Raw genomic sequence first — 115,343 nt, 5'->3', positions numbered from 1 at the left:
CTTCCATGCGGCGCACTTCTTCTTTGATGATAGGGCTCATTGAAACCTGTCCTTTGTTTTTAGGGTAGATCCCCAATTGGTAGCAGAAGAACCGGTAAAGGTTGCGGAGCTTTCGATACTCCTCACCAAACCCCAGTATGTCTTCGATCTGCAATTTCTTTGGTGTGGGCACAAAGAATAAAATGGGTTCTTTGCTTTTTTCCCGAACTTCTGGTCCTCTTTGCCGGTAAATCTGATCCTGAATTTGCAGCACGGAGTAGGCTTCTCCGAGTGTTTTAAAGCGTGTGAAGCGTGGATAATGTGGCAGCTTCAGCGCGCAGGAATCGACTTTTCCTTTAATCTGGTAGCCTTTTCGTCTCAGGTAGTCATAGAATTCTTTCATCGTCATTGAGCGTTCAATGGCTTCGTCGATATCGGAGCGATAAAGTGCATAGCGTGTCAGCTCTCCCCGCTTTTCTGCCTGGTAAAGGCCTTGACTCCGTTTGCGTTTTGTGGGATTTTCAATCACGGATAGATGGTACTCTCGGCAGAGTGCGTCGGAGGTATCCCGCATCCGCTGGTATTCTGCTTTGCGTTCATTGTACTTCTTTCCGTCAATAAAAGAGACGGAATTGATGACGAAATGGTTATGCAGGCAGTTGGTATTGAGGTGGGTGCTCACGATTACTTCATATTTGTCACCCCACATTTTTTGTGCAAGCTTGACCCCGATCGCGTGGCACGCTTTGGGGGTAAGCTCGTCGGGTTTGAAGCTTTGACAGGCGTGATGGGCCAGGGTTCCTCCTGTTTTTCCAAACCTTTCTTTGGTGATCTGCATCTGCTGGCCGGCGGTTTCCACGGCACAGTTGATGCCGGTTACGTAGTATTGTCGCTCAAATCTGGTCTTGTTTTCATCGGCTGCGTAGTGCAGCACCTGGTATAAATCGGCGTTTAGGAAGTCAGGATTTTCGGTTTTATCAACGTTTTTGGCATACTCAATGACGCGGTTCAGGCTGTCCTTGACGGGCCAGATTTTGGTGATGGCCATTGTCTTTTCTCCTTTCCGGGGCTAAAACGGCGTGCATTTCTAGCAGGGTTTCTTCTAAAACAGCGATGGCTTCTGGGGCGTCATAATCGCCCAAGGCATAGCGTATATCGTATAACAGTTCCATCATTTCATTGTATTGGATGGGGGGCAATGGCTTCGGTTCATACCCTCTGGCCAGCATCCGCAGGTATTCGGAAACGCTTAATCCACACTTTTGACTATTGGTAATGATCTGATTTTTTTCATCTTCCCGCACTCTTATTTGAATGGTTTCTCTTCGATTTCTCATGGTATTCTCCTTTTATAAAATGGGGGTTGCAGGGGGCTTTGCCCCCTGTTTCGGCGGCGTGGCAACACAAAGCCAATGCTTGTTACACCCTGTGACATTTGGCTGCTTCTTTATTCTTTGTATCTCTGGAAAAGGATGCAAGATTGCACCTATTATAGAAAGATGCATTCTTGCAAGACAAATCATTGAGCAAAGGCTCCGCCTTTTTGTTGTTTGTGACATTACCTTATATTTTTCCACATTAAAGTGACGATGTGACGCTGTTTTTGATCCCGACAGCGGTACCCTATATATCGTCACTATCGTCACTGTAAATTGATTTGTCTCTCTTCTTTACCAGCGTGATGTCACTTCCTCTGTTGCTCCGTTTATTTTCATATTCAATGCCATACTCTGTGGACAGACGTCCAACTTCAGGATTAAGATTTTTTGTGAGCATATTGGGACTCATCTTTTCAATGTCCAACAAATCAACTAAATCGCTTGCGCGGCCATGCCAGCTTTTTCCTTCTCTTTCTAAAAATTGATTGACCGCTTCCAGCAACGGATTTACAGGCTCTTTGAAGGATTCCTTTTCCAGTTCATCCAATTGCCAAAGACATTTTTGCGTATCAAAACTTAAATGAAATTTCTGATCGGGCAAATCCCGGCTGACCATCTCCATGATCGCCTTGTTGCTGCCGCGTTTTTTCCTCTCCAGAATAAAGGCGCCGTCGGCTGCCCCCAACAAACCATTGGTCCCGGAGATTGTATCAAAGCGATCGCTGGCCTCCTGTTTACGGGTATGATGAACAATGGTCTGGCAAAGATCATACTGATCGCCAAAGGCTTTTATTTGCGAAATCATCTCATAGTCTTTTTTATAACTGATATCGTCACCATCCTTTCCACGCACTTTTTGCATCGTATCATAGATAATGAGCTTGGTGTCGGGATGTTCCTCAAGAAATTTTTCAAGCTGCTCCTCCAAACCTTGGTTCATTCGATGGGCCGCAGTGGCCAGATAAAATTTATCATTATTTTTTGCTCCAAACATTTTATACAGCCGCTGCTGCATTCTTCGGTTATTATCTTCCAGTGCCAGATACAGAGCAGTTCCTGGATTAACAGGATTTCCCCAAAGCGGAATACCGCTGCTGGTATGGTAAGCAAGTTGAGCCATCATAAAAGATTTTCCTGCCTTCGGTGCACCGGCAAACAGATAGGTTCCGGGATACAAAAGATCATGAATAATCGGCTCCAATGGCGGATAGAGTGTATCCAATAACGTGGTCACGGTAACCGTCTTTAAGGCAGTGTCCTTTGCCGCTGCCGCTTTTTTCTTTGGAACATTGTCTTTCTTTTTTGTTTCTGGTATACTTAAATCATAGTTTTTGAATGGCGACTGCTCCCCATCTGCGTCAACAGATGAATCGGGAGGAGTCGTTTTTTCTTTTGTATCGGCCATTTATTTTTCTCCTTTGAGTCCCTGCAGTGTTTGCGCGATCAGCTGGAGCGTGAATAGCTGTTCTTCTGTCATTTCATCGCCATCATAAATGCGTTTCAGCTCATCATAAATTTGTGTCATCTGATTTCGAAGAGCCTTATACACTCTGGGATTTCCAATAACCTCAATTTCTCGGCAAGATAATCGTTTGATTATATAGTCTTGCTTTGTGAGCCCAGACAACATTACCCGGATATTTAACTCTTTACTCTCTTCAGAAGACATTCTAAAAGTTACATTAACATTTCGTCGACGTTTTTTCATTATTACACATCCTTTCAAAATCTAATTTTTCAGCCATTTCATCTTGTTTTGATGGAAAAAGATGGGCATAACGAAAAGTAATATCAATACTTTCATGCCCTACCCTGTCAGCGATCGCCACCGCTGAAAATCCCATATCAATTAATAAAGATACGTGAGAGTGTCGCAAATCATGAATCCGTATTTTCTTAATCTTTTGTTCATTTGTGCCTCTCTGCATCTCACTGAACAAATAGTATTTAGATATAGGAAAAATACGCTCATCTGATTTAATGCTATATAAGCTTTGAATATAATCCTCCATTTCATCACGCAGAAAGACAGGCATTTGGATCGTTCGATTACTTTTAGGTGTTTTAGGTTCTGTAATGACGTCTTCCCCTTTTATTCTTTGATAGGATTTATTGATTCTGACCGTTCTTTTTTCAAAATCAAAGTCCGACTTTGTCAATGCCAGCAGCTCGCCTTCCCGGATACCGCACCAGTACAGCATCTCGAAAGCGTAGTAGGATATTGGTTTGTCCATCATAGAATCCGCAAATTTCAGGTATTCCTCTTTTGTCCAAAACTGCATTTCCTTATTTGTTTCTTTCCCCATGTTTCCTGCTTTTGCCGCAGGGTTAGACGACAAGTCATAAAACCGAACGGCATAATTAAAAATGGCGCTCAGCTGATTGTGGACTGTTTTTAAATAGCCGCTGGAATAAGCCTTACCCTGTTTATCTCGATGCGCAAGCAGTTCATTTTGCCAGTGAATGACATCGGAGGGGCGAATCTCGCGAAGCTTTTTATGTTGAAATGCTGGCAGTATCTTCTTATCAATCACATAATTTTTGGTTTGCCAGGTATTTTTCTTAAGCCGTGATGCCATATCCCTTTTGTAGATTTCTATAAAATCTTCAAACAACATATCTGGATCTCCAGCCTGCTGTTGTTTAAAAGCTTGTTCCCAAGCCAGTGCCTCCTTTTTTGTCTTAAAACCGCGTTTCATTTTTTGAATGTTCTGCCCCTTCCAATCTTTATATCGGAAAGAAGCATATCAGGTACCTTTTTCCTTATCCTTATAAGCGGACATTACATCATCTCCCTTTCCATGCCATAAAATTTTTCTTCAAAATACTTCCGGCTCACACGGCCGGCAATGGTCAGGTACCCCTTTTTTTGAAGCTCTTCATTCATTTCACGCATTAATTTGTAGGCAAAGGATTTGGAAATTCCGAGCTCCGTTGCCATTTCTTCAGCACTGATAAACATTTTCTGATTCATCTGGTGTCCTCCTTTCTATATATTTCACCAAACCGTTCATATACGAACGGTTTTTTTCTTGTCCTCATCATAACAGTTCATTTCTGTGCTGTCAAGACCCCCGGCAAAAAAAGATTTCATATATGAACGGTCTGTGGTATAATCAATCCACGGAGGTATTTATTATGACCATTGGAGAAAAGATAAAAAAATTTCGAACGGCCCAGAAACTCTCTCAAAAACAGCTTGCGGCTATGGCAGGCATGAGTGAACCTGCTCTTCGCAATTATGAGCTGGGCAACCGCCACCCTTCAGAAGAACAAGTCCATAAAATCGCCGATGCCCTGGGCCTCAGTTTTTTTGCTTTGTCCGATCCTGATTTCGACAGTTATTATGGTGTGATTCATGCTTTGTTTTCACTGGAAGATCATTATCATCTCACGCCAAAAGAGATCGATGGACAAATCTATCTTTCTTTAGATGATCCCAGTCTTAAAGATAGCCTTCGGCTTTGGCATAATGAACTCAGCGCACTTAAAGAAGAGCAAATCTCACAGGAAGAATATGATCTTTGGCGCTATTCTTATCCTCGCTTACAGGCAGAACGTGATAAAGAAAAAAGAAAATTACGATATGAAAAAGATAAAGAAAATGGTTGAGGAATCATTTCATTTTTAGCTATTTTTAGCTTTATGTTATCAAAATGTTATCAAAAAATAAAAACAACCCTCGAAAGCACAGTATATAGCGGCTTTCGAGGGTTTTATTATCTATTCCCATTCAATCGTTGATGGCGGCTTGCTCGTAATATCGTACACGATACGGTTAACGTGGGGAACTTCATTGACAATGCGGGTAGAGATACTTTCCATTACATCGAAGGGGATTCTTGCCCAGTCAGAAGTCATACCATCGACAGAGGTGACGGCTCTCAGACCAACAGTGTAGTCGTAGGTCCGTTCGTCGCCCATGACGCCGACGCTGCGGTTACCTGGAAGGACCGCAAAGTACTGCCAGATTTCTTCGTCCAGACCGGCTTTTGCGATTTCATCGCGGAAAACAAAATCAGCTTCGCGCAGCAGATCAAGCTTTTCCTTTGTGACTTCGCCCATAACGCGGATGGCTAAACCCGGGCCTGGGAAGGGCTGGCGCCAAACCAAGTCATGGTCGAGCCCAAGCTCCTCGCCAAGCTCGCGGACTTCGTCCTTGAAAAGGTTGCGGAGAGGCTCAATGAGCTCAAAATCCACATCCTCGGGCAGGCCGCCAACATTGTGGTGGCTTTTGATTACTGCGGCGTTTTTGGTGCCGCTCTCGATAACATCTGGATAAATGGTTCCCTGGAGAAGGTAATCAATATTTTTCAGCTTGCTGGATTCTTCTTCAAAAACACGGATAAACTCTTCGCCGATGATCTTGCGCTTGCGTTCAGGATCATCTATGCCGGCCAGCTTGCCGAGAAAGCGGTCTTCGCAGTTGACACGGATAAAGTTCATCTTAAAACGATTTTTAAAAATCTCCTCAACCTGGTCGCCTTCGTCTTTACGCAGCAGACCGTGGTCCACAAAGATACAGGTCAGCTGGTCACCGATGGCGCGGTGCACCAGGGTTGAGGCTACAGATGAATCCACACCGCCGCTCAGAGCACAGAGCACCTTTTTATCACCGACTCGTTCGCGGATAGCCTTTATCTGCTCTTCGATGAAGTTTTCCATGGTCCACAGGCCCTGGCAGCCGCAGACATCGTAGATGAAGTTGCGAAGCAGCTCTTTTCCGTATTGGCTGTGCTCTACCTCTGGATGAAACTGCACAGCATACATTTTTGCCCCTGCGTTTTCCATGGCGGCTACCGGGCAGGTTTCGGTGGTGGCTGCAATCTCAAAGCCATCGGGGACCTGAGCGATATAATTGGTGTGGCTCATCCATACTATGGAATCGTCTTTGACATCCTTGAACAGCACGCTGTCTTTTTTCCCGATTTTCACAGCTTTTTTGCCATATTCGCGGATCTCAGCCGAGTCGGTGTCTCCCCCCAGCTGCTGGGCCATAAGCTGGGCGCCGTAACAAATTCCCAGCACAGGAATCCCCAATGTATAGATATCCGGGTTACACTTTGGAGCGCCCTCTTCGTGAACACTGGAAGGACCCCCTGTAAAGATGATCCCCTTTGGATTGATTTCCTTAATTCTTTCAATGGATACATCGTAGGGTACCACCTCAGAATAAACGCTTGCTTCACGCACCCGGCGGGCGATGAGCTGGTTATACTGGGCACCAAAATCGATGATCAGAATTGTTTCTCTTTCTGCCATTTTTCCTCCTTGATGAGTTAATGTATATAGTTTATCCGTTAATCACGCTTTGTCAAGCCCTTTTCAGCCAGTATTTTCTGTTAATCGTCAATCAATTGTAATAATTTCTGCGCCGAAGGGCATCAGTGCCAGCTTCATAAATTTAAAATGCTGAAGCCCAAAAGGAATTCCCACAATGGTAACGCAGTAGACAAGGCCAAAGGCCAGTGAGGCAAGCGCCAGCTCCCACCCAAAAAAGATGATCCAGAGGATATTCACCAGAAAAGAGCCTGTACCCATTCCGCTGAAATCAATATCCCGCCCGAAAGGCCAGAGCACAAAGCTGGCGAATTTAAAGGCCTGGAGCCCAACAGGTATACCGATGATGGTCACACAGCAGATCAAGCCTGAAATCACCCATCCCAGGGCACAAATCAACCCGCCAAACAGAAACCAGATGATGTTTCCCAGTGTTCTCATAGGCTTTTCAGGCTTCTTTCTTCGGCAGATGGATGGACATGCCAAAGGTATCCATAGCCGCCTCAAACAGAGCTTCGGAGATGGTGGGATGCGGATAGATGATCCGGCACATATCCTCAATGGTTCCCTCCAGAGCCATGATGGTCTCGGCTTGAGTGATCAGCTCTGTAGCGCCTGGACCGGCGACGTGAATGCCCAGAATCTCACCGTATTTATCCTCGGTGATGACCTTGACAAAGCCCTGGCTTTCATCACGGATCAGCGCTCGGCCGCTGGCGCTCATGGGGAAGCTCCCCACCCTGACGTTTGAATAGGCTTCTCTCGCAGCTTCCTCCCGCATACCGACTGAGGCCACCTCGGGAAGGGTATACACGCAAGAGGGGATCAGGCTGTAGTTCATCTTAGTGGATCTGCCGCCAAACATGTTCTCAACGGCCCGCATGGCCATAGCGGACGCGCCGTGGGCAAGATGGGATTTGGCTGTCACGTCTCCAATGGCGTAGACGTCTGCTACAGAGGTTTCAAGGTAATCATTGACATCTACCCAGCCGCGGTCAAGCTCAAGGTTCAGACTGTCCAGCCCTTTTAAGTTTGCACAGCGTCCGGTGGCCATGAGCACATCGGCGCAGCAAAAGCTTTTTGGCTGTTCCTCATTGCGCATCTCAACCTCCAGGTGGAAGTTGGAAGCGGAATCCTTGTAAATATCCCGGACAAAGGCGTTATAATGAATAGTAACGCCGTTTTTAACCAGGCTTTCCTCTACACAGGCGGTACCCTCCTTATCAAAGCCATTGATCAAGGTGCTGCCGTTTTGCAGCATGGTCACCTTTGTGCCAAAAATACTGAAAATGGTGGCAAACTCACACCCCACCACACCGCCGCCCACAATGATGAGCTCCTTGGGCAGATACGGAAGGTTCAGAGCCTCGCGGTTGGTCAGCAGCCCAGGAATATCCCTGAACAAATCGGGAATGGCGGGATTGGAGCCGGTAGCGATGACCAGCTTTTCCCAGCCGATGATTTCCTCTCCGCCCTCCATATCCGTAATTTTAGCGGAATAGTCCGGAAAAACCTCGCCAGTTCCCTGATAGACGTCCACCCCGTTGCTTTTTAACAGCATTTTGATGCCGCCTCCCAGCCGGCGGACCTTTTCATCTTTATTTTTAATCATCTGCGCCATGTTGACGCTTGGCTGTGACATGACAACGCCGCGCTTTGCCGCGCCGTCACAGGCTTTTATAATCTTCGCGTTCTGAAGCATAAATTTAGTGGGAATACAGCCGACATTCAGGCAGGTGCCGCCAAGGCGGTCTTCTTCAATTACCGCGGCCTTTTTTCCAAGCTGGGCGGCTCTTATGGCTGCGGTATAGCCACCGAATCCCCCGCCCAGTACCACCAGGTCATAATGTTTAAAATCTTTACTCTCACTCATTTTCTCTGACTCTTTCTACCCATTCAAAATAACAGCAGGGCCGGGTTTTCCATATAGCTCTTGACAGTCTGGAGGAATTTGGCTCCTGCCATGCCGTCTGCCACGCGGTGATCCAGATTCAGACTGATCTTCATTATAGATCTCGGAGTCGGCTCGCCTTTGAAGATACGAACCCTGTCTACCACCTCGCCCACGCTCAGAATCGCGCTGTTGGGCTGGTTGATAATAGCTGTGAATTCCAGGATACCGTACATGCCCAGATTGGTTACTGTAAAAGTGCTGTCCTTAAAATGGTCGCCTGTCAGTTTTTTCGCCTTGACAAGCTTGAGCAGCTCGCTGCGTTTTTCGACCATTTCGGAAAAACTTGCGGCATGGGCGTCGCGGATAACAGGGACGATCAGGCCATCATCCATTCCCACAGCCATGCCCAGATTTACAAAATCATGCAGCACAACGCCGTCCTCACACAGACTGCTGTTGATATAGGGATGCTCCATTAAGGCTCTTGAAACGGAAACCAGCAGGAAATCCGTATAGGTACAGCGATAGCCTGTTTCCTTCTCAACTTTTTTGCTGATTTTCTTGCGCAGGTCCTTAACCTCGGTCATATCTACCTCGGTTGTCAGGGTGATCACTGCGTTTTCAAGATTGCTCTTTACCATGCGGTCCGCAATAATTCTGCGTTTTGACGGCATGGCTTCAAGTCTGCCGTTTACCGGCGGTTTATCGGCTGCTTCTTTTGCTTCCTCAGGCACCGGGGTGGTTGGCTCAGGGCATGTGACGACAATGCTCTCTTCTTCATCTCTATTGTCGGGCTCTGACTGTTCTTTCTGTTTTTCAGGCTTCGGCTCCGGTTCTGCCAGGATGGGTTCTTCGGTGGTTTCCTCTTCCTCAGGTGCTCTCTCCTGAACCTCAACCTCCTCAATCACGCTTTCATGGCGGCTTGATCCTTCGGCCATGGCTTTCAGGACATCCTCCTTCATGATGCGTCCGTCCGGACCGCTGCCCTCGGGAATACTGTGAATGTCAATATTTTCGACCGCCGCTATTTTTTCTGCCAGCGGTGACGCACTGATTGCATGTGGCCCTTCTTCTGCCTCTGTTTCCGCCTTTTGAGCAGCACCTTCCATGACATCCTCCTCATGGGCTTCGCTGCCCAGCTCGGCTTCAAGGCTGCCCATCCCAGCTACCAGGTCCTCAAGGGTCATATCAAGGGCTCCGGTCATTCCCGGATTCGGCTCTGCGGTAAAGGCTTCTTCAGTTTCTTCAGCCACAATGCTTTCCGGTTCGTCAGCCAACTCATTGGTTTCCTCTGGAACGCTTGACGCCTCAATCTTTTCTTCCTCTGGCTCTGTAAAGACTTTTTGCTGAGGCACCTCGGTTTTCTCTACTTTTTTGGATACTTCCAGCAATGCCTCGATATCCTCTACCTGAATACGCCCTTTAGGGCCGCTGCCAGCTACGTTTGCCAGATCAATCTTATGCTCTGCCGCCAAACGTCTGGCGGACGGTGTGGCGCGTATGGTTTTGCCCGCGCTTGAAAATCCCTCGCGGGTAGAGCTGCGCATGGCCTTCAGCGCTGCGCGGTCCTCATCTGTGAGGTGGCCCGGGCTCTGCATATTGCCGCGCAGCGAAACCGTCTGATGCTCCGGCACCTGTTCTCCAGCCTCACCGATACAGCCGATGACTGTAAATACCGGTAGTTCCACGCCTGTTTCATAGTAGCGTTTCAGAAGGACACCATTATCCTCGGCCTCAACCTCGATATTGACTTTATCGGTCATGAGCTCAAACAGCGGTTCACCTTTTTTGACGGTGTCTCCCTCGTTTTTATACCATGTCATTATGGTTCCGGACTGCATGTCCATTCCTAGCTTTGGTAAAATAATATCTGCTGCCATATTTGTAATCCCTTTCTATTTAATCGTCGCATCCGACTACCTGATAAACGGCATCCATAAGATCTTCTATCTGTGGTACCACAGCGGCTTCCAGATTACGGTTATATGGAATGGGCACGTCCAGTCCGCCGAGACGGATAATTGGCGCGTCCATATAGTCAAAGCAGTCACTCTCTGCAATCCGTGCAGCGATCTCTCCGCCAACTCCGCCGGTTTTGGCTGCCTCGTGGGCAATGATCAGACGGCCAGTCTTCCTGACGGATTCCATAATGGGCCCCATATCCATGGGATAAAGCGTCATCGGATTGACAATCTCTACCTCAATACCTTCCTCCGCCAGCTTTTCTGCGGCCTCCATGGCCTTCACAAGCAGTGTGCCCCATGCCACAATGGTGACATCTGTTCCCTGGCGCTCCACAAATGTCTCACCAATGGGAATGAGGTAATTGTCATCAACAGGCACCATACCTTTCATTTTGTAAAGAAGCTTATGTTCAATGAAACAGACCGGATTATTATCCCGGATTGCTGCTTTTAAAAGTCCCTTTGCCTGAGCCGGAGTGGACGGCGTGACCACCTTAAGCCCCGGCACATGGCACATCCATGCCTCCAGCGTCTGGCAGTGCTGAGCCGCCGCTCCTGTGCCGGAGCCTGACGGCAGACGCACAACCATTGGCACCTGGGCCTCACCGCCGAACATATAGCGCAGCTTGGCCGCCTGGTTGACTAAAGAATCCATTCCAAACGAGATAAAATCCATAAACATCATTTCACAAATGGGGCGTAGTCCTGTCACAGCTGCTCCCGCAGCTGCACCTACGATTACTGATTCAGAGATAGGCGTATCCATGACGCGCTCCTCACCGAACTCGTCGATCATGCCAACAGAGACACCAAAGCCCCCGCCGTAAACGCCGATATCCTCTCCCATAAAAATCACATCATTGTCGCGCCGCATCTCCTCTGACATGGCCAGGCGGATTGCTTCACGATAAGTCATTTCCTGCATTTCCATAAAAAGCACCTCCTAAGCGTATACGTCTTCCAGAACTGCGGTAACTGGCGGTTCAGGACTGTTTTTTGCAAATTCTACAGCGTCCTCAATACTCTGGTACGCCGCTTCCTTTATCTGTACCATCTGATCCGGAAGCATGACCTTATCTTCTTCCAGGTACCGCTCAAAGCGGGTGATGGGGTCTTTCTGCCGCCATGCCTCTACTTCCTCCTTGCTCCGGTAAACCTGGGCGTCGCTCTTGGAATGGCCATTGTAGCGGTAGGTCTTGCTCTCGATGAGCACAGGGCCCTTGCCGGAATGAGCGTACTGACGAGCTTTTCTGACAATTTTATAAACCTCGATTATGTCGTTGCCGTCAATGGTAAGCCCTGGAATGCCATAAGCCGCCGCACGGTCCGAAATGTTTTCGATATTCATATGCTTTTCGATGGGGGTTGACATGCCGTACAGGTTGTTTTCAACATAAAAAATGACCGGCAGCTTCCAGACCGATGCCAGATTCAGAGATTCATGAAAGTTCCCCTCATTGGTCGACCCGTCGCCTGCAAAGCAGAGTACAACCTTGCCGGTTTTTTTGTATTTCTGAGTCAATGCCGCGCCGCAGGACAGTGGATAACCACCGCCGACCACGCCATTGGCTCCGATATTTCCGGATTTCAAATCCGCGATGTGCATGGAACCGCCCTTACCCTTACAGTAGCCGGTTTCCTTGCCTAAAAATTCCGCCATCATCAGCTTGACGTCAAGGCCAAAACCAATGGCCTGGGAGTGGCCGCGATGTGTCAGAGACACAAGGTCTCCCTCGTCCAAAGCCAGACAGGCCCCTACTGCAGAGCCTTCCTGTCCCATAGACAGATGGGTGGTCCCATGGACCTGTCCCCTTGAAAACAGCCAGGCTACCTTTTCTTCAAAAAAGCGGGCCTGGTTCATTCTATAATACATTTTTGTTAATAATTCTTTATCAAATTCCATCATCGATAATCCTCCAAATCTTCGTATCTTTGATGTTCTAAGGCCGGGCAAATGTCCTATTTACCCATTATTTATTGTTCATTATATAATATTATAGCTTTTTTTGGCTTAAAAGGAAAGTATTAATTCCCTTCTGAAAAAAGAATGAAGCAGAAACATCTTCCTGAATTCTTCAAGTGTTTTTCAAGACGGCAAAAGCCGGTTGTTACGGGCCTTTTCAAATGATATACTCTTTTTATGATTACATTTAAAAGGAGAGGTTTATTATGAAATCAAATGCAAGATCATTCCATTTAAAAAGCCGCTTTTCAAGGCTTTTTTGCTGTGCTTTTGTGGCATTGACACTGCTCGTCTGGCCCTTTGGCGTTTTAGCTGAGGAGGCCGGCGCTGCGGCTGCGCCCTCCGCATCCCTGAGCATTGAAACACCCTCTGAAGCAGAAACCACCATCGCCCCTGGCAGAAGCTTTTATGTTCTCGGCAGCATCGAAAACGGAAGCAGTCTGCCAGATGACGCTGTCCTGACCGTTTCGCTGACAGATGCAGACGGCACTTCAGTCAGAAATGTCACTACCTCGGTCAAGGGAAACACAAGTCTTTATCTACCCAACAATCTGAATTACTACAGTCCGGTTACCACAGAGGATATCAAAAGCTCCGGCATGCCAGAGCTGATCAGCACCGACCCAGTTAATGGGAGCGACTTTAACAACGCCTCTATCAAATGCTATTATAATGATAAATCTTTTTATGCTATGATCGCAGGAGGTAATGAGATTGACCAGATGAAATGGCGGGACGCAAATGGTGCGGCCTATCCAGAGCTTTCTGAGGGGAATTACACCATCAAAGTTACGCTGGAGGAACAAGACTCCACAGTACTCGCCCAGACTCAAAAGGCCATCACCATCGGCGTTTCTGAAAACAAGGTACTGGCACGTTTTTCTCCAGATGAACACTTTAATTTTGTAAAAACCTGGGCAGACGATAACGGCTACCGTGTTTACAGCGATCCCTTTCCCGGCTACTGGTCACAAAGTATTTTCTGTGAGATCCTACCTGAATGGCGCGCTGCTGATGCAGCCGAGTACGCTTCCGGCAAGGTCCACTGTGTTTTGTACAACCTGAAAAAGTCAAGCTCCAGCTACAGCGTTGAGCTCGGCGCTCTCCAGGCCCAGGGCGCTATTGACAGTCCCGACCGTATGGCTTATTACTATTACAGTATTGGAGAACCCTCTCTCACGATCGGCGGCAATACTGTTAAGGCAGAGCTGGAGGCGCTGCCCACCGGGCAAAAGGTTGCCATTACCCGGGCTGAGGTAATCGCAGGTGCTACGGATGAAAACACCTACAATACAGCCGATATTGTCACCGCGACAGACCTCGACACCAAAGATGGCATTACATGCGGAGATGCCGGAGAAACTCTTGCAATTTATGGCGTTACTGCGCCCATTCAACTGGCCTCTGAGGATATTGTCGACAACGGCGACAATTCCTATACCCTGAACAATAAAATTACCCGTCTTCATTATGATATCACTGGCGATGGTGTCGACCTAAATATTGACAAGCCTGTCGATACACTAGTACGCGCATCGGGCCCTTCTGAGCTTGAATTTAAACATGATATTCCCATTGATGAAAGCATGGCCGGCAAAACACTTGGCGTTCGTGTTACTGCCTATGACAGCCATAACAATGCTGTCTATAGCGGTACGCTCGCTGCACCGGGCGAGTCACCGGCCGATGAACCAGAGGTACCACAGCCAGTAACCACAGCCAGCCCAGTCAACCCCAAAACCAGTACAGATAACGCCGCCTCACCAGTCCTGCCCTTTACCCTGCTGGCGGCAGTCCTCGCAGGAACGGCAGCTTTCGCCCGTAAACGCGCCAGCTAAACTAAAGCCTGTTTTCAGCTGCCCGGTTTATAATACGGGCAGCATTATAAAGGAGGTCTGTCTATGTGCGGACGTTACACCCTATTCTCACATAAAACCGATACGGAAGCCCGGAGGCTCTGGCAGGCTCTGATGAGTGCAGAGACCAAAGCACCTGCGTCAAAGGGCGACATCGCTCCCTCCGAGTACGCACCGGTTTATATCGCCGGAGATAAAAACGGAAGAGTGCCAACAGTCATGAAGTGGGGTTATCCCAATCCCTACCGCAAAGCTTTAATCATCAATGCCCGCTCCGAAACACTGCTTGAAAAAGAGACTTTCCGGGAAGATTTTTTAAACCGCCGTTGTCTGGTCCCCGCCGAAGGCTTTTATGAGTGGACGCCGGAGAAAAAGCTTTTTGTCTTTGAGGGCAGTGGCCCTTCCCTCATTTATCTGGCAGGCATCTACCGTGAGGCAGGCGATACCCGCGAATTTGTCATTCTGACCAGAGAGCCTGTCAGTCTGGTTGCCGAGATCCACAACCGGATGCCAGTCGTTATTCCAAGAGATCAGGCAGAGGCCTGGCTTTATGACACCAACGCCGCCCTTGAGCTGATCCGTACAGTGCCTCCTGAACTGGTCCGGCACTGTCTAAAATAGCCAGAAGGCTTGATTTATTCCTATAGGTTTAGTATTTGCTGCATCGCTTAATAGTTTCCTTTTTCGGTTTAAGGGTATATAACCTTTAAACAAAACGATAAGGAGCTGATTAATTTGGCCAAAAAAGTTACAATTATAGGTGCCGGGACAGCCGGACTCGCCGCCGGCATCCGCCTCTTAAAAAACGGCTATGAGGTCGATATCTGCGAACGCCTGCCCCAGGCTGGCGGTAAAATGAACCAGATCAAAGAACAGGGCTTTACCTTTGACGTGGGACCGACCATTGTCATGATGCCCGATATTTACAGAGAAATTTTTGAATACGCCGGAAGAAACCCTCAGGATTACATTCCCATGAAACGGCTGGACCCAATGTATGTCCTCACTTTTTCAGACGGCGAGCAGCAGCGGGTATCCTCAGAACTGACCGAGCTGACAGGCATGCTGGAATCCATCAGTCCCGAGGATACTCTCGGCTATTTTAACTATCTGGCTGATGTCTACAAACGCTATCTGGTAGCCAAGGATGAGTTTATTGATAAATCCTTCCGGGACCGCGGTGATTTTTACAACCTCAAATCCCTGGCCAACGCCATGAAGCTCAAGACCTTTGACGACGCCTACACCTCGATTTCCAAATTTGTAAAAAATGAAAACCTGCGGAAGGCTCTGGCATTCCAGACCCTTTATATTGGCATTTCACCCTATCAGGGTCCTTCGATTTACACCATCATTCCCATGATCGAGCTGCTCTACGGCGTGTGGTACATGCCAGGCGGCATGTATACCATGGCAGAGGGCATGGTGCGTCTCTTTGAAGAGCTTGGCGGCACCCTGCGGCTGGACACACCGGTTGACTGCATCGATATTGAAAACGGCCGGGCTGTGGGCGTCCACATTGGTGATACTGTGGAATCTCCGGACTACATCGTCTGCAGTGCGGATTTCCCCTATGCCATGAAATCCCTGGTTCATAACGAGGAGGCAAAGGGCAAATATACGGACGATAAGATCGACGAGCTGGAATACTCCTGCTCCTGCTTTCTGCTCTACCTGGGGCTGGATAAAAAAATCCCGGATCTGGCAGTGCACAATATCCGCTTTGGCGGCGATTTTGACCAGAATGTCCGTGAAATTTTTGAAACCTATACTCTGCCCGAGGATCCTTCCATCTATCTTTATCTGCCCTCAAAAATCGACGCGTCCATGGCCCCTGAGGGTTGTGAGGCGCTTTATGTACTGGTACCAGTATCCGAGCTCTCCAAGGGCGATGTTTTATGGGACAACCGAACCATCAAAGCCTACCGTGAAAAAATTCTGGACAAGCTGTCCGCCATCCCGGGACTTGAGGATATCGAAAGCCACATCGTCTTTGAGAAAAGACTGACCCCGCTGGATTTCCAGGATACTTTCCACGCCTATAACGGCGCGACCTTTGGGCTGAAGCCAACCCTGTTCCAGAGTAATTATTTTCGTCCCCACAACAAGGCTGATCACTGTGAGGGGCTTTACTTCTGTGGCAGCAGTGTGCATCCCGGCGCCGGGGTTCCCATTGTCCTCACCTCAGCCAAGCTGGCGGTGGATGAGCTTTTAAGGGATGACGGCCTGCTATGAACGCCACTCTCGAACGTGATTACGCCTTCTGTGAGGACGTGATCAAGGAAAATTCCAAAAGCTTTTACCGGGCTTTTTCGGCGCTGCCCCGTCAAAAAGCTTTATCCATCTTTGCCATCTATGCCTTTTGCCGCAGGGCTGACGATCTGGCCGATATTCAACAGGATCGCCGCGGGCTTGAAGCCTTTCAGGAAACCTTTGAAGCTTTCAAAGCCGGTCTCACCCCGGATGAGCCCATGTGGCGGGCGCTCCGGCACACAGCTGAGCACTACAATATTGATTTTTTGCCCTTTGATGATATGCTCACTGGTCAGCGTATGGACCTAAACTTTGAACAGCCTGCTACCCAAACCGCCCTTGAGAGCTACTGCTACTATGTCGCCGGCAGTGTCGGGCTCATGATCTTGCCTGTGCTCTCAAAACATCACCGGCTTCTTACGCAAAACGCAGTGGATCTCGGCAAGGCCATGCAGCTGACCAATATCCTCCGGGACGTGGGTGAGGATCTGACAAACAAACGGGTCTATATTCCCCGGGAAATCCAGCTGCTTTACGGCTACTCTGACGAGGAACTGCACGGACAGACTGTCAACCACACCTTTAAACAGCTTTGGGAACATGAGGCCCGCCGATCCGAGTTTCTCTATAAAAAAGCGCTGATGGGACTTCCTCTGTTTGACGCAGACAGCCGCCTGCCTGTACTCCTGGCCACTGTCCTCTACCGCCAGATACTGACCGCTGTCCGGGACAACCAATACGACTGCTTCAGCAAAAGGGCTGTGGTGCCAAAGGCACGGCAGCTCTTACTCTACCGCCAAAGCACCCAGGCGGTTCGAAATTTGAGAGGTAACCCTTTATGATCGACACAAATCTTCTCGGGATCATTCTGTCTTTTATCTATGTTTTTATCATACTGGGGCTGTCCACCCTGCTGCAAAAGCGTGGGCTGTCCACAGAAGGCTCCCGTAAGCTCGTGCACATTGGTGTATCTAACTGGTGGCTCATTGCCATGGCCTGTTTTAATAACGTAGTGTGGGCATCCGTGGTGCCGGCAGTCTTTATTGTGCTTAACGCTATTTCCTATCGGAAGGATCTGTTCAGCGCCATGGAGCGCCACGAGGGCAAAGGGGATCTGGGTACCGTTTATTACCCCATCTCCCTGCTGGTTTTGACCATCCTATGCTTTGGCGGCTACAGCCCGCCCTATGCCGGGGCCCTCGGCGTCTTTATCATGGGATATGGTGACGGTCTGGCCGCAGTCATTGGAAAACGCTATGGCATAATGGCGTACCGTATCTTCGGCAATACCAAAAGCTACGTAGGCAGCCTGACCATGCTGGTAGTTTCCTTTGTGGTCTGCGCCGTGATCCTCTGGGCTGCAACACCAGTCTTTCTGGGAAGTATCCTGCTTCAGGCCCTGATTCTTGCGGTTTTTGCCACGGTAGTAGAGGCCGTCTCCCCCTTTGGTCTTGATAACCTGACCGTTCCTCTGCTGACCTTTTTCCTATACCAGCTGTTTTTTTAAGGAGTAATCAATGAAAGCTTTACTACTCGGCGTTCTTCTGAGCGCCATCATTGGCTTTGCAGCCTATAAAAAAAAGGCCCTGAGCCTTAGCGGCTTCGCGGCGGCAGTGGTGCTCGGCACCGTTATTTACCTCTGCGGCGGCCTCCTGTTCTGGCTGACCATGATCGCCTTTTTCATTTCTTCCAGCCTGCTGACCTTTATCAAATCCAGTAAAAAGGAAGCTGCCCAGCAGCTCAATGAAAAAGGCGGCCAGCGCGACGCAGTACAGGTTTTTGCCAACGGCGCTCCGGGCATGGCAGCGGCAATCCTCTTCTGGTTCTATCAGAATCCTGTTTTCCTCATTATTTTTGCCGCCTCCTTTGCCTCCTCCAATGCGGATACCTGGGCCTCGGAGATTGGCGTTTTAAACCGGAAGCCGCCGGTTTCAATCATTGGCTTTAAGCCCATGGAGGCTGGTACTTCAGGCGCTGTGAGTCCTCTGGGGATGGCCGCCTCGTTTTCCGGCGCGCTGTTCATTGCTCTGGTTTTCTGCCTGTCCGGCGGGCTGTTTTGGGGGCTCCCGGTTCTCCGTCTTTCATGGGTGCTCATTATCACCGTCAGCGGTTTTCTGGGCTGTGTGACCGACAGTATTCTGGGCGCTGTGGTTCAGGCTCAGTACCGCTGTGCCAGCTGCGGCCGCCTGACAGAAAAGACCGAGCATCACGGCGAGGCTGCGGTGCTGGTCAAAGGCTTTAAAATCATGAACAATGATGTCGTCAATTTCCTGAGCGGTATGGTTGCCGGAGTGTTTGGCAGCATCTTCTTTAATCTTTTATAAAAGCTCAAATATAAAAAGACCATTTTCCCGCTGGAAAATGGTCTTTTCTAATGCTCTCCTGAAAAAAGGTCAATGAGCGACTCCGCGATGATCAGATCTTCAGGTGTCGTTATTTTAATATTGTTGTAGTGTCCCCGGACAATTTTGACTGGCACACACATGCGCTCAACCAAAAAGGCATCGTCGGTGCCCTCCACATCCTCCTGGATAGCCTTCTCGTGGGCGTCCAAAAGCAGATCATAGATAAAAGTCTGTGGCGTCTGGATCTCAAACAGGAAGTCTCTGTTTGGAGTATATTCCACAAAGCCGTCTTTCTCAACAACTTTAATGGTGTTTTTGGCTGGTACGGCCACAATGGTGGCCTTGTGCTGGATGGTTTCATAAATGCTCTGAACAATGATATCCTCCTTGATCAGAGGTCTTGCACCGTCATGGACCAGTACAATATCGGTCTGAGGACTGACTTTTTTCAGCCCCTCATAAACAGACCTCTGACGGGTCGATCCACCCTCCACCAGTTTGATTTTGGAATAGTTGTGAGGATTTAAAACCTGCTGGCGGCAGATTTTAAACTCATTTTTATTGATGACCAGAATGATCTCATCAATGAGGGAGCAGCGCTCAAAAACATCCAGAGTATAGGACAGAATCGGCTTTCCCCGCAGGGTCAGGTACTGCTTGTTGATGGGCGCATTCATGCGCGTTCCCTGACCGGCAGCAGGAATAATGACACTGGTTTTTATCTTTTCCATACTTTCACCATCCCAATTCTTTAAGGCCGTTAATGACTGCTGCTTCCTCTGTCTCAATGGTGATGAGGCGTTCCTCCGGTTTTTCGGTCTGATCCAGAGCAAAGATTATTTTGGACGCAAAGGGATAGTCCCCAGCCACCTGAGGCCATTCAATGATCAGGCTGCACCCCTCGTTCAGGTAGTCTTCAAAGCCCATTTCGTAGAGTTCCTCAGGGTCCCCAAGGCGGTACAGGTCAAAGTGATAGACCTTTTTATCCCCGTCTTCATAGGCATTGACCAGGGTATAGGTCGGACTGCTGACGTCGTCAAAGATGCCCATTCCCTCAACAATCCCCTTGGTGACAGCCGTTTTACCAGCCCCCATACCTCCTGTCAGCAGGACGGTATGAGGGCCGCTTAACAGGCTGCCGAAATCTACTCCCAGCCGTCTTGTGGCTTCAGGAGATTCCGTCTTTATTGTAATTTTCATGAACATTCCTAACTATCCGATTTTTTCTGATCGTCTTCGTCATCGACAATCTCGTACTCAACCTCGACCACATTGTCATCCTCGCCTGTTCCTGCGCTGCCGCCCTTATCCTTGATCACTGCGGATAAAAGCACATAAAGCAGAATACTGACAATACCGGAAATAAAATTGAGTACAAACGGCAGTACGGGCAGAATAAATAATACCCGGAAAATCCAGGGAGAAACCCCAAGATATTCCCCGATCCCCTGACAGACGCCGGAGATAATTCCGTTTTGTTTGTCTCTGAGCAGACGTTTTTTTCGATTACTCATAAAATTGTATTATCCTTGTATATAACCGCTCATGAAGCGCTGGAGGCGGTCCATGGTCTCTTCAAGCTGGGTGGGCGCCGGCAGAAAAACCACTCTGAAATGGTCAGGCTCTGCCCAGTTAAAGCCTGTGCCCTGTACCAGCAGCACCCGTTCCCTTTTGAGGAAATCCAGGGCAAACTGAACATCGTCTGTGATGTTAAAGCGTTTGATGTCAATCTTCGGAAAACAGTACAGCGCGCCGTCAGGCTTGACACAGCTGATACCCGGGATCTCGTTGAGCCGCTTATAGACAATGCTGCGCTGCTCGTAAAGGCGTCCCCCCGGACGCACCAGATCATCGATACTCTGGTATCCGCCGAGTGAGGTCTGGATAGCATATTGTGCCGGGACGTTGGCGCACAGGCGCATGGTTGCCAGAAGATTGATACCCTCAATATAGTCTCTGGCCATCTCCCTGTTCCCTGAAAAAACCATCCATCCGACTCTGAAGCCCGGAACACGGTGGGATTTTGACAGCCCGTTGAGGGTGACCACCAAGGTTTCATCGGTCAGGGTTCCCATAGGCACATGCTCGATTTCATCGTAAATGATCTGGTCATAAATCTCATCGGAAAAAATGATCAGTTCATTTTCAACCGCGATCTTGACAATTCCCTCAAGGATTTCGCGAGGGTAAACAGCCCCCGTTGGGTTGTTGGGGTTGATGACGACAATGCCCTTAGTGTTGGGCGTAATCTTTTTCCGGATATCCTCGAGGTCCGGGTACCAGTTGGATTCCTCGTCACAGATATAATGAACAGCCTTGCCCCCTGCCAGGGTAGCGCAGGCAGTCCAGAGCGGGTAATCCGGCGCCGGGATCAAAATTTCATCACCGTCATCTACCAGTGCCTGCATACAGAAAGAAACCAGCTCACTGGAGCCGTTTCCGATATACACGTCCTCTTCATTCAGGTCCATAAGTCCCTTTGTCTGATAATACTGAACGATCGCCTTGCGCGCCGGGAAAATCCCCTTGGAATGACAATAGGCTTCTGAGCTTCTGAGGTTATAGCGAATATCGCGAATAACCTCGTCCGGAGCGTTCAGGTTAAAGGTCGGCGGATTTCCGGTATTGAGCATGATGATGTCAATCCCTTCCGCCGTCATCCTGTCTGCTTCCTCGACGACCGGGCCGCGGATATCATAACAGACATTGTCCAGCTTTTTGGATTTTTTAAAAGTTCTCATTAATCCTCACCTTCATTTTGGTCAAACATCCTCTCGATAATCTGACGGTACCCCTTTCCATGCTTCAGGCAGCGGTTGACACGGCTGATGGTCGCAGAGCTTGCACCAGTCTGGTTTTCCACGTCAATAAAGGTTTTTCCTTCATATAATAAAAGGGCGATTTGAAAGCGGTTGGCCATATCGTCAACCTCTTTTATTGTACAGATATCTTCTAACAGTTCAAAGCATTCTTCTTCCGATTCGATTGATAGAATGGCCTGAGCCAACATTTTGCGTTTATCATTTGTATCCATGGTTTTACCTCTGTTTTCTTAAATTAAAATCATTATCTTTGATAACACTTAAAATTATCTTATACTCCATTAAAGCGTATGGGATTATTATATCATGCTGAACAGCTAAAGCAAAGAAATATCAAAAAATCACCTGTGTTGGAAGGTCTTTCACAAAGACGAGTTCACTGTCAGACGAAAGTACTTCATCCAGATGGTAACCATCCCCATCAAAGTCCCTTAATGCTTCAGCACTCTCTGCCCGGTTTCGGATAATCCAGCCTGCCATCAGACCTCTTGCCTGCTTGGACTGGGTAGAATGGGTTTTGGGCTCACCGTTTTTCATGACCTTAAAGGTGCAGGTGATCATTTCATCCGGAGATTTCAGATGTTTTTCGACTGCTTTACCATACTCGCCGGAGGCCAGGTTCACAATAGGAAAATCATTTTCCTCCGTGATCTCACGATAGAGCAGATCGCCCCAGAAAGCGTACAGGGACTGCTCTTTTAAAATTTTGTTTTTCATTTCCAGACGGTAGGGATAAATGCTGTCAAGGGGCTTCAGCACGCCGTAGAGAGCATCGAGAATCCGCAGGTGTGCGTTTGCGTACTGCCAGTCCTCCGGCGTGAAGGTTTCGGCCGCCAAAGCTTTGTACTGCTGTCCATCGTAGGCCAGCAGGGCCGGTGTGCCGTCTGTGTCAAACCGGAATGCCGCAAAACGATCTCTGTTGAGAGCTGCCAGCTGGTCACTCAGCTGCATTGCCGCCTTAAAATCATCCTCTGTCATGGCTTTAAGAATATCCGCCAGCTCTGCCGTTTTTGCTTCAAATACCGGCAGACTGGTTACCGCGCCTGGCAATTCAAAGGTTCTGAGATTCTTCGCAGGCGATAAAATCATCTTCATCCGTACACACCTTCTTTCGTTTTTGTATTTCTATATAGTATACACTAAAAAAAGCCCTCTTACGAGAGCTGATTGATAAATTTTCAAGCTTTATTAAGATACTTTCTCAGCAACACTTTCACGGCTCGCCAGTCGATCCAGACAGAAGCCTGCCATGGCCGCCAGAATCTGCTGAAACAGCGTCCCGATCATGACTGGAAACATGACCTCAGGCGGAAAATACTGCCCGGCGATCATCGCTCCGGCGCTGATATTGCGCATCCCGCTGTTAAAAGTCATGGAGACACGCCCGTCATTGTCCTCCCTGAAGATTTTAGAGGCCAAAAATCCCCAGATAAAGCCACTGACGGCCAGCAGAAAAATGACAAGGGTTACCAGCAGCAGCGTGGGCGTCATCTGGCTGAAAAAGGGAGCGACCTTGGTGGAGTTGATGATGACAACCAGAATGAGTCCTATTTTACTGAAAGGCGCAAGCTTCGGCGACAGTGTATGCTTGACACGCCCCTTGGTGGCATGGTTGAGTGCCATGGCCAGCAGCGCCGGAACAGCAATCATCAGCACCAGGTCCTTCATCATGCCGGCAACCGAGATTTCAACCGCAGACCCCATAAGCACATGCAGGCTGAAGGGCACCAGAAAAGGCGCGACCAGCGTATCTATAAGAATGATCGACAGCGTCAGGGCCGAGTTGCCGTGGTAAATATTGACCCAGACCAGGCTCACAATGCCTGTGGGCACAATGAACTCCAGAACGATCCCAGTGACCAGCAGCGGATCGTCAAAAATCAGGCTGCCCACCAGAAAGGCTGTGACCGGCACCACAATGTGCAGGATCAGCAGAACCACGATCAGCGGGACTGGATGCATGGCGATCTTCTTCATATCCCGAAATCCAGAGCCAAGGCTGCCCGCAAAGGTCATAAAAGCAAAAAGCCAGGGTACCAACGGCGCAAACCGCCCCAGCCACACCGAAAAAACCACCCCAATAATCAGGCAGGCCGGCGTAACCAGTGGCATCCACTTTTCGATAAAAGCATTAAAACGGCTTAAATACTGCATTCTTCTCTCTCTTTTCAATCCTAAATTTAAAAACCTTTTAATCATTATACCACTCTCATCCTTTCTGTATACAATACTTTTCCATGAGAACGTAAACAGATTTTTATTTCCTTTATAGGAAAACCGCTTTGCCTATGCTATAATAAACACAATCGTAAAAAACAAAGAAGGAGAAAGCCATGAAATTATACAATACCCTTACCCAGAAAAAGGAAGCGTTTGTTCCCATTGAAGAAGGCAAGGTACGGATGTACTCCTGCGGGCCGACTGTTTATAATTATTTTCATATCGGCAACGCCCGTCCCTTCATCGTCTTTGATGTGCTCAGACGTTTTTTAGAATATATCGGCTACGATGTGAAATTTGTCCAGAATTTTACTGATGTGGACGACAAGATCATCAACCGCAGCATCGAGGAAGGCATCACCGCCGCCGAAGTCGCCGACAAGTACATTGCAGAATACTTCGAGGATGCCGACGCTCTGGGCATCCGCCGGGCCGACGTACACCCGCGGGTCAGCGACCATATGCCCGAGATCATCGAAATGATTAAGGCGCTAGAGGAACGCGGACTGGCCTACAACGTTGACGGCAATGTCTACTACCAGGTTGATCATTTTCACGATTACGGAAAGCTTTCCAAGCAGTCCATCGACGATCTGAAATCCGGCGCGCGTATCGACGTAAACGACGAAAAGCGAAGTCCTCTGGACTTTGCCCTCTGGAAGAAGAAAAAAGACGGCGAACCCTACTGGGAAAGTCCCTGGGGCCAGGGACGCCCGGGATGGCACATCGAATGCTCCGCCATGTCCCGCAAGCATCTGGGAGAAAGCATCGACATTCACGGCGGCGGCCAGGATCTGATCTTCCCCCATCACGAAAATGAGATCGCTCAGTCCGAGGGCTCCTGCGGCTGCAAGTTTGCCAACTACTGGGTCCACAATGGCTATATCAACATCAACAATGAAAAAATGTCCAAGTCCAAGGGCAATTTCTTTACTGTACGCGACATCGCCAAGCACTATGACCTGGAGGTGGTTCGTATGTTCATGCTCATGGCCCACTACAGAAGCCCTGTCAACTTCTCTGACGAGCTGTTGGGACAAGCCCAGAATGCTCTGGAACGGCTTTATAATGCCAAATACCAGATGGAATATCTATTTGAAAATAATAAGACAGAAGCTGCCAGCGAAGATGAAAAAACATGGATGGACAGCCTGACGCAATACAAAAAAGGCTTTATCGACGCCATGAACGATGACCTGAATACTGCCGATGCTATTGCCGCCATTTTTGAGCTGGTGCGGGATACCAACTCGCATCTGAGCGAAAGCTCCTCCAGGGAATCGATAAAAGCCGCGCTGGACCTTTTTAAAGAGCTGACCGGCGTTATCGGGCTGGCTGCTAAGGAAAAGGAAACAGATCTGGAATCCGAGGTTGAAGCCCTCATTGCCCAGCGCCAGGAAGCACGTAAAAACAAAGACTTCGCCCTGGCCGACGAAATCCGTGACGCGCTGCTGGCTAAAGGCATTATCCTTGAAGACACACGCGAAGGAGTCAAATGGAAGAAAGCGTAAAACAACGTCTGCACAAAAAATACACCATCGCTGAGGCAAGAGCCCTCAATCCATTGACCCTTGCCTATATCGGAGACGGCGTTTATTCCGAATATATCCGCCGTTTTCTGGTATCCGGCGGCATCTCCAACGTCAACCACTTGACAAGGGAATCAGTAAAGTACGTCAGAGCCGACGGACAGTCCAAAATGGTACTGGCCCTCATGGACTGTCTGACAGATGAGGAGCAGGCCATTGTAAGGCGCGGCCGCAATACCCGCTCCCATGTGCCCAAGCATGCCAGAACCATTGACTACCGTTACGCAACCGGCCTCGAGGCCCTTGTCGGTTATCTGGATCTGACTGGCCAGGAAGAACGGCTCGAAGAGCTGATGGTACGGGGTATCGACCTTCTGTCTGAATAAAATAAAGCCCTGCTTATTAACAAAAGCAGGGCTTTTTTACTGTTTATCATTGGCGTCCGCGCGCCAGCTTTCCAATACCTCACGGGCCTCCTGAACTGCCTCCTCAATGTTTTCCACTGTGGCGTTGACACGCGTTTCTCCCAGGGCAGACAAATGAATGCCTTCAACCAGAGGGTGATAGCAGTCAAAGATGTAGGTCCCGAAATACTTCTTTTTATGAAAAGTATCATACTCTGTACGCACAAACCGCTTCAGCTCCTTAAAAGCAGCGCGCACGATCATTTTGTCTTCGCCAGCCTGGAGCAGCTTTTCAACAGAGGCTATTTTTTCTTCAACAATACGTGCGTTTTTCTCAACGTATTCTTTTTGATTAGTAATCCCATCCATCACTGTTACCTCCCATGTATTTTGTATATTTTATCATAAAAATACTTAATTAGATAGATGAAATCTATCATTTCTTCTATTTTTTTTCATTTTTTCCTGTAAATTTTATTTTTAATTGCGCCTTACCATATTTTATGATTATTTTTGAGAGGCAACACAAAAACCGCCTGCCGTAATTGGCAGGCGGTCAGCTTATAGACAACACTTAGATTCTGTTTTTACAGGGCTTAAACGGCTTTATTTATATCTGAAAGCTCTTTCACCTCTTCGTCAATGTTTTTATTTTCCTCAGAGTCCGTTTCCGTCTTTTCTCCAGATTCATTAGAAGCTGTCTTTTCATCAGAGCTTCCTGATCTGTCTTCCTCCGGCTCCGCTTTATCCACAATGGTTTCTGTCACATCAGTTTCCGCCGCTGCATCCAGTTCGGTATCTGGGACTGTATCTATAGCCTCCTCAACAGTCATGACGTCATCCACAGCAGTTTTTGCTTTGCGAGGTCCTGCGATCATTTCTACCAGATAGCCCATACCACCCAGGGCCGCTGCGTAGAAAACATACGGGCCGCAATTAGTGACAAAATAAACAATGATATCCGTCAGGCTCTCCGATACCGTAATATACTGGGTACTGATCAGGTTTGAAATATAGAGGGCCGTATTGATTAAGGAAAAAATTGCATAGATACCAAAAAGCACAGCGACAATGTAGAGAGCCAGACTGGCTTTATTCTTCTTTTTAACTTCCGTTTTCATGTTAACTCCTTTGTGAATTGATAATTAATAGGATAACAAATCAATTTGATGGCTTCCTGACAGCTATGTGACCGTTTGGTGAAGTTTTTCTTTCCCGAACCTTGATCACAACCGCATTGCATTTCACTGCTCAATTCATGGCATTTCAAACCTATAAATGGTAAAATATAAACTATACACTAAAGATAAAGGATGAATACCTTGAAAGATACACACGAACTCTACCAGATTGTTTATGAGCATTACGCCGATAAAATCCGCTTCGGGCTTTACCGTGAGGGCGATTCACTGCCTACCATTGAAAAAATCAGTGACCAGTTTAATATTTCCGTCAACACAGCGCGCCAGTCCCTCATTAATCTCGAGCGGGACGGCTACGTCCGCCTGACACGGGGAAGACCAGCCATCGTCACCGTTGCCTACAGCGACGAGGAGTGCCGCGAGCGCTATATTGAGCATTTCACGGCCCGCCACGACGCTCTGGAGGAGCTCCGGGCCTTTCTGCCTGAAATTTTTGCAAAAACCCTGCTCCATTCCCTTTACTTTATGAAACCAAAGGACTCTGAAAGGCTGATGGATCTGCTTTTGCAGACCAGCCTTGAGGACAGCCTTCCCTTCTTCGACCCTCTGCGTTTTGTTCTATCAAGTCTGGGAAATCCTCTTCTCGAAAGCATGCACTTAGACGCATCTATGTTCACACACCTTTCCCAGAAGAAAATGAGCACCATTGGCCTTCCCTATGATTTGGGGACTTTTGCTGCCTTCTTAAAAGACTTCAGCCAGCTGACTCATTATAAAGACCGGGAAGACTACGCTGGTATGTGCCAGGCCATCACTAGAGTCTGTGCCCTTTTGTCCGAACAGATCGGCTGCCTGAACAGAGAAATATCCGGTCACTTTGGCAAAAACCCTAATCAACTGCCTTTTATATGGCACATACGAGCAGGCAGACCGCAGGTATATTATAATGTGGCGGTTCACATGATCATTGAAGTACGCAAAGGAGTATATAAAAACGAAGAATTTTTGCCGACTCCGGCCATTCTGGCCGAAAAATACGGCGTATCTCTGATCAGTATCCGCAGGACTATCTCACTGTTAAACAGTGTTGGCCTTACCGAAACCATCAATGGGCGAGGAACACGGATAAGCCTGTACCACAAGCCTTTAAAAAGCCTGGATCTGTCCAGCCCGGGAACACGTAAAAGCCTGCTTTTTTTCCTTATGGGCCTTCAGTTGATCACCATTAATGTCCGAACAGTTGCCAAGCAAAGCTTTGAAGATATCACACCCGAAAGAATCGAAACAATCATCCGACTCTACGAGCAGGAAAAGCAGAGTGGGGATTACCTTTTTACTCATGGGCGAATTTTAAAAACGGTATTTTACTCTCATAAAAACTCTGAAATCCGGGCAATCTTCAGCCCGCTCATCCATATTATGTCCTGGGGGATTCCATTGAGTTACATTGGCAATTCCGATATGGCTGCAAGGGGAGAAGAACTTGATCTTCTGATCAGCCTGCTGAAATCTGGCGATAGTGAAGGCTTTGCACGCCAGCTGGAACAAAACAACTGGAGCATCCTTGTCCGTGAACGGCAAAAGCTCATAGCTGCAGGGCTGTCCGACGCTGAAAATATTCCAGTGCCAACCCCGGCAATTCTGGAGCTGGCGGAATCCCATATTCATTTTAACCCAAACTAAAAACGCAGGGAAAACTCATGGTTTTCCCTGCGTTTTAATTTTTATCGATGGTAAGGCTGGGACCGCTGGCCAGAACACCGTTTGGGGAGTGCTGCTTCCTACAAGAGCCATTCGCTTTCGAAAATCTAACAACATGATAGGTGGAGAAAGGTAGGTTTACAGCAGTGCCTGGCCGTCACAGTCCCTCCTTACTTTCCAATAAAAAGGAGTCATCTGCTTTGGATATACACCAGTCGGAAACTTTATCATCGCCTTATTATAATCCAAAGTTGAGGACAGCGCAAGCTTAATTTATATTTTAATAATGCCTCTCCAATATTATCCACAGGGAAATTTTTGCACCCCTGTGCTTCTTCAAATACTACTCACTATATTTTGTTAAATCTTATACATAATTGAGTTAAAACTCCAATATCTTGTATCTATTCACATTATCCACAACTTATCCACAGCACCAGTGAATATATGTGAATATGTGGACAGCCTAGCTCCAGAAAGAGGTTTTTCCTTCCTGGTCAAAGCGTTTGACCATGGCGCTCAGCTTTTCCGCACTCTTGGGGAACAGGCCACCGCGGTTGCCCGCATAGTTTCTTACTGCGTTACCCGAGCGGGTACCCGCGCAGATCTTAAAAAGGTCGGTAAGGACAGACTCCACAGCAGAGCCGCCTCCCTGGATACGCGGCAAAATCTTTTGCAGAATGGCGTGATCCAGCCCATCCTCCTGGCTCATAAGTCCATACTCAGCATTGTAAAGCAGGTAAAAACAGATTTCATCACGCACACGGTAACCGATCTGTGCGTTGGCCTTCATGAGAATACCATTCATCGCTTCAAGCAGCGTGACAACCTCCTGGATCATATCCCGCTGGCGGGTACAGTTGGCCAGAACCAGAACATCGCTTTTTAAAAACTTGTTGCCCAGATGAATGGGCTCCGGCATGGTGCGCGGTGGATTCTGCAAATGCAGGCTCACCTGTCCGATCTCGATGAGGCTCGCCCGGTCCAGCACTTTGCGGCTCAACGCAAAAGCCGTTTCCTCACTGCTGACAGTACCGATGATATAGAGGTTTTCGGGCAGGTAAAGCTCACCATAGCGTTCCCTTGCCAGTTCGTCGCGGCCAAAGGCCTCATCTCCCAGCAGCGGGTCCGTGACCGTTCGCCCTTCCCGGTCGCGCCGGGTTTCCATGACAGATAAAATCTCACTGAAATAGTATTCGACCCTGGCCAGATTCATCTCATCCAGACACAGGAAGTAGGGCTTTCTGGGATTATCCACCGCTTCTCTTATAAAGTCGTTGAGAGCGCCTGGGACAAAGCGTCCGGAGGAATCCAGATAGCCGAGCAGACCTCTGGAATCCTTCCAGTCCGGGCGAACCGGCACCTGCTTGTACCGGCTGTTTTCAGTGTTAGCCCCCATGGCTTCAGCAAACAGGCGTGCCAGGCTGGACTTTCCAATACCCGCGATACCGGTCAGGATAACAAATGGCTTGGCCTTCAGACAGAGATAGAGATTTTCCACAATACCTGGAGTGCAGGTAAAGCCGTGGGCGGTAATGTAAGCGCCTACCTGGCGAAGGGTTCCTGGAATGTCTAGCGGCTCTTCCACCAGATTTTCAACCCGCTCCAGGATACGTTCCACTGCGTTGACCTCTTCAGTCTCAGCGGATGATTCCTCCATGACACGCTTGGTTTCAAGATAAGCTGTCTCGCTGATGCTGCGCGCAGTCTTTTGAGGCGCTTCATTGGATACCTCAGCCGCCGGCTGCTCTGCCACAGGGGCAGGCTCAGTCTGAGCCTGCTCGGAAGCTGATGCCACGTGCTTGGACTGTGCTTCAGCCACAGGCTCTGCCGCTTCTTCTACCGGCTCCCATTCAATGATTTCAGGCTCACTGCTTTCCTCAGGTTCAATACTCTCAGCTGACTCTGTTTCCTGAAGCTCAGCTTCATCTGCGGTTACCGGTTCTTCTACAAACACTTCAGTCTCTGAGACTTCCTCAGCAGGCACTTCAAGAGCTTCGGGTTCCTCTGGTTCTTCCTCCTCAGGGTAAAGGTTCAGGATACAGCGCTCGTAATAATCATTGTAGACCTCCAGCATTTCCTGAAGATCCTGCTCCAGCTTTGTGTCCCCCGGCACCATACGGTCGTATTCTCTGTAAAAGATCACGCCCTCACGAAAGCGGTCGTCATACAGATCCACATCCTTGCTGCCAGAGTCGAAGCCTCTGGGGTCCACTCTCCTCTGGATTTCTGCCACCAGGGGACGCAATGCAGCCGCAACAACAGGCTTCACATCCTCCTGTCCGGTTTTCAGCGCTTCCTCCTCAATTTCCTTAAAGCCGTGGAACAGGGTCAGATACAACTTCTGAGTATCCTTGTTAAGCAGGTACTGCACAAAGACGCCGGTATTTGGCACTCTGGTGATATTGCGGTCAAGTACCGCCACCCATGGTGTCTCGGTCCACTCCTCTACACCAGCAAAACCAGTGACCTTATAGCGGTCACCGTCCACAAATTTCAGGGCCTCAATGCAGCCAGGAATGCCATCGGTCAGAATGTCTTTAAAGGAGTAACGGAAATCTCTGGTAAAATAATGACCGTACTCGTCGATCAGACTGGTCAGGTTTTCCTGAAGGCCGGGACCGTCCATACGCTCAAAGTAGTGTTCAATTTTCTGATCCAGCAGCTCGATGATCAGTCGTTTGTCGTCAGTGCTCAGCTCGTCCAGCATGGAAACCTCAAGGGCAAAGTAAAAATGCTCGTCGATGGTTTCCATGACCAGAAATCCCTTTTCTGCCATGAGAGCGTAAGGGCCATCCATTAAAAAGGCCAGTACGTCATCCAACCCTGCTTCTTTCACGTTTTCGATAATCTTATCCGCGTTTTTATCCTGTGCCTTGCCCTGTGCCTCCCGGGCTTCGTAAAACTTTTTGACGCTCGCAGACACCATAAATACATCGGCTTTTCCTCGATTATCTGCCTGCTCCAGATAATTTTTCAAGAAGACCATTTCGTAGGAACTCTTAAAGGAAACCACTGTTTTACCAGGTCCCAGGTAATCGAAAAGCTCCTGCTTTTTGGTCAGCGCCTCATCGCTTGGCAAGATCATTTTGACCAAAAACTCATCAGCCTCCAGCTTCTCAAACTGGAGGATCGGCCGCTCATCCATCTGGTACTCGGTCATATTGGCAAAGAAATTTTCGTAATCAGGAAACAAGCCGATAAATTTGCTGCTCAGGGCCTTGCTCCAGGTCAGCTTGATGTTGTTCGCGCTGTTTTCGCCGTAACCGCACTCAATATAGGAGGGGAACTCCCGTCCCTCAAACAGGAAAACAACCCGTGTCTCGCCGCTTTCTGCGCCAAAAAATTTGTTCAGCTCCGCCGGAATTGTCATACCGCCGTCTCTGAATACTAACTGGTCGGTAATAAAAGTCACCGTATAATCGTTCAGCATTTTCCACGCATCATTGGGTCCGAAATTTCGCTCTATCATATATGAATCACCTCGTTGATTTGGTTATCGTTTAGTTTTTCCTTACAGGTACTATTGTAACATTTCTATCCTTAAAGGGATATTCAATATTTTTACCTTTAAAGATAAAATCCCACGGTTCGGGTTCTCTCATGTTTACTTAACCTCTGGTGAAAATAATCCCATGATTTTTAAATAAAATTATCAAAGCTGTTGCTGTATACCCTCAGAAAATCATAAAGCTCATGATCCCCATCCATTTCACCCCAGACTTTCGGGGCAGCAGTCCAGTATTCCTCCTGGAACCGCTTCCAGTTTTTCGGACCGAAGAAAACCGGCCCCAAGTGCAGGCCTATTCTGATAAAGTAGAGGCGATGTTCTCTCTTGAAGGCCTTGATCGCACGGTGGGGATCCTCAAAAACAGGCTTCCCCTCGGCGTTCAGACCCACAGCGTAATCCCCTGTATTGGGAATATGGTAGCTCCACTCGCTGGTTGCTCCCAGTGGTGAGACGACCTTTGCTTTTTCCGGGTTCAGATAGCGGTCATCATCGCCGAACAGCTGAATTCCGACCCAGGCAGCTGCATAAAAAAACACGACAGCTGCAAGCAATACGCCAGCCCCTCTTAAAATTAGCTGACCTTTTTTCATTTAATCTCCCTCCCAGCTTCGTCTATAAAAGCCTCTCATGTTAAACCATCCATTTAATTGATTTTAGCACAGCCTTTGTTATTTGCATAGATCCGCTTTAAATAATACTTTGGGTTTAAGAAACAAAAAAGAAAGAGCTGTGTACTATAAGCAGCGCTCCTTCTCACTAGTGTTCGCTTTCTCTAAAGATCCCGGAGAATTTCCAGAATATTCTTTTTTTCTTTTCCAAAATCTGGGTCTGCGAGCTGATCCAGAGGGTCTTTTTTTTCAAGCTCCCGCTCAATGTCTTTGACGATATGGCCTGGCCGTTTGCTGAAAACCAGTATCCGATGACCCAGCACCAAAGCCTCCTCGACATCATGGGTAACAAAGAGCACAGTGGACCGCAGATCCCGCCAGACCGATAATACCAGTCCCTGCATCTTTGGCCTCAGCTGGGCGTCCAGCGCGGCAAATGGCTCATCCATGAGCAGGCATTGCGGCTCCATAACCAGAAGCCGTGCAAGGGCAGCGCGCTGCTGCATACCACCGGACAGGGCACCGGGGTAGTAGTCCTTGAAATCAGCGAGGCCTGTGAGATCCATAAAACGGTCTACCCGATCCTGCTGCTCCTTTCCCCGCACACCTGCCTGCTTAAGGCCAAAGGCCACATTACCCGCGGCGGTAAGCCAATCAAACAGGACTGGCGTTTGAAACATCACGCCACGCTCCACGCTCGGGCCAGTCACAGGGCTTTCATTAAAGCAGACCGACCCCGTCACTGGCTTTTCAAAACCGGCTGCCAGCTTTAAAAGAGTTGACTTCCCGCAGCCGCTGGGTCCCAGCAGTACGGTGATCTTCCCCGGCTCGGCCTTGAAACTTACATCCTTTAAAACCTCCAGACCGCCATAACCATGGGATATATTTTTAAACTCCAGACTCATTTTTTCTGCCTCCCTGTGGGTAGATTCTCCTGCATACAGCCACGAGCAAAAAATCCGTCACCTTTGCTGCCACAGCAATAACAATCATGGCGGCCAGAACCATGTCCACATGGCCGAGCATCCGGGCGTCACTCATAATAGCGCCCAGTCCCTTTGTGACCCCGGTGACCTCACCCAGCACCAGATAAGCCCAGGCGACCCCCAGCCCCAGTCGAAGCCCCACTGCGGCCTGAGGGAAAGCCGCTGGAAAAACAACGTCACGGAAAAGCCTGAAGCCCTGCGCCCCCAGCATCTGCCCAGCCTGAATATACATCTCCGGAATAGCTGCCGCCCCGGCAGCAGTATTGACATAGACCGGAAAAAAAGCCGCCAGCGACATGAGAAAAAGGGTGTTTCCCTCGCCCACGCCAAACCAGACAATGGCTATAGGCAGCCAGCCAATGCCCGGCACCGCCTTGATCAGGTGGATCACCGGGTCAAAAAGACGCCTCAATACCGTTATGCGGCCAGTCAGAAAGCCCATGAGCATGCCCAGGCTCCCGGCGATGAAAAAACCGGCCAGCACACGAAGCAGGCTGGCACCTAGATTTTCCCACAGAGCTCCGGAATAGGGTGTGATGCCCAGACGGCCAGATGCAAAATCCGTCAGCACCCGAAACAGTTCCACAGGAGACGGCAGCTTATAGGCTGGTATATGCCCAGAAGCAGACAGCCAGAACCAGACCGCCACCACCAATGCCGGGACGATCCACCCCACCGGGTCTACCCGCTTTACAATATTCCGAAATCTTTCCATGGGTCTTCCTAACGCCGTTTAGCGGCCTGTTCCAAAAAGCTGAGGTCAAACATGGCGTCAATATCCGGCACATTGTCGATCATACCCAGCTCTTTCATACGGTCCGCCAGATTTCTGGTGTTCTGGATAAAGGTATTGTCAATGTCTGAACAGAGCTCAATATTGTCTGCCGAGATTTCCAGCAAAGCCTTGTCCGTCCCAAATTCTGCCGATTTATTTAACCATTTCTCCCGATCTTCGTTCAGCATCCTGATAGCGTCCACATGGGCATTCACCAAATCCTGAACCATTTCCGGTTTGTTTTTAATGGTATTCTCGGTAACGATCATAGCTGCGTTGATGGTTCCAATGCTGTCATCAAAGTAGGGATAGCTCAAAATACGTCCATAACCCTCCTGAACAGCTTGGGACGGGTAAGGTTCTCCGCTTAAAAAGGCATCAATATCCCCGTTTAAAAGAGCCTGTCCCATATCGAAAAAATCGATGCGCTTAAGCTCCACATCGGTGTCCGGGTTGATGCCGCTGCGCTTAAGTACCTCCAGCAGCAGGGCATGGTGCATGGTGCCCGGCACATAGGCAATACGTTTGCCCTTCAAGTCAGCCTCACTCTTGATACCAGAGTCCTTGTCCACCACAAGGGCCGAGCATTTATTACACAGGCTGGTAACAATTTTGACTGGCTCCCCCTTAGAGGCAGCTGTAATGGCAGTGACCAGTGTCGTGCCACACATATCCAGACTGCCTGCCAGCAGTGCGGTTTTCTGGTCGCCTGGGTTGGTAAAAGGTAAGACCTCAACGCTTTCTGGCATAAATTCATTATAAAAATAAGGTGTGATGGTCTGGGCTGTTTTCCATGTTCCCACCGTTATCTTCTCACTCTTTGCCGCTGTATCCTCCCCTGGGCTGCCGCAACCAGCAAGCAGGCCCGCGGCCAGCAACACCGTCAGAGCCATCGCCACGTATTTTTTAATTTTCATTTTCTTCTCCTTTTTCACTGCATTTCCGGTCCGTCACACAGAGTATAGCCAGCCTGTTCAAACCATTCGCCCGCTGTCTGGGCGTCAAAATGATTCCACTTTTCCTTTGGAAGACAGCAGCTGTCCCGTGGAATCGAGCCAGTTTCCACAACAGCCACATTAGCACCAAAGCGCATGGCCTTTGGCGTTGCCGGATGTACGCAGATGTCCGGTACACGGCTGCCGCCAGCCAGACGCGTGATGGCTATAATCTGTGCCAGGCGGTTTTCAGTTATCTGCGGGTGTACACCCAGAGGGGTTCCCGGCACCGGTACACGGGCCATACCACCCGTTACGATGGCCTGGTGCTCAATGGCGCATAGACAGATATCCGCGATTTCCTCATTGCTGTGCTCGACGCCGATGGGCTCGACCAGGAAAACCAGCTTCAGGGGCGAATTCTTGACGGCGCGCAGGGTTTTAAGACGCTCCTCAGGCTCAAACCGGGTATCCCGGCCTTCCCCCAGCCTCAGAGAATGGTATATAAAGTCCACACCAGCGTGGTGCAGGGCATTGGCCTTTTCCAGATCAAACTCACCCACGTTCAGGCCAATTTCATAACTTCCCGGCACAGCCCTTCGTATCTTTCCAATAAGTTCTGAAAGTATCTCCAGGCTGTAAAACTCTGTGGTCCTGAGGACGATCCAACGCACCTTATTTTCCGCGTAGTCCCGGACACTCTCAATAATTTCCGTTTCCGAGAAATCCCGCTCCTGGCCAGACTCCACAATTCCCCAGGCTTCACCCAGCGAACAAAAATCACAATTCATGGGACAGGCCTTGTAATCCACTCCCATTGCCCCCCAAAGATAGGCTCTATCACCGGTCACTTGTGAGGCCACCCGGCGGGCCGCCTGTCCCAGGCGCTCACAGGCCTCCGAATCCGGATCAATGTCGAGCAGACGGATCAGCTCTGCCCGTTCCAAAGCCTTGCCCCTAAGCACATTTCTTTCGGCTGTTTCAATAAAGGCAAACAGCTCTTCTTTCTCCTGCATTTCATTTCCTTTCACACATATCTTATTATTCTTCTATTAGACTTTGTCATATAGATGTTAAAATGTAGTATAGCGTGTTTTAAAGCGTTTGTCCAGATGAATTTTACGCTGCTGTCAAGCCTTTAAACAAAAAATTCCGGAACCAGCCGGTCCGGAATTTTCGATATCTATTTATTTTTTAATCATGTCTGTGGCCTTCTGAGAGCCTTCTAGCATCAGGCTAGAGGCTTCCATAGCCATACCGTCAGCTTCACCCGCCTTGTCAATAAGAGCGTTCAAGCCTGCTTCATCGACGTTATTAGGATCAATGGGCGCATTAAAGCATTCTTTATAAAGGGCAATGGCAGACAGCATTTTATCCGATGCGCCCTTAAAACTTGACTGGACGTCTTCCATCTTCTTCGGGGCCTTCAAAGCCCCCAGCTTCGTCCAGCTGGCCTCCATTTCAGAAAGCTTTGACTGCACACTGTTAATCCAGTCCTGACTTTCATAATCTGCTTCATTTAAAAGCTTCTGCCAGTCTGTGTTCTCCTGGGAAATTTCAGTCGCCAGATTCGTAAACTCCTCGGCATAGGCCTGGGTTCCATCGTCGCCACAGCCGGTAATGGACAGCATCAGGCATAAAACGACCAGTAAACCCCCCAATGTTTTCATTTGCTTTTTCATTTTTTCTCCTCTCAGCGTAAATGATTACAACCATTTTAACATATTTTCAACACTAATAAAAGAAGACTTTGAATCACTTTTGACAAAATATCCCCTTGTCATTTTCCGTCTTTTGAGCTATTCTAATGGCAAGGCTTACATAACAGGAGGACTTTATCATGTCCAATATTTTTGATTACCTTGACTGGCGGGGAGATCTCACCCTGGATCAGTCTCCCTTTAACGCAGTAGACAACCTGATTCTCAGCTGTATTTCCTATATCCGCTTCGAAGGTATTGTTCCAAACAGCACCAAAGCGGTCAGCATTACCGAGGCTTATGCCCGTTTTTCGGCACTGCCTGAGGAGGAACAGCAGCTGCGCCTGCGAGTGGATGAGGACAGACGCCTTTTAAAGGAGCTGGCGCAAAGCCGCCGTTTTGCAGATATGGGACTCTGCCTTTATGATGATCAGCTGGACCCCATTCTGGAAAAGCAGTTTTGTGGGCTCACCGTTCTGACCGGTGACGGGCTTGCCTTCATTGCCTACCGTGGCACAGATGACACCCTTGTGGGCTGGAAGGAAGACTTTAACATGAGCTTTAAAACCTGTGTTCCCTCCCAGACCGAAGCCGCCGAGTATCTGAAGCGTACCGCCGGGAGCCTTGGCGCCATCCGCCTGCGGCTGGGTGGTCACTCGAAGGGAGGTAACCTGGCAGTGTATGCGGGCATTCACTGCGGGGCTTACCTCAATCGTATTGAGGCGATCTACAGCAACGACGGTCCCGGCTTTCCCGCCGAGGTACTGGAGAGTTCCCCCTATCAGGTGGTGAGCGGCCGCATTCGTACCTTCGTGCCGCAGACCTCCATTGTCGGCATGCTCCTTGAGCACGCCGAGGACTATACCGTGGTACACAGCAAACAGATCGGTATCGCACAGCACGACCCCTACTCCTGGGAAATTCTGGGACCTGATTTCGTCTGTCTGGAATCTGTGACTGCTGGCTGCCGTTTTATGGACGAAACCGTCAAGGCGTGGGTCGATGACATGTCTCCTGAGGAACGCGAACAGTTTATCGATACCTTTTATGACATCCTGTCTGTGACACAGGCTCAGACCGTCAGTGATCTGGCACACTTTTCCCTGAAAAATGCCCGTGCCATCAAACAAACCCTTGAAAATACCGACCCTGAAACAAAAAAAATGATGACCGAAGCCATTTCCAAGCTTCTGGACGCCGCCAAAGATTCCTTTCATACACTGCTGCCGCACAAAAAAGCCTCAGACTAAAATCTGGGGATTCTTCTTTATATAGCTTCACAGCACTGGCCAATCAAGCGCCTGCCGCAAGAGGTCATGGTAATCTCTCCAGACTGCCTCCCAGACGCTTTTTTCACCGTAGGCGACGTCGTCCAACTGACGGACAGGCAGCATCCCCATCAGAGCGTTGGTGACAAAGGCTTCATCAAAATCACCAATCTCCTCCGGAAAGACCACTCTTTCCTCCACATCATAGCGGCTGATCAGGTAATTTCGGACCGTTCCCGGCAGCAGACCGCAGGACAGAGAGGGTGTAATCAGCCGCCCTTTCTTTACAAAGAAAAGATTTGTCACTGCACCTTCTGTCAACTGACCTCTGGTGTTTAAAAATACCGGCTCATCAAAGCCCTGGGATGCCGCCCGCCTTTTTTCCAGAATGTTTTCCCCATAACAGAGCGTCTTGTGGCAGGTCAGGGGGGAGGTTTCATTGCGCCGCACTGGACTGGTTCTCAGCACAAAACCACGCTCGTAGTCTGCCAAAGTATAGGGGTTTTGCCGGCAGGACCACAGACAATTCTCCTGGGAAACAATGATCTTGAGCACCCCATTCTTCATAGGATGTTTTTTTAGAGTTTCGTTCACCCATTCTGTAGTCACAGGGTTTGGGATTCCAAGGAAATCCAAAGCTTCTTTTAACCGTTTCAGATGTGCCCCTAAAAACACAGGCTGTCCGTACATTACTGCAATGGTTTCAAAGGCGCCCAGACCAAAACAAAAACCATCGTCCAAAATCAGCTCTTGCTCGCTCATCGCATGGCCTCCAGAAGCGCCCTGGCCTTTTGCTCAGTTTCTTCGTACTCAAATTCCAGATCCGATTCGCAGGTAATGCCGCCGCCCACGCCCAGAGTGTAGCAACCATTCTGGTAAACTGCGGTGCGGATCACAATGTTCAGATCACAGCTTCCGTCCAAGCCAAGATAGCCCATAGAGCCCGTATACAGCCCCCTGCGGCTATGCTCCAGCTCGTCAATGATTTCCATGGCCCGTATTTTGGGCGCTCCGGTAATTGACCCGCCTGGGAAAGCGGCGCGCAGCAGGTCAGGGGCTGTCAGACTGTCCCGCAGCTTTCCGACAATATTGGAAACCAGGTGAAAGACCGTGGCGTAGGTTTCCACGTCAAACAGGCTGGTAACCTTCACGCTGCCCGGCTCACAGACCCGGTTAAGATCGTTGCGCTCCAAATCAACGATCATAAGCAGCTCGCTCTTATCCTTCTCTGACTCCTGAAGCTCCTTCTTCAGAGCAGCGTCCTCTTCTGGCGTCACGCCCCGACGGCGTGTGCCCTTGATGGGCCGTGTTTCTACCAGACCGTTTTTCATGCGCAGAAACCGCTCCGGCGAGGCACTGATGACTTGAAAATCCCCATAGTTAAAATAGCCGCCAAAGGGTGAAGGATTGTTCTCACGCAGGCTCTTAAACATGGCGTAGGGAGACTTCCCGCTGTAAGCCATAATACGCCTGGTCATATTCGCGATATAAATATCCCCTTCTACAATATAATCGATCATCCGGTCAATGGCTTTTTTATAAGCCTCCTTCTCAAAATCCGATGTGATTTTCACAGGGTATTCTTCCCATTCCCCAGCCTCTTTGCTTGGCTTAAAGGCTATAATTTCATCTTTTAAGGCGTCCAGAGCTGCTCCAGGCTCTGCCAGCATACCGCTGGCTGTCAGGTACAGCTTTTTTTCATGCCGGTCCTCAATGATGAGATTGTCATAAAAGTTCAAAATACAATCCGGGATCTCCTGAACTTTGGCATGACGGGTCTTTATCCGCTCAAAGCTACGCCCGTAGTCATAGGTAAAGTAGCCGATAGCGCCCGAGATCATAGGCAGTCCAGTATCGTTCTTTTCATAATGCGCTGCCATATACTCGCCCAGGACCTCCTCCAGACTGCCCTCAGTCAGGCTGCCGTCCACATACAGGGCGCCATCCTTTACCTCCAGATTCTTATAGGGATTCAGCCCGATCATAGAGTAACGTCCCATTTCATTGACCAGGGAGGAATCCAGTAAAACAGCGCCAGGGCAGCTGCAGTAAAGATCAAAAAGCTCAGCCGCGCCGTATTTAAGAGGCCATTCGACAATCTGTGTTTTCATTTTGACACCACCACTCCTCGCATAATCGAATAAAATTGCCCAACACCGCATGCCCCGCTTCAGTCAGCACTGCCTCGGGATGGAACTGGACACCGTAAACCGGGTAATCCCTGTGGGAAAGCGCCATAACCACGCCGTCCTCCGACCGCGCGTCAACGAGCAGCGCCTCCGGCAGGCTGTTTTCAGCCACCACCAGTGAGTGGTAACGGGTGACCGACATCTCCTGCCTGAGCCCCTCAAACAAGTTCCTGCCCTTATGAAATACTGGCGTAATCTTGCCGTGCATGGGTCTTTCCCCTTTTTTCACAGCTGCGCCAAAAACATGGCCGATGATCTGGTGCCCCAGGCAGACCCCCAGGATCGGCACTCTGCCCGCAAAAGCGCGCACGACCTCGGCAGATTTACCGCAGTCCTCTGGGTTTTTGGGGCCTGGGGAAATGATGATTCCCTGGATATCCCCACGTTCAAGCAGCGCACGGACGTCCACCGCATCATTGCGGATTACCTCGATCTCCTGCCCCAGTTCCTTAAAATAGGCATCGAGGTTATAAACAAAGGAATCGTAATTGTCAATCATGATATACATTTATGGTCCTCCCTGTAAATTTGGTGCACAAAAAAAAGCCAAAAACAGGCACGCCTTCAGCGCGTCTGTTTTTGGCAGTCTTCTTTTCATTGAAAAGGCACACCCTATTTGGTTGATTGTTTTTATCTTAACTGATTTTCACACAAAACTCAAGGATATTTTTCAAAAAAGGGAAACGGCGCCGTGATGATTAAAAACGGCGCCGCTTTCCAAATATATTTTAATTTAATAGAGGGAGCGATTTAGAGGTTTTCTTTGAAGAATGCTTCTAATTCAACAATAGCGGTATCTTCGTCAGGACCTTCTGCCTGTACAGTGATGGTTTCGCCGTTTTTAGCACCTAAGCCCATAACACTTAACATGCTCTTGCCATTACCGGTTTTGCCATCCTTAACCAGACTGATTTCAGATGCGTATGGCTGGGTTTTTTTAACGAGTAATCCTGCTGGTCTTGCGTGAATACCTGCTGGGTCCGTAATTGTGTAATTAAATTCTTTCATTTTATGTTCTCCTTTGGACTATAAAAATTTCTAGTATTATATTAACATTTTTACCCAAACTTGCATAGCAAATCTTGTCTATTTTCTAAAAATTTTTATATTTATACTAATCTGGCATAAATATTGCTATAAAGTGATTATGCCGCTTCTTTCTTCAATGGTTTTTTCAAAATTGCCAGCAGAATCATGCCGACAACGGAGCCAATCAACAGCGATACAACATAGAACAGCGGGTTACCCACAACCGGGAATACAAACACACCGCCGTGTGGCGCCATCAGGGTACAGCCAAAGAGCATTGAGAGGCCGCCGGCCACCGCCGAGCCCACAACACAGGATGGAATAACACGGATGGGGTCTGCCGCCGCAAAGGGGATCGCCCCTTCTGTGATAAAGCACAGCCCCATAATGTAATTGGTGAGGGCTGACTGACGTTCCTTCCGGGTAAAGCGGTTCTTAAAGAAAGTGGCACACAAGGCAATGGCGATGGGTGGTACCATACCGCCGATCATAACCGCTGCCATGATGTCATACTGTCCTGAGCTGATAGCTGCCGTACCGAATACATAGGCCGCTTTGTTGAATGGGCCGCCCATGTCAATGGCCATCATTCCGCCCAGGATAATACCAAGGATAACTTTAGAGCTTTCACCCATGCTGTTTAAGCCATTGGTCATGGCCGTATTCAGCGCTGCGACTGGCGGGTTGATGATAAACACCATCAGCGCGCCCATAATCAGGAGGCCGAAGAAAGGATACAGAAGCGTTGGCTTGATTCCTTCCAGGGCATCGGGCAGTTTATCAAACAGCTTACGCAGCCCCAGCACCAGATAACCTGCCAGGAAGCCAGCGACCAGCGCGCCGAGGAAACCCGAGGTCCCACCGGTAGTAATGGTCATGGTGCCGTCTACCATCCCCAGGATGTAACCCTGGCTGGCGATATAGCCGCCCACAAAACCAACCGCCAGACCCGGACGATCCGCGATACTCATGGCAATGTAGCCTGCCAGAATCGGAAGCATAAAACCAAATGCCGCGCCCCCGATGGTCTTTAAGAATGCCGCGAAGGGTGTATTCATCCCAAAATTGGCCGGATCGATGGCGTAATCGTCAAAGAGGAATGCCAGGGCGATCAGGATACCGCCGCCGATAACAAAAGGCAGCATATGGGAAACGCCATTCATTAAATCCTTGTAGATCTTGCGGCCAATACTCTGCTTTTCGCCGCTGTCAGCGGTATTTTCTTCCTTACTGTCCGCATGGTAGATGGGTGCCTTGCCCTCCAGCGCATGGCTGATCAGCTCCTCAGGCTTATGGATGCCGTCAGCCACCTTGGTTTGAATGACCGGCTTGCCATCGAAACGGGCCATGGGCACATTTTTATCCGCTGCCACAATAATGGCGTCGGCATTAGCGATTTCGGCGCGAGTCAGTTCGTTCTTAACCCCACCGGAGCCATCTGTTTCAACCTTGATGCTGACGCCCATGTCCTTGGCTTTGCCCTCCAGGGCTTCAGCAGCCATGTAGGTATGGGCAATCCCGGTTGGGCAGGCAGTGACCGCCAATACCTTCGGGTATCCTGTATCTACCTCAGCTGCGGCTTCCCGCACCTTGGCTTCCTCTGCTTCTACCTTTTCCACAACCTTTTCTGCCGCATTTTCCTTTTCTTTTTTGGCGTCTTCCTCACCAAATTTCTCAGTTTCCTTTTGGTCAATAAGCTTCAGGAATTCATCCTTGTCCGTCGCATTTATAAGCTTTTGCCTGAATTCCTCATCCATGAGCATCATGGATAAACGGCTTAAAAGCTCGAGATGCGTATCATCGGAATTGTCCGGTACAGCGATGGCAAAGAGCAGATGGGCGGGCTGTCCGTCCATGGACTCATAGTCGGTGCCTTCCTTGCTCACCATGACAGCCAGTCCGGCTTCCTTCACAGCGCTTGTTTTGCCGTGCGGGATAGCGATCCCTTCGCCGATTCCGGTCGTTCCCTGTTCCTCTCTGGCAACAACGGCTTTTTTGTAGCCTTCCTTGTCGTTAAGGTTTCCGGTCGCGTCCATGAGATCGACCAGATTATCAATGGTCTCGCTCTTGGATGCCGATTTTCCCTGAAGGTCAATGCCTTCTTTCTTCAGCAAATCTGTAATTCGCATTTCTTTTCCCCCTGGAATTAGATTTTATTTAAAAGGTCTGCGACCTCTTGTCTGGTTGCCAGCTCTTCCGAGAAGGCACTGGCGCTGCCGGTAGCCACGCCCATTTTAAAGGCGGCTGCCAGATCGCCGGATTCCAGGTAGCCCGCCAGAAAGCCTGCCACCATGGAGTCGCCCGCACCCACGGAATTTTTAACCTCACCGCTGGGTGCCGCGCTTTTATGCACACTGCCATCCTCGTTCAGGAAGATGGCTCCGTCGCCCGCCATGGAAACAAGCACGTTGCGCGCACCCATTTCCTGGAGCTTTTTGCCGTATAAGATAATCTCATCATCGTTTTTAAGGGTAACCCCGAACATATCGCCAAGCTCATGATTGTTGGGCTTGATTAAAAACGGATGGTATTTTAAAACCTTTTTCAACAGATCCTTCGTGGCATCCACCACAATGTTAATCCCCCGGTTTTCAAGACGTGCCATAATACGCTCGTAGGTATCTGACGGCATGGAACTGGGGATACTGCCCGCCAGCGCCAGCACATCGCCCGCCTTCAGCCGGTCCAGCTGACCAAAGAGCTTTTCAAGAGCCTCCTCAGAAATCTGAGGCCCACGCCCATTGATCTCACTCTCCTCCTGGGATTTGAGCTTGACGTTGATCCGAGACAGACCGTTGTCGATTTCAATAAAAGCAGAGCTGCATCCAAAGTCCCGGACACGCTTCTCAATTTCTCTGCCGGTAAAACCAGCGATAAAGCCCAGAGCCACGTTGTCGAAGCCAAGGTTTTTAAGCACAATGGAAACATTGATGCCCTTGCCGCCTGGGAACAGCCGCTCCGAAGCGGTTCGGTTTACCTGGCCGGTTTTAAAATCATCAACCTTTACAATATAATCCAGGGATGGATTAAAGGTCACTGTGTAGATCATTTCTATCTACCTCCATTATCTCTGTGAATTTCAGGTATTTATGATCCTGTAAATCCGTGGTGATGATCGTCGCGCTACCGATGTCGCCAAAGGTAACGGAAGAAATTTTATTAAATTTTGAAGGGTCGCTTAAAATGTAAGCGTCCCGGCAGTTTTCAAAAGCTTCTTTTTTAACCATAGCCTCATGAACATCCGGCGTGGTGTACCCCGCCGTAGGGCTGATGCCGTTGGTCCCGAAAAAGCCAAGGGTAAAATTATATTTTCTGAGGGCTTCCACCGTTTCCTCGCCCACCATAGCTTCGGTTGAAATCCGGAGGTGTCCACCCGGGATAAATACTTTATACCCCTTTTTAAGGAGTTTATTTGCGTGTCCAAGTCCATCGGTCACGTAAGTCGCCTCCTTTTCACTGATATAATCAATGAGAGCCTCGGTGGTTGTCCCCGCATCAATAAAAACAAAGTCACCTTTTTTAATGAGCGAAGCCGCATACTGCCCGATGCGCTTTTTTTCCTCACTATATTGGCCGTGCTTGTAAGCCACATCATCTTCACTTGTCGTATAGCTGTTATCAACGGCTGTAGCGCCTCCATGAACCTTATTGATGAGGCCCATCTCATGCAGTGCGGTTAAATCCCGCCGCACCGTTGATTCCGAGCTTCCAAGCAGCTCAGTCAGTTCCTGTACTGTCACTGCTTTTTTGCTCTCCACGGTTTTTAGTATAATGTTAAATCTTTCTTCTGTTAACATCTCTTTGTCCTCCGCAACTGTATGATATCATCATTTTCAGTCAATGTCAAACATATTCATTCAAAAAACTTCAAAAATAATCATATCAGCCTTTATTTTACACTTAAATATGATTATTATTGACTGAATTTGACTGTTTAAGCCTATCATGCCCGGGTATAAAAGTCAACAAGCCAGAAACACTGGCAGCCGGACCGCCAATCCTTGTTCTTTTCAAAAAATAAAAAAGAACCAAACACGCGATTTGGTTCTTTTTTATCAGTGATATGCATATACTAAATTTTTTCGATCATGACATCAGACGTTGTCGCCGTCCTTAATGTCAAAATAATCTGGTAAATATTGCTGAACGTCGTTAATGCGGATTTCAAAATGGGAGTGCGGTCCGGTTGAGTTACCAGTGCTGCCCATCAACGCAATAACCTGACCCTTTTCGACCCGGTCACCAACGCTTACCTTAAATTCGGAGTTATGACCCATTCTCAGGACGGTTTTTCCATCATCCATCATAATGTCAACGCATAATCCGTAACCGCCAAAATCACTTGCCCGGATGACTGTACCACTCTGCGGTGCGTAGATCGGCGTACCCATTGAGTTCGCGATATCCACTGCAAAGCAGCCTGCGTGGCTTCCTGGCTTATCTAAAGCGGAAATATTACCGACTGCCGGTAAAATAAAATTGTCTTTCTTTGAAGACATGGTCGGGTACTGCTTCGTTCCCTTTGAAACAATCTGAGCCACTGGCTCTTTTGCAACTGTTTCGGATAAGGTTGTTTCGCTCACAACCTTGCCGTCTTCATAGACGGTTTCGACTTCCTTATCAAGTTCTCCGTTCACACCTTGCTGTGTAACTACAGTTTGATCAACATATACATTGGGATCTTCCTGCTCAACGGTCTGGAAAGGTATGTCTTCTTTTTTAGTTGATGTTTTAGTCAGATTAATCTTTAAGATACTGGAGCTTGTCTCAGTCTCATTATTCTGGTTTTCTACATTCTCATTACTATTATTTTCAACGGTACCTTCAGCTGCTGGAGCTTCCTCTTGGGCTGGCTCATTGCTTTGGTCTCTCGCCACATCGGCTCCACCACGGCTTGCTACCTGGATTGGAGCGTTCGTACTCTCTTCACTCTTACTCGGATTAGTGTTACCTGTTGCTAAAACATTAGCACATGCAGTTGGATCGACTAAATCATCGATCGAAAAATTCTTAGGCGTTTCTACAACGTCACTCTGGATGTCGCATTTTACCAGCTTATCTGTATCCTGTACGTTACCGATCTTATTAATTGCACCTGCAATAACGGCCTGTACCTGATCAGATGAAGCCAGGTTTCCGACTTCCTGTCCGTCAACCTTCAATTGTACACCATGAACGCCGACCTGAAGGTCCTGTGCGTTCAATGCATCAGTAAATTCTTCTTCTGAAAACATTGGTTTATTAAATGTGATGCTCTTTTTAATCTGTATATCATTGTAGACATATGCTGTTTCTATCGACGTTTTCGATCGCATATCCTGCTCTACCTGATCCAGACTCTGTGTAAACACAGCCGCATCTTTGGTATAGCCTAAAACCTCTCCGTCAACCATTACCTTGTAACCAAGACAGGTTGAAGAAAAGAATCCGAGAAGAAGCGCTACACAGAAACCTGTGAATACGACTTTTTCTCTTTTGCTCAGGTGCTTGGCGTAATGCGCAAGCTTCTTAAAAAACATTTGAAGCTTGCCACCTGAGCGATGGCTTTCGTTGCTAATGCCTAATCACCACCCTCCTATATAATTTTGACCAAATTGTAAAGTTATTTACAATTTAGATATATTTTAACATATCCTTTGGCACTTGCCAATACCTTAACCGAAATTACTTAATATTTTATGAAAAATTCATTAAAATATACGTATTTTAGGTTTAATTAAGGCGGTTCTCGCCCCTTTATCGGATATTCATTATTTTTTTCTTTACAACTAAAACTAAATTAAAGAGGAAAATATTGTTATAAAAAAATAAATTTACGAGAAGTCCTTTATCAGGGCCGAATAAACCTTGACAAAAGAAAATCAAAGGGATATGATAAGGATAACTTAATATTGTAAACATTATGTAAATGGGAAAAAGGTGAAAATCCTTTGCTGTAATCGCAGCTGTAATGCAATATGTCCCCTTATATGCCACTGTCCGCCGGATGGGAAGGTAAGGGGAATGCCATTGTAGAGCCAGAAGACCGGCATAATGTTTTCTTAAAACACTCCGATTTAGAGTTATTTAAGAGATACGTTCCTTAATTGATTTCGTATTTTTTGCCTTCTCTAGCCGGAGAAGGCTTTTTTAATGTACTAAATGAAGGTGAGGTATTCCCATTGATCGAAACAAAAAAACAGGTAGAGCCTGCCAAGGAATTTAAAGGCGACACCGTCATCAAGAGCCTGATGACCCTCAAGCGCCAGCTTGAGGATAAACGTGAGCTGTTCGGTATTCATGAATATGCCTTTGCCAAAACCAACGACCTGCTGTTTTCCATGGGCACAAGACTTTTGTGCGAGGGGAACCAGTGCGGCCATTACGGCGCCACCTGGGCCTGCCCGCCAGCGGTAGGCAGCTATAACAGCTGTGTTGCCAAATGCCGTTCCTACGAAAACGTCTGTCTGCTTTCAACCGTTACCGATTTAAAAGACCAGTATAGCTTCAGAGGCTGGCACCAGGCGCGCATGGTTCACGAGGCCGCCACAGCCAAGTCTGCCCGGCTTTTCAGAGCCCATTATCCAGGCTCACTGGTGCTATCTACAGAAGGCTGTATCATCTGCGACCAGTGCACCTACCCCGATGCCCCTTGCCGTTATCCAGAGCAGATCTTCCCATCTGTGGAGGGCTACGGCATCGTGGTCATGGATCTGGCCAGCAAAACCGGCCTTTCCTATAATAACGGCCCTGAAACCGTCACCTATTTCAGCTTTGTGCTGTTTTAATCCCCATTCAGAAAGGAGAATCGCTATGAACATGACCATTTCCTCCATTCCTGCTGCCGAGCCGTTGCCTCCCGCTTTCACTGTTTCCGATTTTTATGCCCTCAAGGAAAAATACAGCGGCCTAAGAAAAAAGGCAGCCACGTCCTACTGCGCCCTGGATGGCGTCATCTCTCTCTTTCAGGCCATCGCCCAGGAAAAGGGTATTGACTTTAACCCTATGGTTTTCTATCCCATGTCCTCCTTTGTGAAAGAACGGGACATCTGCCGGTTGACAGAGATTCTGCTGGAAAGCGCCTTTTCTGCGGGAGAAAAAAGCGTGGACTTCACCATCAATCTTTTTAACGCAGGCGTTATCTCCCTGTCCATCAAAACCAAACAGCCCTGCAGGCCCCTTTCTCAGTATACAGAGGAACTCCAGGCACTTACTGACGCCTATGACGGCATCCAGGATACCCGCCGAATCGGCGGCCGGGAGCTGACCGCCTTTATCCTGAGGCGCAGCCCCGAAAAGACTGAAGAGTGCTTTGGCAGTGACCTGCTATATGTCCGTTTTTAAAATTTTTTCAGCCGTTTCCTCATCTATGATGAGATGGCGCGCAAACCCCGTATTCAGACAGCCAATGGCCGATCCTATATTCGCTTCAACAGGCACAATACCAATAAAATTCTTAATTTTAGAAAGCGGCGCCAGAGGAATCTGGATGGCAAAATCATCCTCCCCTTTAATCTGCTGTCCCTTCCAGTTAAAAAAGTAAGACAGAATATTGGAAGTAGCTCGCTCCGTAATCAGCCTCCGCCCAAAGCGCAGGGCTGTGGCGTGATCTGGCACACAGGGGTAGCCCCCAAGGGTCACCAGGGCTGTGTCCGTCTTTTTCCACAGTGCCAGAATACTGTTGTAATTATCCGTCGTCACAAACAAATCCCGCTCCTGCTTAGTAGTGGGGAAAGCCGGTGAGATCAGAAAATCCGCCTCAAAGCCCGTTTTCCGTGCAAAATCCGTGGCCAGCTCATTGGGATGGTAACCCTTGTGGGGCACTGTCGCCGTCCCGATCAGGGGGCATACCTTTCCGCTATACTGTCCAGTGAGCTCCCGGTTCGCTAAAATATCAATGACACGGCTGATATTATACCCCCAGCCAAGGCCCAAAATACGGGTTTTTGGGAGAAGCTCCAGAAGAAAATCCACAGCTGCCTCATAAAGGCGCTCCTGGGTTTCATTCTTATCCTCCGTACAGCTCACGACCTGGCAGCTTTTTAAGCCAAACCGGTTGCACAGCTCCCGGCTTTTTCCGATGCTGGTGCTGTCAAAGGACTTAATCTCAATTTTAACAATTCCCTCCCTGCGGGCCTTGTTCAGCAGATTGCTGACCGAGGGACGCGAGATGCCCATAGACTTTGCGATCTCTGCCTGGGTCATATTCTCTTCATAATACATTTGTGCCGCGGTAATAAGGCGGATCAGTTCTTTCTCTTTCACGATGCTCTCCTTTACAAATGTCAGCTGCTTTTTCTAAATATACTCTTTTTTTTGACAAATGTCAATCTGATGTTCTTAAGATTTAAAAACCAACAAACTTTACATTTGTCAAAAAATAGCTTATTTTTTGTATTTTCATGGTGTTTTTTAAAGTTTTTAAATTATTTTACGTTTTTTTAATTGACAAATGTTAATTCCAGTGATATTCTATAACCAAGTTGAAACCGATACCGGAGGTGAGAGTATGTCAGTAGAAACCTTAAAAATTAAAAACATGTTATTGACATCTGCTAATAAAATCATAAGCAGCGTCGAAAATTTAACCAAACTGGACTGTGAGCTCGGCGATGGCGACCACGGGACCACCATGGAAAAGATCGCTAAAGCACTGGTGAGCGAAGTTAATGTCTGGAACGAAGAAACCAACCTCAAAGAAGCGCTGGAAACGCTTAATGATACCCTGGAGGATATCAGCGGCGGCTCCGCGGCTCCTCTGTTTGGCTCCTTTATCTGCGGAATGGCCGATACAGCCGACCCCAGCGAAGATACCGACTCCTTCATTAAGACCATCCTGCTCGGCGCCTACGAAGAATTTTTCGATACATCCGGCGCAAAGCCAGGTGGGAAATCCATGATGGATGCCATTTATCCGGCGACTGAGGTTATCCGAAACGCCGATAAGATTAATCAGGAAGTCCTGAACCAGGCTGCCAAAGCTGCCCGTGAAGGCTCCGATGCGACCTCAGATATGCTGGGGAAATATGGACGCGCCCGCTACATCGGCGACCGCGCCATCGGTCACACCGATCCCGGCTCTGTCTCCTTCGCCCTGTTCTACGAAGGTTTGGCAGAGGGCTACGCCCTTTAATTTATTCTAATTTATTAAGTTCTTAGGAGGAATTTAAGATGAAATATGAAATCATGCACGTTGGCGTTCCTGTAAAGGAAACTGTATTACCTGAAGATTACGCTGAAGGCCTGAAGGTTTATATCTCCGGCCCGGACAACAACGATCTGAAATTTGAATACCTGCGTTTTGAAGAAGGGACTCCCCTTCACCCGGATGTTGTAAACAAAACCCACGTTGCCTATAAAGTACCAAATATCGACCAGTTCATCGAAGAAGAAGGCGCCACCGTCTTAAACGGAAGAATGGCCGTTGACGAAACCCTGGACATCGCCTTTGTATCCGTACACGACACCGTCCTCGAGCTGATGGAAATGAAGTGAGGTCCAGTTTTCAAAGAAAACTGGCAGCGAGCAAGAAGCGTTAGCGGGCGAGCGGTAACCGAACAAACGCATTTTTTCTGAAAAACACTCCAATCTGGATTTCTGTTTTTTAGAAAAAATACGCTCCTTGTGAGGTCCCGTTTTCAAAGAAAACTGGTAGCGAGCAAGGAGCGTTAGCGGGCGAGCAGTAACCGAACAAACGCATTTTTTCTGAAAAAATACGATCCTTTTAAAAAAACAAATTTAAAAACCAAATATAATCTAAATTAACAGGGGGAAATACTAAAATGACCATGAAAAAATTTTTAAACCAGCCGGAAAACATCGTATCTGAATTACTGGAAGGCCTGGAACTGGCAAACCCAGATATTATCGAAGTGACAGGCAACAACCTGGTTGTTAACAAAAAATTAAAGGATGCAGACCGCGTAACCGTCGTAACCTTAGGCGGCGCTGGCCACGAACCAGCCATCGAAGGCTTTGTCGGCGAAGGCATGGTAGACATCTGCGTTATCGGGGATATTTTCGCAGCGCCTGGCTACAAGGCCTGTATCGAAGCTTTAAAGATGGCCGATAAAGGCCACGGCGTTTTATTCGTTGTTTTAAATCACGCAGGCGATATGCTCACAGGCAACAAAACAATGAAAGAAGCCGCAAAATTAGGCTTAAACGTTAAAAAAGTGGTTACTCAGGAAGATATTGCCAACGCACCGCGCTCCAACGCAGACGACCGCCGCGGCCTGGTTGGCTGTGTACCTGTATACAAAATCGCTGCTGCTGCCGCAGCTGAAGGCAAATCCTTAGACGAAGTAGCTGCCATTGCCCAGAAATTCGCAGACAACATGGCAACCATCGCTGTAGCCGCCAAGGGCGCAACCCATCCGGCAAACGGCGAAGTTATCTCTACCTTAGGCGATGACGAAATGGAAGTTGGCATGGGACAGCACGGTGAAGGCGGCGGTGGACGCCAGCCAATGAAATCAGCCGATGAAACCGCTGTGATCATGGCAGACGAACTAATCGCAGACCTTGATCTTAAAGCCGGCGAAGACGTGATGGTATTCATCAACGGCAGCGGCTCCTCCACATTAATGGAACTTCTCATTGTTTTCCGCAAGGTTTACAAATACCTGGAAGAAAAAGATATCCACGTTAAAGCAAGCTGGGTCGGCGAAATCCTAACTGTACAGGAAACAGCAGGCTTCCAGATGTTTATGGCCCGCGTAGACGAAGAAGAACTGAAATACTGGAATGCTCCATGTAAAACCCCATACAAAGTAGTTTAAGTTAAGCAACGACAAATCACAAAAGCGGCCTTTAAACGCCGCTTTTTAATTCAGAATAAAGGAGATTAAACTTATGGCAGATAAAGACGGCAACAAACACGCAAAAAATTTCGGTTTTGACCAACCGGCAGAAAATAAAAGTTTCCACGTCAAAGGCATGGAAAACGTAGATTGGGGTATGAAAACACGCCTATCCCAGATCTTTGACCCCAAAAGCGGCAACACCATCATGCTCGCTTTTGACCACGGCTATATTATGGGACCAACTCAGGGCCTCGAACGCCTTGACCTGGCTATCCCACCACTCATGGACTACGCAGATGTCCTCATGGGCACCCGGGGTGCACTGCGTACCTGTATTCCGCCAGACTGCAAAAAAGCCATTGCGCTGCGCTGCTCTGCTGGAAGCTCTGTCCTTAAAGATGATATGAGCCATGAAGTCATCGGTGTCGATATTGAGGACGCCATCCGCATGAACGCCACCTGTATGGCCATCCAGTCCTTCATCGGCTCAGAGGGCGAATGTGAAAGTATCAGTAACATCGTAAAAACCATTGACGCAGGCAACCGCTACGGCATTCCCACCCTCGGCGTTGTCGCCGTTGGTAAGGAAATGGAGCGCACTACCAAGTATTTCTCCCTGGCAACCCGCATGCTGGCAGAATTCGGCGCACAGATCGTCAAGGTCTACTACTGCGATAACTTTGAAGAAGTTGCAGCTGCCTGCCCAGTTCCCCTCGTCATTGCCGGCGGTAAGAAAATTCCGGAGGCCGAAGCCCTCGAAATGGCTTATCAGGCTATCAGCCGCGGCGCCCACGGCGTTGATATGGGGCGTAACGTCTTCCAGGCAGACGATCCTAAAGCCATGATCCAGGCCATCCGCGAGGTCGTTCACAACGGACGCACTGGCGCAGAAGCCTATGAATGCTATCTGGATATCAAAGCAAAATAAAGCATTTAAAAAGAAGCCCCCTGTGATGTGAACCCAGATTTCTGGACACATATCGAATAGAAATTATTGTGTGGATGCTTGTCTGTAAATCACAGGCGGCATCCATTTTGTTTTAGCCTGAATTCTTTTGTTATTATAGTAGTATCTATATTCTTTAACTGCTACTGAGAACGCTTCAAAAGATTTATATTCCGATTCATGGTTATAGTACATTTTCCACGGGTGATCCACCTCGTTTTTTATTTACAAGTCCATTATATCCCATTGTCTTATATTTTTGAACCCATTGGCAAAGCAATCCATTGCTAATACCAGCAGAAACAGCAACGATAGAAATAGATTTACCAGCAAGAACAAGTGAAACTAACTTCAACTTTTCTTCAGGTGTCCATTCTTTAGATTGATCAGAATGTTTTAACGCCTGCGAACCACACGGTTCTACAATTCGACACTATTGTCTAATTTTATCTCTGAAAGATTTTGTTTTAACATCTTCTGGTGTTTCCATCCAGCTTCCTTCTTTATACAATTCTACACATTTTAATTAAAATTCATAACTGTAACACATAAGAAAAACCCCTCTACTGTTTTGTCCAGTAAAGGGTGGTCACATCACATGGGACTTCTTTTTAATACCATACTTTAAAAAATCACCAAAAGAACAGTGGGGTTAAAAATAGCTTTTCCGTTCTTCAGGTGTCATTGCAATTAATCCTGTCGGAGCACAGGCCCCTCTATTCTGTTTTCTCTTCCATGAAAAGCTCGATGCGTGCCGATTTACGGACAGGGTCTGAAAACCGGCTTTCCTTGATCTGCACCTTCCGCTCATACAATTTGTTTTTGACCGCCTGGACGCCTTCCAGGGTCATGGCGTTAACGGCCTCAAGGGCTTCCCGCAGCTTTTCAGGGTCGCTGCACTCCACCACGATCTCATACTCGGTTTCAACCACTCTGCAGGCCTTTACCCTGTAGCGGTGCTGACCGCTCTCGGGCTGCCCATTGCAGAGGGCGTTGTACTGGCGGGTGGCGGCGTACACGCTCTTAAAAAAGTCGGGATAGTTTTTGATGTCGATGCCGCGGCTTATGGCGCGTCTCATCCAGGACATGTGCTCTCTGGTGTAGGATGGGTTGGCGTAAACGCTGGCGTCTACCCCGTCCTTCAGGCCAATGGCGATCTCGTGCATCTGGCCGAAGCTGTAGGTCGGATCTTCCATCAGCCTGGTGTCGATGCCTGCGGCCTGGGCCTCGAAAAGCTCACGTAGCTGGCCGCCGTCATAGACAGGGTCGGCGTAGCGCTCCACCTCCGCGCCCAGGCTGAGGCCGTAATGGAGGGCTCCGCACTGCTCGGGTGTAAAGTGTATGCCTTTCTCAAGCGCCAGTGTCTCGATCAGGTCCTCGACAGCCGCATCCTCCTTATAAATGACTTTCTTTCTCATGTTCCAGCTCCTGTAAGCCTGACCGCTCATAAAAACCCTTGGCTCTGGCCACTTCCTCCTCAGAGGTGCTGCGCACTGCCTGCACACGGTGCAGGGTGCGTTTTGGCCTTTTGACCATAGCGCGCACGCCCCGCATGACCCATGCTGCCGGCAGCAGCGCAGGCCTGCCCTCCACCCAGGAAAAGACCTGGCGCATATGGTCCATGCCCGGAAACAGCGTGCGCCAGAAATAGCGGCGCTGAATGGTCTGGAAATCTGTATGGGCGTCGTAGACTTTTGTAAAGGCGGAGAGCTCCATATTCTGGGTGGTGCCGTAGGTGCCGTTGCCCAGAATAAAGCGGCTCATCTCATCGGTGACCGCATCGCCTGGGCGGCCGTCAAACCAGACTTCGGCCAGACGCATGAGGTTCTCCCCAAAGGCTTTCAGACCCATGGCCTCAAGCCCATCGCCAATGGCCTTCCAGTCGGCAGTTTCTCTGTAAAAGCGCCGATATACCCACAGATCCATGACGGAGCGGATACCGGTGCCGCCCTGGGCGTAGTGCTTGGTCAGGTGCGCTACCATGTAGAGGTAGAAATCCTCTGGGGTCATGGCGTAAACACACTGGGCCCCCTCCTTTAAAAGGACTCGGTCAAAGATATGGTCAAAATAGCCCCCGAAAGTGTATTTTTCCGGGAGGATATTACGGTGTATCTCCAGATTCATATAGGGTTTACGGTAGTAGACATCGTGGTTTCCACCCTCGTGCTCACAGGAAAAGCCTCTGCCGGTCAAAATTTTCCCGACCGCCTTTGTATTGGCGTCATCCACCAGGATATCCACATCGGCCATGAGCCGCATATCCGGCCTTGGATAGGCATATTTGAGCACAAAGCCCTTGAGGGGGAGTGCCCGGATGCCCTGTTCATCGAATGTTTTCAGCAGCTCGGTCACAGTGACATGCTGGGTGGCCTCCTTGGCAATGCCCGTAAGCCTGGCCTGCCGGAAGGACTGTCTGACAAGTTGCGGGGGCTGCTCCTCCTTCGCGAGCTTTTCAAGCCCGTAGTCTGCCATCCCCGCCACCGAATGCCTTCTGGCTTCCCTGTAAACCACGTCCCAATCGCAGCCAGACGCTGGCGGCCTGGGCTGCCGATCCTTTAAAACCGCTGCCAGCAGCTCTACCACGTAATATTTTTCGTCTCTGATCATTTTACTTCTCTCTATCTTTTTTCCATGATTATTTTTCCATCCACGATCCGCAGCACCACATCACAGACGGTGAGGGCGGCTGCCTTGTGGGTAACGATAAGGCATGTCCGGTTTCTGAGGCATTTAATGTTCTCAAGCACTTGCTTCTCTGTCTCAGCGTCCAGGGCGGAGGTCACTTCGTCCAGAAGGAGTATGGGCGCGCCGCCCAGCAATGCCCGGGCGATGGCCAGACGCTGGACCTGCCCCTCGGACAGGCCGAGCCCTTTCTCTCCAATGACGGCATCCATCCCCATTGGCAGCCCGTTAATAAAATCCATGGCGCAGCTGAGCTCTGCTGCCTGGATGATTTCGTCTTCTGTGGCCTCTGGCCGGATGAAGGCAATGTTTGCCCGGATGGTGCCGGAGAGCAGAAAGTTGCCCTGGGGCACGTAGGCAAAAAGCCCGCGTGTCTGCCGGTCTGCCGTGATCCGGAAGCCGTCGTCCATTCTGAAGCCGATATGCCCGGAATCGGGCGTAAAAACACCCAGCAGCAGTTTGAGCAGAGTGCTCTTCCCAATGCCCGACAAACCCGAAATCACCGCGAAGCTACCCTTCTCAAGGTATAGATCCGCCTGGTTAAGCACAGGATCCCGGTCATAGTGAAAGCTAAGGCTGCGCAACTCGATCCCCAGCATATGTGCGTACAGCGCCCCGGCGTCATAGGGCGCGCTGTCCACCGCCGGCTCATCGGGCAGGGCTTCGATATCCATCATCCGCTCGGCAGAGGCCAGGGCGCCATAGTATTGGGGCAGCATGCCGGACAGGCCCACAAAGGGGGACTGCACCTGGTTGACCAGCTGCAGCACAGCGGTCAGTGTCCCAAAACTCACGGTTCCTGCGATCAGCCCGTGGCAGCTCCACACCAGAGCATAGAGGTAGCCCAGATTAAATATAAAGCTGATACCTGTATTGGCCACCACGCTGATGGTGTTCTTGCGGATTTTTTCGTCGTAATTGGCCTGCTGAAGCTGTCTCCCTTTGTCCTCCATGGCCTCCTCCACCTGAAAGGTGCGGATAACCAGAAAGCTCCCCAACAGCTCCTGCAAAAAAGAACGCACCCGCCCGTCCGTCTCCTGGACCCGCTTGTGCAAAGCCTTGAGCCGCTTCCTGAAAAAGCGAGTGACCACAAACATGGCCGTCCCGGCCAGGGCAAAGATCAGTGAGAATCGCCAGTCCAGCATGCAGAGCACCCAGAAGGCAGACACGATCTTGGTGATGAGCCCGGAAAAGGTGGGCAGCAGAGAGGTCACGCCGTTTGCAATGGCCTGCACGTCGCTGCTGAGCCGGTTGAGCAGATCGCCGCTGTGGTAAGCCATGACCGCCTGATAATCTTTTTTTAAAACAGCCGACAGAAAGCGGGATTTAAAGCCCATTTCCAGCCGGCCCTGAATGGTGGCCTGGGCATGGCGGCAGTAGGCCTGCAGCAGTGCCTGAAGCGCGATAATGCCAAAGAAAACCGCGCTGCGCCAGACAAGCACCTCTAGTCCCCCTGCCATGGCCCCGTCAATGACGCTTTTAGACGCCAGCGCGAAAGCCACCCCCATGCAGGCCAGCCCAATATTGGCAAAAACCAGCAGCACACAGGCCAAAATCTGCCCTTTTGCATTCTGGTAAAGCCAGGAAAAAACTTCCCGATCGGTGTATGTACGCTTGGTATTCACGAAATCTCCTGTCCCAAAGCCCCAGGCCTGTGCACCCTCGCCATCCCTGAAAGAACGGAATCATCAGGGTTGGGACAGCATGGGTGCAGAGGCCTGGGGCTGTTAACGAAATCGGCGCCGCAGCCGGGAGGCTGCCCCCAGACTGTGTCAAAACACAGTCTCTTGTTGGTGACTCCGTCCCCAAACCCCTGGGTAAAGGTTGAACTTTGAAAAAAGAGCAAAAAAAGAAGCGCTATGCTCGGATTGCTTGGATTAATGGCTGGATTCCCATGATATGGATGGCTCTTTTAAGATTAAAGGCAAGAAAAGCAAGCGCAATCTCACCTTCTACCTTTTGCTTGCCTTTCAGTAAAAGATAGGAGATGCCCATTGCGCGTTTTACGGTTCCAAAGGGGTGCTCAACAATGGCCTTTCTTTGTCGAACGATCTCTTTATTTTGAAAGATGTGAACTTTTCGAAGGAATAAGTCGGAATCATCGAAGGCCTTGGTGTATTCTGACGGTTTCATGACACGCTCGGCGCGGTAATAGCGCATTTTTGTACATTTTTTAGGACAGTGTCTACAGGCTTGTGTATTATCGTATTTGGCAACATGTTTATTTTTATTATAAGTACAGGGCCTTAACACTTTTCCTAGTGGACAGATGAAAATATTACGCTCTGGAAGATAAATCGCGCGTGCAACGTTCGAATCATAGTCGGTAATCTTTTCAGTATTTGCCGCATCTGTAGGAATACAAAATTCATAATCCCCTCCAGCAACAACAGGACGATGACCACTGAGATAAAGTTGAGCCACATCACTTACACTGTCGTAGCCGTTATCTGCAACGACGGTCATGGCGGGCACTTCCAATAAATCTGCCGCTTTTTGAGCTAAAGGACCCATTAAATTTTTATCCTGAGCTTGATTTTCAACCGTGAATTCAACAATCATTTTGTTTTTACTGTCGACAGCGGTTTGAATATTCAAACAGACATCAAGCCCGTTTTTAGTTTTCATCAGACGGCTATCGGGATCGGTAAGCGAAATTTGGGTTTCGTCGCTTTCAGCGAGCTCCGCTAAAAAAGATTCATAAAGTGTTTTGCGGTCAGTGAGCTGATGAATAACTTCGCTTATATCGCTGGATATTTCAGAAGTGCTTTGATTTTCAAGTGCATCATTCTGATTTAAAGCATCAAGATAGCTTTCGATTTTTTCTTCGATATGCTGAATCCGATCCTTTAGTTTGTTTTTGGTGAAGTTGCGGTCTTTGGTATTCCAGGCTTTAAATTTGCTGCCATCAATCGCAAGCAGTTCTTTACCGTAAAGCTCCCATTGGGTACAGAGCTGTACAAAGTTTTTAAAGACATTCTTAAGTGCCGTTGGATTTTGCTGGCGAAAGCGGGCAATGGTTTTATGATCCGGGGAAAGTTTTTGAAGCAGCCAAATCACTTCGAGGTTTCGTTTGGTCTCAATTTCCAGACGCCTGGAAGAACGCACGTGATTCATATAGCCATAAATATAAAGTTTTAGAAGATCACGTGGCGAGTACATCGGGCGGCCTGTTTGATTGGGTTTCCACTTATTAAATCCGAGATTTTCGAAATCTAAGGTATCAACATAAGCATCAATGACACGTACAGGATTATTTTCATCGACATAATCCTCGATACAGTCTGGAAGTAACATCCCTTGATGACGATTATTTCCAATAATGAAATCCATAAGAATACCCTCCCGATTATTTTAAGATTATGTATTAATTATACCACGATTTTGGGGATTTAGGTGGACTTTTGACACAAACTCCCCCGCGCCCCCGCAAAACCACACAACGCACCGGGTACAAAAGCCACCAGACTCGGCAATACAGACGGTACCAGGGGTTTTTACAAGAGATGTAGCGGCCGCCGCGCCAGAAGCCTTTGACGAGACCGATGATCTGGTCGGGACGCACCCCCTCTTCATTCACAAGCTGATGATCTCCTCGGAGTGTGTAGGTGCCGTCTGCATTTACCTTTACGATCCGGTGCAGCACGTATTGGCCGCTGTCTCTGGTGTAAAACGGCAGGTCATACTTACGCAGGCGTTTCGGAGGCCGCACAATACAGACCTGGTCCTTACGGTCACGAAGTGTCGGAAGCATGCTGGTACCAGCGGAGGTGAAAATGACTTCGCCGCCGGAGGACAGCTTTTCGGTGATGATGGGGTGCATATGTTCCAGATCAACCCGGCGGCCGCCTATTTCATCCATCAATCAGTCCGGCATCGCCTGCCAATTTAAGAAATTCATTCACATCCTTCTCGGCTGTTTCAGCGTCAACTTCATACTCGTCTAAAAGTGCCTGAACCAAATCCTTCTTCTCGCAGCCCTGCTCCAGCTGTTTCCACAAAAGAGCTCCGGTTTCGTTAAGGGAGATGATGCCCTGAAAATTGAGGGAAACTTTACCCGAAGGTACGACAACAGCCTCTCCGGCAACTTCTCGCAACATATATCCATTTTTTATTTTCATAAAAGATTCTCCTATCCTATTTGCCAAGTATTGTTGTATTATATGAGAGCTCTACGGCTTCCTCGCTGATGGTACATCCCATTTTATAGATGGGTATCTGGCATACTATTTTATCCAAAAGATTAAGTAAGTTACTTGTTTTTTCTTCACTTCGAGGGCCTGTCGGTCGCAAGCTCTGATAATATAGCCATCTGACGGCATCTTTATTACTCAGTCGTTCAATACAATTTTCAGATGCCTGCTCCAAAAACACAATGGCCTGCAACGGCACTTTAACATTGGTGTTTAAGTCCGATTTACCACTCCACGGCGTACCATACACATAAAAGGTATCTCCCATCAAGCGGATGGCCGGCTTATCGTCATTGATGATGATGGCTTTATCTTCCCCAAAGTACTTTCGCCACAATCCGGTATGGGTTGATTTTCCAGTACCGCAAGGCGCAGAAAATAAAACAGCTTTATTATCCAGCGCCACCGCTGAGGAGTGGAGGCAAAAGCCGTTGTAATCAAGCAGTGCTCTTGAGAAGGCAAAGCCAGTTTCGATGTATTCGTAGTTGTCAAGACTGGGAAGTGGATATTTTTTTAAAGGTTCCTGATAATAGAATTCAGCATTGTTATTGTTTTTATAATAAATTTTTTCTGTTTTCAGGATACTGTCCTCTTTGCGATAAAATATCCATTTATCAATGGTTTCTGAGATAATTTTTTCTTTAGTTCTTTGAATAATATTTCCTTCGATCCGTATGTTATCTTGTTCACTTCTAAATTCAAACTTATATTTCTCCGGACTAATCAATGATTGATATGCTCTGGACTGATCTTTCAATATTTTTCCAAAAATTGCCATTTTGATATTAAGTTCAGCTATTATGTATCTATTCATTATTTTACTTACCTTAAATATTGACATAGGAAACTCTATTCTACGATAAAGTTTCCTATTCAAATTTACTTGTTGCTCAGTGAAGAATCCATATAGTATTCACTAGGTTAAAGATCTTCCTCACCACTGCTATCCACCATAATATCTTCTACTTCAAATTCCTGAATATCGAGTCCCGGTTTTAGATAGTCTTTCAAATTTTTCACCTCCACTTAAGTTTTTTATAGCAGAGTACGAAGCCCTCTGCCATGGCGTTCATGTTTTAATTCGCTACTACAGTTCCCTTGACCATGTCGGTGTAGATAGTATATGTCTCACCATTCTTCATATAAGTCAGGTATCCTCTCGCGGAAACAGTCGTACTAACCGCCAGATTTCCCAAGTTTACTGTGTAGGTATATTGATTGCCGATATTTGTTTTTCCACCTACGATTACATCAGCTGCACCTAAGGCTAATTCTTCTGGGTTTGCTACATCTGCTTTCTTTGCCACAATCCCACATTTAATTGGCGTGTAACCATCATCATCTGGAACTTCCGACCTTACAATAAAGCGTAGCTTATACAGGCCTTCACTCTGATCAATTTGAACAGGGTTCGGATCAATAGAAACCGTTGGTTGCTTTTCTACTGGAAGTTCTGAATAAGTTGCCTCAATTGACGTATCTGCTTTTAGCGTAAAAGTATAGGTTGCGTCGTAACTGATAATGGAATCACCATTTGTATACTTCCATCCGGCAAATTGCTTGCCTTGTTCCGGCGTATTTGCAATAACTGTTACGCGGCTATTAGCATCTTTTTGCACGCTTGTTCCTTGTTCACCATCGATACTTCCGTTAGTGACTGTTACAGTATACTGTATGTGTTTTTGTGTATAGCGCGCTTCATAGGTTGTATCCTTTTGGACATTTTGAATCTTGCCATTCACAACACTTGCTTTTATATTACCGTCATACCAACCGACAAAGTCTCTATCCAAATAGACTGGCGCTTCTGGTACAGCCACTTCACCATTTTTATCAATGGTCTGGGGTTGTCCAATGATCGCACCTGTTACAGAGTTTTTGAAACTTACTGTTACTTTATCAGCCTGAATTTCTTCAAAATGCGCGAGATATTGTAAATTGCTGGTTCCGGCATAAATCGTAAACGTATCTTCCACTGAAACCGCGGTATTCATGTCCTGGAGAGTCGTCCATTTAACAAATTTATAGCCAACCTTTGGTGTTGCCTTTAATCTTGCCATAGTACCAACATTGATCTCAGCATTCACAGCATTTGAATTTTCTATGCCATTTACGCTAATACTGCCTGCACTTGCATTGAAATTCAATGCACTTACTGTAATTGTTGGTTTGCGTGTAAAGTTTGCTGTAAATGTTCCAACATCATCTTTTGTGCGCAGCGTATAATCACAGGTCCGATTTGTTCCAATAATTTCGCCGCTTGCATTTGTCCAAGACAAGAAATCATAATCTGAATTTGTGATTTCAGCTTTTAAGGTAATGGTATCTTTTGCGTAGATTCCATCGTCTGGTTGCACTATTGATACTTTGCCAATACTTGCATCACAGCTAACATTAACTTTACCTAATTTCTGAATCGTTGTCGTTTTGTCATCCTTCATCACAAACGGATACGCCGATGGTGCTTCGACATCTGCGTTATAGTCCCAGACACCTTCTGTTCCACTGTTCAGCATATTAGCAAAGCGTGCTTTCTGCATATCTGCTTTGGTCATGGCTGTACCAATACCGCCTTTTTCACCACAATGGTAGACATGCAGTATTGTACCACCTGCTTCATTAGTCTGTACCGCTTTTGTTCCAGCCGTAAAGCTGTCGGTCAGTGTTCCGCCGCTGCCCATGATATTGACAATCGCGGTGGTTTTTTCTCCAATGGTATAACAGTTTTCAATGGTACCATTATTGGTATTCACTAAATTGGTAAAGCCTTCAAATCGGAGTTTTTCAACCTTGGCGTCTTTGGATAATTCGTCAATAAAGTTAACGGCATTGCCGGTAATGGAATAGCCATTACCATTAAAACTACCTTCAAATTTTGCCAACGCGTCCCAATCAGATACATTGATGTCATTGGTCAGCTTAAAGTATTTGTCTTTTGTTTTAAATTCTGGCGTTTGTAATAGCTTCATCTGTTCCGGCGTATTGATCTGCCATGGTTTTTCGGCGGTTCCATCGCCACCGTTAAAACGGTCGCTTGGGCTGCCGTAGGTCCATATGCTGTTCGGATCACCTTTGACATAGTCCATCAGTCCGCCTTTGGCGATGAAGGAGTTTTGTGAGGTGTTAACTGTTGGCGCAACAATTTGTGTCGGAGTCTCTGCATTGAAGTTTTCGACATCAACTGAGGTAAAGTACTGAATCGCGTTTTGCTCTGCATTCGTAAAGGTCGCGGTTGTCCCATTCTCTAAAATCAGGCTGGCTCGGGTTGATCCTGCAAAAGTACCGTTAAAGGTTGTGCTGCCCATGAGTTTCAGGTCCGCATCTTTTGTGTTCATATCGACCGCTTCATCAATGACTGCGTCGCTTCCATTGGCAGCTCTGTTGATGACGATAGTATCGCCTGCATGTGCCGCTTCATATGCTTTGGCAATGATGCCGAAGTATTCGTTTTTTGCACCTTCATCTTTATGCTGTACTTCTAACGGCGCGTAAGTTTTTGTCATCTCCTTATCAACGTAATATGGATAAACGTTGACCTGATCGCCTTTGTAATCTCTTGATCCATCAAAATGTGTTCCTTCAGAAATATCGGCGTCCTCAATTAACATCGGAGCGGCTATTCCTGAGCCATCTGGTTGTGTTCTAGCGTAGTAGTTTTTGGATAAATCATATACACCGCAGCCTTTGTTAACCGTAGAGCCTAACTCAAATCCATAACGCACGTCAATGAACTGGTTATCTTTGATGGTTACCTTATTCCCGCTTAGCATCTTTGAATTATCTACTGCGATGGCGCGGTTCGCGTTTTTAAAAATATTGTCTGTAATAGTAATAATTCCACTGTTATCATCAGCTACCAGTGAAAGTACAGAGGTTCTGTTACTATCATTAATTCTGTCACTGGTATATACAAATTCATTCCCGGTAATAACACTATTGTTTCCTGCTGCGTTAATACCATTTCGGAAGCTGAAGTTTACCTTATTGTTAACAAAGCTCAGTTTGCCTGTATTTTCAACGCCAGCACCCATTACAATATTTCCACCGTAATTTATGCCCTCGGCCGAATTGAAGCTACAGCCTTCAATGGTTAATTCTGCTGATTTTTTGTCTGAATAGAAAGTGGATGCTCCTTCTTTTGTTGTGACAAAGTTCAGGTTTTTAACCGTTGTTTGGACATTTTCTTGTGCTGCTGAAAAAATGATGTTATTACCATCGCCACCGACTGCGCTTCTCTGCAGTGTTGTCAGTAATGCGCCACTGTCGGATACTGTCCCTTCAAACGTCAGGTCTTTTCCACTTGGAATGGTGATACTGCTTGATAACGTCTGGATACCCTCGGAAATTACAATATGATCTTTAGTTTCTGCGTCAGCAACAGCTTCAGGGATCGTTAAGTAGTTTCCTTTTAAATTCCCTGTACTGTCTTTTACTTCAACCGGTACTAAAGGTCTCTTCATTTCTTCGTCAGCATAATATGGCAATGCATTGATTTTTGCACTACCATCTGATATGACAATGACAGAGCTATCTTCTGCTTTACCATAGGTTGTCACTGGCAACTTGCTATTCCAGTAGTTTAAGCTAAAGTCAAGTGACCCTTCATCCGGTATTGTGTCAAATTTTGCCATTTGATCTTTATCTTCACCAGGCTCTAAAGCTCGAATCATCTTATTGTTTGTAACAGTCATTGAGTCGACCTTTGCAAACTTGCCAAAACGCATGGCGCGTCCGCCGTTCGCTACATCCTGATCCCAGTTTTTAAAGGTGTTGCCAGTAATCGTTACATCTCCTGTGGCTGTGCCCTGAATTTGTAATGCGCTATGGTTTGTATTTTCAATGTAATTACCGGTAATGGTTGTTGCTCCACTGACCGTAAAAACATTAATCCCGCTGGAGTCACCATTGGCAACACCGGAAATACGATTGTTTTTGATGGTGCAATTTTGAACTGGTTGATTATCTGCTAAATTAAAGTGAATAGCTGATACATTTTTTTCACTATTATTTAACTCGTTCGCGATATTTTCAAACACATTGTTTTCAATCGTGATACTATTCAAATTAGGATCATTCCCCCAACCAACTGAATAGATGCCGCTTTTTGTAAATTTTAATCCTTTAATACTGATTGACTCACTACTGTCCTTATCTGGTCTGGTGATATTGATACCACCTGTTAAAATCGCTTCGCTTTCATCTGGTCTGTTATCCGTTGTCGCTTCCTCAGCTTTGATTTCTGTATCGGCATATGGGCCTATGAGATTTACTGCTTTTGTTAAGGTGATTGCTTCATCATAAGTGCCCGCACCGATTTTAATGGTGTCGCCGGAATTTGCTTTGTCTATTGCTTCCTGAATGGTTGCATATGGTGTCTCATTATTTTCATTGTAAACGGTAAGTGTCTTGATATAATCTTGATTACCACCAACCAGTATATCTTCAAGTCTTTCCTCCATACCCGTTGAACTGTTATATGCAAATAACGGTGTGTCAGACGTACAGTTATAAATTGTTGATGCACCAGCATTTGTCACTCTTCCTAATATTTGACCGTAATTCTGTTTAAAACGAACACTGACCTTTCCGCCTTCAGATTTACAGTTTTGTAAAACAATATTCGAATTAGCGCTACCAATAATACCACCACAATCCCAAAATCTGCTTTCAACCTCAACATTTTTGACTGTACAGTTTTTAACTTGATAATTTCCTTCTCCATTAAATCCCATAAGTCCGCCAGCATCTTGGTCATTAGCAACAACTACTCCGTTTTCTCCATTACAGCTATACATATTTGTATATGAATAGCCCACAATACCACCGACAAACTGGTTTCCATTAACCTGATAGTTTAACAGTTGTACATTGCTTATTGCCGATCCTACAAATTGGCCTGTGAGAACACCGGTTTGATCTGAGCCTATAATTTCTACGTTTTCAAAAATAACATTTCCTAATTCTTTAGCGCCCCATGCTTTTCCAAACAATCCAGTATAATTTTCACCTGGCTTGTTTACATACAAATTAGAAATTTTATAATTTTGGCCATCAAAAGATCCTACGTAATCATGATCTTTTACTCCCACTGGCAACCATTCGTCATTATGGAAATCAAGGTCGTTCCCTAATTTAATCGTTACTTTTGAAGTATCAATGCTACCTTTATTAATCTGCTGTGACAGCCAGTAGAATTGGGCTGGCGTTTTGACCGTATAAGATACTTCATCTGCTCTGAAAAGCTTCATATCTGGTTTTATTTCTTCACCCAGATAAACAAATGAGAGCTTATCTTTTGCAACCTCCTGATCATTTTGTTTAATGATACTGGTGTCATATTCTGTTCCGAAAAGTTTCTCGACAGTAATATGTTGATTTTCAACAAAGGCATCACTGTTAATCAGTGCTAAATTCGCACCTTTTTTAACCATAACGGCAGCATTTGTTCCCGCATTCAGGTCACTGAGTGTTACTTTTTTACCTTCAGCCACAGTAATATTTCCGTCTAAAACACAATCACTTTCTGCCTTTTCCACTTTCTTCAGGATGACGGATTGTGTTATGTTCAGGTCTTCCGCATAGGTTCCTGCTGGAATCAGAATCGTATTGTTCCGGTTCGCATCCTCAATGGCTGCCTGAATGGTTGGATAGGTTCTGTTTTTATTTTGATTCTTGATCATTGTTGAAGAATCATTCCAATAAACGGATTTATTCTCCAAATCACTTTGTACAAACGCGTCTGGCAGATTTACCTCGATGTTATCACTTGAATTATATTTATCGGATACAATTTGATAAGTCTCTCCAAAACGGTAAGGTGCATTGAGCGTGAACTGGGTATCATTGATCACACCGCTCCCCTGGTCCACATTCACGCCATACCAGGCATTTCCACTGGTGTACAGGCCTGTGGCGGTTACGGTTGAGCCGTTGACGACCACACCCGCGGCAGCGTTATCTTTTGATGTGATATTCTTTAAAGTTACATCGGTGGACTGCACAATGTTAATGCCGTGTCCGTTGGCGTTTGTAGTGCCTTCCACTTTACGTGCTCCTGTAACCGTCAAATTTTCAAGGGTTACATTATTCGTATTTAAAATGTGAATCAGTGAGCCCTGGCTGCCTTCAGTCGATGACACTGGTGACCAGGTATCACCACGCGTAATGACAACTATTTTATTATCTTCACCTTTGATTGTAACCGGCTTACTGATTAAAAGCGTCTGGTCCAGATTATGTGTCCCTTCCTTAACGGTAATCGTATCATTACCGGCTGCATCATCAATGGCTTCCTGAAGATTCTGGTATTCTTTTTCGCCGTTTACCGCAACGATATCATAAAACGGCAAAGACTTTGCTTCACCCTCTGCTGGCTGATAAACGGAAGTTGATGCTGCATCCATCAACGTTTTGGCCTTAACGGCCGCTATGGCTTTTGAAATACTACCTGATTTGTCACCATTATCGTAAACAGTGATAGCTGAATCTATTGTCCCGGTTGCATCAACAAAATGTGCGCCTTCTAAGTTAACACTTTTGATCGTTTCTGCATTGTCAATTGTCAAAAGATCCTGATCGAAATCACCGGTTTTACTGTTGGTAATAGTTGAATTGGTTATATTTAAAACATTATCATAAGTTTGATAAGCAGGTGTATCACCAGACGGCCAGTCATAATTTAATTTGATGGTAGTAAAATCATTTGCAGACCCTGGCGTACCCTTTACTGTATTGATTCCTTTTAATACAGAACCATTTTGAATATTGTAGGTACCATAGCTGGCCCAGATATTAAAAGCAGCCCAGCCATAAATGGTCGAATTATCTACTGTAACATTCAGTCCTTCGGCATCGGCAAGTAACTTATCGCCAACTACCTGTTGTGTACCTGAAACATTGACTGCATATTTAAAGCCTTTAAGCGCGCTGTTTTTTTCAATATTAACAGTCACATCTTTGGGGTTCCAGAGTGACAATCCTCTTGATCCATTCCCACTGTTCCCCCAATTATTTTCATACTCCTGATTGAGTCCATTTAAAATTTTGCTGTTGTTCGTCAAAGTAATCACAGATCCTTGATGTTGCCCGTCACCAAAATTGATTCCTCGCGGATCAACGCAGAAATCAAACTTGAGCTCAGCATTATCTAATGTGATTTGTGATTTATAGTGATTATTATCTGTTGTATCTGTTATGTCACCAACATGAATCCCGCGTTGGTTCGTATTATTTCCAATAACTTCCAAATTTTTTAATGTGAGCCCTGTACCTGTGTCCCCCGTACCTGTCAGCATAAAAATACGATCTTTGGCTGTGGATGTCAATTTATATGTTTTATTATTTCCATCAAAAGTTAAATTTTTATTGCGATATTGAATGGTTTGATTGATATCAATGTTCTTCTGAAGCTTTATGATACTGTCTGATGGCGCTTCATCTACAGCAGTCTGGATATCATCATAACCGCAGATAACTTTTCCTTCCACATCAGTAACCGCAATTGCTTTGGCGGTTTTACCAAGAACAGCTACGCCAAAACGCGTTTCGAGCTTTTCTAAGGTATTTTCACCTTCGTTGATTAGGGCTGAATCATCATAATTCAATGTAATAAGTTCTGTGCTGTTTGGAGCTATTTCTATACCGCCATTGGTACCTGGCTGTAAATTTGCAACAGCACTGTCTGCGGCGATATTCACTGTGGCTTTTTCGATGGTACCTGTGACACTCGAATCCCCTGTTTCGCCACCGGCATAAACCTTGTCGACTTTCGCACCTGTTTTAATGTCAATAACAATATTCTCAGTTTTGCCGCGATTGACCCCCTGAACAATTGAGTCCTTAATATCTGTCGATATTTCTACCTTCGCTGTTCCTGTCGTAGTACCATTAGAACCACCTGGGATAATATAGGCTTTATCAAATGTACCGCCGGTAATATTCAAATTAGTATTGCCAGTCTGGCTCATCCCTTCGCCACCACCGTAAACCAGCGCACTACCTTTGATGGTGCCGCCTTCAATGGTGGCATTGGCAGTATCGACAAAGGCATTTGGACTATCGCTCCCCGGCCACGGTTGATGACATGTAGTTCCACTAAAAGATGATGCCGCACCACCGGCAATTTGCCCAATGACTACGCCGTCTTTAATGACAATATTTGCTGTTGCTACATGACTTTTATGCAGACCGCCGCCAAAAACAGCATTGACCGTCCCACCCGTCATGGTGACAGAGGTGGACTCATAGGTTCCATCATGATTGTGTCCGCCGCCAAAAATATTCGCAGCACTTGATACCTCTTGACTTCCGCCATCCCAAGTGATTTTAGCGCCTTTACCTTCTGTAGTTGTTGCCTCAATAGTAATTGGTGTACCATTTGCGAAAAAACACTCTTTTCCAGTCATTTCATCTAACGCTGGAGTTCCTGGTGCTAAATACTCTGAATCGCTCAGTGCCATCATTGCAGGTGTTTCCTGAATAACGGCATTTTCTTCTGTTGTCCCTGTTTCCTCATTCACCGGTGCCAGTGCCCCGACAGCCGGTGTTTGTTCTTCTGCGGGCTGCTCAGCTGGCGCTTCGACAGTAGTCGTTGTTGTCTCGTCAGTCGGAGCGGCTAATTCTTCCGCAAACACTGAGAAATTCATGGACATAGATACCATCAATACTGCGAGCAGCATTGACATGGTCTGTTTAAATTTAGACTTTCTCACTTTCTTTTACCTCCTGTTTGAATCCCTAATCCCATATACTTCCACACATTTTTTGTTTCTTCTTCACCTCTTTCTGTATTTTAAAGTAATTTTAATTTTAATATCGTACACTATGTACGATTTGGGCTAAGAAATGGGCGGAGGAATAGGCATGTCCTCCGCGATTACAAAAAGTTTTATATTCTAGAGTTGCCATCTCTGAATACCAGAATAAAAGTACAATGATGCGTAAGCTAAGAAGTCGTGAATTTACTCGTGAAATAGTACCATTTCACGAGTTTTAATCGCTAAGTCCCTGATTGACACCATTCGGATAAACTCCGACTATTTTTTTGACCATTTTTATTTTTCTTTATCTATTGGAATCTCTGATATTTTATTCATTTCAATACGATCCTGTTCTGTCAGTGGATGGATATAGCGTTTTAATGTGACAGCAATATTGGAGTGTCCTAAAAGCCTGCTCAGGACAGATAGCTGCATATTTTTACTTGCGGCTCTTGTAGCAAAGGTGTGTCTTAAAATATGGAAATTCCTTTTCTTGATGTCCGCATTTTTTAAGACATCTGCAAAGTAAATTTGATAAACTCTTGGATCAATAAAAGATCCTTTTTTACTCGAAAAAACAAACTCTCCTTTCACAGAAAGGCCTGCCTCATAGCCCTTCAGCAAAGCATAAATCTCATGATTCATCGGAATAGTCCTTTCAGAATAATAGGATTTCGTTCCTTCAAAAATCATTTCTGTTTTTTTACCACCAGCTTCTTCTGATGTGTTCACACGATGAACAGCATCGCGCACCATTATCGTTTTTTCCTCAAAATCAATATCATACCACCGAAGAGCTGCCAGTTCGCCAAGCCGCACGCCTGTTTTTAACGCCAACAGAACCGCGGTCGCCTTTACCTTGTCTTGGTCACGGCACAGAGTTTTTTCAAGCTTCAAATATTCATCTTTATTAAAAACATCCAATTTCTTTTTTCTTGTCGTGGGAATACTCACGTTCATACAAGGATTGACCGTGATAATCCCTAATTTCACAGCCTGTTTAAGTGCAGAGGATAAAATCGAAAGATGACGTCTGACCGTCGCGCTAGACAGTGCATTTCGATGATTGTTTAATTTTGCTTTCACATAATCCTGAAGGATTTCACTGGTTAATTCGTGTAGCTCGTATCCTCCCAAAGCAGGAATTAGGTGGACGTGAATGACGCTGTGATACTGCGTATAAGAGGATTTTTTGATCTCTGATTTTTTGCTGTTTTCAAGCCAATCCACCATCCACTCCTGCAAAAACAAAGAATTACCCTCAAAGTTTATGATTTTCTTTTCTTGAAATTTTTCAGTTATGACACCGCTAAAATTTTTACGCTTTCTATTTTTTCTTAAGACCCTTTGAAGTTCAACTTCTTCAAAATTTTCTTTTTCACAACATTCTAATTTTTCAACTACCTTCTGATAAGTTTTTGCATACAAATACCGATAGACCGCTTTGCCATAAATATTGTTATAACCTACAATACACCGCGCTTCATAACGCCCATCCGCTCTTTTTCTTACATTTTTACGGTAGTGCTTCATATTGTTTTCCTCCCTTGGTATGACCATTTTTTGACCATACTCTTGTCAATTATATCTAAAACAAAGGGTAAGAAATGGATTTATATGGTGTTTTTTTTATTTCACACGTAAAAAAGTGCGTGCAATTATTTTTCAAAGGTGATATAATATCCCCATCTGATAATATTAATAGTTTTTTTATCGAAATTCGGAATATATCGCACTCGTGAAATGGTACTATTTCACGAGTTTTTTCTTTTTTTCACAAGTTTTTACAATCAAATTGATGCATTATTTTCGGACACGCTTTTTAGACAACCCTATAAAAAAAGCGGTACACGTCGTTTCGGCGTACACCGCTATATATTGCGCTATTTTTAAAAAGCCATCACTTTAACACTATATACAGAATTTTCATCTCAATTCCACACGCCTTTATCTTCCGCCTCAACCGCCATTCGGCTTGTGTCCACCACCTGTATGCTATCCGAGATCCCTCCACCTTTATCCACTATCCCTATATTTTTGCCTTATTGCCCTGTTCCTTTTGCTTTGATATAATATATTAAAGGATTTTCGTTCAATATGCTGTTTCCAAAAGTGCTGGAGGAACTCGATCATGTCTAAAAACAATTCTTTGCTTTACCGCGAATTAGAAGAAGTTACCACCATGGGTATTCAAATAGTCGATATCAATCACAAGGTTATCTGCTATTCAAAGGGTTGTGAGTTAATTGAAGGTTATAAAAGAAAAGATGTTCTGGGAAAGGACATGAATTCACTTTATAATCAAAGGCCGGAGTTGAAAAATAATTCGAGCCGTTCTGTTATTGTAGATACCTTTGAGACGAAAACGCCACAGAGGGATGTTTTTGTGTCCTATACGACAAAGAATAGTGACCGAATCATTAATGTTCTTTGTGACACTTATTTACTTTATGATAACACTGATAATATTAAATCGGTTATTTGCGTTTTCAGGGATATTTCTGATTACTTAAATCTTATCAGTCTGGTCAATCGCCTCAATGCTGAATTAAACTTACAAAACCCTAATTTGATCAATGATACGCAATATACATTTGACCATCTCATAGGCATCAGCCCCGAGTTTCTGGATGCCGTTGAACAAGCTAAACGTATTTCTGCGAGTGATGAATCGGTTTTGATTGTAGGAGAGACGGGAACAGGAAAGGAGCTTTTCGCCCAGAGCATTCACAATGCCAGTAAGCGGAGCCATAAGCGTTTTATCGCGCTCAACTGCAGCGCCCTGCCTGAAAATCTTATGGAGAGTACTTTGTTTGGTACTTGCAAAGGCGCCTTTACAGGCGCTCTCAACCAAAAGGGGTTGCTTGAGGCGGCTGAGGGCAGTACACTGTTTCTTGATGAGATCAATTCGATGGATATCGGCCTTCAGGCAAAGCTACTCCGCGTGCTGGAAACAAAGCGATACCGTAAAGTCGGCAGCAGCCTTGAACAAAGCTGTGACATCCGTTTTATAAGCGCGATGAACCAGCCTCCTCAAAAAGCCATTGCGGATAAAGAAATCCGCCTTGATCTTTATTACCGCATTGCGGTCTTTTCTCTATCAATCCCACCACTCAGAGCACGTAAAGAAGATATCCTCTATTTGTCAAACTATTTTATAAAAGCACTGGCCCCACCATCAGGTAAAAAAATATCTGCCCTGTCTCAAAAAACAGCAAAATTATTTGAAAATTACGCATGGCAGGGAAATGTACGGGAGCTTAAACACGTTATTCTGCAAAGCATCTATTCTGCTCGAGAAAATGAAATGCTCATAGAACCCAGACATTTACAAAATCATTCTTTTGAAAATATTCTGTCTCATCCTGTAAAAGGGGATTCTTTTATCTCTGTTTCCACCTCATCGGAAAGGGATTTAAGCAAAAAAATGAATGCCTATGAAAAAGGGTTGATCCAGCAGGCGCTTGCAGAAAATAATCACAATATCACAAAAACAGCTGAATACTTAAAAATAACCCGACAGTCTCTCCACGGTAAAATTAAAAAGCATTCCATTATTACGAAAAAGGATAATTCTTCGGACAATTAATCTTTTTCGCAGAAATACTGTAAAGTTTCCTGACTATTTCAGTCTACTCCCCACTTTTTCATGATGTTTTTATGTAAAAAAAACTGACTATGTCGGTTTTTTTTACTTTATTGAAAGGAATTATCCATTAAACCGTCTCTTTTTTCGCTAATTATTCTTTTTTTATGATTTATTTTTGGCATATATCTTGCGTTACAATGTCATATATCCTTTGCGCATTGAATAAATACTGAGGAGGTCTATATGTATTCTTATGAGAAATTCATTTCACACAAGGATGTGGAAAAAATTCACGATGAGTCCTTACGGATTTTACGGAAAGTTGGCGTAAGGTTTGAGCATCCCAAAATCATTGAAATATTCAGAAAAAACGGGCTTCAAATTGACGGAAACACGGTTTACATGGATGAAAAAATAATTGCAGCACATTTGGCGCTTATTCCCAAAAGCTTTACGATACGCTCATCCAAAGGGGATTCTGCTTATGGGGAAGGCTTCTGTCATAAAATGCCAGCCGCCGGAAATATCTATATCCAGGATAACGGCGCTGTCCGTAAAATGACAAACGATGATGTGGTCAATCAATTTAAGCTTTCGGACACCAGTGATTTAATGGATACAAACTACATGAATATTTTTTTGGAGGACAAAGATTTTACCCAGGATCAAAAAATCTATGCTGAACTGGCGATGCACCTGAAATATTCAAGCAAGGCTGGCCCTTACGTCCTCCCAAATACCTTCCAAATCGAAAATATCCATGATCCATACGTCAGAGGATTGCGTCTCATAAAAGATTTCGAGGCATTGCAAAATGATTATGTCTGTATCATTTCTATTAATACGCTTTCCCCTCTCTGCTATGATCATGATCCTCTTGAAAAAATGCTGATCGCTGGTGAGGAAAACCAACCCATCTGGATTTCACCATGCGCTATGCCTCTCCTGACAGCGCCGCCATCTGTAATGGGCATGATGGCAATGACGAATGCCGAAACGCTGGCCGGGCTTGTCCTATCACAAATGATTCGCCCTGGGATACCCTGCGTTTATGGAAACACCTCGGGCTCGACCAATTTAAAAACGATACAGCTGAGCATTGGTTCTCCTGAAAGTGTTTTAATCACTTACGCGACTAAGGCCTTGGCGGATTACTATGGCCTGCCCTGCCGCGCCGGCGGCGGTTTAAGTGATTCAAAGGATTTTGATTTCCAGGCTGGTAGTGAGTCCATGATGATGATTTATGCGTCACTGGACGCGAACCCTGATTTGTTATTCCACGCCTGCGGCATCATCGGAAGCTTCAATATTGTAAGCTTTGAAAAATTTCTTGCAGACGAGGAAATGTATCGTATGTGCGAACGGATTCTTCGCGGTATTGACTGTTGTCCAGAAAAAGAATGCTATGAGCTCATTTCAAAAACAGGCCCCCGCGGAACTTTTTTGAAAGGACGAACGCCGCAGATCTATCGTGATGAATTCTTTATGCCAAAATATTTTAACAAGGATGATCCAAACCAGTGGCAGCAGCACGGTTCTGAATCGGTTCGGGATTCCATCCAAAAAAAAGTAGAGCAGCGTATCCAGTCCTACGAGCCTCCTGAAATTACCAAAGAACAGGAACGACTCTTAAAGCCATATCTGCCACAAAAATACATCGAAAAAATATAAGAAAAAGGAGAACTAAAATGACAACCTCTATGTCAAAGGGAAAAAGAAACTTTCTGGTATTTCTAATCAGCATCATGTGTCAATTGATCTACATTGTCCCTTATATTCGGTTTTATTTTTACGACCAATACGTTGCCGCCTATGAACTGACCAATCTTCAATTAGGAAATCTCGGATCAATTTATGGGCTTGTCGCGCTGTTCAGTTACTTTATCGGCGGCTTCTTCGCTGACCGCTTCAGTATTCGGAGCCTGATGACGGTTTCCTTTACGGTCTGCGCCGGACTCGCCTTCTGGGAGGCCATGTATCCATCCTATAGCTCACTGATTCTTATTTACTCGCTATTTGCTTTTTTTAACTCTGCTACCATGTGGCCAGCCTACATCAAATTTCTGCGTGGCCTGGGGAGCGATGACGAACAGAGCCGCCTGTATGGAACCAGCGAAGCGCTAAGAGGAGTTCTCGGCTGTGCGGCTGGTCTTGGCCTGCTGGCGCTTGTCGTTCAATTTTCAGATATCCGGGTCGGCGTCCAGACAATCATTATTACCCTGGGGGTCTCTTATATTGTTTTTGCTATTTTGAGCCTTGTTTTCCTTCCCAAATCTGACCCGGCTGAAAAAAGGGATGTCTCGGCAAACCGTAAAGACAAACATTCCACCTGGAATAATTTCATAGCGACGATCAAGCTGCCTGAAACCTGGATTTTATCTATCTTTATGTTTGCCTGCTACTGTACTTTTATGGCAGGTGTTAACTATCTGGGAACCTATACCACGCAAATTTTGGGGATTTCAGCCGAAATCTCAAGCGGTCTGGGAATTGTCCGAAACTACGGCATTCTGGTGATTGCCGGCCTTCTGGGCGGCATTTTGGCAGACAAGGCAAAATCAAGACTGATTTTCATTGTTTATCTTTTGATTGGCGTCATTATTCTCGCGGTCGCAACGCCGCTGTCAAGCACAATGGTCATGCTCTGCCTGGTTATCAGCATGGTTCTGCCTTTATTCTATTATGGGATCAAAGCTGTCTATTTTTCTGTTTTAGGCGATGCTGGTATTCCAATGGCCCTAACCGGAATGGCCTCGGGCATTATTTCATTTATCGCGCTGTCACCCGATGCTTTCATGACCAGCATCATGGGCGCGTGGCTCGATAAAGACCCTGTCATGGGCTTTAATATGATCTTTGGATGGATGGTCGTTTGGGCGATAATCGCCATTGTTTTCGCCTTGATTATTTACAAACGCGGCAAAAACAAACAGCTGAAAACGGAAAATACATTACAAAAATAAGGAGAAAAATGATGAACACAAAAAAATACAGCCACTATGTGTCACAGGAAACCATTGAAAAAATTCACGAAAATTCCTTAGTTCTTTTGGAAGAAGTCGGCGTTTTATTTGAAAATGAACGCGCGCTTGCTCTATTCCGCCAAAACGGCTTTCGAATTGAAGGCGAAAAAGTTTTCTTTGATCGAAAAAAAATTGAATCCCTGTTGCAGCAGCTGCCCGAAAGTTTTGAATTAACTTCAAGTAAAGGTAATCTCAAGATCGGCAACGGCAGCCGAATCACCATGCCCAGCGGCGGCCCAGTCTATATTTCTGACCATGGCAGGGTTCGGAAAACCACCAATGAGGATATCACCAATATTTTTAAAATCTGCTGTACCAGCAAGGAATTAAAATATAACCGACTGGAGTATTTACCAGACACAAAGGGCCTTGATCAAAAACAGCTCATTCATTATCATACCGCCATGAGCTTAAAATACAGTACCCTGCCCCCTTTTATGCTCGTAAACACGTTTAACCTCGATAAAGACACCATCTACCAGCACACGCTGGATGATATCGAAATCATCAGGCGTTACGAGGGCGTCACCGATAAAACAAAGATTGTAAATACCTTTTGCGTGAACTCACTTTCGCCCTTATGCTATGACCACGATCCCCTGGAACGCGTTTTTGCCTATGCCGAATCGAACCAGCCGCTCTGGTTCTCACCCTGTGCCATGCCTGTCCTGACAGCGCCCTACAGCGTGATCTCCACGATGATCCTCACCAATGCCGAGATTCTCGCTGGTATTGTGTTCGCCCAGCTCATACAGCCTGGTCTTCCCTGTATTTACGGCAACACCTCTACCGGCACAAATTTGAAAACGCTGCTTTTAACCTTTGGCGCGCCTGAAACCATGCTGATGATTTACGCTTCAAATGCGATGGCCGATTTTTATAAAATTCCATGCCGAACCGGCGGCGGACAAGCCGATGCTAAAGAGGTTGATTACCAGGCAGGGCTCGAATCCATGTTTATGATACAGTCAACAATGGAGGCGGGTACTGATTTAATTTTCCATGCTACCGGTATGATGGGGAGTATGAATCTGTTCAGTTATGAAAAATTCATTTTAGATGAAGAAGCGGTTGCCTTTGCGAGAAGAATGGTCGATGGTATTGATTGCTCTGATGAAAAATTATGTATGGATATTTTACGCGAAACCGGCCCCAGGGGATCTTTCTTAAAAGGGCGGACGCCAAAGATGTATCGAGAAGAATTTTATATGGCAAAATACCTTAACAAGGAGGATGTCAACACCTGGCAGAATGAAGGTTCTGTTTCGATTCTGGAAACTGCACGAAAGGAGGTCGCAAAGAGAATTTCGTCTTATGAAGCACCCGGTATTACCAAAGAACAAGACAAGCTCCTTATGCCTTATCTGCCTCCGCAGTATCAGGATAATATCTAATTAAACTCGATCAAATCACTCAATTGCCTCCTGTAAATCAGATCATACAGATTTCAGTTACAGGAGGTAATCTTCAACTAATATTCTATTATTAAGCGAGGCCAAAATGAAAAACAAAAAAATAAATTCAATCGTTTTTTTGCCGGCAATAATTTTGTTTTGCAGTTGTATTTTTTTAGCTTTTTATGACAACGATGTTTTTGTTATGCTGACCAGCAATTTTTACGCCTGGATTCTCGATCAATTTGGCTGGTTATTCATCTTAACAACTTTGGTCGTATTCATTGTGTGCGTTGCTCTGTACTTTTCGCCGCTTGGCCATATTGTCATTGGTGGCAAAGCGGCAAAACCCACCCTTTCGATTTGGAACTGGTTTTCAATCACGCTATGCACTACAGTAGGCTCGGGCATTGTTTTTTGGGGGGCTGCCGAACCCGTTCAGCACATGCTGTATCCTCCAGCGTCTTCTGGTATTGAAGCCCTGTCTCCTGATTCAGCACTTTTTGCAATGTCTGCAATTTTTCGTCACTGGACACTGCTTCCATATGGCCTCTATACTCTTATGACAGTTGTTTTTGCCTTTGTTTATTATAATATGAAAAAACCATTTTCTTTGGGATCAGTTATTTCACCGATTATTCCAGAAAAACATCAGAACTCAACTGGAAATATTATTGATTTTATCTGTGTATTCTCTTTAGTTTCTGGTTTAGCGGCATCCCTATACACTGCAGTTTTGAGCATCAATGGCGGGATCAGTAAAGCTTTCGGGGTCGATTCAAATATTTTTGTCTGGGGAATTATTATTGCTATTATCAGTTGTATAACTTTTACAAGTGCCGTTTCCGGGATTAATAAAGGTATTAAATATCTTTCAAATATTAATGTTTACATCTTTTTTATTATCTTAGCGCTTATTTTACTTTTTGGAGGGAGTACATTTATTTTTAGCTTTGCAACTGAAAGCCTCGGAGATTTTATCACTACATTTTTTAAAGGTTCTTTGTTTACAGGTGCAGCTGCAAACGACCCGTGGTCTAAAAGCTGGACCATTTACTATTTTGCCAATTGGATGGCCTGGACGCCCATTACCGCTGTTTTTTTAGGACGAATCTGCTATGGACGAAAAATAAAAGAAATTATTCTCATGAATCTTCTTGTCACTTCTCTCTTTGGCATTATTTGGTTCACCATTATCTCAGGCGCTACGATTAACAGTTTGATGAACAATCCCTCTTCTGGCCTGATCGAAGCCTTTAACACTGGATATGAAAATGTAATTTATCAACTTTTTAACAATTTACACCTTGAGGCCTTTCTTATTCCAATCTATCTGATTGCGGTTCTGATCTCGCTTGTTACAGCATCAGATTCCACTACTCTTGCCATCTCCAGTCTTTGCAGTAAGGGTATCTCTCCTGAGTCGCCTGAACCGCCTAAATTTCTTATTATGATATGGGTAGTCGTTGTAGGTATTGTAACTTGGATTATGATGTCTGTCAGCGAGGGGATCACTGGTATAAAAATGCTTTCAAATATTGGCGGTCTTCCCGCAATGTTTTTAATTATATTGGTAATTATCTGCGCCGTTAGAATCGCCATTGATCCCCAAAAATACAACCATATTGATCATGATTGACTTCCTCCTCAAACACCATTCCGGCTCGTGGCCACCACCTGTATGCTGTCCGCGATGGTGTAGGTCTGGCCAACGGCTACCAATTGGTCATATTTATCGTAGTATTTCTGTTTAAAATAAAACACCGGGGTGCTCTCTGAGATACTCAGTGCGTTTATGATGTCCTGGGTTGGACGGATCATACGGACTTCAAGAGTCTTGTTGATTTCCTTTTCCAGAAAATAGTCGATCCGGCGCAGGTTGTCGTAATAAAACATTTTCTTCGTGTCACCGCTGAAGTGGTGCAGGAGGTATTTAATATCATAGGATACCGGCGCATCAAGATAGGAATTGAAGGTCCGGCGAATTTTAATGGTCTGGATCTGCTCACTGCTCTGGCTGTCAAATTCCTCCAGGCCATTGAAGTCAAAGATCTGGGAGATACTCAGTATCTTGGTGTCCAGGATAGTCTCCTTAATATTGGTGATCTCGTTAAAAAACATGTGGAACAGGTCGTTTTCGCTCTCCTTTACATAGCAGCCGGAACGCTCCCGGGTTTCGATATAGCCTTCATTAGACAAGATGGACAGGCTGTTGCGCACAGTAATACTGCTCACGTTATAAATTTTAGTCATTTCCTTAATGGAGGGCAGTTTATCCCCAGCGACCAGTTTATTATTAATGATCTTATTTTTAATGTCCTCTACGATGTTTTCGTACTCTTTCACGACGATTCCTCCTACTCTGTCTTGGCAAAAAACCGTGTTTTATCCGGCAGGATATAAAGCTTGCCCCATCCAAAGGGCAAACCGCTCTGGTCATAGACGTTAAGCTCGACGAGCATGAGGATACTGCCCACCGGAATCCGCAGTTTTTCAGCCACATCCACATCGGCATTGACGCCTTTGATCCGCAGATCCTGGTACATCTCATAAACAGAAATCTTGTTCTTAACCAGATCCGAGAAATCTTTATATTTCAGACTTTTCTCTGAAATATTGATCCCCGCAAAGTAGGGCAGGTATTTTTCATCATAGGCGATGGGCAGCCCGTCCTCATAAATCAGCCACTTTAAGGCCACGACTCTTTCATTGGGTGCAATGTTCAGATTATAAACCATATAAACATCCGGTGTTACAAGGCTTGAGGAAATCAGCTTGGCTTCGTCATAACCATTGTTAAAAATAGTTTTACAGCTGTAGCGCATGGAAAACTTGTTTTTCTTAACATTTTTGATGTAATTACCTTTCCCTTGAATGGAGTAAAGATGCCCTTCTGACAGAAGGACTGATATAGCCTTTCGGACGGTTATCCGGCTGGCGCCGTATTCGGCGCAGAGGGCTGTCTCTGAGGGCAGAGGGTCGTTGTCCTTGTAAACATTGGTGGATATTTTATGCTTAATGCTCTCAATGATTTCTTCATACTTAAATTTAGAATTACTCATTGTTTCTTATCCTGTCTTTTTTCGTTAAACAGCTTTTTCAGTCGGATACACTCAGCGACGCCGTCCTTGGCGGTTTTGGCAAAGGCATCGGCACCGGAAATGGCCGCAATGTCGATATTGACCATGGCACCGCCGATAATGGTGGTAATATCCTTTGTTGCGGGGTCATTCTTCAGCAGGTCAATGGCCCGCTGAATGGCGCCCACAGTGTTGGTCAACACTGCGCTGATACCGATAATGCTGGGGTGGCAGCGCCTGGCCTCTTCCACAAAACGCTCAGCTGGCACATCCACTCCAAGGTCGATGACATTAAAACCAACTGAAACGGCCAGGGAATGGAAAATTGTCTTTCCAATATCATGGATATCGCCTTCAATGGTTCCCAGCAGGATTGTATCTGCAAAAACCTCTTCCTGCTGGCTTGCCGGAAACTGCATCCCCTCCATGTTCAGTATATCCTCGAAGATAACACCGGCCATCATCAGGTCTGAGATGCTGTATTCTCCGCGCTCGTAAAGCAGTCCCACCTTGTCCAGCCCGTCGTTGACGGCATTGACAATTTCCATAGGGGCAGCCCCAAGATCCAGCGCCCGCTCTACAATGCGGGTCACCATTTCATCTTCCAGCTCTACGACTTTTTTGGTCAATGCTGTTAAGTTCATTCGCTTGCCTCCTGTATATCATATTATATGCTCAAATTTGTTCTTTATTTTTACTGATTATATCATAATTTGGAATTCATTGACACTGCAAAGCCTTTTCGTCCACTCTCGCAGTATCCTTTTCCTGTTCTACCCTTCGCCTTTGCTCTCAATATACTGCATATAGACAATGGCGCTGACGGATATGACCATCCCGATGATCTGAACTGCTGAAAGCCTCTGTCCATAGAGAAAGAACCCCGCTGTGGCCGCGACGGTCGGCTCCAGGACGTAAGTCATGGAGGTATAGGACGCGTCGATAAAATTATAGGACGCTGTGGTGGCGCCGTAAGAAATGGCGACATTGACAAAGTACAGCAGCAGCACAAGCCACAGCACAGCGCCGTGCTGGACGGTAATACTACCCATCTCCTTAAAAAGATCCCAAACCGAATAATTAAAGGAGTAGACAATCATGGCCCCCAGACAGGTATAGGTCTGGACCACATAAAAGGGGATCTCTTTCTGTATATGAAAATAGTCGATGGTATAGGCAAAAGCCAGGCTCACCGTCACTGAGACGCCCCAGAAAATACCGATGGTTGTAATGTCGCCGTCTCCCCCTGAGAATATCTCAAGAACAAACAGGATTCCAACCAGGCTGATCAGACAGCAGATTACCTTTTTAGCTGTAATTTTTTCTTTAAAAAACAAACGCATCAGAAGCACCAGCACCACGGCATTGGAAAAGTTAAACAGTGAGGTGATGGCCAGGGGCAGGCTTTCAATGGCTTTTACATAAGCAAAATTGTAAGTGGAGTACAAAAGCCCACCGCTCAGGCAGATAGTTGTCAGGTACAAAAGCTTATTTTTTAGGATCAGGCTTTTAGGATTCTTGACCAGTGCCACTGAGAAAAAGCATATGAATACGAAGAAGGGCGTTAAAATCGTCCGGCCGCTCTCACTGAGACCAATGAAATCAAAATAGCTAAAAAAGATGCCAAAGATACCGGTTGTAACAGCGCCAGCACAGCCCAAAAGAATCCCTACCATGGGTTTCCTGTTTTTAAAAAGCTTCATTTGCTCACCTTATCCGCACAGCTTCTGTGCATAATATTATATGTTCAAAACGTATTTTTGGTTAATTCTGCTTTTTCAAATTTTGTTTATTATAACACGTTTTTAGTTTCAATCACAACAAAAAGTTTTTTTTGGGGATAAAGCGCCTATTTTAAAGGTTTTCTTATCTTTTTATTTGTAAATAGATTTTTTTTAAGATTTTTCTTGACAAGCCCCCGGGATCGTATTACAATACAGGTACAGTGTATAACACAATATGCACAAAATTAGGAGGAAAGAAAAATGAATTTTACTTATGAACCCCTGACTAAAAAACAGATCGAAGACGTTCATCAGGCTACCCTGGATGTGCTGGAAAAATGCGGCGTTGAAATGTGCGACGAACGCGCCCATGAAATTTTCAAAAAACACGGTGCAACGGTTGAAGGCAATATCATCAAGATTCCGCCAAAGGTTGTTGAAGATTGTATGAAGCTTGCTCCGAGATCCTTCATACTGGATGCGGCCAACCCGGACCGCTCTGTCAATATCGGCGCGACCGACCGTCCCCTCATCGCTCCGAACGCTACCTCCCCCTTTATCATCGACGAAGAGTTCAAACGCCGTAAAGTCAATTTTGATGACATGCGCAATTTCTTCAAGCTGTCCCAGAGCAGCAGCTGTGTCGATATCGGTGGGCAGCTGATCGTATTCCCGACAGATAACTGCACCTACAAGGAAGGCGTTATCACCGCCATCTATGAATACTTCCTGCACATGGACAAACCCATGAACCTGTGCTCTGTTGACCGCAATACCATTGATATGACCATGGAAATGATGCACCTGCTCACAGAAAAGGAAGGCGGCTATCCTCTGTTCGCATCCTTATCTCCGATTTCTCCGCTTCGCTTTGACGAAGAACTGCTGGACGGTTTGTTCTACGCAGCCGAAAAGAATCAGGTCATGGAGGTTACTCCCTGCTCTGCCGCCGGCCTGACAGGCCCGATCACTGGCATCGACAACGTGGTTCTGACCAATGCGGAAAACGTGGCCATGTTTACACTGATCCAGCTCATTAATCCGGGCCTGCCAGTGGTTTACTCCACCTATACCTGTATCACAGACATGCGTACCCTTCAGCTCTGCACCGGCGCTTCTGAAAGTATTAAGATGTGCGCCATGGCCCGCCAGATGGCCGGATACTATGAAGTGCCCTTTGATATGCCGTCCGGAAGCACCGACGCCAAAAACTGCGACGTTCAGGCTGCCCTCGAAGCGACGACTGCCATCATGAATGCCTTTGCCGCCAAGCTGGATATCGCCATGTTTATGCTGGGCAGCCTTGACAGCTTCAACAGCGCCAACTATCGCAAATTCATTCTGGACGAAGAGATCATCAAGCATGTCCAGGCTTATATCAAGCCGGCCAAGGATATGAATATTGATAAAACTGTTGACCTGATCACCGAGGTTGGGCAGCACGGCACCTATGTCAAACATAAAAATACGCTGCGCAACTACCGCAAAGAACACAGCTTCCCGGATTTCGGCGTCCGCAGTACCTACGAAGAATATGTTATCGAAAACAAGGATATCACGCAGCGCATCGACGATCAGCTAAAGAAACGGATGGACTCTTACGTTGCGCCTGAAATTCCAGAAGATAAAAAAGTCAAAATGAAGGAAATCTTTGAAAAATATTTACACTAAGCCTTTTTAGGAGGCCCCTGTAACAGGGGTCTCCCTGTTCCCACTGGTTTTTAAGTTCTTATAAAGGAGAAAAAAATGGACGCAAAGAAAAGAAAAGGCGTCGGGTTTGGTATCTTTCTGGCGTGCAGCTCCGCGGTTGCGACTGGTACCTTTGGCATCTTTCTGCACTACCTGTCGGTCTTTGGACTCAGCGATGATACGGTTACCCTCATCGGCCCGGTATTCATGTTTATTGCTTTTTTACTGATCGCGCTCATCAAGGACCGCAGGCTGCTCCTCGCGCCAAAAAAGCTGTATTATTTTACGATGATCGCGGTCAGCGGCTTTATTTTATACCCACTGTATAATTTTACCTATGTGCGTGTATTCGCCAACCTGCCCATGGCCATCGCCTCCCTGTTCCACTTCTCAAATTCCATCGTTTTGGTATTTTTGATGCGGATTCTGTTTAAGCAGAAGATCACCAAAGAAAAACTGATCTGCTGTGTGCTGGCCATTGTCGGCATCATGCTGGTGCTCCAGGTCATTAGCTTCGGCGCTGTAGCTCCGGATAGCAGTGTCCCAATCACGAGCATGGGGATCTTCTGGGGTGTGGCTGTTGCATGTGCCCTGGCGTTTGTCTATTCCATCGACTATTTCCATATCAGCCATGATGTACCGGTTATCACTACTCAGATTTATGCCTGCCTGTGCAGCTCCATCATCCTGCTGATCACCTCTAATCCAGCGGCTGTCGGTCAGAACATCATGGAATCTATTTCCGCAAACGGCGCCGTCGTCATTGTGGTTGCCCTTGTCTACTGCGCAGTGCTCATGTGGTCTTACTACTCCATTACGGCCTGTTATAATTATATCGACGCCTCCTACGGCGCGCTCACCTTTGTTCTGGAACCCAGTGTTGCAGCCATTCTAGGCTTCATTATCCTGCACGAAACACTGACGCCGCTCCAGATGCTGGGGATCGCCATTGCAGTTTGCGCCATTGTCTATATGCAATACTCCGAGGGCAAACGCGAAAAGGCTGAGCTTGCCGCCCAGACCGAGTCCGTAGATCTCACTCAGGATTCTGCAAATGCGAACCCTGAAGTTGACGTCGAATAGCCTTTATGCCCAAAGGAGTGTGAAAGATAATGCCTCTTCTCAGACATAAAGGCGCCGCTTACGGCGTCCTGCTGGCCGCTTCCTCCGCGGTAGCTACTGGTACCTTTGGTGTGTTTTTGAACTATTTTGACAGCCTTGGCATTTCCGAAAACGCCATGTCGACTTTTACGCCGCTGGCTGTCTTATCCTTCTACCTTATCTACACCCTTGTTACACAGCCAAAGGTTCTCAGGCTGCCCAGGAAGCTGTTCTACTTTACCCTCATTGTGTGCAGCGGAATGATCGCGTCGCCTATCTATATCTATACCTCGATCCGGTCTTTTAACACGCTGCCCATCGCTGTCGCCTCGCTGTTGGATTTCTCGAACGCCATTGTTCTGGTTTTCCTGATGCGTATCTTCTTTAAATCGAAGATCACCAGGGAAAAGCTGATCGCCTGCGTCATTGCCATTTTCGGTATGGCGCTGGTGCTCAATCTTTTCAGCACTCATGTCAGCGATATTACAACCATTGGTATTTTCTGGGGGCTGGCCAACTGTTTCAGCTTAGCTTTTGCCTACCTTTTTGATTATTTTCACATTTCAAACGGCGTTTCCTACCTGGCGTACCTGGTCTATTCCAACGCCATGGGTCTCATTGTTTTTTCCTTTAAGACCACGCCAGCCGAGGTATTCCGGGAATTTGCGGCCGCCGCCCCTTCAGGCGGCCTGACCATGTGGCTCATGCTGCTCGGCTACTTTGCCGTTTTGGTCATCTCCTATGGAACCATCGCCGTTTCTTACAATTATATCGAAGCCTCAACGGCTTCCCTGACCTTTGTCCTTGAACCCACCACGGCCGCGCTTTTGGGCTTTCTAGTCCTGAGCCAGCATCTCGGCTCCCTCCAAATCGTCGGGATGGTCATTGCCGTAGGCGCCATTGTCTATATGCAGTATACTGGTGACAAGGCAGATGAAGTCCAGGCAAAACAGAATGAAAAGAAAAAAGTGGTTCAAAACGAGTGATAAATCTGGAAATGAAAAGAAAAAATGGCAGCCGTACCGATTGGGGTACAGGCTGCCATTTTTTATTGATTTTACAGACAAAAATCGCCTCATAACTTTTTTATAGTCTTTTTCAAAAGCATTGCGAATCATGGATTTTTACCGTTTCCACTTAAATAACGAAACAGATTATACTCATTTTCTGTATATACGATAGTAATAATAACTATCGCTTTCCATATTAGGTTGTATATGCCCAATAGGAGTTCTTTTTTCAAATAATTCAAAACCGCAGCTATCTGCCAGCTTGCAGGAAGGTGTATTTGCACAGTCGATTGTTAAAATTAAATAGGGAACATCCGACACTTGAAAACACCAATTAACAATAGCAGTTACTGCCTGTTTTGTATAGCCTTTGTGTTGATACTTCTCACTCATAAAGTATGCAACCTCAACTTCATTTAATGTGTCTTCAATTCCCATACCGACCATTCCAATTAGTTCATCTGTTTTTTTTAACACAATAGCATATCGTTTGTTTTCAAAAATATCAGTTGACGCTTTCTTTGTTTGCAGCCAATCAATAAATCCATACAAATCTTCAGGATTCTTAGCATTCTCAGACCAATCTTTCATAAACTTAACAATCTCACTTTCGCGCACAATGCTATGGAGAAGCTTAGCATCTTTTCGATGAAAATCCCTGATTAATAGATCATTTAACTCTATCTGCATAAAACGATGCTCCTTATCAATCCTAATTGGTGAATGCTTCTTTCATTATTATACCTTATGGCTTTTACTTTGGCAAAAAATGTTTCTTCACGCAGAATTCTTAAAAACATCATAAATTCATCACATTAATCATGTAAAATTTTTGTAAAGTTTGAAATGAAAGGAAATATTTATGAACACACTCAGTCAGAGCAACAGCGTTTTCCAAAGGATCGAGAAAAAATACCATCTGTCCGGCGAAAAATACTGGTCACTCATACAGGCTCTAAAGCCCTATATGCAGATGGACGAATACGGACGCCACACTATCTGCAATATTTACTACGACACTCCCCACTACGACCTGATCCGCCATTCTATCGAGAAGCCCCCCTACAAGGAGAAGCTGCGTCTGCGCAGCTATGGTGTTCCCGGCCAGGAGGACACTGTCTATATTGAAATCAAGAAAAAATGGCAGCGCACCGTTTACAAGCGCCGTGCCGCCATGCCTCTGAACCAGGCCGAGGCTTGGCTCAACCACGGCCTGCGCCCAAGCCTTGACAGCCAGATTCTCCGGGAGATCGACTATTTCATGGCTTTTTACAAGCCCGTTCCCAAGCTCTTTCTGGCTTATGACCGCATCGCCTGCTACGGTATCGAAAACAGCGATATCCGCATTACCTTTGACGCCAATATCCGCAGCCGTGAGTCTGATCTGAGCCTTGCCTTAGGCGATAACGGCGTATCCCTGCTCGACTCGAAAGAGATTCTCATGGAGATCAAGATTCCTGATGCCATGCCGCTCTGGCTGAGCGGTATGCTCTCAGAGCTTAAAATCTACCCTGCATCCTTTTCCAAATACGGCAGCATCTACAAGCGCAAACTTATAACCGAAAGGAGGAACCCCGCTTGTTTACAACAATCATAGACACTGCCACCACCGGCCAGATGACCATCAGCACTGCGCTCATCTGTACCTTTGTGTCCCTTATCCTGGGACTTGTCATCGCTTTGGTTTACATGGCCCACGGCACCTATTCCAAAAATTTTGTCATTACGCTGGCTCTTCTACCTGCCATGGTGCAGATTGTCATCATGCTGGTCAACGGCAACCTGGGCACAAGCGTGGCGGTGCTCGGCGCCTTCAGCCTGATCCGCTTCCGCTCAGTTCCAGGAAGCTCCCGGGAGATCAGCAGCATCTTTTTTTCCATGGCTGTAGGGCTGGCCACAGGCACTGGCTACGTGGTGTTCGCGGCGGTCATCACCATCATCATCAGCCTGGTCATGCTCATCCTCTGCCGCTCGCCCTTTGGCGAACACAAGCCTCTTGACAAGGAGCTGCGCATCACCATCCCTGAAAACTTGGACTATTCTGAAATCTTCGATGATATTTTCAGCGCTTACACAAAAAAAGTGTCTCTGGAACGCGTCAAAACCACTAATCTTGGCAGTATGTATGAGCTTTCATATCATATTGTCCTGAAACGGGCTGAGGATGAAAAAGCGCTCATCGACGCCATCCGCTGCCGCAACGGTAACCTCACTGTAATCTGCGGACGGCCCCAGACTGTTTCCGAGGCCCTTTAGGAGAAAACCCATGAAAAAAACAAGTATTTTGCTTTTAGCCTTTATTCCTCTCTTTATCCTCCTGCTGATCCTCACAGCCGGCTGTACTGCCAGGACTGAAACGTCATCCGGCGCAAGCGCCACGGCTGCTGGCTATGACGCGGAGGACTATGACACGGATTACAGTGATGAAAACCCCCAGACTGTTACCCTTAACGGCAGCGGCATTGATTTTTCCGGCGACGGCGCCACCGTAAACGGCAGCACCCTCACCATCACAGGGGCTGGGGCCTATGTACTCTCCGGCACTTTAAATGATGGCAGCATCGTCATAGACGCTGACAAAAACGCCACAGTCCGTCTTGTACTCAAGGACGCCCACATCACCTCGGGCAGCGGTGCGGCTATCTACAGCAAGCAGGCCGGCAAAACTCTCGTTACCCTGGAAGCCGGCACCCAGAACAGCCTGGCAGACAGTGCGTCCCGGGACAGCGCGGATACAGAAGCGCCAAGCGCCGCCCTTTATGTGCAGGATGACCTGACCATCAACGGCGGCGGAGCCTTATCAGTGACTGGCAGCTACAATGACGCCATCACCTCAAAGGACGACCTGAAAATCATGTCGGGCAGCATCACCATTGCCTCCTCGGCAGACGACGGCATTGTGGGGCGCGACGCCACCAAAATTGCGGGCGGCACCATCACCATCAACGCTGCCGGCGACGGTATCAAGTCCACCAATGATGAGGATACCGCCAAGGGTACCATCCAGATTGATGGCGGCACCTTTGACATTACCGCAGGCGCTGATGGTATCCAGGCTGAAAACAGCCTGACCATTAACGGCGGCACCTTTAGCCTGGCCACAGGCGGCGGGAGCACCAACAGCAGCGATAAGGCCGGAACCGCGGGCAACACCTGGGGCAGCTGGCAGCAATCGCCCCAGACCGCTTCTGACGACACCAGCGACACGACCCAGAGCGCAAAGGCTCTGAAGGCCGGAAACGCCATTGTCATCAACGCCGGCACCTATCACATTGACTCGTCTGACGACTCGATCCACGCAGATGGCACCATCGACATTAAGGACGGTGCCTTTAATCTGAGCTCCGGTGATGACGGTATCCACGCTGACACCTCCCTGACCATAGATGGCGGTACCTTTGATATCACCAAATCCTATGAAGGCCTTGAAAGTATGAGCATTACCCTGAACGGCGGTAAGGGCAGCATTGTGGCGAGCGATGACGGCATCAACGCCGCGGGCGGCGACGGCTCCTCACAAAATGGGCGTCCGGGGCAGAACCCCATGGAAAGCGCCAGCGTGGACGACGGCTCCATTGTGCTGAACATTAATGGCGGTAACTGGGCCATCAACGCCGGTGGTGACGGACTGGATTCCAACGCCTCCATCAACCAGACTGGCGGCACAGTCACCATTGATGGGCCCACCGATGGCGGCAACGGCGCGCTGGATTACGACGGCACCTATAATCTGACCGGCGGCACCCTGATCGCGGCAGGCAGCTCCGGTATGCTCCAGACACCATCGTCCAGCTCTGCTCAGAACAGCATCTCACTGACCTTTAACACCGCCCAGACAGCTGGCACAGCCATCAGCCTGAAGGATGCAAATGGGCAGGAAATCGCGAGCTACACCCCAGCCAAGGCATTTCAGAATATCATCATCAGCACGCCGGATATCCTGACAGGGTCTACCTATACCCTGACAAAAGGCGGCGCAGACCTGACCACAGTGACACCCTCCACCTCAGTCACGAGCATTGCCGAGGACGGCAGCACCTACAACAGTGGTATGGGCGGTGGCCCTGGCGGCACCCATCCCGGAGAAAGCGCCCCGCAGGATATGCAGGGCGGACAGACGCCACAGGACAGGCCAGGAAATTAAAGCATTAAAAAAGAGCTGCACTACACAGCTCTTTTTTAGATGTTCTCTTTTAAAAATCGTTCTTCAAACTCTTCTACCGGCATGGGTCTGGAATAATAATAGCCCTGAGCTGCCAAACACCCGCAATCATTCAGGAAACCCACCTGGTCTCCCGTCTCTACACCCTCGGCAATGACCTGAAGTTTCAGATCATTAATCATGCCGATGGTATGCTCAATGATGGTCTTGCCCTTCTGGGTCGCCACACTCTCGTTAAAGAATTCACGATCCAGCTTAATGGTGTTGACCGGTACATTTTTAAGCATATTGAGTGAGGAATAGCCTGATCCAAAGTCATCCATTGAAAAGGAAATTCCTTCCTCTCTCAGCCGCTCCATGCCACGGTACAGGTCTACAGTGTTCTCCACAAAGCTGCTCTCGGTCAGTTCGACCTCCAGAAGCTCCTTGGGAATATCGTAGCGGCGGATAATATGCAGCAGCTTTTTATAAAAATTCGGGTTATACACCTGCACTCTGGACACATTAACCGACACCGGAACTGCTTCCATTCCCCTGTCCAGCCAGGATTTGACGATCCGGCAGGTCTCTTCCCAGACATATTCGTCCAGCTTGATGATAAAACCGTTGCGTTCAAAAAGCGGGATGAAGCGGCATGGTGTCAGGAACCCCCTCTCGGGATGGTCCCACCGCACCAGCGCCTCAGCGCCGATCACCGCGCCGTTCTGCACATTATGCTTCGGCTGGAGGAATACTTTGAACTGGCGTTTATTAAGCGCCTCATCCATTTCATTTTCGATTCGCTGCTCCTCAAGCTGTTTGGCTCTCAGCTTTTTATCATAAAAGGCCCATTGCTTGATCTGGCTTCCCTTGATGGTTTTCTGGGCCAGGTTTGCCCAGTCGCAGAGGATACTCATCTGGGTATCACGGTCTTTCACAATGCAGATTCCGCAGGAGGGCATGACCTGGTAGCTCTCAGAAAACTGGTTGATCTCTTTCAGGATCTTCTTTATGCGCTCGAGCAGAGGATTGCCTGAAGCATAAGACATGCAAAGGCAGAACACATCGCTGTTCATCCGCCCAAAGGCATCCAAAGGCCCCATATTGGCCGAAATAACCGTTGCCATAAACCTGAGCAGTCGATTGCCCTCCTCACGCCCGTGCAGATCGTTAATAAATTTAAAGCGGTTGACATCCAGCCGCACCACAGCAAATTTTTGGTCTGGATAATCCTTGACCAGTCTTTCGGCCTGCGCATAAAAGGTATTGATATTATAAATACCAGTCAGCCGATCAAACTCTGCTCGGTATTTCAGGGTTTCGTGAGCCCGCTTGGATTCGTCGATATTGTTCAGGGTGCCGATCACCCGCTTGATGCTGCCATCCTCATTATAAAGTACATTAAAGACAATCTTACACCAGATGTACCGCCCTTTCTTATTGCACAGGCGTATCTCCATTTCCACCTGGCCGTTACTGATGGCTTCCATATTCATTTTCTGCTTTAGCACTTCAATATCCTTGGGATGGACCACTTCGTCGTTAAGCCAGATTTCCTTGATATCCCGGCCGTCATAGCTGCCCATGAATATTTCTGAAAATTCAGGCGCATAGTAACGCTGATCCGTCTCAATGATCCACTCAAACACCAGGGTATTGGTCTGCTCAATGACCAGACGGTAGCGCTCGTCGTCTATCTGTTTTTTCTGGAGGCTCTCGTTTTCCTTTTCAACGGCTTCCATCTGTTTTTTATAGTCGATATCCATGATAAAGCAGAGCAGGATCTCATCCTCCCCGCCATAATCGACCGCCGGAAAAACGGTCAGTGAAGCCCAGTGAAAGCTCCCGTCCACCCATAGTTTGCGGAACTCACCGATAACGCTGCCCTTTCCAGATTCCAAGGCTACGTGTATTTTATCAAGGTCAAAAAATTCCAAAAACCGTTTCGAATCCTCCGGGTGGATCATGTGCGCTGACACATCGGCAACGGCATCTGCCAGAATACCTTCTTCCGGCGGCGTCACATATTTATTCTCCACATGGTAGATAATGCGATAACGGTTCCTTGTAACATTCAATTCATAAAGCTCATCGTAAATATTGCGCAAAGCTACATCGTAAATATTCTTTTCAATGGTTTCATTCATCTTTTTTTCTGCCATTTTACAGCTCCTATTGTGGGGTTCAACTGCAGCTGGCTGCCCTACAATTTATGTTTGTTTAGGCCCTTTAGCTTTGCGTCTCTATCTTTCAACAGATTTGCCCTGATATCAATTATATTTATAACTGTCTTCTATTATATAATAGTTTTTTTTGAAATACAACTCCTATTTTTTACAAAAAAAGCAGGCTTCACGCCTGCTGTATACATTTATTCATCATCGTCATCTTCGTTAATCAGATAGGTCAGCGTAAAGAGGCTGTCGGTGATATTCACACTCTCTACCACCACGTCATCAGGCACTGTCAGATCCAGAGGAACAAAGTTCAGAATCGCCTTGATGCCCAGCTCTACGACACGGTCCGTGGTTTCCTGCCCGACTTTCTGCGGCACACTCAAGATACAGATATCAATTTTATGGTGTGCGACAAAAGCGTCGAGATCATCCATATGGTAGACTGTCACATTGCCGACCTTCTTGCCGATCTGGTCCGGGTCCACATCAAACATGGCTTTGAAATGGATGCCTTCTTCTTTAAAACGCTCGTAATTGACAATGGCGTGGCCCAGGTTCCCAGAACCGATAATAATGCAGTTATACTGGAGATCAAGCCCAAGAATTTTGCGAATGGCCTCCTTCAGCTCTTTTACCTTATAACCATAGCCCTGCTGTCCGTAAGCGCCAAAGGAATTCAGATCCTGCCGGATCTGCGAGGCGGTCAGCCCCATCATTGCCGCCAGCTCCTTAGACGAGATTTTTTCAATATGTTGATCCTGTAAATCGGTTAAATACTGGTAATACTTGGGCAGACGCTTAACAACTGTCATCGATACCCTTTTTGAAAAAGTTTGCATTCTGCACTCCCCTCCTGCGTCGTACTTATCCTTTTTATTATATCAAGTTGTTAAAAAAACGTCAATTTTTATGACCGAATTAATCAAAAAAGTGTCAAAGTTTTTTGAATCCTTCAGAAATCGAGCAAATAAGCGCCTTTGGGGTATCTTTAAAAGCAATTAATCTGCGATGTCCGACATCAGGTTAAGATGCGGGCTGCCGATCACCTTGGATACATCCAGCACAAAGGCGATGCCCATACCCGGCTTGTCGATTTCGATTTTCCGCTGGATCGAGCAGAGTACCGCGTTCCTTATGGACGCATCCACCAGAATCAGAACAATCTCCTTTTCCGGTTCAATGGTGATGCCGAAAAACCGCGCGTTCTCATGGATGCCAGACCCGCGGCCGTACATGACAGTCGCTCCGTCAGCGCCGCCCTGTTTAGCAGCGTCAATGACCTCGCCGGACATATCCTTTTCCACAATCACCACAATCAGTTCGGTCTTAATTTTATTTCTGTCTTCCATTTTTTCCTCCATCATTCGCTAAGTAATCTACATATTATATATGATTAAAATCTTCTGTCAATACCGGTTAAGAATCACGGGATTGCTTTTCGCACTGTCTTTTCCTGTATGCCTCCTTCTGCTTATAAAAGAAGCCCAGAAGCAGGGTTGTCAGGATCGGTGCAAGAGCGATCAGTGCCACAACGCCAAAGCCGTCCAGCAGCGGATTGCGGCCGGGAGTCGCGCCCGCCACAGCCACCGAAAGGGACAGGATAAAGGTCGAGCACATCGGGCCAGTGGCCACACCGCCGTTATCAAAGGCCATGGCTAAAAAATTTGGTTCCACAAAACGGCCGAGAATAAAGGCCAGTATATAGCCGGGAATCAGAATCCACCAGAGGGAGATACCGACCAGCAGCCGGATCATGGCTGTCATAACCGCTAACGCTACCCCCAGTGAGATCGCCAGCAGCATAACCCGCGCCTTGATGGCGCCGCTAGTCATTTCCTCAACCTGCTTTACCATAACCTGGACGGCCGGCTCGGCAAAGGCGACCAGAAAGCCGATGGCAAAGCCCAGCGGAATGAGAATCCAGCTGTACTCAAGCTCTGCGAGCGCTGTTCCTAGAAACTCACCTGCGGGCACAAAGGCAATATTTACACCCTGGAGAAACAGCACCAGCCCCAGATAGGTCACCACAAAGCCACCCATAATCCGCTTGATGATAGGTGCCCGCAGCCGTAGTGCAATGGCGTTTAAAAACAGGAAAATCAAAATTATGGGCAGGATAGCCAGAAAAACCTCCCATGCCACCTCCGGCATGCCGTGAAATAAATTATAGATCAGGTTCATCTGAAGATCACCCCCAAAATCATGACGGCCAGCACCGGTCCGAGCGAGGACAGCGCAACCATCCCAAAGCTGTCTGTTCCTTCCCTGCTGGTTCTTACGCCGCTGGTAATCCCGCTGCCCAGACTCAGTATAAAGGGTACTGTAATGGGACCAGTGGTGACGCCGCCGGAATCAAAGGCTACCGGCGCCATCTCAGGGTTGGTAAAAAAGGACAGGGCAAAAACAGCGATATATCCGATAATCAGGATATGGTACAGCTTCATCTGGAAAACAAACCGCAGCAGAGCGATGACCAGAAAAATACCGACCCCAACGCCGACCACAGCAATGAGCAGCGTCCGATTAATCGTTCCATCCGAGACCGCGGCCACCTGACCGGCCAATACCTGTACATCCGGCTCGGCAATGGTCACAAACATGCCCACGAAAAAGCCCGCAACAATCAATATTTTTAAGCTTCTCCGGGAGACCAAAAAGTTTCCCACACGCTCGCCGACCTCCATCATGGAGATGTCCGCACCAAACAAAAAAAGCGCCATGCCGATCATCATCATGATGGCACCGCCGATAAAGGACACAAGCATTTCAGGCGTAAAGGGCGCCCAAATACCACTGATGATCATAATCAGAACCGTCATCGGCAAAATTGATACAAGGACTTCTTTAAAGCTATTAAGCAGTTTTTTCATCAAACCTCCTCCTCGTTTTGGAATACATTCTTTTTATACCCACTTAGATGCAAAATATTCATCATTTTGCAAATTTCTTTTCCCTGCCTCTGTCCGCAGTCGACACACCCCCTCTTTTTTGGTATCATATATAAGGAATACTATGGAAAGAACAGGCAGAAAACCTTATGCTTATAAATATTGAAAATCTTAGTTTTAGTTACGGCATCAATGAAATTTTTAACCAGCTGAGCCTCTCCATACAGGAAAAGGAAATGATCGGCCTGGTGGGGCGCAACGGATCAGGCAAGTCCACCTTTCTCAGGCTACTGGCCGGCCAGCTTACCCCCGACAGCGGCGTCATCAGTAAAAAATCCAATCTGACCATCGGTTATCTGGCTCAGGAGGCCGATTTTTCTGCGGACACCACGCTGGACGCCCTCTTCCTCTCTGTCTTTGATCCCCTCATTAAATTGGAGGAGCGGTTGCGTGAGCTGGAGCACCAGATCGGCGAAACAGACGGCGCGGAGCAGGAAAAGGTCATGAAAACCTATGGCGAGCTGCAGGATCGCTTTGCAGAGCAAAAGGGCTATGAATACCCCAGCCGCATCCGAGGTATCGCCAAGGGCCTTGGATTTACCGATGAGGATATGGCAAAGCCCTTTGGCGTCCTGTCGGGCGGCGAAAAAACACGGGCCGCCCTGGGACGCAATCTGCTTCAGGAACCTGAGCTTCTGCTCCTCGACGAGCCCACTAACTACCTGGACATCGACTCTCTCCAATGGCTGGAGCAGTTTCTGAAAGCCTATGACGGCGCCTTTGTCATCATCTCCCATGACCGCTACTTTCTGGATAAGGTCTGCGGCCGTATTTTGGAAGTCTCACGCCATTCCCTGGACAGCTACAACGGCAACTACACCACCTATGTGGAAAAGAAAGAAAAGCTGCTCATGGATCTGGATCACCAGTATGCCCAGCAGATGCGTGAAATTAAGCGCCAGCAGGAAATGATCGCCCGGTTCCGCCGTTACAACTCTGTTCACAGCTCTAAACGCGCTGCCAGCCGTGAAAAGGCTCTGGCAAAAATGGAGGTGGTGGAAAAGGTCCAGACCGAATCCGACGCCCATTTCAACTTCAAGCCCCGCATCCAGAGCGGTAAGGATGTTCTGACCGTCCGTGACGTGTCAAAATCCTTTGACGGACAGCCCCTTTTTGAAAATATTTCTTTTGATATCCACCGCGGCGACAAAGTGGGCATCATCGGCGCCAACGGCATCGGCAAGACCACCCTGTTCCGCATCATCCAGGACAAGGTATCACGGGACAGCGGTGTCATCGAGTACGGCCACAAGGTCCATGTTGGCTATTATGACCAGGAAAACAATGACTTAAAGCAGTTTTATGATGAAAATCTTCTGGAGGCCCTCTGGGACGTTGATATACATTTTACCGAGGGCGAGCTGCGGAGTATCCTGGCAGCCTTTTTATTTACTGGTGACGATGTGTTCAAAGCTGTGAACGCTCTGTCCGGCGGCGAAAAAGCCCGGCTTCTTCTGGCACGCCTGATGCTGTCCCAGTCCAATTTCCTGCTCATGGATGAGCCCACCAACCACATTGATATGCGCACAAAGGAGATCCTCGAAAACGCCCTGATCGCTTATCAGGGAACGCTTTTGTTTATCTCCCATGACCGTTACTTTCTCAACCGGGTGGCGACTAAGATCTATAACTTCACCCCCACCGGTATTGAGGTCACCCTGGGCAATTATGACGACTATATCCATTACAAGGATGAGGCCGCCCTCCGGGAATCCCTGGAAGCGGAAAAGAACCGGACCGTGGTCACAAAAACGCGGCAGAAGGCAGACCGTAAAAAACAGAAGGAGCAGGAGGCTGCATTCCGCGGTAAAAAGAAAGAACTGAAAACCGTGGAAGCCGACATCGAGCGCCTGGAAAACGAAATCGCAGATTATGAAGCCCGGATGTGCCAAAATGATTTTTATGATGACTTGGACAATGTAAACACTGTAACCACCGCTTATAATACCGCCAGGGAAGCTGTAACCAGCCTGACAGACCGCTGGGAGGAGCTGCTGCTCGAAATCGAGGAGTGGGAGGAACAATAATATTCTTCTTATCCCGCCAGATAATCTCTTGATTGTCATGGGATAATTGTTATAATAGTCTAAAACCAGAAATCAAGGGGATAAAAATATGAAATTAAACGAACAGGAAAAAAGAGTCCTGAACAGTTTGTTCAGCGGTATTACAGGAACAACCCGGAACGAGATGCTCTGCGCGCTTTACGCCGCCAAACCAGCCAACGACGGCACTGTGGATTCACAGGAGATCATCACGTTGGTCAATGGGCTCATCTTAAAAATTTATAACGCAGAGCCTGAGGAAATGCAGGAGGTATTCGCCGGCATTCCCTACGAGGTTTAGAAAAGAAAAAGCTGCATGGCCTTACACGGGTCATACAGCTTTTTTATTACTCTGTTTTAGCGCTCCACATCATGAGCTCACTATAATCCGGATAGGCGCCCTTTTTCCAGATTTCGCCGCCAACAACGGTAATGGGCATTGCTTCAACGCCCTCCTGCAGCAGTACCTGCTCCACCGGACGGACCTCTGTCATCAAGCTCGGATTGTCCCAGATATTAAACACATTAATGGTGATCCCTGCATTCTGGAAAGCCTTCAGAAGCACATTAAAATCAATGATTCCCTGCTCACCGTTATGATTTAGTGTCGTTTCATAAATATTAATTTCTGCCATCCCCAAAACCTGCCTTCTTTCGTTTTTATTATTATACCACAGTCCGTCTGCCCCAGTTAATGGTAATATCTGTCCTTCAATAGAAAAAAATAGAAAAAACGGTATACGCCATTTCGACGTATACCGCAATATATTGTTGCTTTTATATGTGTTTCGCATATTTTACGCAATATATACCATCTCACCATTCTGGCTATAAAAACGCCCAAAATGCAAGGCGCGGCGTTTTTGAGCCGAAGGAGCATATTTTAAATATGTGACTGAGGCTCAAAAACGCTGTAACGCAGCAGTTCGGGTGTTTTTGACGCCAGAATTAGTACCAGCCTTTAAGCTTCATGGCCTTTGCAATCTTCTTAATGGCATAGTTGAAAGCCGCTGTACGCATATTGGAGGCTTTTTCATTGACCAGTACATCGTATACGCCGTTGAAGGCTTTAACGATCAGGTCTTCTTCTTTTTCAAAAACTTCTTCCTTGCTCCAGTAGTAGCCCTGAAGGTTCTGAACCCACTCGAAGTAAGATACGGTAACCCCGCCGCTGTTTGCCAAGATATCCGGTACGATAAATACGCCTTTTTTAATTAAAATTTCATCGGCTTCCGGTGTCAACGGTCCGTTGGCGCCTTCGCTGATAATCTTAGTATTGATCTTATCCGCATTGTCCTTGGTAATGGCTCCGCCCAGACCGCAAGGCAGGAGGATATCACATTCGATTGAGAAGATTTCGTCTTTATCAAATGGTTTTGCGTCTGGATAGCCTGCCAGGTCATTGCCGTTTTCTTCGTAGTATTTCATTAAGGCCGGAATGTTCATACCTTCTGCATCGTAGAGACCATTACGGCTGTTGGAAATAGCGATGATCTTGCAGCCCTGTTTGTAAAGCCATTCTGCCGCAAAGCTTCCGACATTACCAAAGCCCTGCAGCACAACGCGCGCACCCTTCAGGTCCAGACCAATTTTAGCAGCCGCTTCACGCACGGTAAAGCCTACGCCGTAGCCGGTAGCTTCGGTTCTGCCCAGAGAACCACCCAGTTCCAGTGGTTTACCGGTGAATACGCCGATGTTCTGGCTTCTGGTGATGGCATTGTATTCATCAATCATCCAGGACATGATCTGGCCGTTTGTGTTAACATCCGGAGCCGGAATATCAAACTTTTCACCGAACGCCGGATGCATTGCTTTCACAAAACCTCTTGTCAGATTTTCAAGCTCACGTTCAGAGAGCTTCTTAGGATCAACGGTGATACCGCCTTTACCGCCGCCATAAGGGATACCGGCTACAGCACACTTCATTGACATCCATGCAGATAATGCTTTTACTTCGCCTTCGTCAACGCCCGGATGGAATCTTAAGCCACCTTTTGTTGGTCCAAGTGCGGAATTATGCTGTGAACGGTAGCCCTTAAAGACTTTCTTCGTTCCATCGTCCATCTGGACTGGGAAAGATACTTCATAAAAGCGGTTAACCTCGCTCAAAAGATCGTATACGGCTTCCTTATTATCCAGTTCCATTTCATCAATTGCGTTGCGCAACTGCTGTCGGTACATTTCAAATTCACTCATCATTTTACGTGTTCCTCCTACGTATTGTATTAAGTTGTTGCTTCCTTGGTAAATATTATAATATTAATGTATACATTAGACAATATTTTTTTGCTAATCTTTGGTTTTTTTTTAATACACTAAAGCAAAAGACCGAATCCATCCGGGATTCGGCCTTAAGAATTTTTAATTTAAAGCTCTTCTGGACCACAGTATCACACCTGCGATCATCAGTGTGCATAAAAACAGAGGGATAAAATCAATGTGATCCTCGATGCCGGTAGACGGCGCTTCAGAGATCTCTGAAACCTCTGGCTGTGCCTCTCCGGCCTGCTCAACCATGGCATTGTCCGCTGTCTGCGCGTTATCCGCCACAGTCTCCAGCTTTTCCTCACTGTTTACAATGGTCTGCTTGTTGATATTGTCCGACGCAGTCGATACGGTAAAGCTCTTGGCCTCATCGCTGGTATTTTCTTCACGATTGCCAAAGAAAACGGCGCCTGAAATTCCCTCAGCGTTCTCCGGCATCTGGTAATCCTGCGCATTGTCCTCCTCGCTTAAGGGTTCGACGGACGCCACCGTACCATCCTTGGTTTTGACCATCATGTTAACTGCCATACGCTCGCTGCCTTCTGCCGGCTCTGTGATCACGCGGAAATGCGCGCCTGCCGGTATGACGGCCAGCACTTTATTGCCGGGGCCGCTGACAATTTCATCGTTCAGCTCAATGCTGATGGTACTGTTCAGGGCGTTGGAATCCACAAAAACCTCCGCCAGATTTTCCGGTATTTCCGGAGCTGCTGCTTCATCCTCCGGCTGCTGAACCGTAGTCTCTGGAACTGGCGCTTGATCCTCTGCCTGCTCTGGTGTAACCGCTTCGGTATTTTCCTCCTGTACCTCTGTCTCCGGGCTCACTGTCACGGCCTCATCCGGCGTTGTCAGCGGTTCCTCTACAGAGGGTGTCATCTGAGATTCAACCGTCGTCGACGGTTCTGTTGTCAAGGTCGTTTGCTTTGGCGTCGTCTCCTCTGCCAAAACAGGGAGGCAAACGAATACCAGTAAGCCAGTCAAGACAAATAACATCTTCTTAATACTGTTCATTGCTCCTCCTATCTTTTTCCTTTTTAAAATTCTTAGTCATTATACCATAAGCCTGTTTCTTTGAAAAGCCGTTTAAGACTATCTACCTCTGCAAAAAAGAACGCCGCACCCTTTTTTATAAAAGGGCCGGCGCGGCGTTCTGTGCACAGCAGACGTTTTTTTATTTATCTCTGTATTCTTCCTCGAAATAGCTGCCCATCAGAGCGGCAGCTTCATCCCTTGTCATTTCCGCTGTGTATTTTTTGTAGGCGTCCTGGTTAATCCTGCCCACAATGTACGAATTTGCCTTTCCCAGCATACCCATGCCTTCCTCTACCACTTCCTGTGGCGTCATGGCCTGGCTGTTGTCTATGTCACCCTGGGGCTGGTTCCTAAACCAGTCCGGTGTCTGGGTAGAGCCCGCGGTAATGACCAGAATATCCACATCGGCATCATGGAACTCTCTGGCCACGCCTTCTGTCAAAATGAGCTGAAAAGCTTTGGCCGCTCCATAAGCCGCATTGTAAGGGGATGCTGTCACAGCGGTCAGCGAGGTCATCGTCACAACAGCGCCTCTGTCCCGCGCTGCAAACAAAGCGGTAAAGTGGTGCAGCAGCTTCGCATAGGTATTGATGTTAATGTCAATAATCTTCTGAATATCTGGATAGGCGGCATGGGAATATCGTCCCATCTTATGGAAGGTCGCCACATAATTTAAAATGCCGATGTCAAGGCTCTCTGTGGCTTTGATCAGGTTTTCTGAAGCGCTGTCCGCGGTCAGATCCTGCGGCACAGCCATTGATTTAACTCCATAGCCTTGTTCCAATTCTTCTGCGAGCGCCTGAAGCTTTTCGGCCCGCCGGCCCACCAGCACGACGCTCAGCCCATTGGCCGCAAAATACTCGGCAAAGGCTTTTCCTATGCCATCTGTGGCGCCGCACACCAACGCCCATTCACCATACTTTTGCTTCAAATTCATATTACTGCCTCCTGAATAGTTGATCGTTTGTCGTTTTATTATACGCCCGACATACACTGTATTCCAGAGGCCGCGCTGCTATTTGAAGCTTTCTTGAACATGCTTAAAGAGTTTTAAGCCGGATGGTAAAGGTCGTCCCTGCCCCCATTTCCGACGCAGCGTCGATGGTGCCGCCATGGGCCTTGATCGTGTAGCGGACAATAAAAAGCCCAAGCCCCTGCGAATCGCTGTTCTCACCGCGTGTGGTATAAAAGCGATCGAAAATCTTAGGCTGAATATCCGGCGGTATGCCCGCGCCGTTATCCGAAAACCGGATCACCACCCACTTTTCCTCCAGCGTGGCCTCGACCTTGATCCTGCCGTTCATGGGGGTGAAGCTCATGGCATTGTAAAACAGGTTCTCAAACACGCGGTAGATAAGTTCCGGGTTTCCCATCATTTCTATGGGTTTTCCAGGCTTGATTATACTAAAGCTTATACCGTTTGCCTCTGCGTCGGGACGGTTATTTTCATAAAAATCATCCAGCAATCTTCCAAGATCTATTTTTTCCTTTTTCATAACAGCCTCATCCTGACTGGTAAACTCCTGAAGACTGCGCACCTTTGTCTGTACCTCGTTGGATTTCTGGTTAATGACCTCCAGGTAGCGCTGGATCTCTTCGTCCACCTGCACATTCCCATACTTCACCAGCTCAATGAACCCCTGGATGGCCGTTACCGGCGCTTTGAGATCATGGGCCAGATCAGAGAGAAACTTTTTACGCTCGTTCATCAGGGTTGTCAGTTCTCTGGTACGTACGGCCACTTCCTCTTCAAGATGCGCTGTGAGCCGTTTATTTTCACTCAAAACCTGCCGGTAATAAAACACCATCATCCCGCCAAAGATCAGCACCAGAATAAAGCCGCAGTACTCGCTCTGCCAGCCAGTATAAATGGGCTCAAAGGCGTTGCTGCTGGTAATCTGAACCAGCAGGCTAATGCCAAACACTGCGTTGGCGGCCATGAGGAAATAGGCCTTTACCTCTCTTCTTTTAAGGGCCAGAACCGCAGCAGCCATCAGATAGACAAAGGCCAGAAGCTGATAAAAATCCAGGAAACCGCCATAGAGGTTGATCAACCAGGGCGCTCCCGGCAGCACCAAAAGCGGCACCACTACCGAAACCACACACATAGTGACAGACAGCGGAAAAATAAAAGCCCGATAGATGCTTTTCCGATCTACCTGTGATATAATACTGCTGATAGCAATAACGCATAAGAGCATGACATAGCTGGTGCAGTCCTCCAGCGCATAGAGGGATTCCGTCAGGGGAATTCCCAGCCACCGAAGCGGCTGATAGGCCACATGCAGCCCAAAGGACAGCGTCATGAGACCATAGTAGAAAAAGAGCCTGTCCCTCCCCGGTGACATCCAGACCACCAGTGTAAAAACTGCGATGACCAGGCTGGCAATACACAAAAATGCATAAAACAGCTGATTCACGAAAATCAGGTAGCTGACTTCCTGCGCCTCTCCCAACACAGGCGGATAGTAAATCCCGCTATAATAATGGCTGAAATTGGCGGTGTTGATGAGAATGTCGGTTTCTGCCCCTGCCTCAAAGCTGATCACTGTGTTTTTAATATAAGGCTCATACTGCTGAGGATTTGTGTTTCCCAAAGTTTCCACCGGCTTGCCGTTCACCCAGATATCCGCGCTCGAAAAGATCTCCTGAAAAGCTATACTCAAGATAACAGGGTCGCCTTCGTTAATAATTTTCAGGTGATAAGCGCCAATCCCATAGGGGGATGTCCGAAGATTGCGCATGGAAAAATCAGGATATTCACCGATATAAACGTATTCTGTCGGCTCAGGCTGCCCAGGCCCATCCGCGGCAAAATCCGCCGGATTCAGCTGTTTTCCCTGGTAAAAAGCCCATCCGTCAACCAGACAGAAAAGCTTATCTTTAGAAAAAGCATCTGCCGTCAGTGTCAGAACACCGTCTTCGGCCTGTGGCGTCGTTTGGGTATACTTATTATCCACCCGGTAGAGCCATTGTATCAACGCCAGGCACAGGACAGCGGAAACGATTAAAATAATCATCCCGATTGTAATAGCATTCAATTTCTTTTTCATCTCATCATTCCATTTCGATTATTTATAAGGAGAACCGTATGTTAGCAATTCGTTCAGTAAAATACTTTATTTTGTTTATGATCCTCCTCTTAGGCTTCGGGGTCATGCCCGGCAAAGCCAGTGCCATGATCATCGGCCCGCCCGTTCCCCCGGCGGAGGAATCCCCCAGCTGCGACGCCATTCAGGCATGGCTGGACGAGAACCAGGACATTGGCGGTACCTATGTTCTAAGCGGGGACCTTATCATTACGGACTCCCTGAGCATCTATATGCCCGAAGTGCCAATCTCCATCGAGGCCGGCCCCTACCATATTTATGTCGAGGATACTGCTCTGCTTGAGCTCATCGGCTCCAACATCACCATCACCGGAGACGGCGGCACAGAAGGGCTGATCCGAACCTCAAGCATGGGAACCCTTGTTTTTGCAGAATGCAGCATCACAGCTGAAAACGGCACCGCACTCTTTTACGAGGGCGGCAAACCCACAAACTGGTCCATTTATATAGGTGGCACGCTGAACTCGCCGACCTTTATCCAGGCTTTCGGCGACAATGCCCGCGGCATTGTCTGCGAACAGCCCGACCCGCTTCAATTGTCTAACACCTTCGTCAAAACAGATGGCTCGGGCAGCGTCGGAGTTTCTGCGGTTTCTGATATTTTCATGAGCAACTGCAGTGTTACGGCGGAAGGTGCTGAGAGTGTCTCTGTCGTTTCACAAAGCGGCGAGGTTACAGGAACCCTGTGCCGGCTTACACCAGAAGCACCCCAGTTTTCCGATGATGGCACGCAGTGGATCATCACTGAAATCGACAAGCTGAATTTTGTGCTGCCGCCCTTCACCGCCTATGAGGAAAGCGGCTTGCCAAACTACATGACTGTAAACCTCGCAAACAGCGAAGACCCATATGACACCCGCTACATTGCTCTGGCTGTCACCTGGGACCGAACCGCCTATGACGCGGGGCTTGAAAAAACCGACCCCTTTACCCTCACCGGTACCCTGGAAACCCGGGAGAACCTCCTCAACGATAGTAACCAGACACCTATGGCATCTATTTCCTTTAAAACGGCCACGCCCATCGACGACCTGAGTGTCACCACTACGCCCGATGTTAAAATGTGCCGGCTCGACTTCAGCTTTACCCCGCCCACAGGCGCATCCTCTGTAAAGCTTCTGAAATCAGTCGATGGCGGCAGCAGCTGGATCAGTGAGGATATCACTCAGGCCTACAGCCAAAATGATGTGGGCAAAGCGCTATACGACGATATCATGAAAGAACACGGCACAGCCCTCTACCGGCTAAAGGTTACAGGCTCTGCCTACGCAGGCTACTCCAACACAGTCACCTGCACCTTTGAAGCCCTGCCCCTCACTGGCGATGCGCCTGAGGATATCGACGGCACCCGGGGCGGCGGCGGAAGAATTGAACCAGACCGGAATACGGACAGCAATATTTTTGAGAATATGCTTGAATACATACCGTCTGGAAACGCTACAATCAGTGCGGCGGAGCGTTTTTCCGCCGGAGATGAGAAAATCGCGTCTCCGCTTGCCAAAAATACTGGTAATGAGCTTCAACAAAACGTGCCTTCCTCCGAAGACAGCATAACAAATTCATCCCAAAACCAAAACAATCTTCAATCCGCCGCCGATGTTTACAGTATCTGGCCTGCATTGGGCATTCTACTCATTCTCCTGTTTTTTATCGGCGCACTCCTCTGGTTGAACCCGGTTCTCCGCTCCCGCTTTTTCAAAAAATAGTTTTAAAGCTGAGGCATCTATGCCTCAGCTTTTTTATCTGCAACAAATTTATAACCTTTTCCCCAAACTGTCTGGATGTACTGATGTTCCTCGGAGAAAGAATTGAGCTTTCTCCTGATCTGTGCTACGTGTACCTGAACGGTATGCGCGTTTCCCAAATCTGGCAGTTTCCACACCTTTTCAAAAATATCCTTCTGGGAAAACACTTGATTTTCATGGTTTGCCAAAAAAAGAAGAATGTCAAATTCTGCCGCGGTTAAAGAAATAATATCATCCTTATAGGCCACGCTCCTTGCCGCTTCGTTGATGCTCAGCTTTCCAAAATCCAGGGTTTTACCGCAATTAGTCTTTCCCTCCTGCTGGCGTATACGTGCGCAAATACGCAGTTCAAGCTCTCTCAGGCTAAAAGGTTTGATGACATAGTCATCGCCTCCGGAAACAAAACCGCTGATCCGCTTGTCCTCCTCCGCATAATTTGACACAAAAATAATTGGGACATTCGTCCTCTTTTTTACTGCTTCACACACCTCAAAGCCGTCCATATCCGGCAGCGCCACATCCAGCACAATACAATCCAGAGGCATGTGTGCTGCGGTTTTCAAACACTCCTCTGCGTTCTGAGACGTATAAACCTTATAGCCGCGGCCTGTAAAATAAATCCGCGTTACTTCCAGTATCGAAGCATCGTCGTCTACAATCAATAAATTATACATTTTGCTCTCTCCTACCTAAGCTCCAATAGAGTCATTATACATAAAAAAGCCCTCTTTGAAAACTAAAAAAAGCAGGATATTAAGCTTTCACTTAATATCCTGCCTGTTATAAAATCATATCATTTTATTTATATTGGCTTCTATTACATCATTGGCATTCCGCCGCCGCCCATTGGTGGCATTGCAGGAGCTGCTTCTTCCGGTAAATCGGCAACAGCAACTTCGGTGGTTAAGAACATAGCGCAGATGCTGGCTGCATTCTGGATCGCTGTACGGGTTACCTTGGTCGGGTCGATGATGCCAGCTTCGATCATGTTGACGAATTCGCCTGTAGCGGCATTGAAGCCAACGCCAGCGTCTTTGTTACGCAGTTCATTGACGATAACAGAGCCTTCAAGACCAGCGTTTTCAGCAATCTGACGAACTGGTTCTTCAATAGCACGGCGGATGATTGTCGCACCGATTTTTTCGTCGCCTTCCAGTGTTTCAATTAAAGCGTCTACCTTGTCTAAGGTTTCGATGAATGCAGATCCACCACCAGGTACCATACCTTCTTCAACACCAGCTCTTGTCGCGTTTAATGCGTCCTCGATGCGGTATTTGCGTTCTTTCAGTTCTACTTCGGTAGCAGCGCCAACCTGAATTACAGCTACACCGCCAGCCAGTTTAGCCAGACGTTCCTGTAATTTTTCTTTGTCGTAATCAGATGTGGTTTCAGGGATCTGAGCCTTGATCTGAGCAACTCTTTCTTCAACAACCGCACGGTCGCCCTGGCCGTCAACAACAATGGTATTGTCCTTGTCAACCTTAACCTGACGCGCGCGTCCTAACATAGACATGTCGGCATTTTTCAGTTCCAGGCCAACTTCTTCTGAGATTACCTGACCGCCTGTTAAAGCAGCGATATCCTGTAACATGGCTTTTCTTCTGTCACCGAAGCCAGGAGCTTTAACAGCGACACAATTGAAGGTTCCTCTTAATTTGTTCAGTACTAAGGTTGTTAAAGCTTCGCCTTCAACATCTTCAGCAATGATTAAGAGCTTAGCACCCTGCTGTACAATCTGTTCCAGCACTGGGAGTAATTCCTGGATATTTGTGATTTTCTTGTCTGTAATTAAGATATACGGGTTGTCTAATTCTGCAACCATTTTTTCAGTATCGGTTACCATGTAACCAGATAAGTATCCTCTGTCAAACTGCATACCTTCTGTAAATTCCAGTTCAGTACCCATGCCCTTGCCTTCTTCAACCGTGATAACACCATCGTCACCGACTTTAGTCATGGCTTCTGCAATTAAATCACCGATTTCGGTATCAGCGGCAGAAATAGAGGCAACCTGAGCTTTTGCTTCTCTGGTTTCTACTGGTTTGCTGTTGGCTTTCAGTTCATCAACAACAACTTCCACAGCCTTTTCGATCCCTTTTTTCAGAACCATCGGATTCGCGCCAGCTACAACGTTTCTGTTACCTTCTCTTACGATAGCCTGAGCTAATAAGGTAGCGGTAGTAGTACCATCACCAGCTACATCGTTTGTTTTGGTAGCAACTTCTTTAACCAGCTGAGCGCCCATGTTTTCAAAAGCGTCTTCCAGTTCAATTTCTTTAGCAATGGTAACACCATCGTTTGTAATGGTTGGAGCACCGTAGCTCTTTGCTAAGATAACGTTTCTTCCTTTTGGTCCTAAGGTTACTTTGACAGCGTCTGCCAATTTATCTACGCCAGCAATCAGTGATTCTCTGGCGTCTGCACTGAATTTAATATCTTTTGCCATTTTAATCTTCCTCCTGAAAATTTATAATCTATTAAATGTAGTTTTCTGAATTATCCAACAATTGCTAAGATGTCAGACTGTTTCAAAATCAAGAATTCTTCTTCACCGACTTTTACTTCAGAGCCAGCGTATTTAGAATAGATAACTTCATCGCCTTCCTTTACATCCAGCGGCACTTTTTTGCCATCAACGATTTCACCGGAGCCTACAGCGACAACGGTTCCCTGCTGTGGTTTTTCCTGTGCAGAACCTGGTAACACAATACCGCTAGAAGTCGTTACTTCTTCTTCTTTAACTTTGATTACAACCTTGTCTCCCAATGGTTTTAAACTCATTTTTGATTCCTCCATTTTTAATGATTTATAATTTTTATTATTTTCTTCTTGTTAGCACTCATTACCTCCGAGTGCTAACATTATATTAAACCATTCTCTCAAAATTTGCAAGACCTTTTTAATAAATTTAATGACTTTTTTCAGGATTACTTAATGTTTTTTGGAAATGTCCTCTCAAAAGAGCTTTCAGACAATTCTGATAATTTTTCTGGATCAGTATTATTACAACCACATCATCTGATTATAAGTCTGCTAAAAAACAACTCTACTTTAATTTTTTCATATTTTAAATCTGTATCTTTATCTTTATCTTAATAAGTTCGGCAAAAATCATCCAAGAAATACCATTAGAGCTAGCATAATCTTGTTCTCCATTATCCATGAAACCCCAGACTACACCATGGCCGCCTGAAGACCACCAGTTTTATTCCCAGATCGCTCCTGCCATAAACATGGAAAAGCTGCTCTCAATCGGTATTGATTGAAAGTAGCTAGTCAATAATAAAAAAGGTATACGTCAAAACAACGTATACCGCTACATATTCTGGTTTATTGCGTTTTAAGATCCAACCCCCACTAAAAACTGCTCACCAGCAACATAATATTAAGCGCTGTAACCAGCAGTCCGACAATCAGCAGGATTGTAAAGTCAATTTTGCCATTGGCAAATTTTCCCATGATTTTCCGGGAGGTAGTCAGATAAATTTGCAGGAAAATTGTGATGGGCAGCTGTATGGACAAAAGCATCTGGCTGTAGACCAGCCCCATAAAAGGGTCGGTAATAAAGAAGATAATGACCAGCGATGCCAGAAAGATGCCAATGATCCCCAGCTGACTGTGACGGTCATGAATATCGTAGGGCTCCTTGAACATCCCCGCAACAATGGTACCACCCGCCATTCCAGCGGTGACGGATGAGCTGATTCCTGCCAGCAAAAGGGCGAAAGCAAAGAGGAGCGACGCGCCCGAACCTACCAGCGGCTTGAGCATATCCGCAGCCTGCGAGAGCTCTGTGACCTGAAACCCCGCTTTATAAAAGGTGGCTGCCGCCATCAAGATCATGGCGCTGTTGATCGCCCATCCGATAATCATGGAAACCAGCGTATCTGTAAACTCAAATTTCAGCTGATTTTTAATGACGGATTCTTCCTTCGTGTTCCACTGGCGGCTCTGGATAATTTCAGAGTGAAGGAAAAGGTTGTGTGGCATTACCACCGCGCCCAGCACACTCATGATGACCAGCATGGAACCCGGCGGCGTTGAGGGCTTAACCCAGGAAACAGCAGCAGCGCCCCAGTCGACATGGACCATCAGTATCTCGATTAAGAAAGAAACACCGATCAATGACACAAACCCGATGATCCAGCGTTCCAGTTTTTTATAGGAGTTGCTTAAAAGCAAAAAGAGTGCCAGGGCTGTTACCAGAACCGAGCCAATTTTTATGGGAATCGAAAAAAGCATTTCCAGCGCAATGGCACCGCCCATCACCTCTGCCATGACCGTGGCGACAGTGGCCAAAACCGCGGTCGACAGAACTGGCATGCTCAGCCACTTGGGCAGATACTGGCTGGCCGCCTCCGACATGCAATAGCCTGTCGCAATCCCCAGATGGGCAGCATTGTGCTGTAAAATAATAAGCATAATGGTCGAGAGTGTTACCATCCACAGCAGCGAATAGCCATACTCCGCGCCGGCCGCCACATTGGAAGCCCAGTTTCCTGGGTCAATGAAACCCACCGTAACCAGCAATCCCGGGCCAATATATTTTAAAATTTCAAGACCGCCTTTATGCTCACTATGAGGACCGCCCTGAAGCCATTGCCTGATTCGATTCAAATCGGATGCACCTCTTTCCAGTTACATTAAAATCGGTATACGTTATTTCGACGCATACCGCTATATATTGTGTTTTTTCATCAAACCAATCGCAAAACACCTGTATATGGTTTATCTGGTGCCGATTTTCAGTCCCGGCACAGCATTCAAATACAAATCGCTTTTTACATCACTGATATAGTTATAATAAGCCATAGAGCCGATCATCGCCGCATTGTCTGTACACAATATGGGTGCTGGGTAATAAAGCTCGAGTCCGTTTTCCTTTGCTTTTTCTCGCATCATTTCCCGCAGCAGACTGTTGGCTGAAACACCGCCGGCCATACATATTTTATCCACCTTTTGCTCCAGCGCGCAATGAATGGCTTTTTCAACCAGCACCTCAATGACGGCCAGCTGAAAAGAGGCTGCTACATCTTCCACGACAATGGGTTCTTCCTTCATCTTTTTACTGTTCAGGTAATTCAGCACCGCAGATTTCAAACCACTGAAGCTGAAATCATAGCTGCCCTTTTCCAAAAATACCCTTGGGAATTCAACCGCATGGGGATCTCCTTTCTTTGCCGCGCTGTCGATGGCAGGGCCTCCGGGGTATCCCAGCCCCAAAACCCTTGAAATCTTATCGTAGGCTTCTCCGGCTGCGTCATCCCTTGTTTTTCCGATGATTTCAAAGGTCTGGTAATCGCGTACCATCACCAGATGGCTATGGCCGCCGGACACCACCAGGGTTAAAAAGGGCGGCACCAAATCGGGGTACTGGATAAAATTCGCAGCGATATGCCCTTCAATGTGATTGACGCCAATTAAAGGCAGCCCCAAGCTGTAGGCTAAGGCTTTAGCCTCGGAAACGCCGATCAGCAGCGCGCCCACCAGTCCTGGGCCGTTTGTAACCGCGATGGCGTCAAGGTCTGAAAAACCGAGTCCACTTTCCTCAAGAGCCTCCTCGATAATATACGGCAGTTTCATCACATGATTTCTGGATGCAATCTCAGGCACCACACCGCCATATTTTTTATGAATATCAATCTGTGAGTAAATCCGGTTGGTCAGAACTTTTCTTCCGTCCTCGACCACTGCCACCGAGGTTTCATCACAGGATGTCTCAATACTTAATATTTTCATAGAACTCACTTTCTAAAATTTTCTTTTTGAATTTTTCATAAACTTTCTCTGGGCAAGACGCCGGCTGAAAAAGCCGCCGCCCACAGCGAAGATCAGGTAAACCACCGCTGCGATAACAACGATTCTTAACCCCAGAGCAATAAAATAAGGCTCAGGTACAATGTTGATCAAGACACTTTCATTCGGGTCCAGATACCAGTAGTCATTGGTAAAAATCAGTCTGTGCGCCGCCTGAAAAACAGCCGTAAAATCAAAAACAGCTGCCAGTCCGGACGCCAGAAGCAGTACCAGACCGAAAACAGAGCCGCCAAACACTGCTTTGGCCATCGCCGCCCGGTTCCAGAAAAAAAGCAGAGCGAGTCCTGCCAGAAGCAGAACACCGCACACTGCCTGAACGATCACCGCTGCCTTTAAAAGGCCGCGCACATCCTCCATATGAATCAGCTCTTCCTGATTGAAAAGCGGCACATACAGATCATTTTCCTTCTCGGCATAAATATTAAAATCCTCACGCTCTCCTTTCAGGAAAGCAAAAATCTGGTCTGTCACAGCTGGCAGCTCCTTAGACGCAATACCGGTTGTCTGGGACACATTATTTTTATCCAGCTGATCCAGAAAAAAACCGCGGTTAAACACCGCACACTCTATCGAGGTTATAAGCACAAAAACAGGGAATACGATCCCTACGATAATCGCTGTCACTAAAGATTTTTTATCCAAGATCACCCCTCCTCATCATAAGGCCGTTCACGTGGTCCGGGTAATAGTTCTCACGAATACTGGTGGCTGAGAAACCCATTTTTTTGTAAAGGCAGATCGCAGCCATATTGGTTTCCTTGACCTCCAAGGTCATACAACTGCATCCCTGGACTCTGGCAGTATTGACCAAAGCCTCCATGAGCAAGGTGCCCAGACCGTTTTGCCGGTATTTTCCAAGAATACCAACATTCATAACCTGTGCCTCATCCACCACGCACCAGATGCCCGCAAAGCCGACCACCTGGTCCTCTGCCTCCACCACCAGATATTTGGCAATGGGATTATTGTATTCATTGATATAGGACTCGAGCGACCATGAACCTAAGCCGCAGGCCTGTCCAATTTCATATAAGCGGGGAGCGTCCTGCTCCTGCATCTCGCGTATTTTTACGGTCATCCTATTTTTTCTGCTCTTCGGCATAGGAAGGACGAATGTAAACCGGCTCGACGCTTTTGTAATCCTGCCACTGCTTTTTAAGTGCGCGCTCAACCGCCAGAGTTCCCGCCGATGAAGCCCGGTTCATGGATAAATGCTGCTTCACCTTAATGATTCCCGGCAGGGCCTCGACCATCGTTTCATAAAAACGCGGAACGCCGTCTCCCAGAAGATAAATCGGGCCATCGGCATAATTTTGCAAAATTCCGATAAGAGCCTCGATGTCCATGACGGAATCCTCAAGCTCGGCCACCATGCCCTCCTCCTCGTTAAAGCGGAACAGACCCGTATAAACCTGTGACCGCTGGGCGTCAAGGATCGGACAGACAACACCGTCTGCATAGGGCAGGTTATAGGCCAGTGCTTCCAGCGTAGAAATCGGGATCACCGGCTTATCAAGGGCCTGGGCAAACCCCTTGACCGTCGCCATGCCAATGCGTAGCCCTGTAAAGGAGCCTGGCCCGTTAACAATGCCAAAAGCGTCCATATCCTGAATGGTCAGACCTGCGTCCTTCAACATATGGTCGATGGCGGGCATCAGCTTTTCAGAATGCTTTTTCTGAAAATTGACGATGGTCTCGCAAATCAATTTATTTTCATCCACTACCGCTGCGGTTGCGACGATCGTGGCCGTATCAACTGTCAAAACTTTCATGGTTAACCTTCTTTATCTTTCTTTTACCTTTTATTATAGCCCAAATGATCTGAAAATAAAACTAAAAAAGCCTAAACTGCAAAAACAGGCGCATGCCGCTTTGGCACGCGCCTGTCTTAGCTTACTTTACTTTTAAATTTTAGGCCTCTCTTTTTTGAAGGCGCTTTTCAGCGGCATGGATTCCTTCCTCATAATGCTCGATCTTCTGGTTCAGACGCTCCAGCGTACTCTGCATTTCTTTCATGCGCTCAACCAGCACATCACGCTGCTCAACCAGAATGGTCTTGCGGGCTTCGACAGTTATGTCCCCCTGCTGAAAAAGAGCAACATAGTCGATCAAGGCCTCAATGGGCAGCCCTGCCCCACGCATGCATTTGATAAACTCGACCCAGCCGCAGTCATTTTCTGTAAAATCACGAATCCCGCTGGCGTTTCGGTTTACTCTGGGTATCAGCCCGATCCGTTCATAATAACGGATCGTATCCGCGGAAAGATTATATTTTTTTGCCACTTCCGAAATGGTCATGCTTTTCTACCTCCAAATTAAAATTCGTTTTGTCTCTTTCTATACAGCATAACACCTGGAGTCCACTTCAAGTCAAGCAAAATTTACATTTCTTCTTTGTTATCTTTTGAAATCAGCCTCAGCTCTTCGTCAATGGTTCTAAGCAGACTGTAGGGGTAGTACTCATCAGGGATCAGCTTCTGCACCTTACGCATGGTGACCCCCATACTGATGATCATATCCATGATTTCGCCATTCAGGTACTCATCCGGACAGTATTTCTCCAGCACAGCCCTTGTTTCAGGATTCGCCATCAGGTCACGAACCGAGCAGTCTACTGTGTAAAAAGCATTGTCCTCTTTTTTACCAAAAATGCCCTCCAGCATGGATTGGAACCAGTTCTTTTTTTCCTCCTTACCCTCAAAAAGGCAGCGGATGTCAAAGGTCTCGCTGTCGTCCTCACCGTTGACAAATTCCAGAATCCGATCCACACTTTTATCACTCAACAGCCCATTGGTAAAGGTCACAATTTTGGAAACCGGCGTACCGTGCAGCATCGTCATGAAAAAAGCGTCCCCTGTATCAATGGTTTTCCCTGTCACACTCTGAAACTGCGACATGATCACCTCGATCACCTGCCATCCCCTCGGATTTGCCATGAAGTCATCCATATAGGAATAACGTGTGAGCTTTGGAAGGGGAGGCGCCGGCAGCGCAACCTCTGCTTCAAGACGAATGTCCCGGCTCGATGCGCCAATGGAGATCAAGTATAGTCCTTCCTCCTGAATCCAGGCGTTTCTGGTCGGATTAAAATAAGTGAAATCATCTTTGGAGAGCTCAAAGACAACCACCTTTTCCTCTCCGGGCTTCAGATCAATTTTAGTAAAACCCTTCAGCTCCCGAACCGGACGCTGGACCTTTCCGTCCAGCTTTCCAGTATACAGCTGAACTACTTCTTTTCCCGCGCGCTCTCCGGTGTTTTTAACACGGCAGCTGGCGATCACTGTGCCGTCATCCGCCGCTGAGGCCTTCATATCACTGTACTCAAAGGTGGTATAGCTGAGTCCAAAGCCAAAAGGAT

General features: G+C 47.1%; 103 protein-coding genes, 1 pseudogene and 2 riboswitches (2 of these 106 only partly in view). Of the genes and pseudogenes, 31 read left to right on the top strand and 73 right to left on the bottom strand.

Annotation, left to right across the window (positions count from 1 at the left end; translation table 11 throughout):
* The 6 genes and pseudogenes from B2M23_RS13230 to B2M23_RS13205 all read right to left on the bottom strand — a co-directional run.
* Nucleotides 1–1,027 carry the 5' portion of a relaxase/mobilization nuclease domain-containing protein gene (locus B2M23_RS13230; RefSeq protein ID WP_081571227.1) on the bottom strand. It extends 338 nt beyond the left edge of the window, so 1,027 of the gene's 1,365 nt are visible here — the first part of the coding sequence; it begins with the start codon at nucleotides 1,025–1,027; its stop codon lies off the left edge, out of view.
* Entirely contained in the window at nucleotides 975–1,316 is a 342-nt protein-coding gene (locus tag B2M23_RS13225; RefSeq protein WP_013381100.1) for a plasmid mobilization protein, read from the bottom strand. The genes B2M23_RS13230 and B2M23_RS13225 overlap by 53 nt, the downstream gene beginning before the upstream one ends.
* Nucleotides 1,317–1,602: 286 nt before the next feature.
* Entirely contained in the window at nucleotides 1,603–2,763 is a 1,161-nt protein-coding gene (locus tag B2M23_RS13220) for an AAA family ATPase (RefSeq protein WP_038351971.1), read from the bottom strand.
* Entirely contained in the window at nucleotides 2,764–3,066 is a 303-nt protein-coding gene (locus B2M23_RS13215) for a plasmid mobilization protein (protein WP_110060352.1), read from the bottom strand. It lies immediately after the preceding gene.
* Nucleotides 3,041–4,141 (bottom strand): annotated as a pseudogene (locus B2M23_RS13210) (site-specific integrase). Before B2M23_RS13210 ends, B2M23_RS13215 begins: the two are co-directional and overlap by 26 nt.
* A complete protein-coding gene (locus B2M23_RS13205) occupies nucleotides 4,141–4,332 on the bottom strand; it encodes a transcriptional regulator (RefSeq protein WP_038351821.1) in 192 nt (63 codons plus the stop codon). Before B2M23_RS13205 ends, B2M23_RS13210 begins: the two are co-directional and overlap by 1 nt.
* A 164-nt stretch (nucleotides 4,333–4,496) precedes the next feature.
* On the opposite strand from B2M23_RS13205, the gene B2M23_RS13200 reads away from it, so the two are divergent.
* Nucleotides 4,497–4,970 (top strand): helix-turn-helix domain-containing protein, encoded by a 474-nt coding sequence (locus tag B2M23_RS13200; protein WP_052237190.1) that lies wholly within the window; start codon nucleotides 4,497–4,499, stop codon nucleotides 4,968–4,970.
* A gap of 111 nt (nucleotides 4,971–5,081) precedes the next feature.
* Here B2M23_RS13200 and guaA read toward each other — a convergent pair whose 3' ends face one another.
* The 6 genes from guaA to B2M23_RS13170 all read right to left on the bottom strand — a co-directional run bounded on the left by guaA (nucleotide 5,082) and on the right by B2M23_RS13170 (nucleotide 12,402).
* Nucleotides 5,082–6,620: a glutamine-hydrolyzing GMP synthase gene (gene guaA / locus B2M23_RS13195; protein WP_013379436.1), complete on the bottom strand. Its 1,539-nt coding sequence runs from the start codon at nucleotides 6,618–6,620 to the stop codon at nucleotides 5,082–5,084.
* 87 nt (nucleotides 6,621–6,707) lie between these two features.
* On the bottom strand, nucleotides 6,708–7,079 hold the full coding sequence (locus B2M23_RS13190) for a YccF domain-containing protein (RefSeq protein WP_013379435.1): 372 nt from the start codon (nucleotides 7,077–7,079) through the stop codon (nucleotides 6,708–6,710).
* Between the two features lie 7 nt (nucleotides 7,080–7,086).
* Nucleotides 7,087–8,511: a dihydrolipoyl dehydrogenase gene (lpdA, locus tag B2M23_RS13185; RefSeq protein ID WP_038351973.1), complete on the bottom strand. Its 1,425-nt coding sequence runs from the start codon at nucleotides 8,509–8,511 to the stop codon at nucleotides 7,087–7,089.
* Between the two features lie 23 nt (nucleotides 8,512–8,534).
* Nucleotides 8,535–10,412 (bottom strand): dihydrolipoamide acetyltransferase family protein, encoded by a 1,878-nt coding sequence (locus B2M23_RS13180; RefSeq protein WP_038351974.1) that lies wholly within the window; start codon nucleotides 10,410–10,412, stop codon nucleotides 8,535–8,537.
* Between the two features lie 19 nt (nucleotides 10,413–10,431).
* Nucleotides 10,432–11,421: an alpha-ketoacid dehydrogenase subunit beta gene (locus B2M23_RS13175; protein WP_430735790.1), complete on the bottom strand. Its 990-nt coding sequence runs from the start codon at nucleotides 11,419–11,421 to the stop codon at nucleotides 10,432–10,434.
* Between the two features lie 18 nt (nucleotides 11,422–11,439).
* Nucleotides 11,440–12,402 (bottom strand): thiamine pyrophosphate-dependent dehydrogenase E1 component subunit alpha, encoded by a 963-nt coding sequence (locus B2M23_RS13170; protein ID WP_013379431.1) that lies wholly within the window; start codon nucleotides 12,400–12,402, stop codon nucleotides 11,440–11,442.
* A 263-nt stretch (nucleotides 12,403–12,665) separates the two neighbouring features.
* Between B2M23_RS13170 and B2M23_RS13165 the strand changes: the two genes are divergently transcribed.
* The 6 genes from B2M23_RS13165 (at nucleotide 12,666) to B2M23_RS13140 (ending at nucleotide 18,892) form a co-directional block, all read left to right on the top strand.
* On the top strand, nucleotides 12,666–14,297 hold the full coding sequence (locus B2M23_RS13165; RefSeq protein WP_038351976.1) for a hypothetical protein: 1,632 nt from the start codon (nucleotides 12,666–12,668) through the stop codon (nucleotides 14,295–14,297).
* Nucleotides 14,298–14,360: 63 nt separating this feature from the next.
* Nucleotides 14,361–14,936, top strand: coding sequence for an SOS response-associated peptidase (locus tag B2M23_RS13160; protein ID WP_038351977.1), 576 nt, complete (start codon nucleotides 14,361–14,363; stop codon nucleotides 14,934–14,936).
* A gap of 114 nt (nucleotides 14,937–15,050) precedes the next feature.
* Nucleotides 15,051–16,550 carry a phytoene desaturase family protein gene (locus tag B2M23_RS13155; protein WP_038351978.1) on the top strand — a complete coding sequence of 500 codons (1,500 nt, stop codon included), beginning with the start codon at nucleotides 15,051–15,053 and terminating at the stop codon, nucleotides 16,548–16,550.
* Entirely contained in the window at nucleotides 16,547–17,410 is an 864-nt protein-coding gene (locus B2M23_RS13150) for a phytoene/squalene synthase family protein (protein ID WP_013379427.1), read from the top strand. Before B2M23_RS13155 ends, B2M23_RS13150 begins: the two co-directional genes overlap by 4 nt.
* Entirely contained in the window at nucleotides 17,407–18,075 is a 669-nt protein-coding gene (locus tag B2M23_RS13145) for a diacylglycerol/polyprenol kinase family protein (protein ID WP_038351979.1), read from the top strand. Before B2M23_RS13150 ends, B2M23_RS13145 begins: the two co-directional genes overlap by 4 nt.
* Nucleotides 18,076–18,085: 10 nt before the next feature.
* Complete coding sequence (locus tag B2M23_RS13140) at nucleotides 18,086–18,892, top strand: DUF92 domain-containing protein (protein WP_038351980.1); 807 nt, start codon at nucleotides 18,086–18,088, stop codon at nucleotides 18,890–18,892.
* A 47-nt stretch (nucleotides 18,893–18,939) separates the two neighbouring features.
* Here the strand turns inward: B2M23_RS13140 and ispD are convergent, their stop codons facing one another.
* The 7 genes from ispD to B2M23_RS13105 all read right to left on the bottom strand — a co-directional run bounded on the left by ispD (nucleotide 18,940) and on the right by B2M23_RS13105 (nucleotide 23,889).
* Complete coding sequence (gene ispD, locus B2M23_RS13135) at nucleotides 18,940–19,644, bottom strand: 2-C-methyl-D-erythritol 4-phosphate cytidylyltransferase (RefSeq protein ID WP_038351981.1); 705 nt, start codon at nucleotides 19,642–19,644, stop codon at nucleotides 18,940–18,942.
* A gap of 4 nt (nucleotides 19,645–19,648) precedes the next feature.
* Nucleotides 19,649–20,113 (bottom strand): tRNA (adenosine(37)-N6)-threonylcarbamoyltransferase complex ATPase subunit type 1 TsaE, encoded by a 465-nt coding sequence (gene tsaE, locus B2M23_RS13130; protein ID WP_052237191.1) that lies wholly within the window; start codon nucleotides 20,111–20,113, stop codon nucleotides 19,649–19,651.
* Between the two features lie 8 nt (nucleotides 20,114–20,121).
* Nucleotides 20,122–20,427, bottom strand: coding sequence for a PspC domain-containing protein (locus B2M23_RS13125; RefSeq protein WP_038351982.1), 306 nt, complete (start codon nucleotides 20,425–20,427; stop codon nucleotides 20,122–20,124).
* A 9-nt stretch (nucleotides 20,428–20,436) separates the two neighbouring features.
* Nucleotides 20,437–21,654 (bottom strand): pyridoxal phosphate-dependent aminotransferase, encoded by a 1,218-nt coding sequence (locus B2M23_RS13120; RefSeq protein WP_038351983.1) that lies wholly within the window; start codon nucleotides 21,652–21,654, stop codon nucleotides 20,437–20,439.
* Nucleotides 21,654–21,947 (bottom strand): YerC/YecD family TrpR-related protein, encoded by a 294-nt coding sequence (locus B2M23_RS13115; RefSeq protein WP_013379420.1) that lies wholly within the window; start codon nucleotides 21,945–21,947, stop codon nucleotides 21,654–21,656. The genes B2M23_RS13120 and B2M23_RS13115 overlap by 1 nt, the downstream gene beginning before the upstream one ends.
* Nucleotides 21,948–22,068: 121 nt before the next feature.
* The gene (yaaA, locus tag B2M23_RS13110) at nucleotides 22,069–22,830 is read right to left on the bottom strand and encodes a peroxide stress protein YaaA (protein WP_038351984.1); all 762 of its coding nucleotides are present in this window, start codon (nucleotides 22,828–22,830) and stop codon (nucleotides 22,069–22,071) included.
* 93 nt (nucleotides 22,831–22,923) lie between these two features.
* Nucleotides 22,924–23,889, bottom strand: coding sequence for a bile acid:sodium symporter family protein (locus B2M23_RS13105; RefSeq protein ID WP_038351985.1), 966 nt, complete (start codon nucleotides 23,887–23,889; stop codon nucleotides 22,924–22,926).
* Between the two features lie 179 nt (nucleotides 23,890–24,068).
* Here B2M23_RS13105 and cysS point away from each other — a divergent pair, with 179 nt between their 5' ends.
* Nucleotides 24,069–25,466, top strand: coding sequence for a cysteine--tRNA ligase (gene cysS, locus B2M23_RS13100; protein ID WP_038351986.1), 1,398 nt, complete (start codon nucleotides 24,069–24,071; stop codon nucleotides 25,464–25,466).
* Complete coding sequence (locus tag B2M23_RS13095) at nucleotides 25,451–25,870, top strand: Mini-ribonuclease 3 (protein ID WP_038351987.1); 420 nt, start codon at nucleotides 25,451–25,453, stop codon at nucleotides 25,868–25,870. The genes cysS and B2M23_RS13095 overlap by 16 nt, the downstream gene beginning before the upstream one ends.
* Before the next feature lie 36 nt (nucleotides 25,871–25,906).
* Here B2M23_RS13095 and B2M23_RS13090 read toward each other — a convergent pair whose 3' ends face one another.
* Nucleotides 25,907–26,257 carry a hypothetical protein gene (locus B2M23_RS13090; protein WP_038351988.1) on the bottom strand — a complete coding sequence of 117 codons (351 nt, stop codon included), beginning with the start codon at nucleotides 26,255–26,257 and terminating at the stop codon, nucleotides 25,907–25,909.
* Nucleotides 26,258–26,484: 227 nt separating this feature from the next.
* Nucleotides 26,485–27,009 (bottom strand): hypothetical protein, encoded by a 525-nt coding sequence (locus tag B2M23_RS13085; RefSeq protein ID WP_038351989.1) that lies wholly within the window; start codon nucleotides 27,007–27,009, stop codon nucleotides 26,485–26,487.
* Nucleotides 27,010–27,210: 201 nt separating this feature from the next.
* On the opposite strand from B2M23_RS13085, the gene B2M23_RS13080 reads away from it, so the two are divergent.
* A complete protein-coding gene (locus B2M23_RS13080; protein ID WP_167617910.1) occupies nucleotides 27,211–28,713 on the top strand; it encodes a GntR family transcriptional regulator in 1,503 nt (500 codons plus the stop codon).
* A gap of 484 nt (nucleotides 28,714–29,197) precedes the next feature.
* Here the strand turns inward: B2M23_RS13080 and B2M23_RS13075 are convergent, their stop codons facing one another.
* From B2M23_RS13075 to B2M23_RS13045, 7 genes are all read right to left on the bottom strand, one after another.
* Complete coding sequence (locus B2M23_RS13075) at nucleotides 29,198–32,203, bottom strand: MrcB family domain-containing protein (RefSeq protein WP_052237192.1); 3,006 nt, start codon at nucleotides 32,201–32,203, stop codon at nucleotides 29,198–29,200.
* 170 nt (nucleotides 32,204–32,373) lie between these two features.
* Nucleotides 32,374–32,832, bottom strand: coding sequence for a hypothetical protein (locus B2M23_RS13070; protein ID WP_038351991.1), 459 nt, complete (start codon nucleotides 32,830–32,832; stop codon nucleotides 32,374–32,376).
* Nucleotides 32,833–33,014: 182 nt separating this feature from the next.
* Complete coding sequence (locus B2M23_RS13065) at nucleotides 33,015–33,755, bottom strand: ABC transporter ATP-binding protein (protein WP_038351992.1); 741 nt, start codon at nucleotides 33,753–33,755, stop codon at nucleotides 33,015–33,017.
* Nucleotides 33,739–34,551 (bottom strand): ABC transporter permease, encoded by an 813-nt coding sequence (locus tag B2M23_RS13060; RefSeq protein WP_038351993.1) that lies wholly within the window; start codon nucleotides 34,549–34,551, stop codon nucleotides 33,739–33,741. The genes B2M23_RS13065 and B2M23_RS13060 overlap by 17 nt, the downstream gene beginning before the upstream one ends.
* Before the next feature lie 8 nt (nucleotides 34,552–34,559).
* Nucleotides 34,560–35,528, bottom strand: a complete 969-nt coding sequence (locus tag B2M23_RS13055; protein WP_038351994.1) for an ABC transporter substrate-binding protein — start codon at nucleotides 35,526–35,528, stop codon at nucleotides 34,560–34,562.
* 14 nt (nucleotides 35,529–35,542) lie between these two features.
* Nucleotides 35,543–36,562, bottom strand: coding sequence for a radical SAM protein (locus B2M23_RS13050; protein WP_038351995.1), 1,020 nt, complete (start codon nucleotides 36,560–36,562; stop codon nucleotides 35,543–35,545).
* A gap of 171 nt (nucleotides 36,563–36,733) precedes the next feature.
* On the bottom strand, nucleotides 36,734–37,228 hold the full coding sequence (locus B2M23_RS13045) for a DUF6376 family protein (protein WP_038351996.1): 495 nt from the start codon (nucleotides 37,226–37,228) through the stop codon (nucleotides 36,734–36,736).
* Nucleotides 37,229–37,386: 158 nt separating this feature from the next.
* Between B2M23_RS13045 and B2M23_RS13040 the strand changes: the two genes are divergently transcribed.
* Nucleotides 37,387–38,496: an Mbeg1-like protein gene (locus B2M23_RS13040; RefSeq protein WP_038351997.1), complete on the top strand. Its 1,110-nt coding sequence runs from the start codon at nucleotides 37,387–37,389 to the stop codon at nucleotides 38,494–38,496.
* Nucleotides 38,497–38,523: 27 nt separating this feature from the next.
* On the opposite strand, the gene B2M23_RS13035 is transcribed toward B2M23_RS13040, so the two are convergent.
* From B2M23_RS13035 to B2M23_RS13000, 8 genes are all read right to left on the bottom strand, one after another.
* Nucleotides 38,524–39,276 (bottom strand): aminotransferase class IV, encoded by a 753-nt coding sequence (locus B2M23_RS13035; protein ID WP_038351998.1) that lies wholly within the window; start codon nucleotides 39,274–39,276, stop codon nucleotides 38,524–38,526.
* A complete protein-coding gene (gene pabB / locus B2M23_RS13030; RefSeq protein ID WP_038351999.1) occupies nucleotides 39,273–40,625 on the bottom strand; it encodes an aminodeoxychorismate synthase component I in 1,353 nt (450 codons plus the stop codon). Before pabB ends, B2M23_RS13035 begins: the two co-directional genes overlap by 4 nt.
* Nucleotides 40,594–41,211, bottom strand: coding sequence for an anthranilate synthase component II (locus B2M23_RS13025; RefSeq protein WP_038352000.1), 618 nt, complete (start codon nucleotides 41,209–41,211; stop codon nucleotides 40,594–40,596). The genes pabB and B2M23_RS13025 overlap by 32 nt, the downstream gene beginning before the upstream one ends.
* Before the next feature lie 242 nt (nucleotides 41,212–41,453).
* Nucleotides 41,454–41,711 (bottom strand): HPr family phosphocarrier protein, encoded by a 258-nt coding sequence (locus B2M23_RS13020; protein ID WP_038352001.1) that lies wholly within the window; start codon nucleotides 41,709–41,711, stop codon nucleotides 41,454–41,456.
* 137 nt (nucleotides 41,712–41,848) lie between these two features.
* Entirely contained in the window at nucleotides 41,849–43,861 is a 2,013-nt protein-coding gene (locus B2M23_RS13015; protein ID WP_038352002.1) for a PTS fructose transporter subunit IIABC, read from the bottom strand.
* A 17-nt stretch (nucleotides 43,862–43,878) separates the two neighbouring features.
* Nucleotides 43,879–44,781 carry a 1-phosphofructokinase gene (gene pfkB, locus B2M23_RS13010; protein ID WP_038352003.1) on the bottom strand — a complete coding sequence of 301 codons (903 nt, stop codon included), beginning with the start codon at nucleotides 44,779–44,781 and terminating at the stop codon, nucleotides 43,879–43,881.
* Nucleotides 44,759–45,529 carry a DeoR/GlpR family DNA-binding transcription regulator gene (locus tag B2M23_RS13005; RefSeq protein WP_038352004.1) on the bottom strand — a complete coding sequence of 257 codons (771 nt, stop codon included), beginning with the start codon at nucleotides 45,527–45,529 and terminating at the stop codon, nucleotides 44,759–44,761. The genes pfkB and B2M23_RS13005 overlap by 23 nt, the downstream gene beginning before the upstream one ends.
* 297 nt (nucleotides 45,530–45,826) lie before the next feature.
* Nucleotides 45,827–47,251 carry a peptidoglycan DD-metalloendopeptidase family protein gene (locus B2M23_RS13000; protein ID WP_052237193.1) on the bottom strand — a complete coding sequence of 475 codons (1,425 nt, stop codon included), beginning with the start codon at nucleotides 47,249–47,251 and terminating at the stop codon, nucleotides 45,827–45,829.
* A gap of 366 nt (nucleotides 47,252–47,617) precedes the next feature.
* Nucleotides 47,618–47,780, top strand: a riboswitch (cobalamin riboswitch).
* A gap of 113 nt (nucleotides 47,781–47,893) precedes the next feature.
* Between B2M23_RS13000 and B2M23_RS12995 the strand changes: the two genes are divergently transcribed.
* Together B2M23_RS12995 and B2M23_RS12990 are read left to right on the top strand one after the other, a co-directional pair.
* Nucleotides 47,894–48,499, top strand: coding sequence for a DUF2284 domain-containing protein (locus B2M23_RS12995; RefSeq protein ID WP_052237194.1), 606 nt, complete (start codon nucleotides 47,894–47,896; stop codon nucleotides 48,497–48,499).
* A 25-nt stretch (nucleotides 48,500–48,524) separates the two neighbouring features.
* Nucleotides 48,525–49,055 (top strand): ATP-binding protein, encoded by a 531-nt coding sequence (locus B2M23_RS12990; RefSeq protein ID WP_052237195.1) that lies wholly within the window; start codon nucleotides 48,525–48,527, stop codon nucleotides 49,053–49,055.
* Here the strand turns inward: B2M23_RS12990 and B2M23_RS12985 are convergent.
* Nucleotides 49,038–49,976 (bottom strand): sugar-binding transcriptional regulator, encoded by a 939-nt coding sequence (locus B2M23_RS12985; RefSeq protein WP_038352006.1) that lies wholly within the window; start codon nucleotides 49,974–49,976, stop codon nucleotides 49,038–49,040. The genes B2M23_RS12990 and B2M23_RS12985 overlap by 18 nt on opposite strands.
* Before the next feature lie 244 nt (nucleotides 49,977–50,220).
* Here B2M23_RS12985 and B2M23_RS12980 point away from each other — a divergent pair, with 244 nt between their 5' ends.
* From B2M23_RS12980 to lsrF, 4 genes are all read left to right on the top strand, one after another.
* Entirely contained in the window at nucleotides 50,221–50,844 is a 624-nt protein-coding gene (locus tag B2M23_RS12980) for a dihydroxyacetone kinase subunit L (RefSeq protein WP_038352007.1), read from the top strand.
* A gap of 38 nt (nucleotides 50,845–50,882) precedes the next feature.
* On the top strand, nucleotides 50,883–51,206 hold the full coding sequence (locus tag B2M23_RS12975) for a hypothetical protein (protein ID WP_038352008.1): 324 nt from the start codon (nucleotides 50,883–50,885) through the stop codon (nucleotides 51,204–51,206).
* A gap of 287 nt (nucleotides 51,207–51,493) precedes the next feature.
* The gene (locus B2M23_RS12970; protein ID WP_038352009.1) at nucleotides 51,494–52,492 is read left to right on the top strand and encodes a dihydroxyacetone kinase subunit DhaK; all 999 of its coding nucleotides are present in this window, start codon (nucleotides 51,494–51,496) and stop codon (nucleotides 52,490–52,492) included.
* A 73-nt stretch (nucleotides 52,493–52,565) separates the two neighbouring features.
* Nucleotides 52,566–53,444 carry a 3-hydroxy-5-phosphonooxypentane-2,4-dione thiolase gene (gene lsrF / locus B2M23_RS12965; protein ID WP_038352010.1) on the top strand — a complete coding sequence of 293 codons (879 nt, stop codon included), beginning with the start codon at nucleotides 52,566–52,568 and terminating at the stop codon, nucleotides 53,442–53,444.
* A 63-nt stretch (nucleotides 53,445–53,507) separates the two neighbouring features.
* Here the strand turns inward: lsrF and B2M23_RS21810 are convergent, their stop codons facing one another.
* The 11 genes from B2M23_RS21810 to B2M23_RS12910 all read right to left on the bottom strand — a co-directional run bounded on the left by B2M23_RS21810 (nucleotide 53,508) and on the right by B2M23_RS12910 (nucleotide 71,628).
* A complete protein-coding gene (locus B2M23_RS21810; RefSeq protein ID WP_081571222.1) occupies nucleotides 53,508–53,657 on the bottom strand; it encodes an IS3 family transposase in 150 nt (49 codons plus the stop codon).
* Entirely contained in the window at nucleotides 53,647–53,889 is a 243-nt protein-coding gene (locus B2M23_RS21805; protein WP_110060346.1) for a transposase, read from the bottom strand. Before B2M23_RS21805 ends, B2M23_RS21810 begins: the two co-directional genes overlap by 11 nt.
* 289 nt (nucleotides 53,890–54,178) lie before the next feature.
* Complete coding sequence (locus B2M23_RS12950) at nucleotides 54,179–54,880, bottom strand: hypothetical protein (protein WP_038352011.1); 702 nt, start codon at nucleotides 54,878–54,880, stop codon at nucleotides 54,179–54,181.
* Nucleotides 54,858–56,069, bottom strand: coding sequence for a nucleotidyltransferase domain-containing protein (locus tag B2M23_RS12945; RefSeq protein ID WP_038352012.1), 1,212 nt, complete (start codon nucleotides 56,067–56,069; stop codon nucleotides 54,858–54,860). The genes B2M23_RS12950 and B2M23_RS12945 overlap by 23 nt, the downstream gene beginning before the upstream one ends.
* 11 nt (nucleotides 56,070–56,080) lie before the next feature.
* A complete protein-coding gene (locus B2M23_RS12940; protein ID WP_038352013.1) occupies nucleotides 56,081–57,769 on the bottom strand; it encodes an ABC transporter ATP-binding protein in 1,689 nt (562 codons plus the stop codon).
* Between the two features lie 232 nt (nucleotides 57,770–58,001).
* The gene (locus B2M23_RS12935) at nucleotides 58,002–59,477 is read right to left on the bottom strand and encodes an IS1182 family transposase (protein ID WP_038354278.1); all 1,476 of its coding nucleotides are present in this window, start codon (nucleotides 59,475–59,477) and stop codon (nucleotides 58,002–58,004) included.
* Nucleotides 59,478–59,511: 34 nt separating this feature from the next.
* Nucleotides 59,512–60,006 (bottom strand): S24/S26 family peptidase, encoded by a 495-nt coding sequence (locus B2M23_RS12930; protein ID WP_081571221.1) that lies wholly within the window; start codon nucleotides 60,004–60,006, stop codon nucleotides 59,512–59,514.
* The gene (locus tag B2M23_RS12925; RefSeq protein ID WP_038354023.1) at nucleotides 59,999–60,265 is read right to left on the bottom strand and encodes a PqqD family protein; all 267 of its coding nucleotides are present in this window, start codon (nucleotides 60,263–60,265) and stop codon (nucleotides 59,999–60,001) included. The genes B2M23_RS12930 and B2M23_RS12925 overlap by 8 nt, the downstream gene beginning before the upstream one ends.
* 16 nt (nucleotides 60,266–60,281) lie before the next feature.
* Entirely contained in the window at nucleotides 60,282–61,151 is an 870-nt protein-coding gene (locus B2M23_RS12920) for a hypothetical protein (protein WP_038354074.1), read from the bottom strand.
* 262 nt (nucleotides 61,152–61,413) lie between these two features.
* The gene (locus B2M23_RS12915; RefSeq protein ID WP_038354024.1) at nucleotides 61,414–70,047 is read right to left on the bottom strand and encodes an InlB B-repeat-containing protein; all 8,634 of its coding nucleotides are present in this window, start codon (nucleotides 70,045–70,047) and stop codon (nucleotides 61,414–61,416) included.
* Between the two features lie 342 nt (nucleotides 70,048–70,389).
* The gene (locus B2M23_RS12910) at nucleotides 70,390–71,628 is read right to left on the bottom strand and encodes a tyrosine-type recombinase/integrase (RefSeq protein ID WP_038354025.1); all 1,239 of its coding nucleotides are present in this window, start codon (nucleotides 71,626–71,628) and stop codon (nucleotides 70,390–70,392) included.
* A gap of 598 nt (nucleotides 71,629–72,226) precedes the next feature.
* On the opposite strand from B2M23_RS12910, the gene B2M23_RS12905 reads away from it, so the two are divergent.
* The 5 genes from B2M23_RS12905 (at nucleotide 72,227) to B2M23_RS12885 (ending at nucleotide 79,740) form a co-directional block, all read left to right on the top strand.
* Entirely contained in the window at nucleotides 72,227–73,684 is a 1,458-nt protein-coding gene (locus B2M23_RS12905) for a sigma-54 interaction domain-containing protein (protein WP_052237472.1), read from the top strand.
* Nucleotides 73,685–73,927: 243 nt separating this feature from the next.
* Nucleotides 73,928–75,355 (top strand): trimethylamine methyltransferase family protein, encoded by a 1,428-nt coding sequence (locus B2M23_RS12900; RefSeq protein WP_038354026.1) that lies wholly within the window; start codon nucleotides 73,928–73,930, stop codon nucleotides 75,353–75,355.
* A gap of 17 nt (nucleotides 75,356–75,372) precedes the next feature.
* Entirely contained in the window at nucleotides 75,373–76,647 is a 1,275-nt protein-coding gene (locus tag B2M23_RS12895) for an MFS transporter (protein WP_052237473.1), read from the top strand.
* An 8-nt stretch (nucleotides 76,648–76,655) separates the two neighbouring features.
* The gene (locus B2M23_RS12890) at nucleotides 76,656–78,101 is read left to right on the top strand and encodes a trimethylamine methyltransferase family protein (RefSeq protein WP_242945798.1); all 1,446 of its coding nucleotides are present in this window, start codon (nucleotides 76,656–76,658) and stop codon (nucleotides 78,099–78,101) included.
* A 106-nt stretch (nucleotides 78,102–78,207) separates the two neighbouring features.
* Nucleotides 78,208–79,740, top strand: a complete 1,533-nt coding sequence (locus tag B2M23_RS12885) for a BCCT family transporter (RefSeq protein ID WP_038354028.1) — start codon at nucleotides 78,208–78,210, stop codon at nucleotides 79,738–79,740.
* Between the two features lie 8 nt (nucleotides 79,741–79,748).
* Here B2M23_RS12885 and B2M23_RS12880 read toward each other — a convergent pair whose 3' ends face one another.
* The 4 genes from B2M23_RS12880 to B2M23_RS12865 form a co-directional block, all read right to left on the bottom strand.
* The gene (locus tag B2M23_RS12880; protein ID WP_052237474.1) at nucleotides 79,749–80,447 is read right to left on the bottom strand and encodes a GntR family transcriptional regulator; all 699 of its coding nucleotides are present in this window, start codon (nucleotides 80,445–80,447) and stop codon (nucleotides 79,749–79,751) included.
* An 11-nt stretch (nucleotides 80,448–80,458) separates the two neighbouring features.
* Complete coding sequence (locus tag B2M23_RS12875) at nucleotides 80,459–81,163, bottom strand: GntR family transcriptional regulator (RefSeq protein WP_038354029.1); 705 nt, start codon at nucleotides 81,161–81,163, stop codon at nucleotides 80,459–80,461.
* Entirely contained in the window at nucleotides 81,160–81,825 is a 666-nt protein-coding gene (locus tag B2M23_RS12870) for a cobalamin B12-binding domain-containing protein (RefSeq protein ID WP_052237475.1), read from the bottom strand. The genes B2M23_RS12875 and B2M23_RS12870 overlap by 4 nt, the downstream gene beginning before the upstream one ends.
* Nucleotides 81,826–81,954: 129 nt before the next feature.
* Nucleotides 81,955–82,884, bottom strand: a complete 930-nt coding sequence (locus tag B2M23_RS12865; RefSeq protein ID WP_038354030.1) for a DMT family transporter — start codon at nucleotides 82,882–82,884, stop codon at nucleotides 81,955–81,957.
* Nucleotides 82,885–83,166: 282 nt separating this feature from the next.
* Between B2M23_RS12865 and B2M23_RS12860 the strand changes: the two genes are divergently transcribed.
* The 3 genes from B2M23_RS12860 to B2M23_RS12850 all read left to right on the top strand — a co-directional run bounded on the left by B2M23_RS12860 (nucleotide 83,167) and on the right by B2M23_RS12850 (nucleotide 86,681).
* Nucleotides 83,167–84,576, top strand: coding sequence for a trimethylamine methyltransferase family protein (locus B2M23_RS12860; protein ID WP_038354031.1), 1,410 nt, complete (start codon nucleotides 83,167–83,169; stop codon nucleotides 84,574–84,576).
* A 75-nt stretch (nucleotides 84,577–84,651) separates the two neighbouring features.
* Nucleotides 84,652–85,677, top strand: a complete 1,026-nt coding sequence (locus B2M23_RS12855; RefSeq protein WP_038354032.1) for an EamA family transporter — start codon at nucleotides 84,652–84,654, stop codon at nucleotides 85,675–85,677.
* Nucleotides 85,678–85,706: 29 nt separating this feature from the next.
* Nucleotides 85,707–86,681 (top strand): EamA family transporter, encoded by a 975-nt coding sequence (locus tag B2M23_RS12850; RefSeq protein WP_038354033.1) that lies wholly within the window; start codon nucleotides 85,707–85,709, stop codon nucleotides 86,679–86,681.
* A 174-nt stretch (nucleotides 86,682–86,855) separates the two neighbouring features.
* On the opposite strand, the gene B2M23_RS12845 is transcribed toward B2M23_RS12850, so the two are convergent.
* Entirely contained in the window at nucleotides 86,856–87,395 is a 540-nt protein-coding gene (locus B2M23_RS12845) for a GNAT family N-acetyltransferase (protein ID WP_038354034.1), read from the bottom strand.
* A 172-nt stretch (nucleotides 87,396–87,567) separates the two neighbouring features.
* Between B2M23_RS12845 and B2M23_RS12840 the strand changes: the two genes are divergently transcribed.
* The 3 genes from B2M23_RS12840 to B2M23_RS12830 are packed head-to-tail and all read left to right on the top strand — an operon-like array spanning nucleotide 87,568 to nucleotide 90,849.
* The gene (locus B2M23_RS12840) at nucleotides 87,568–88,302 is read left to right on the top strand and encodes a polyphosphate polymerase domain-containing protein (protein ID WP_038354035.1); all 735 of its coding nucleotides are present in this window, start codon (nucleotides 87,568–87,570) and stop codon (nucleotides 88,300–88,302) included.
* On the top strand, nucleotides 88,284–88,961 hold the full coding sequence (locus B2M23_RS12835; protein WP_038354036.1) for a DUF4956 domain-containing protein: 678 nt from the start codon (nucleotides 88,284–88,286) through the stop codon (nucleotides 88,959–88,961). Before B2M23_RS12840 ends, B2M23_RS12835 begins: the two co-directional genes overlap by 19 nt.
* Nucleotides 88,962–88,971: 10 nt before the next feature.
* Nucleotides 88,972–90,849, top strand: a complete 1,878-nt coding sequence (locus tag B2M23_RS12830; protein ID WP_052237476.1) for a carbohydrate-binding domain-containing protein — start codon at nucleotides 88,972–88,974, stop codon at nucleotides 90,847–90,849.
* Between the two features lie 35 nt (nucleotides 90,850–90,884).
* On the opposite strand, the gene B2M23_RS12825 is transcribed toward B2M23_RS12830, so the two are convergent.
* From B2M23_RS12825 to B2M23_RS12805, 5 genes are all read right to left on the bottom strand, one after another.
* The gene (locus B2M23_RS12825) at nucleotides 90,885–93,008 is read right to left on the bottom strand and encodes a sensor domain-containing protein (RefSeq protein ID WP_052237477.1); all 2,124 of its coding nucleotides are present in this window, start codon (nucleotides 93,006–93,008) and stop codon (nucleotides 90,885–90,887) included.
* 24 nt (nucleotides 93,009–93,032) lie between these two features.
* A riboswitch (cyclic di-GMP riboswitch) is annotated at nucleotides 93,033–93,120 on the bottom strand.
* A 97-nt stretch (nucleotides 93,121–93,217) separates the two neighbouring features.
* Nucleotides 93,218–93,862, bottom strand: a complete 645-nt coding sequence (locus B2M23_RS12820; RefSeq protein WP_038354037.1) for a redox-sensing transcriptional repressor Rex — start codon at nucleotides 93,860–93,862, stop codon at nucleotides 93,218–93,220.
* 159 nt (nucleotides 93,863–94,021) lie between these two features.
* On the bottom strand, nucleotides 94,022–94,372 hold the full coding sequence (locus B2M23_RS12815) for a P-II family nitrogen regulator (RefSeq protein ID WP_038354038.1): 351 nt from the start codon (nucleotides 94,370–94,372) through the stop codon (nucleotides 94,022–94,024).
* A 67-nt stretch (nucleotides 94,373–94,439) separates the two neighbouring features.
* A complete protein-coding gene (locus B2M23_RS12810) occupies nucleotides 94,440–95,204 on the bottom strand; it encodes a DUF1538 domain-containing protein (protein WP_038354039.1) in 765 nt (254 codons plus the stop codon).
* Nucleotides 95,201–95,893 carry a DUF1538 domain-containing protein gene (locus B2M23_RS12805; RefSeq protein WP_052237479.1) on the bottom strand — a complete coding sequence of 231 codons (693 nt, stop codon included), beginning with the start codon at nucleotides 95,891–95,893 and terminating at the stop codon, nucleotides 95,201–95,203. The genes B2M23_RS12810 and B2M23_RS12805 overlap by 4 nt, the downstream gene beginning before the upstream one ends.
* A 167-nt stretch (nucleotides 95,894–96,060) precedes the next feature.
* Here B2M23_RS12805 and B2M23_RS12800 point away from each other — a divergent pair, with 167 nt between their 5' ends.
* Both B2M23_RS12800 and B2M23_RS12795 read left to right on the top strand, forming a co-directional pair.
* On the top strand, nucleotides 96,061–97,998 hold the full coding sequence (locus tag B2M23_RS12800) for an ABC-F family ATP-binding cassette domain-containing protein (protein ID WP_038354040.1): 1,938 nt from the start codon (nucleotides 96,061–96,063) through the stop codon (nucleotides 97,996–97,998).
* Between the two features lie 88 nt (nucleotides 97,999–98,086).
* On the top strand, nucleotides 98,087–98,317 hold the full coding sequence (locus B2M23_RS12795) for a hypothetical protein (RefSeq protein ID WP_038354041.1): 231 nt from the start codon (nucleotides 98,087–98,089) through the stop codon (nucleotides 98,315–98,317).
* Nucleotides 98,318–98,363: 46 nt separating this feature from the next.
* On the opposite strand, the gene B2M23_RS21255 is transcribed toward B2M23_RS12795, so the two are convergent.
* The 5 genes from B2M23_RS21255 to B2M23_RS12770 form a co-directional block, all read right to left on the bottom strand.
* The gene (locus tag B2M23_RS21255) at nucleotides 98,364–98,651 is read right to left on the bottom strand and encodes an arsenic metallochaperone ArsD family protein (protein ID WP_167617904.1); all 288 of its coding nucleotides are present in this window, start codon (nucleotides 98,649–98,651) and stop codon (nucleotides 98,364–98,366) included.
* A 313-nt stretch (nucleotides 98,652–98,964) separates the two neighbouring features.
* Nucleotides 98,965–100,215 (bottom strand): Glu/Leu/Phe/Val family dehydrogenase, encoded by a 1,251-nt coding sequence (locus B2M23_RS12785; RefSeq protein WP_038354043.1) that lies wholly within the window; start codon nucleotides 100,213–100,215, stop codon nucleotides 98,965–98,967.
* Nucleotides 100,216–100,377: 162 nt separating this feature from the next.
* Nucleotides 100,378–101,292, bottom strand: a complete 915-nt coding sequence (locus B2M23_RS12780; RefSeq protein WP_038354044.1) for a hypothetical protein — start codon at nucleotides 101,290–101,292, stop codon at nucleotides 100,378–100,380.
* A gap of 160 nt (nucleotides 101,293–101,452) precedes the next feature.
* Complete coding sequence (locus B2M23_RS12775) at nucleotides 101,453–102,250, bottom strand: SDR family NAD(P)-dependent oxidoreductase (RefSeq protein ID WP_038354045.1); 798 nt, start codon at nucleotides 102,248–102,250, stop codon at nucleotides 101,453–101,455.
* A 103-nt stretch (nucleotides 102,251–102,353) separates the two neighbouring features.
* Entirely contained in the window at nucleotides 102,354–104,366 is a 2,013-nt protein-coding gene (locus B2M23_RS12770; protein ID WP_038354046.1) for a sensor histidine kinase, read from the bottom strand.
* 38 nt (nucleotides 104,367–104,404) lie between these two features.
* Here B2M23_RS12770 and B2M23_RS12765 point away from each other — a divergent pair, with 38 nt between their 5' ends.
* On the top strand, nucleotides 104,405–106,129 hold the full coding sequence (locus B2M23_RS12765; protein WP_038354047.1) for a hypothetical protein: 1,725 nt from the start codon (nucleotides 104,405–104,407) through the stop codon (nucleotides 106,127–106,129).
* Nucleotides 106,130–106,146: 17 nt separating this feature from the next.
* Here B2M23_RS12765 and B2M23_RS12760 read toward each other — a convergent pair whose 3' ends face one another.
* The 10 genes from B2M23_RS12760 to B2M23_RS12715 all read right to left on the bottom strand — a co-directional run.
* Complete coding sequence (locus tag B2M23_RS12760; RefSeq protein ID WP_038354048.1) at nucleotides 106,147–106,842, bottom strand: response regulator transcription factor; 696 nt, start codon at nucleotides 106,840–106,842, stop codon at nucleotides 106,147–106,149.
* Nucleotides 106,843–106,985: 143 nt separating this feature from the next.
* The gene (groL, locus tag B2M23_RS12755) at nucleotides 106,986–108,614 is read right to left on the bottom strand and encodes a chaperonin GroEL (protein ID WP_038354049.1); all 1,629 of its coding nucleotides are present in this window, start codon (nucleotides 108,612–108,614) and stop codon (nucleotides 106,986–106,988) included.
* Nucleotides 108,615–108,664: 50 nt separating this feature from the next.
* Entirely contained in the window at nucleotides 108,665–108,949 is a 285-nt protein-coding gene (groES, locus tag B2M23_RS12750; RefSeq protein WP_038354050.1) for a co-chaperone GroES, read from the bottom strand.
* A gap of 576 nt (nucleotides 108,950–109,525) precedes the next feature.
* A complete protein-coding gene (locus B2M23_RS12745) occupies nucleotides 109,526–110,785 on the bottom strand; it encodes an Nramp family divalent metal transporter (RefSeq protein ID WP_038354051.1) in 1,260 nt (419 codons plus the stop codon).
* A gap of 111 nt (nucleotides 110,786–110,896) precedes the next feature.
* Complete coding sequence (gene tsaD, locus B2M23_RS12740; protein ID WP_038354052.1) at nucleotides 110,897–111,907, bottom strand: tRNA (adenosine(37)-N6)-threonylcarbamoyltransferase complex transferase subunit TsaD; 1,011 nt, start codon at nucleotides 111,905–111,907, stop codon at nucleotides 110,897–110,899.
* Nucleotides 111,908–111,919: 12 nt separating this feature from the next.
* Nucleotides 111,920–112,627: a TIGR01906 family membrane protein gene (locus B2M23_RS12735; protein WP_038354053.1), complete on the bottom strand. Its 708-nt coding sequence runs from the start codon at nucleotides 112,625–112,627 to the stop codon at nucleotides 111,920–111,922.
* Nucleotides 112,620–113,063: a ribosomal protein S18-alanine N-acetyltransferase gene (gene rimI, locus B2M23_RS12730; RefSeq protein ID WP_038354054.1), complete on the bottom strand. Its 444-nt coding sequence runs from the start codon at nucleotides 113,061–113,063 to the stop codon at nucleotides 112,620–112,622. The genes B2M23_RS12735 and rimI overlap by 8 nt, the downstream gene beginning before the upstream one ends.
* 1 nt (nucleotide 113,064) lies before the next feature.
* Nucleotides 113,065–113,757 (bottom strand): tRNA (adenosine(37)-N6)-threonylcarbamoyltransferase complex dimerization subunit type 1 TsaB, encoded by a 693-nt coding sequence (tsaB, locus tag B2M23_RS12725; protein WP_038354055.1) that lies wholly within the window; start codon nucleotides 113,755–113,757, stop codon nucleotides 113,065–113,067.
* A gap of 139 nt (nucleotides 113,758–113,896) precedes the next feature.
* The gene (locus B2M23_RS12720) at nucleotides 113,897–114,283 is read right to left on the bottom strand and encodes a MerR family transcriptional regulator (protein ID WP_038354056.1); all 387 of its coding nucleotides are present in this window, start codon (nucleotides 114,281–114,283) and stop codon (nucleotides 113,897–113,899) included.
* An 83-nt stretch (nucleotides 114,284–114,366) separates the two neighbouring features.
* Nucleotides 114,367–115,343, bottom strand: partial view of a glycoside hydrolase family 3 C-terminal domain-containing protein gene (locus B2M23_RS12715; RefSeq protein WP_052237480.1) — the final stretch only. Its footprint extends 1,645 nt past the window's final position; only the last 977 of its 2,622 coding nucleotides appear in the window; its start codon lies off the right edge, out of view — the gene reads right to left on this strand; the stop codon is at nucleotides 114,367–114,369.

The sequence above is a fragment of the Eubacterium limosum genome, from assembly GCF_000807675.2.
GTDB lineage: Bacteria > Bacillota > Clostridia > Eubacteriales > Eubacteriaceae > Eubacterium > Eubacterium limosum.
Note: the sequence above shows the minus strand (reverse complement) of the source record. Positions and strands in the feature narration are given on the sequence as shown.

What these genes read in the sequence shown, in the direction of transcription:
- B2M23_RS13225 (WP_013381100.1), bottom strand. Translation starts at nt 1,316, where the DNA reads ATGAGAAATCGAAGAGAAACCATTCAAATAAGAGTGCGGGAAGATGAA.
- B2M23_RS13220 (WP_038351971.1), bottom strand. Translation starts at nt 2,763, where the DNA reads ATGGCCGATACAAAAGAAAAAACGACTCCTCCCGATTCATCTGTTGAC.
- B2M23_RS13215 (WP_110060352.1), bottom strand. Translation starts at nt 3,066, where the DNA reads ATGAAAAAACGTCGACGAAATGTTAATGTAACTTTTAGAATGTCTTCT.
- B2M23_RS13205 (WP_038351821.1), bottom strand. Translation starts at nt 4,332, where the DNA reads ATGAATCAGAAAATGTTTATCAGTGCTGAAGAAATGGCAACGGAGCTC.
- B2M23_RS13200 (WP_052237190.1), top strand. Translation starts at nt 4,497, where the DNA reads ATGACCATTGGAGAAAAGATAAAAAAATTTCGAACGGCCCAGAAACTC.
- guaA (WP_013379436.1), bottom strand. Translation starts at nt 6,620, where the DNA reads ATGGCAGAAAGAGAAACAATTCTGATCATCGATTTTGGTGCCCAGTAT.
- B2M23_RS13190 (WP_013379435.1), bottom strand. Translation starts at nt 7,079, where the DNA reads ATGAGAACACTGGGAAACATCATCTGGTTTCTGTTTGGCGGGTTGATT.
- lpdA (WP_038351973.1), bottom strand. Translation starts at nt 8,511, where the DNA reads ATGAGTGAGAGTAAAGATTTTAAACATTATGACCTGGTGGTACTGGGC.
- B2M23_RS13180 (WP_038351974.1), bottom strand. Translation starts at nt 10,412, where the DNA reads ATGGCAGCAGATATTATTTTACCAAAGCTAGGAATGGACATGCAGTCC.
- B2M23_RS13175 (WP_430735790.1), bottom strand. Translation starts at nt 11,421, where the DNA reads ATGCAGGAAATGACTTATCGTGAAGCAATCCGCCTGGCCATGTCAGAG.
- B2M23_RS13170 (WP_013379431.1), bottom strand. Translation starts at nt 12,402, where the DNA reads ATGATGGAATTTGATAAAGAATTATTAACAAAAATGTATTATAGAATG.
- B2M23_RS13165 (WP_038351976.1), top strand. Translation starts at nt 12,666, where the DNA reads ATGAAATCAAATGCAAGATCATTCCATTTAAAAAGCCGCTTTTCAAGG.
- B2M23_RS13160 (WP_038351977.1), top strand. Translation starts at nt 14,361, where the DNA reads ATGTGCGGACGTTACACCCTATTCTCACATAAAACCGATACGGAAGCC.
- B2M23_RS13150 (WP_013379427.1), top strand. Translation starts at nt 16,547, where the DNA reads ATGAACGCCACTCTCGAACGTGATTACGCCTTCTGTGAGGACGTGATC.
- B2M23_RS13145 (WP_038351979.1), top strand. Translation starts at nt 17,407, where the DNA reads ATGATCGACACAAATCTTCTCGGGATCATTCTGTCTTTTATCTATGTT.
- B2M23_RS13140 (WP_038351980.1), top strand. Translation starts at nt 18,086, where the DNA reads ATGAAAGCTTTACTACTCGGCGTTCTTCTGAGCGCCATCATTGGCTTT.
- ispD (WP_038351981.1), bottom strand. Translation starts at nt 19,644, where the DNA reads ATGGAAAAGATAAAAACCAGTGTCATTATTCCTGCTGCCGGTCAGGGA.
- tsaE (WP_052237191.1), bottom strand. Translation starts at nt 20,113, where the DNA reads ATGAAAATTACAATAAAGACGGAATCTCCTGAAGCCACAAGACGGCTG.
- B2M23_RS13125 (WP_038351982.1), bottom strand. Translation starts at nt 20,427, where the DNA reads ATGAGTAATCGAAAAAAACGTCTGCTCAGAGACAAACAAAACGGAATT.
- B2M23_RS13120 (WP_038351983.1), bottom strand. Translation starts at nt 21,654, where the DNA reads ATGAGAACTTTTAAAAAATCCAAAAAGCTGGACAATGTCTGTTATGAT.
- B2M23_RS13115 (WP_013379420.1), bottom strand. Translation starts at nt 21,947, where the DNA reads ATGGATACAAATGATAAACGCAAAATGTTGGCTCAGGCCATTCTATCA.
- yaaA (WP_038351984.1), bottom strand. Translation starts at nt 22,830, where the DNA reads ATGAAGATGATTTTATCGCCTGCGAAGAATCTCAGAACCTTTGAATTG.
- B2M23_RS13105 (WP_038351985.1), bottom strand. Translation starts at nt 23,889, where the DNA reads ATGCAGTATTTAAGCCGTTTTAATGCTTTTATCGAAAAGTGGATGCCA.
- cysS (WP_038351986.1), top strand. Translation starts at nt 24,069, where the DNA reads ATGAAATTATACAATACCCTTACCCAGAAAAAGGAAGCGTTTGTTCCC.
- B2M23_RS13095 (WP_038351987.1), top strand. Translation starts at nt 25,451, where the DNA reads ATGGAAGAAAGCGTAAAACAACGTCTGCACAAAAAATACACCATCGCT.
- B2M23_RS13090 (WP_038351988.1), bottom strand. Translation starts at nt 26,257, where the DNA reads ATGGATGGGATTACTAATCAAAAAGAATACGTTGAGAAAAACGCACGT.
- B2M23_RS13085 (WP_038351989.1), bottom strand. Translation starts at nt 27,009, where the DNA reads ATGAAAACGGAAGTTAAAAAGAAGAATAAAGCCAGTCTGGCTCTCTAC.
- B2M23_RS13075 (WP_052237192.1), bottom strand. Translation starts at nt 32,203, where the DNA reads ATGATAGAGCGAAATTTCGGACCCAATGATGCGTGGAAAATGCTGAAC.
- B2M23_RS13070 (WP_038351991.1), bottom strand. Translation starts at nt 32,832, where the DNA reads ATGAAAAAAGGTCAGCTAATTTTAAGAGGGGCTGGCGTATTGCTTGCA.
- B2M23_RS13065 (WP_038351992.1), bottom strand. Translation starts at nt 33,755, where the DNA reads ATGAGTCTGGAGTTTAAAAATATATCCCATGGTTATGGCGGTCTGGAG.
- B2M23_RS13060 (WP_038351993.1), bottom strand. Translation starts at nt 34,551, where the DNA reads ATGGAAAGATTTCGGAATATTGTAAAGCGGGTAGACCCGGTGGGGTGG.
- B2M23_RS13055 (WP_038351994.1), bottom strand. Translation starts at nt 35,528, where the DNA reads ATGAAAATTAAAAAATACGTGGCGATGGCTCTGACGGTGTTGCTGGCC.
- B2M23_RS13050 (WP_038351995.1), bottom strand. Translation starts at nt 36,562, where the DNA reads ATGCAGGAGAAAGAAGAGCTGTTTGCCTTTATTGAAACAGCCGAAAGA.
- B2M23_RS13045 (WP_038351996.1), bottom strand. Translation starts at nt 37,228, where the DNA reads ATGAAAAAGCAAATGAAAACATTGGGGGGTTTACTGGTCGTTTTATGC.
- B2M23_RS13040 (WP_038351997.1), top strand. Translation starts at nt 37,387, where the DNA reads ATGTCCAATATTTTTGATTACCTTGACTGGCGGGGAGATCTCACCCTG.
- B2M23_RS13035 (WP_038351998.1), bottom strand. Translation starts at nt 39,276, where the DNA reads ATGAGCGAGCAAGAGCTGATTTTGGACGATGGTTTTTGTTTTGGTCTG.
- pabB (WP_038351999.1), bottom strand. Translation starts at nt 40,625, where the DNA reads ATGAAAACACAGATTGTCGAATGGCCTCTTAAATACGGCGCGGCTGAG.
- B2M23_RS13025 (WP_038352000.1), bottom strand. Translation starts at nt 41,211, where the DNA reads ATGTATATCATGATTGACAATTACGATTCCTTTGTTTATAACCTCGAT.
- B2M23_RS13020 (WP_038352001.1), bottom strand. Translation starts at nt 41,711, where the DNA reads ATGAAAGAATTTAATTACACAATTACGGACCCAGCAGGTATTCACGCA.
- B2M23_RS13015 (WP_038352002.1), bottom strand. Translation starts at nt 43,861, where the DNA reads ATGCGAATTACAGATTTGCTGAAGAAAGAAGGCATTGACCTTCAGGGA.
- pfkB (WP_038352003.1), bottom strand. Translation starts at nt 44,781, where the DNA reads ATGATCTACACAGTGACCTTTAATCCATCCCTGGATTATATTGTAAAG.
- B2M23_RS13005 (WP_038352004.1), bottom strand. Translation starts at nt 45,529, where the DNA reads ATGTTAACAGAAGAAAGATTTAACATTATACTAAAAACCGTGGAGAGC.
- B2M23_RS13000 (WP_052237193.1), bottom strand. Translation starts at nt 47,251, where the DNA reads ATGTTTTTTAAGAAGCTTGCGCATTACGCCAAGCACCTGAGCAAAAGA.
- B2M23_RS12990 (WP_052237195.1), top strand. Translation starts at nt 48,525, where the DNA reads ATGAACATGACCATTTCCTCCATTCCTGCTGCCGAGCCGTTGCCTCCC.
- B2M23_RS12980 (WP_038352007.1), top strand. Translation starts at nt 50,221, where the DNA reads ATGTCAGTAGAAACCTTAAAAATTAAAAACATGTTATTGACATCTGCT.
- B2M23_RS12975 (WP_038352008.1), top strand. Translation starts at nt 50,883, where the DNA reads ATGAAATATGAAATCATGCACGTTGGCGTTCCTGTAAAGGAAACTGTA.
- B2M23_RS12970 (WP_038352009.1), top strand. Translation starts at nt 51,494, where the DNA reads ATGACCATGAAAAAATTTTTAAACCAGCCGGAAAACATCGTATCTGAA.
- lsrF (WP_038352010.1), top strand. Translation starts at nt 52,566, where the DNA reads ATGGCAGATAAAGACGGCAACAAACACGCAAAAAATTTCGGTTTTGAC.
- B2M23_RS21810 (WP_081571222.1), bottom strand. Translation starts at nt 53,657, where the DNA reads ATGTACTATAACCATGAATCGGAATATAAATCTTTTGAAGCGTTCTCA.
- B2M23_RS12950 (WP_038352011.1), bottom strand. Translation starts at nt 54,880, where the DNA reads ATGAGAAAGAAAGTCATTTATAAGGAGGATGCGGCTGTCGAGGACCTG.
- B2M23_RS12945 (WP_038352012.1), bottom strand. Translation starts at nt 56,069, where the DNA reads ATGATCAGAGACGAAAAATATTACGTGGTAGAGCTGCTGGCAGCGGTT.
- B2M23_RS12935 (WP_038354278.1), bottom strand. Translation starts at nt 59,477, where the DNA reads ATGGATTTCATTATTGGAAATAATCGTCATCAAGGGATGTTACTTCCA.
- B2M23_RS12930 (WP_081571221.1), bottom strand. Translation starts at nt 60,006, where the DNA reads ATGGATGAAATAGGCGGCCGCCGGGTTGATCTGGAACATATGCACCCC.
- B2M23_RS12925 (WP_038354023.1), bottom strand. Translation starts at nt 60,265, where the DNA reads ATGAAAATAAAAAATGGATATATGTTGCGAGAAGTTGCCGGAGAGGCT.
- B2M23_RS12920 (WP_038354074.1), bottom strand. Translation starts at nt 61,151, where the DNA reads ATGAATAGATACATAATAGCTGAACTTAATATCAAAATGGCAATTTTT.
- B2M23_RS12910 (WP_038354025.1), bottom strand. Translation starts at nt 71,628, where the DNA reads ATGAAGCACTACCGTAAAAATGTAAGAAAAAGAGCGGATGGGCGTTAT.
- B2M23_RS12905 (WP_052237472.1), top strand. Translation starts at nt 72,227, where the DNA reads ATGTCTAAAAACAATTCTTTGCTTTACCGCGAATTAGAAGAAGTTACC.
- B2M23_RS12900 (WP_038354026.1), top strand. Translation starts at nt 73,928, where the DNA reads ATGTATTCTTATGAGAAATTCATTTCACACAAGGATGTGGAAAAAATT.
- B2M23_RS12895 (WP_052237473.1), top strand. Translation starts at nt 75,373, where the DNA reads ATGACAACCTCTATGTCAAAGGGAAAAAGAAACTTTCTGGTATTTCTA.
- B2M23_RS12890 (WP_242945798.1), top strand. Translation starts at nt 76,656, where the DNA reads ATGATGAACACAAAAAAATACAGCCACTATGTGTCACAGGAAACCATT.
- B2M23_RS12885 (WP_038354028.1), top strand. Translation starts at nt 78,208, where the DNA reads ATGAAAAACAAAAAAATAAATTCAATCGTTTTTTTGCCGGCAATAATT.
- B2M23_RS12875 (WP_038354029.1), bottom strand. Translation starts at nt 81,163, where the DNA reads ATGAGTAATTCTAAATTTAAGTATGAAGAAATCATTGAGAGCATTAAG.
- B2M23_RS12870 (WP_052237475.1), bottom strand. Translation starts at nt 81,825, where the DNA reads ATGAACTTAACAGCATTGACCAAAAAAGTCGTAGAGCTGGAAGATGAA.
- B2M23_RS12865 (WP_038354030.1), bottom strand. Translation starts at nt 82,884, where the DNA reads ATGAAGCTTTTTAAAAACAGGAAACCCATGGTAGGGATTCTTTTGGGC.
- B2M23_RS12860 (WP_038354031.1), top strand. Translation starts at nt 83,167, where the DNA reads ATGAATTTTACTTATGAACCCCTGACTAAAAAACAGATCGAAGACGTT.
- B2M23_RS12855 (WP_038354032.1), top strand. Translation starts at nt 84,652, where the DNA reads ATGGACGCAAAGAAAAGAAAAGGCGTCGGGTTTGGTATCTTTCTGGCG.
- B2M23_RS12850 (WP_038354033.1), top strand. Translation starts at nt 85,707, where the DNA reads ATGCCTCTTCTCAGACATAAAGGCGCCGCTTACGGCGTCCTGCTGGCC.
- B2M23_RS12845 (WP_038354034.1), bottom strand. Translation starts at nt 87,395, where the DNA reads ATGCAGATAGAGTTAAATGATCTATTAATCAGGGATTTTCATCGAAAA.
- B2M23_RS12840 (WP_038354035.1), top strand. Translation starts at nt 87,568, where the DNA reads ATGAACACACTCAGTCAGAGCAACAGCGTTTTCCAAAGGATCGAGAAA.
- B2M23_RS12830 (WP_052237476.1), top strand. Translation starts at nt 88,972, where the DNA reads ATGAAAAAAACAAGTATTTTGCTTTTAGCCTTTATTCCTCTCTTTATC.
- B2M23_RS12825 (WP_052237477.1), bottom strand. Translation starts at nt 93,008, where the DNA reads ATGGCAGAAAAAAAGATGAATGAAACCATTGAAAAGAATATTTACGAT.
- B2M23_RS12820 (WP_038354037.1), bottom strand. Translation starts at nt 93,862, where the DNA reads ATGCAAACTTTTTCAAAAAGGGTATCGATGACAGTTGTTAAGCGTCTG.
- B2M23_RS12815 (WP_038354038.1), bottom strand. Translation starts at nt 94,372, where the DNA reads ATGGAAGACAGAAATAAAATTAAGACCGAACTGATTGTGGTGATTGTG.
- B2M23_RS12810 (WP_038354039.1), bottom strand. Translation starts at nt 95,204, where the DNA reads ATGAACCTGATCTATAATTTATTTCACGGCATGCCGGAGGTGGCATGG.
- B2M23_RS12805 (WP_052237479.1), bottom strand. Translation starts at nt 95,893, where the DNA reads ATGAAAAAACTGCTTAATAGCTTTAAAGAAGTCCTTGTATCAATTTTG.
- B2M23_RS12800 (WP_038354040.1), top strand. Translation starts at nt 96,061, where the DNA reads ATGCTTATAAATATTGAAAATCTTAGTTTTAGTTACGGCATCAATGAA.
- B2M23_RS12795 (WP_038354041.1), top strand. Translation starts at nt 98,087, where the DNA reads ATGAAATTAAACGAACAGGAAAAAAGAGTCCTGAACAGTTTGTTCAGC.
- B2M23_RS21255 (WP_167617904.1), bottom strand. Translation starts at nt 98,651, where the DNA reads ATGGCAGAAATTAATATTTATGAAACGACACTAAATCATAACGGTGAG.
- B2M23_RS12785 (WP_038354043.1), bottom strand. Translation starts at nt 100,215, where the DNA reads ATGATGAGTGAATTTGAAATGTACCGACAGCAGTTGCGCAACGCAATT.
- B2M23_RS12780 (WP_038354044.1), bottom strand. Translation starts at nt 101,292, where the DNA reads ATGAACAGTATTAAGAAGATGTTATTTGTCTTGACTGGCTTACTGGTA.
- B2M23_RS12775 (WP_038354045.1), bottom strand. Translation starts at nt 102,250, where the DNA reads ATGAATTTGAAGCAAAAGTATGGTGAATGGGCGTTGGTGTGCGGCGCC.
- B2M23_RS12770 (WP_038354046.1), bottom strand. Translation starts at nt 104,366, where the DNA reads ATGAAAAAGAAATTGAATGCTATTACAATCGGGATGATTATTTTAATC.
- B2M23_RS12765 (WP_038354047.1), top strand. Translation starts at nt 104,405, where the DNA reads ATGTTAGCAATTCGTTCAGTAAAATACTTTATTTTGTTTATGATCCTC.
- B2M23_RS12760 (WP_038354048.1), bottom strand. Translation starts at nt 106,842, where the DNA reads ATGTATAATTTATTGATTGTAGACGACGATGCTTCGATACTGGAAGTA.
- groL (WP_038354049.1), bottom strand. Translation starts at nt 108,614, where the DNA reads ATGGCAAAAGATATTAAATTCAGTGCAGACGCCAGAGAATCACTGATT.
- groES (WP_038354050.1), bottom strand. Translation starts at nt 108,949, where the DNA reads ATGAGTTTAAAACCATTGGGAGACAAGGTTGTAATCAAAGTTAAAGAA.
- tsaD (WP_038354052.1), bottom strand. Translation starts at nt 111,907, where the DNA reads ATGAAAATATTAAGTATTGAGACATCCTGTGATGAAACCTCGGTGGCA.
- rimI (WP_038354054.1), bottom strand. Translation starts at nt 113,063, where the DNA reads ATGACCGTAAAAATACGCGAGATGCAGGAGCAGGACGCTCCCCGCTTA.
- tsaB (WP_038354055.1), bottom strand. Translation starts at nt 113,757, where the DNA reads ATGAAAGTTTTGACAGTTGATACGGCCACGATCGTCGCAACCGCAGCG.
- B2M23_RS12720 (WP_038354056.1), bottom strand. Translation starts at nt 114,283, where the DNA reads ATGACCATTTCGGAAGTGGCAAAAAAATATAATCTTTCCGCGGATACG.